The organism is Streptomyces sp. NPDC097129 (assembly GCF_055668065.1).
Window position 1 is genome coordinate 223,683 of the sequence record NZ_JBVOQE010000007.1, and the last position, 114,932, is coordinate 338,614.

Here is a 114,932-nt window from a genome sequence, read left to right on the forward strand (position 1 = left end):
GACGGTGCAGCAGAACGCCGTGGGTGAGGCCGAGGCCGCCACCAAGCGTGCGGTCAAGGAGGCCGACGAGGCCAAGGTCGAGGAGACCAAGGCCGAGGACGCCGCCGAGCCCGCCGCGGACGCGGCTGAGGAAAGCGGCAAGGACGCCTGAGGCTCTGCCTGACGTCTGAAGAGCGGGCCCGTTCCTTTCGAGGAGCGGGCCCGTTCTTGTGTTACTGAGAGGATCTGTACGTGAGTGATGAAGCAGCGCCGGGTCATGTCCGTGTCCGCCTCGACCTGTCCTACGACGGCACCGACTTCTCCGGGTGGGCCAAGCAGGCCGGCGGACGGCGCACCGTGCAGGGGGAGATCGAGGACGCGCTGCGGACCGTCACCCGCTCCCGGGAGACGTACGAGCTGACCGTCGCCGGCCGCACCGACGCCGGGGTGCACGCGCGCGGACAGGTGGCGCACGTGGATCTGCCCGAGGACGTCTGGCGTGAGCATCACGAGAAGCTGCTGAAGCGGCTCGCGGGGCGCCTGCCGAAGGATGTGCGGGTGTGGGCGCTGCGGCCGGCGCCGAGCGGGTTCAACGCCCGTTTCTCGGCCGTCTGGCGCCGGTACGCGTACCGGGTGACGGACAACCCCGGCGGCGTCGACCCGCTGCTGCGCAACCATGTGCTGTGGCACGACTGGCCGCTCGACGTCGACGCCATGAACGAGGCCGCGCGGGGGCTGCTCGGGGAGCACGACTTCGCCGCGTACTGCAAGAAGCGGGAGGGCGCGACGACCATCCGTACGCTGCAGGAGCTGAGCCTGTCGCGGTGCGACGACGGGATCATCACCGCGACCGTGCGGGCCGACGCCTTCTGCCACAACATGGTGCGGTCGCTGATCGGGGCGCTGTTGTTCGTGGGGGACGGGCATCGGGCGCCCGAGTGGCCCGCGAAGGTGCTGGCGGCGGGGGTGCGGGACTCCGCCGTGCATGTGGTGCGGCCGCACGGGCTGACGCTGGAGGAGGTCGGGTATCCGGCGGACTCGCTGCTCGCGGAGCGCAGCCGCGCCGCTCGGAACAAGCGCAGCCTGCCCCTGCGGGGCAGCTGTTGTTAGTGCCGGGTTCTGTCGTCTTCCGGGTGCAACGCCGTCGTGGCCGGTCGCGCCCACGCGGCGGAGCCGCATATCGACACAGCCCCGCGCCCCTGAGTCGGCTTCCCTGCCGTGTGTTCCCTGGCGCACGGCACTGGTGAGGCCGACAGACGCACGCTGTACGGCGTTATCCGCGACCCGCATGCGATGCGGACCCCCGCCGGGAGTTCGTTGCCCTCTTCGACGTGGGCGCCGTCGCCGATGACCGTCGCGTCCAGGGACGTGCCGGGGCCCACGTGGGCGTGGCGGCCGACGGCCGAGGCGTGGACCGTGGCGCCGGTGCCGATGCGGGCGCCGGTCATCACCACGCTGCCCTCGACGACCGCGCCCTCGTCGATCACCGCGCCGGGGGAGACGACCGTGCCGCCGCGGAGCACCGCGCCGGGGTGGACGCGGGCACCGGGCAGGACCAGCGCGTCGCCGGGCGGGCCGGGCAGCGCGGGGGAGGTGACGCGGCCGCGGACCAGGTCGGCGGAGCCCTGGACGAAGGCGGCGGGGGTGCCGAGGTCGAGCCAGTAGGTGTCGTCCACCACACCGCGCACGTGGGCGTCGGCCGCGAGCAGCTCGGGGAAGGTCTCGCGTTCCACGGAGACGACCCGGTCCGGCGGGATGCGGTCGATGACCGAGCGGGTGAAGACGTAGCAGCCGGCGTTGATCTGGTCGGTGATGATCTCTTCCGGGGTCTGCGGCTTCTCCAGGAACGCGGTGACCCGGCCGCCCTCGTCGGTCGGGACCAGGCCGAAGGCGCGCGGGTCGCCGACCCGTTTCAGCTGCAGGGTGACGTCGGCGCCGGTGGCCCGGTGGTGGGCGCGCAGGGCGGCGATGCCGACGCCGGAGAGGATGTCGCCGTTGAAGACGAGCACCGGGTCGCCGGGCGCGCTGCGCAGGCGGCGGGCGGCGTTGCGGATGGCGCCGCCGGTGCCGAGGGCGCTCTCCTCGGTGACGTACTCCAGCTCCAGGCCGAGCCGGGCGCCGTTGCCGTACTCCGCCTCGAAGAGTTCCGCGAGGTAGGAGGTGGCGAGGATGACGCGGGTCACGCCCGCGGCGGCGGCCCGCGCCAGCTGGTGGGTGAGGAAGGGCACCCCGGCGACGGGCAGCAGCGGCTTGGGGATGTGGCTGGTCAGGGGGCGCAGCCGGGTGCCCTGACCACCCACGAGAAGGATCGCTTCGGACATGAGGCTGCGGGACTCCCCCTGAGATCGGATCTCGCCGTGAGACCGGTCGCCCGCGCCGCATCGGCCTCGCCGGCGCGCCGGCGACGGACCGGCTGATCACCGATGCTGGCACGCGTGCCGGGCCCGGGAAACGCCTGTGGAGGAGCTGTCGGGAGAAGTTAACCTGCCCGACGCGTCCGGCGGGTCAGCCGTTCGCCGCCGCCGACGCCTGGGCCTCGCCGCGCCGCTTGATCTGGTTGAAGGCGAACTGGGCGAGGTCGTCACCGGCCGCGAAGGCCTTGGTGTCCTTCATGGTGACGTCCTTGCCGCTGGTGAAGCCGGTGAGGGTGAAGTAGGCGTAGCGGCCGTAGGAGTTGGTGGTGGAGCGGCAGACCGCGCCGACGCAGAACGGCTTGACGCCCGTGCCGGACAGCGGCTGCACCATGCCCTTCTTGGGGGAGGTCGCCTTCTTCGTCCGGGCGGCCTGCGCCTCGGTGTCGAAGACGGCGACACCGACCGTGACGGCCACGCCGCCCTGCGTGTAGGTGACGCGCATCAGTCGGGTGCAGCCGCCGGCGGTGAGCGCCTGGGGCAGGGTGCCCTTGGCGGCGGAGCCGCAGTCGGTGGTGTCGGCGGTCGGGCCCTTCTTGTACACGGTCGAGCCCATGGTGAGCTGCGAGCCGGGGAAGAGGATGTCCGGGCCGAGCGGCGCGGTGTCCTTGTTCTTGCTGGAGACGAAGTCCTTCGGGTTCAGCGGGGGCGGGGCGCTCGTCGGGGCGAACGACGGGGCCGTGGCCGTCTCGCCGGGGATGGACGCCGTCGGCGGCAGCGAGCTGGGGTCACTGCCCGCCTGGTTGCTGCCGTTCGCCGAGGTCACGGCCAGGGCGACCGCGGCGCCGACCGCGAGGGTGGCCAGCGTGCCGCCGCCGATGAACAGCATCCGGCGCCGCTTGTTGCGCGCTTCGGACGCCTCGGCCAGCGCCGCCCAGTCCGGGGTCTCGCCGTCACCGCCGTCGCTCCACGGCTGCTGGGAGTTCGGTTTCCAGGGATCCCACTGGGGCTGCTGGGGTCCCCCCTGCCCATAGCTCATGGGGCGCATCTTAGACGGGGTGCCCATGTGTCATGCCCGCTCCAGTGGGGAGGGCGGAACGGCGGTGCCCGCGGGGGGCCCGGGCGGGGCCGTTTTGACCCATCCCCCTGTGCCCCGGTATTCTGCTTGTTCGTTGTGTATTGGCTTGCTCATTCTCACGGGACGGGCCCTTACACCGGTCCACCGGGCCGATGACCAGCGACCCCACGTACGCGGTATGCGTCGCCGCCGTGGGCCAAGGCTGTCGTGATCGTTTCGGTGACCTTGTCTAGGACCATTCACTCGAAGCGAAGGCTACGAACCGTGCGTACGTACAGCCCCAAGCCCGGCGATGTGACGCGCCAGTGGCACGTCATCGACGCTCAGGACGTTGTCCTGGGCCGTCTCGCCACCACCGCGGCCTCCATCCTGCGCGGCAAGCACAAGCCGATCTACGCGCCTCACGTTGACACGGGTGACTTCGTCATCATCATCAACGCCGACAAGGTGCACCTGTCCGGCAACAAGCGGACCCAGAAGATGGCGTACCGCCACTCCGGCTACCCGGGCGGTCTGCGCTCCGTCCGTTACGACGAGCTGCTGGACAAGAACCCCGAGAAGGCCATCGAGAAGGCCGTCAAGGGCATGCTCCCCAAGAACACGCTGGGCCGTCAGATGCTCTCGAAGCTGAAGGTCTACAAGGGTGACCAGCACCCGCACGCTGCCCAGCAGCCGGTGCCGTTCGAGATCACCCAGGTCGCGCAGTAAGTCCGGCCACCCCAAGACTGAAGAGAATCTGAGGAGAATCGTGGCCGAGACCACTGCCGAGCAGCCGATCGAAGAGATCGACATCGAGAGCTACACCACCGAGTCCGAGGTGCCCGTCGAGGGCGAGTACACCTCGGAGTCGATGGCTTCCCGCTTCGGCGAGCCCCAGCCGGCCGCCGGCCTGGGCCGCCGCAAGAACGCCATCGCCCGCGTCCGGATCGTCCCGGGCACCGGCAAGTGGAAGATCAACGGTCGCACCCTCGAGGACTACTTCCCGAACAAGGTGCACCAGCAGGAAGTCAACGAGCCCTTCAAGGTGCTCGAGCTCGAGGGCCGTTACGACGTCATCGCCCGCATCGCGGGTGGCGGTGTCTCCGGTCAGGCCGGCGCCCTGCGCCTCGGTGTCGCCCGTGCCCTGAACGAGGCCGACGTCGACAACAACCGCGGCCCGCTGAAGAAGGCCGGCTTCCTCACGCGTGACGACCGTGCGGTCGAGCGCAAGAAGGCCGGTCTGAAGAAGGCCCGCAAGGCCCCGCAGTACAGCAAGCGCTAAGCTTCGCTGCCTGCTCGTACGTATCCGGGTTCCGTTTCGGTTGCCCTCGCGTACTCCGAACGCCCCGGCGGCACGCCAGTGTGCCGCCGGGGCGTTCGTTTATCACAGCCTTCGGGCGTATAACGGCACAAGACGTTCAGCAGCTTGTGCGATTGCGTGCCCGGGCGGCGCAGTCCCGGGACACGAACGGCACGCGCAGGGGCCGCACCGGCGCGCCGCTCTTCGTAACTGACGCTTCCTCAGGAGGACACGTGGGACGACTCTTCGGCACGGACGGGGTGCGCGGTGTCGCCAACGCGGATCTGACCGCCGAGATGGCACTCGGCCTGTCCGTCGCGGCGGCACACGTACTCGCCGAGTCGGGCACCTTCGAGGGGCACCGGCCGGTCGCGGTGGTCGGCCGTGACCCGCGCGCGTCCGGGGAGTTCCTGGAGGCCGCCGTCGTCGCGGGCCTCGCCAGCGCCGGCGTCGACGTGCTGCGCGTCGGTGTCCTGCCGACCCCGGCCGTCGCGTTCCTGACCGGCGCGCTCGGCGCCGACCTCGGTGTGATGCTGTCCGCCAGCCACAACGCCATGCCCGACAACGGCATCAAGTTCTTCGCCCGCGGCGGCCACAAACTCGCCGACGACCTGGAGGACCGGATCGAGGCGGTGTACGACTCCCACCGCCACGGCGAGCCGTGGGACCGCCCGACCGGCGCCGGAGTGGGCCGCGTCCGCGACTACGAGGAGGGCTTCGACCGGTACGTCGAGCACCTCGTCGGCGTGCTGCCGAACCGGCTCGACGGGCTGAAGATCGTCCTTGACGAGGCGCACGGCGCCGCCGCCCGGGTCTCCCCGGAGGCGTTCACGCGGGCCGGCGCCGAGATCGTCACGATCGGTGCGGAGCCGGACGGGCTCAACATCAACGACGGCTGCGGCTCCACCCACCTCGACCTGCTCAAGGCCGCGGTCATCGAGCACGGCGCGCACTTCGGCATCGCCCACGACGGCGACGCCGACCGCTGCCTCGCCGTCGACCACACCGGTGAGGAGATCGACGGCGACCAGATCCTCGCCGTGCTGGCCCTCGCCATGCGGGAACGGTCCGCGCTGCGCTCCGACACCGTCGTCGCGACCGTGATGTCCAACCTCGGCTTCAAGCTGGCGCTGGAGCGGGAGGGGCTGAAGCTCGTCCAGACCGCGGTCGGCGACCGCTATGTGCTGGAGGAGATGAAGGAGCACGGGTACGCGCTCGGCGGCGAGCAGTCCGGGCACGTGATCATCCTCGACCACGCGACGACGGGTGACGGGACGCTGACGGGCCTGCTGCTCGCGGCGCGGGTCGCCGAGACGGGGCGGTCGCTGCGGGAGCTCTCCTCCGTGATGGAGCGGCTGCCGCAGGTGCTGATCAATGTGCGGGACGTGGACCGGGCCCGTGTCGGGAACTCGGCCGATCTCGCCGCTGCCGTCTCCGACGCGGAGCGGGAACTCGGCGAGACCGGGCGGGTGCTGTTGCGGCCCTCCGGCACCGAGCCGTTGGTCCGGGTGATGGTCGAGGCGGCGGACATCGAGCAGGCTCGGTCGGTGGCCGGGCGGCTGGCCGATGTCGTCAAGTCGGCGTTGGGGTAATTCGCCGGCTCGGGGCGGGGGTTCCGCGTGACCCGGTCTTCGGGTTCGCCGTGGCTGGTCGCGCAGTTCCCCGCGCCCCTTCAAGACCGGCTGTCCCGCCGTTCCTTCGTGAGATCCCTCTGCCTGGCCCAGAAGAGCTTCTGGGCCAGGAGGGTGAGCGTGCCCGCCAGGACGATTCCCAAGAGGTTCAGCAGGAGCTGTTCCGAGGAGCGGAGCGTCTGGTGGGTGTCGCCGTAGATCAGGGCGACGGCCGCGTTCGCGGCGGCCGGGACCGTGGTGACGGAGATGGCGACGCCGACCAGGGCGCCGGACTTCGACGACGTCAGGGACAGGGTGCCGGCGCAGCCGGCGAGGACCGCCACGACGAACGAGAACCAGTCCGGCGCGTAGATGAAGCCGGTGTTGGGCCGCGGCGCCTCCAGCCGGCCCTTGGTGAACAGGCCGACGGCGTCCATGAAGAGGCTGAAGCCGAACGTCAGCGCCATGGCCGCCGCGAAGCCCACGATCAGCGCGATCACGGACCGCAGTGCGAGGCGCGGGGCGCGTTGCACGATCGCCGTGCAGATCCCGGCCAGCGGCCCGAACTCCGGGCCGACGGCCATCGCGCCGACGATCAGGATCGCGTTGTCCAGCACCACACCGCACGCCGCGATCATCGTGGCCAGCGTGATGAACGCGACATAGGTGATCGAGAGGGTCGACTCCTCGTGGGTCGCCTCGGTGAGGTGCTCCCACAGCACGGCGTCCGCGCCCTCGCCGGGTGCGTCGTCCTCCGCCTGGTCGGCCCGCCGGGACAGCGACAGGTCGATGTTCTCCACGGCGATGGAGCCGGTGCGTTCCAGACCGAGGTCCTGGAGGCCGGAGAGCAGTTCGTCGCCGGCCTCGCGGGCCACGTCGCACAGCACCACGTCCCCGGCGGGAACGCGGGCGGCGCCGGGCAGGACCACGAGGTGCGTGGTGCCGACGGTCTTCTCGATCAGGCGGACCACGTCGTCCGTCGTGCCGGACGGTGTGATCAGGCGCAGATGCAGCATGACGCCCTTTCTAACAGGCGCGCCGGGTACGCCGGGGGCCGCTACAGCTTGCGCAGGCTCAGGCGCTGCACCTTGTGGTCCGGGCCCTTGCGGACGACCAGGGTGGCGCGGCCGCGGGTGGGGGCGATGTTCTCGACCAGGTTCGGCTTGTTGATCGTCCGCCACATGGTGCCGGCGTAGTCGAGGGCCTCCTCCTCGGACACCTGCGTGTACTTGCGGAAGTACGACGAGGGGTCCTGGAAGGCCGTCTCGCGCAGCTTCCTGAAGCGGCTGAGGTACCAGCGCTCGATGTCCTCGACGCGCGCGTCGACGTACACGCTGAAGTCGAAGTAGTCGGCGAGGCCGACCCGGGTGCGGCCGTCGTTGCCGGGCAGGGCGGGCTGCAGGACGTTGAGCCCCTCGACGATCAGGATGTCCGGGCGGCGCACGACGAGCTTCTCGCCGGGGACGATGTCGTAGATCAGGTGGGAGTAGACGGGCGCGGTGACCTCGCCCTTTCCCGCCTTGATGTCGGCGACGAAGCGGGTCAGGGCGCGGCGGTCGTACGACTCGGGGAAGCCCTTGCGCGACATCAGGCCGCGGGCCTGGAGCTCCTTGGTGGGCAGCAGGAACCCGTCCGTCGTGACCAGCTCGACGCGCGGGTGCTCGGGCCAGCGCGAGAGCAGGGCCTGCAGGAGACGGGCGACCGTGGACTTGCCCACGGCGACCGAGCCGGCGACCCCTATGACGAACGGGGTGCCCGACTGGGAGCCCTGCTCGCCGAGGAAGGTGTTCAGCGCCCCTCTGAGCCCGTCGGTGGCGCCGACGTAGAGATTGAGCAGCCGGGAGAGCGGGAGGTAGATGTCGCGCACCTCGTCGAGGTCGATGACGTCACCCAGGCCGCGCAGCTGTTCGACCTCCGCCGCGCTCAGCGGCAGCGGAGTCTTGTCGCGCAGCGCGCTCCACTCGGCACGGGTGAGGTCGACGTAGGGAGTCGCCTCCGGACGGTTCCGGTGGGCGCTCCGGGGCATCGAGGAGACCGGAGAGATCACAGTCCATTGTTAACGGAGTTTGAACGCCTCGGGGGGTGGGGTGCGTCACGCGGGCGCGGGTGGTGATCACGCGGGCGTCACGGTCCGGTCGCGAATGGGTGTTCCGGAGACCATCTGTGGATCTGCTGTGTGTAATGTCCACGTAAAACGCTGGGTTGTGCTGAAGAGAGAGTAGTTTTTCCGTGAGTCTCACCACCGTTCGCCGGGCCGGTCTGGCCGCCTCGGTCGCCGTGCTCGCGCTCGTCGTGTCCGCCTGTGGTTCGGACAGCGGGGACAAGGCCGGCGACGGCAAGACCGCGCAGGCCGACAAGACGGCCTCAGCCGCGCCGGCGTACGCGAAGCCGCTGACCGCCGCCGAGCTGGAGAAGGCCGTGGTGTCCCAGGCGGACGTCAAGAGCGGCAAGGTCTCCACGGTGGAGGCGAAGGACGAGATCGCGCAGGGCGAGATCAAGACCGACAAGCCGGCGTGTGCGCCGCTCGCCGACGTGCAGGCCGGGACCTACGTCGGCGCCCCCGCGGCCCACGTCAAGCGGCACTGGCTCGCCGACCAGAAGAAGCCGGCCGCCTCAGCGGGAGCGGAGGAGAAGCTCACCGCGGCCCTGGACCGGACGAACGCCTTCGTGACGCTGGCGTCCTACGCGGACGGGGGCGCCGCGAAGGCGTTCGCCGACCTGAAGGGCGCCGTGGCGGCGTGTGCCGGTGGCTACTCCTGGACCGCGGGAACCGACAAGACGCCGTACGCCAAGGTCATCAGCACCCCCGCGCCGCAGGGTGGCGACGAGGCGCTGGCTCTCACGTCGATGTTGGAATCGGACGGTGACCAGGTGCCGGTGAAGGCCGTCGTCGTCCGCAAGGGCGCCACCGTCGCGTACTTCAACGCCATCAACTTCGGCGCTGCCGCCACCGGCAAGGACTACCCCGTCCCGGCCGAGCTCGTCCAGGCGCAGCTCGCCAAGCTCGGCTGACCGTCGTAAGGTGCCCGCCGGGCGGTCGATGCCCGGCGGGCCCGTTCGCGGATCAGTGGTGACCGAGCGGTGCCGGTCCTGTGAGGAGTCATGGGACGCCGGGGGGTGCGGCTGTGTGCGCACGGTGAGGATGAAACCCTGGTGGCCGCGAGCCGCTGAGACGTGCCACTCCGCCGTACCGGCGCGATCTGTTCGTCATACAAACTTTCCGGCGGCTTGCCGGTCATACGGTCGCGGCATGTCGGCCTGCGTACAGAAGGCGCCCACGAGGCCCACAGAAGGCGACGACGAAACGGTGGATGGATGAGCCAGGCGGACGGCACGGACGTGATCGGCGTGCCCGAGACAGCAACAGCCGGGACCACGGCGACCATGCAGGCGGTCCCGTCGCCCGCCGGTGCGCCCGCGGCGGAGAGGCGTCCGCGTGGGCAGCGTCTGGCCGCGCTCGACGGACTGCGTTTCGTGGCGGCACTCGCGGTGGTGCTGTTCCACTTCGTCGGCCAGAAGCCGTCGACGGTGAAGCACATCTGGGGCCGTCCCTACCAGGAGCTCTTCCCCGAGGCGCACGCCTACTTCGCCTACGGCCGGCTCGGCGTCGACCTGTTCTTCCTGATCAGCGGCTTCGTCATCTGCATGAGCGCCTGGGGCCGCAGCCCGCGCGACTTCTTCATCTCCCGCGTGACCCGGCTGTACCCGATGTACTGGATCTCGGTCGTCGTGGCCGCGTCCGTCATCTTCCTCTTCACCACCCCGTTCGGGCACCCCAACCCACGCGTCGTCTTCGCCAACCTCACGATGCTCCAGCAGCCGCTCGGCGTGAAGGACCTCGACTCGGTCTACTGGACGCTCTGGCCCGAGCTGTGCTTCTACCTCACCTTCGCGGTCGTGGTGTGGAAGGGCCTGACCCATCAGCGGGTGGTCGTCTTCTGCGGGCTGTGGACCGTCGCCGCGGTGCTGGCGCCCTCCGCCCACATCCCGCTGCTCACGCTGCTGGTCAACCCGCCGTCCGCGCCGTACTTCATCGCGGGCATGGCCTTCTACCTCATGCACCGGTTCCGGCCGACGCCGTTGCTGTGGGGCATCGTCGTGATGTCGTGGCTGCTCGCCCTGCACTTCCTGCTGGCCCCGGACGGCGGCCGCAACAACTGGGACGTCTGGTCGCCGTGGCGCGGCTCGCTGATCGTGACGATCACGGTGTTCTTCGCGCTGATCGCCGCGATCGCGCTCGGCTGGACGAGCCGGATCCAGTGGCGCTGGCTGACCGTCGCCGGGACGATGACCTTCCCGCTGTACCTGCTGCACGACGTCATCGGCATGACCGTCGTCCACCACTTCGGCGGCCGGGTCGCGCCGTGGACGCTGGTCGCCGTCACCGTCAGCGCCCTGGTGCTGCTGTCCTACCTGGCCCACCGCTTCGTCGAACGGCCGCTCGCCGCGCGCATGCGGCGCTGGCTGAAGTCGGCGAGCTTCAGCCTCCAGGCGCCCGCTCCGCGCCGCTGAGTCCCTGACGGGGCGTTCGTATCCCCGTGGGAATTTCCGATTTCGGGCACGCGACGGGGGGTTCGCGCCCGCGATGGATCGTAGGCTGCGGTGCCATGTGCGGAATCGTGGGATACGTGGGGGCGCAGTCGGCGCTCGATGTCGTGATGGCCGGGCTCAAGCGGCTGGAGTACCGCGGGTACGACTCGGCGGGTGTCGCCGTGCTCGCGGACGGCGGGCTCGCCGCCGCCAAGAAGGCCGGCAAGCTCGTCAACCTCGAGAAGGAGCTGCTCGAACACCCGCTCCCGGCCGGCACCACCGGCATCGGACACACCCGCTGGGCCACCCACGGCGGCCCGACGGACGCCAACGCCCACCCACACCTGGACAACGCGGGCCGGGTCGCCGTCGTCCATAACGGCATCATCGAGAACTTCGCGGCGCTCCGGGCCGAGCTGGCCGAACGCGGGCACGACCTGACCTCGGAGACCGACACCGAGGTCGTCGCGCATCTGCTGGCCGAGGAGTTCTCCTCCTGCGCCGACCTCGCGGAGGCCATGCGGCTGGTGTGCCGACGGCTGGAGGGCGCGTTCACGCTGGTCGCCGTGCACGCGGACGAGCCGGACGTGGTGGTCGGCGCGCGGCGCAACTCCCCGCTCGTGGTGGGCGTCGGCGAGGGTGAGGCGTTCCTCGCCTCCGACGTCGCCGCGTTCATCTCGCACACCCGCTCCGCGATCGAACTCGGCCAGGACCAGGTCGTCGAGCTGCGCCGCGACGGCGTGAGCGTCACCGGCTTCGACGGCAGCCCCGCCGAGGTCCGCTCCTACCACGTCGACTGGGACGCCTCCGCCGCCGAGAAGGGCGGCTACGACTACTTCATGCTCAAGGAGATCGCCGAGCAGCCGAAGGCGGTCGCGGACACCCTGCTGGGCCGTATCGACGGCTCGGGCTCGCTCACCCTCGACGAGGTCCGCATCACGCCGTCCGAACTGCGCGAGATCGACAAGGTCGTCATCATCGCCTGCGGTACGGCCTTCCACTCCGGCCTGATCGCCAAGTACGCCATCGAGCACTGGACGCGGATCCCGTGCGAGGTGGAGCTGGCGAGCGAGTTCCGTTACCGGGACCCGATCCTGGACGCGCAGACGCTGGTCATCGCCATCTCCCAGTCCGGCGAGACGATGGACACGCTGATGGCACTGCGGCACGCCCGCGAGCAGGGCTCCAAGGTGCTCGCCATCTGCAACACCAACGGCTCCACGATCCCTCGCGAGTCGGACGCGGTGCTGTACACGCACGCGGGTCCGGAGGTCGCGGTCGCCTCGACCAAGGCGTTCCTGACGCAGCTCGTCGCCTGCTACCTCGTCGCCCTGTACCTGGGCCAGGTCCGGGGCACCAAGTGGGGCGACGAGATCCGCGCGGTCATCCGGGACCTCGCGCAGATCTCCGGCGAGGTCGAACGGGTCCTGGAGACGATGGAGCCGGTACGGGAACTGGCGCGCTCGCTGGCGTCCAAGGACACGGTGCTCTTCCTGGGCCGGCACGTGGGGTACCCGGTCGCCCTGGAAGGCGCGTTGAAACTGAAGGAACTCGCCTACATGCACGCCGAGGGCTTCGCGGCGGGCGAGCTGAAGCACGGGCCGATCGCGCTGATCGAGGAGGACCTCCCGGTCGTCGTGGTCGTCCCCTCCCCGCGCGGCCGGTCGATCCTGCACGACAAGATCGTCTCCAACATCCAGGAGATCCGGGCGCGGGGTGCCCGCACGATCGTGATCGCGGAGGAGGGCGACGAGGCGGTCGTCCCGTACGCCGACCACCTCATCCGCATCCCGGCCACCCCGACGCTGCTCCAGCCTCTGGTGGCGACGGTGCCTTTGCAGGTCTTCGCCTGCGAGCTGGCGACCGCCCGGGGCAACGAGGTGGATCAGCCGCGCAACCTGGCGAAGTCGGTCACGGTGGAGTGAGGGTCGTTCTTTAGCGCGTCCACGAACGTGACGAAGGCCCCGGCCGGGACGGTGAGGATGGCTCCGGCCGGGGTTTTGGAGTCGCGGATCGCTACGCGCGTGCGGCGGTTGGCGATCTCTACGCAGGCGTTGCCGTCGCCGCTGCCGGAGTAGGACGACTTACGCCACGTGTCGTGGGTGGTCACCGGGCGCCTCACAGTTCCTTGACCAGCTTGTGGATGAGGTCACGCGCACCCTCGGGAGCGAGTGACGTGGCCTCCACTCTACGGAAGAGCGTTCGAAAGAGGCCGAGTTGTGCCTCGGAGTCGATGAACAGCGAGCCGTGGGGCCCGTCGCGCACCACGGTGTCCAACCTCGGTACGTCACCACCGGCATACACCATGGCGGCGGTGACGTCGGCGAAGCCGTCCAGTTCGAACGGGATGACCCGCACAGTGATGTGGTCGGCCTGCGAGATCTCCAAGATATGCGCGAGTTGAGCTCGGCAGGCAGCTCGGCCGCCGACCCTGATCCGCAGGGCCGCTTCGTGGATCACCACGGTGTACGGGATCGGCTGCGGGCTCTCGATGACACGGCGCCGATGCAACCGGTGACGAACACGCAACTCCACATCCTCGTCGGAAAGCGTGGGCACCCGGCAGGAGAAGAGGGCGCGGGCGTAGTCCTCGGTTTGAAGGAGGCCGGGGACGTGCAGGAAGTCCACGTCCCACCGAAAGGTGGCGTGGTGTTCCAGTTCGGACAAGTCCAGGAACGGCGTGGGCAGCTGGCCTCGGTACCCCTCCCACCATCCGCGCGTGCGGTCGGTCGCCATGGCTGCCAGCGCATCGATCAACGCGCCGTCCGTACAAGCGTAGTTGGCTGCGAGTCGACGGACCCGCTGCTCGCTCACCCCCGCGATGCCCGACTCGATCTGGCTCATCTGGACGGAGTTCACCCCGAGCAGGCTTGCCGCCTCGGTGGCTTTGAGGCCCGCGGCCTCTCGCAACCTGCGGAGTTCGGAGCCCAGGCGCATTTGGCGAGCGGTGGGCTGCCGTCGTGCTGGCACGCTGTCCTACTTTCCTCAACAGCCTTGGTGGAGCTACTCCTTCGAGGGGTAGGTTACGCGATCCGCTTGCGGCGAATGAAATTTATGACCTACCGTCAGTGACGTACCGCACACGCACCGGAAGTGCACCGTGCCGTCCTGCCTTGACGGCCGCGGCGATGCCGCCCTGCGTAAATCCCCACTCAACCAACGGAGTTGATCCGCCATGCCCGAAAACGAACCGTGGGAGTACGTCCTCCACATCCCCAACGACGTCCGCGCCGTGACCGTCTGTCGCCGCACCCTGCGTCTGATCCTGACCATGCACGGACTGATCGGCCTCGTCGACGTCGCCGAGCTGCTCGCGACGGAGCTGGTGTCGAACGCCGTGCGGCACACCAAAGGGCCGGCGGCGCTGCGGGTGCGCTGGTCGCCGCCGGGGACGTTGCGGATCGGGGCATGGGACGCCGACCCCGAACCGCCGGAGCCACCCGTGGCGTTGGACCAGGTCACGGACGCGGAGGACGGCCGGGGCCTGGCGCTAGTGCGGGCCTTCGCTGACCTGTGGGGCTGGCAGCCGCTGACCCGGCACGGCAGCCGTGGGAAGTATGTGTGGTGCGAACTGGCGGCGGCGTAAGGGGCCGGTTACCCCAGCGCCTGCCTCCGCCGACGTACCACCAAGAGGGCCGCCGCGGCGGTCCAGCCCCAGACGGCCCGGTTCGCCGTCTTCGTCAGTCCCACCGGTCGCTCCTGTTTGTGGCGTACGTGTCAAGGCGACGCAGATGATCAAAGCCTGATCAGAAGCTCGGCCCGGCGATCCCCCGCAGACATAGGGTGCACGGCATGAGCATCATCGGGGTCGGTATCGACGTGGCCGAGATCGAGCGGTTCGCGGCGTCGCTGGAGCGTACGCCCGGGCTGGCTCAGCGGCTGTTCGTGGAGAGCGAGTTGCTGCTGCCGAGCGGGGAGCGGCGCGGTGTCGCCTCGCTCGCCGCGCGCTTCGCCGCGAAGGAGGCGCTGGCCAAGGCCCTCGGTGCGCCGCCCGGACTGCACTGGACCGACGCGGAGGTGTGCGTCGAGGACAGCGGGCAGCCCCGGCTGCGGGTGACGGGGACGGTGGCCGCGCGCGCGGCCGAGCTGGGCGTACGGTCCTGGCACGTGTCGCTCAGCCATGACGCCGGGGTCGCGTCGGCGGTCGTGATCGCGGAAGGGTGAGGGAGGCGAGCGGCCCGCGCGGGTGCCGCGCGGGCCGTCGTGGCGGTCAGTGGTCGTTGACGAAGCTCACGTAGTAGGAGCCGCGTCCGCCCGCACCCTCGTAGTTGAGGCCGAAGCGGTCGTACTCGTCCATGTCGTACTTGATGCCCTCGGCGGCCGAGTGCGAGGCGCACGAGCCCTTGCCGCCGCTCGCCGTGAGCTTGTAGCCGGAGCGGTTGGCGGTGACGTCGTCGACCGTCACCCACGCCGAGTGGCCGTTCGCGGACGTGTCGCACACGGAGACGATGTCGCCGTGCTCCTTGACGTAGACCTTCACGCCGGTGCCGGACCACACGTGGTCCCACGACGAGCCGCTGGGCGGCGCGACGGCGGCGGTCGCGGACGGCGCGGTGATGGTGGTCAGCGCGGCCAGGGCGGCGGCGCCGGCCAGGGCGGCGGCGAGGCGACGGCCGCGGGGGGAGCGCGCGGTGATGGTGGGGGATGCGCTGGTGTGAGGCATGAGCCCTCTCGGATCGTTCGTCGGTCGAAGTGATCACCCTATGAGCTGCGGTGGGGTGGGGGCACGCGGATAAGTGCCGTTGCGGCGGAGCGCGTTGGCCGCGCACGTCGGGCCGTTCTCGGGGCAGACTCGGGCTTATGCGTACCGCGTACAGCGTCGAGACGGTCAGGGCAGCCGAGCGGGAGCTCATGGCGCGGCTACCGGAGGGCGCCCTCATGCAACGGGCCGCCGCCGGACTCGCCGCCGCCTGCGCCGAAGCGCTCGGGCGGGTGTACGGCAGCCGGGTCGTGCTGCTCGCCGGCAGCGGCGACAACGGGGGTGACGCCCTGTACGCCGGGGCGCGGCTCGCCCGCCGGGGCGCCGGAGTCACCGCCGTGCTCCTCAGTCCCGAGCGGGCGCATGCCGGAGGGCTCGCGGCGCTGCGCCGGGCCGGCGGGCGCGTCACCGGCACCGGCGGCGCCGAAGAGCTGATCGGGCGGGCCGACCTCGTCGTGGACGGCATCGTCGGGATCGGCGGGAAGGGCGGGCTGCGGCCCGAGGCGGTGCCCCTGGCCGAGGCGGCGGCGCGGTCTCGGGCCGCCGTCGTCGCCGTCGACCTGCCGAGCGGGGTCGACGCGGACACCGGGGAGGTGCGGGGGGCCGCTGTGCGGGCGGACCTGACCGTCACCTTCGGCACCCACAAGCCGGGGCTCCTCGTCGATCCCGCGCGGGAGTACGCGGGCAGCGTGCGCCTCGTGGACATCGGGCTCACGCTGCCCGAACCGCCCGAACTGGAGGCGTTGCAGCACGCGGACGTGGCCCGGCTGCTGCCGGTGCCGGGCGCCGAGAGCGACAAGTACCGGCGTGGCGTCGTCGGGATCGCCGCCGGGTCCGCGCGGTACCCCGGCGCCGCGGTGCTCGCCGTGTCCGGGGCGCTGCGGGGCGGCGCGGGGGCCGTGCGGTACGTCGGCCCGGCGGGCGGCACGGTCGTCGCCCGCTTCCCCGAGACGCTCGTGTCCGACCAGGGGCCCCGGAAGGCGGGGCGCGTGCAGGCCTGGGTGGTCGGGCCGGGGGCCGGCGACGACGCGGAGACCGTGGCCGAGGTGGTGGAGAGCGACGTACCCGTGCTGATCGACGCGGACGGGCTGCGGCTCGCCGACCGGGAGACGGTACGCGCGCGTACGGCGCCGACGCTGATGACGCCGCACGCCGGAGAAGCTGCCGCACTGCTCGGTGTCGCACGTGAGGAGGTCGAGGGGGCGCGGCTCGGCGCGGTGCGCGAGCTGGCGGAGCGGTACCGGGCGACGGTGCTGCTCAAGGGGTCGACGACGCTGGTCGCCGACCCGGGGCGCGAGGCGGCGGTGCGGGTGAACGCGACGGGGACGCCGTGGCTGGCGACCGCGGGCAGCGGCGATGTGCTCTCCGGGCTGACCGGGTCGCTGCTGGCGGCGGGGCTCCCGGCACGGGACGCGGGGAGCGCGGGGGCGTATCTGCACGGACTCGCGGGCCGTTTCGCCGCGCGGGGCGTGCCGGTGGGGGCGCATGACGTGGCGTCGGCGATTCCGGATGCCTGGCGGGACGTACGGGGCACGGCCTGAGCGGGAGCAGGCGCACGCCGGCTGACGATTGCGGGCGTGGCGTACCCCATGGGCACGGTGTCGTGGGCCTGTCGGACCCCTCTGAGACACTGGGGGCGCGATGACTGAGACAGCGACCTCGCGGACCGCGTCCCTGCGGGCCCGCGCCGAGATCGATCTGGCCGCCCTGCGGGCCAACGTGCGCACTCTGCGCGAGAAGGCCCCGGGCGCCGCCTTCATGGCCGTGGTCAAGGCCGACGGGTACGGCCACGGCGCGATCCCGTGCGCCCGCGCGGCCGTCGCGGCGGGCGCCACCTGGATCGGTACGGCCACGCCCGAGGAGGCCCTCGCCGTACGCGACCCGCGGTCCGGGATCGCGCCGGACGTCCGCGTGATGTGCTGGCTGTGGACGCCCGGCGGGCCCTGGCGCGCGGCCATCGAGGCCGGCATCGACATCTCCGTCAGCGGCATGTGGGCCCTGCGCGAGCTCACCGAGGCCGCGCGCACCGCCACCCGCCCCGCGCGCGTGCAGCTCAAGGCCGACACCGGCCTCGGCCGCAACGGCTGTCAGCCCGCCGACTGGCCCGAACTGGTCGGCGCCGCACTGGCCGCCGAGCGCGAGGGCATCCTGCGCGTCACCGGCCTGTGGTCGCACTTCGCGTGCGCCGACGAACCGGGGCACCCCTCCATCGCCGCCCAGCTCGCCCGCTTCCGGGAGATGACGGCGTACGCCGAACAGCGGGGCGTACGCCCCGAGGTGCGGCACATCGCCAACTCCCCGGCCACGCTCACCCTCCCCGAGACCCACTTCGACCTGGTCCGTCCCGGTATCGCCATGTACGGCATCTCGCCCAGCCCCGCACTCGGCACCGCCGCGGACTTCGGACTGCGCCCGGTGATGACCGTCTCCGCGCCGCTGGCCCTGGTGAAGCAGGTGCCGGGCGGCCACGGCGTCAGCTACGGGCACCACTACGTCACCCCCGGCGAGACCACCCTCGGCCTCGTCCCCCTCGGCTACGGCGACGGCATCCCGCGCCACGCCTCCGGCGCCGGACCGGTGCTGGTGGACGGCAAGTGGCGTACCGCCGCCGGACGGATCGCGATGGACCAGTTCGTCATCGACCTCGGCGGCGACACGCCCGAGCCGGGCAGCGAGGCGGTCCTGTTCGGGCCGGGCGACCGCGGCGAGCCGACCGCCGAGGACTGGGCGCAGGCCGCCGGCACCATCGCCTACGAGATCGTGACCCGCATCTCATCGCGTGTTCCCCGCGTCTATGTGAACGAGGAACCAGTCGGGCAACCCGGCGACGAGTGACCAGCAGCAGCCCGGTGAAGAGGAGCGGTACGTGAGCGAGAGCCCTGTGGAGTCCGCCGTGTCGGCCGCCGTGGCCGCGGCGGACTCGGCCGGCTGGCGCCGGGCCACCGGCATCGCGGGCGCCGCGATAGGCGTGCTCGCGGCGGGCGCGGCCGCCGGTGTCGCCATAGAGCGGATGACCGTCGGCCGCGGCATGCGCGCGAAGGCGCGGCTCGCCCTCGACTCCGCCGGCCCCTACGGCGCGCTGCGCGGCACCCCCGGCAAGGCGTACGCCGACGACGGCACCGAGCTGTACTACGAGGTCGACGATGTGGAGCCGGAGGGCGGCTCCGCGCCCCGGCGCCGGCGGCTGTTCGGCCGTAAGACTCCGGCGCCCGTCACCGTCGTCTTCAGCCACGGCTACTGCCTGAACCAGGACTCCTGGCACTTCCAGCGGGCCGCGCTGCGCGGAGTCGTGCGGACCGTGCACTGGGACCAGCGCAGCCACGGCCGGTCCGGGCGCGGAGTGGCGCAGACCCAGGACGGCACAGCGCTCACCATCGACCAGCTCGGGCAGGATCTGAAGGCCGTCCTCGACGCGGCCGTGCCCGAGGGGCCGATCGTGCTCGTCGGGCACTCCATGGGCGGCATGACCATGATGGCGCTGGCTGCCCAGTACCCGGAACTGATCCGGGACCGCGTCGTCGCGACCGCCTTCGTGGGGACGTCGTCGGGGCGGCTCGGCGAGGTCAACTTCGGGCTTCCCGTGGCCGGCGTCAACGCCGTGCGGCGGGTGCTGCCCGGGGTGCTGAAGGCGCTGGGGCAGCGGGCCGAGCTGGTGGAGAAGGGGCGTCGGGTGACCGCCGACCTGTTCGCGGGGATCATCAAGCGGTACTCGTTCGCCTCCCGGGACATCGACCCGGCCGTCGCCCGGTTCGCCGAGCGGATGATCGAGGGCACGCCCATCGACGTGGTCGCCGAGTTCTACCCGGCGTTCACCGACCACGACAAGACGGAGGCGCTGGCCTTCTTCCGGGACATGCCGGTGCTGGTGCTGGCCGGGGTCGACGACCTGGTCACGCCGAGCGAGCACAGCGAGGCGATCGCCGACCTGCTGCCGGACGCGGAGCTGGTGCTGGTGCCGGACGCCGGGCACCTGGTGATGCTGGAACACCCGGAAGTGGTCACCGACCGCCTCGCCGACCTCCTCACCCGTGCGGGTGCCGTGCCGGCAGCGGCTACCGTGAAGGGCTATGGAAGCACCAGCAGCACCGCACAACCCGGATAAGACCCAGCTGACCATCACGTCCCCCGAGCAGATGCGCGAGCTGGGCCGCCGGCTCGCCAAACTGCTGCGCGCCGGCGACCTCCTGATGCTCTCGGGGGAGCTGGGCGCGGGCAAGACCACGCTGACACGCGGCCTCGGCGAGGGGCTCGGCGTGCGGGGCGCGGTCACCTCGCCGACGTTCGTGATCGCCCGCGTGCACCCGTCCCTGGTGGACGGCCCGCCGCTGGTCCACGTCGACGCCTACCGGCTGTCCGGCGGCCTGGACGAGATGGAGGACCTCGACCTGGACGTCTCGCTGCCCGACTCGGTGATCGTCGTGGAGTGGGGCGAGGGCAAGGTCGAGGAGCTGACCGAGGACCGGCTCCAGGTCGACATCCACCGGGCCGTCGGCGACACCACGGACGAGGTCCGCCAGGTGACGCTCACCGGGCTGGGGGAGCGCTGGTCGGGCGCGGACCTGAGCGCGCTGGCGGCCTGAGGCGGCCGACTGGGCTCGAGGGGCCTGCGGGCACCCTCCGCGCCGTACGTTCCGACACGGTGTCGGGAAGATGTTGCGCCCGAGGTCGGGGGCGTGGTCACATGGTATCCGGATCGTAGTTAGGTCTACCTAAGTGCGCCCGCCCCCGAGCATCAGGAGGCGTCCCATGCCCGCTGCCGAGACCCCGAAGCCGCAGTCCGGCCCCGCCGTGCGCCCCGGACCGTCCATGCGCGACCTGCTGGCCTCCTGCGCGGCGGCCGACGCCGTCTCCCGGCCCCCGAGAGAGCCGGAACCGGTGTGCGACGGCTCCCCAGAGGAGTGCCGCAAGGCCGCGTAAGGCCTCCGGCCGGACGCGGACCCACGTCCCCTTGCCCGACGGCGCCCCCTGACCTGCGCAGACCTGCACGCCGCCGGACGGGCACCGCCCGTCGAGCTTGCGTGAGCTGCGCTGCCGTCGAAGGGGGCACACGCATCCGGCCCCGGCACTGCCCAAGGCCACTCGAACCCGTTGCTCGCCCGGCCGACCGCTCACAGAGTCGGTGCCGCTCTCAACTCAACGGCACGTGCGCGCGGTGCGATGCCCGGCGGGGCGTCGGGTCGTTTCGGTCCCGTGGGCCCGCGCGCCCGGTGCGGCGTCGAGTCGCTTCGGCACGTGGGCGTGCGCGCCCGGCGGGGCGTCGAACCGCTTCGGCACGTGGGCGTGCGCGCCCGGTGGGGTGTCGGGCTGGTTCGGTGCGGCGGGGTCGGGTCCTGCCTCCGGTTGGCGGGTGCTCGCGGAGTCTGTGCGGCTCGCCCGCGGGCGTGTGCCTGCCTTGCGCGGCGGGGCGTCGGGTCGTTCCAGTTCCGTGGGCCTGCGGGCCGGTGGGACGTGGGGCTGCTTCGGGCCGGCGGGATGCGGGTCCTGCCTCCGGCTGGCGGGCCCGCGCGCCCGGTGGGGCGTCGAGTCGCTTCGGCATGTGGGCGTGTGCGCCCGGTGGGGTGTCGGGCCCGCTTTCGGCCGGCGGGGTGTGGGTCCCGCTTCCGCCCCGCGGGGACCGCGCGGCCGGTGGGGTGTCGGGCCGTTTCTCGGCGCGAGGTGCTCGGCGACGCGCACGCCGGGGTGTCGGGTCCCGCTTTCCGCCCGGAGGGCCTAGTGGATCACCACCACCCGGCGGCCGATCGTCGCGAAGTCCCACATCGCCGCGCCGTCCGGGCGGGACTCGCGGATGCCGCCGGTCAGGACGCCGTCGTCCGGCGGCTGGGTCGCCGGTCCGGTCTCCGCGCTGAAGCCGATCGAGACGCCGTTCACGGCGGTGAAGCGGACGACGTGCTCGACGGGGATGCCGTCCGTGCCCGTCACCGCCCCCGAGCGGGAGGTGACCATGTAGACGCCCGGCGCCGGGTCCACCTGGCCGGGGTCGACGCGGAACACGCGCCGGACCTTGTCGCCCTGGTCGACCAGCCACACCCGGTTGTCGTCCAGGCCGTACACGACGCGCGGCCCCCTGCCGGTGCCGGCGGGCAGGGCCGCCGGGTTCTTCTTGTCCCGGGGCGCCTTGGAGGCGCTCACCGCCGGCGGCACGGTCGGCTTCGCGGCGCCGCCCAGCTCGGCCGGGATCGTCGCGGACGCCTGCCAGCCGAGGAAACCGACCGTCGCCAGGGCCGCCGTGGTCAGCCCGGCCACGAACCCCGCGCTGCTGCTTGCCACCGTCGTACACCTCACCACAAATGCAAAGGAAACGGTCTGTGCGGCGACGGTAGCAGTCACCGCCCGCCTCACCGGCGCGTCCGACACGGGCCCCGCGGAGCCGTAGGCTGTTTGCGTGCTCTTGCTCGCTCTGGATACCGCCACACCCGCCGTGACCGTCGCGCTGCACGACGGCACGGACGTCATCGCCTCTACGAGCCAGGTGGACGCGCGCCGGCACGGCGAGCTGCTGCTGCCGGCCGTGGACCGTGTGCTCGCCGAGGCCGGACTGAAGCTGGACGCCGTCACCGGCATCGTCGTCGGCACCGGCCCGGGCCCGTACACCGGGCTGCGCGTGGGCCTGATGACCGCCGACACCTTCGGCCTCGCGCTCGGCGTGCCCGTGCACGGCGTCTGCACCCTGGACGGCCTGGCCTACGCCGCCGACCTGGACTCCGGCCCCTTCGTCGTGGCGACCGACGCCCGCCGCAAGGAGGTCTACTGGGCCACGTACGCCGACTCCCGCACCCGGCTCACCGGCCCGGCGGTCGACCGCCCCGCCGACATCGCCGAGCAGGTCGCCGGACTCCCGGCCGTCGGCGCGGGCGCGCTGCTGTACCCGGACACCTTCCCGCAGGCCCACGCCCCCGAGCACGTCTCCGCCGCTGCCCTCGCCCGGCTCGCCGCCGGGAAACTGGCCGCCGGTGAGGAACTCGACCCGCCGCGCCCGCTGTATCTGCGCCGGCCCGACGCCCAGGTCCCCAAGAACTACAAGGTGGTCACCCCCAAGTGACCGGAGCCGACACCGTCGTCCTGCGCGAGATGCGCTGGTGGGACATCGATCCCGTGCTGGGGCTGGAACGCGACCTGTTCCCCGAGGACGCCTGGTCGCGCGGCATGTTCTGGTCCGAGTTGGCGCACTCCCGGGGCGCCGACGCGACCAGGCGGTACGTCGTCGCCCAGGCCGGCGAGCGCATCGTCGGCTACGCCGGGCTCGCCTCCTCCGGTGAGCAGGCCGACGTGCAGACCATCGCCGTCGCCCGCGACCAGCAGGGCACCGGGCTCGGCAGCCGGCTGCTGACCGAGCTGCTGCGGGCCGCGACCACCTTCGAGTGCGCCGAGGTACTGCTGGAGTGCCGGGTGGACAACACCCGCGCCCAGAAGCTCTACGAGCGCTTCGGCTTCGAACCCATCGGCTTCCGGCGCGGCTACTACCAGCCCGGGAACGTGGACGCCCTGGTCATGCGCCTGACCGACCCTTCTTCCTCCGTACAAGGAACCGAGATCAATGGCTGACGAACCCCTGGTCCTGGGGATCGAGACCTCCTGCGACGAGACCGGTGTCGGCATCGTGCGCGGCACCACCCTGCTGGCCGACGCCATCGCCTCCAGCGTCGACGAACACGCCCGCTTCGGCGGTGTCGTCCCCGAGGTCGCCTCCCGCGCCCACCTGGAGGCGATGGTCCCGACCATCGACCGCGCGCTGAAGGAGGCGGGCGTCAGTGCGAAGGACCTCGACGGCATCGCCGTCACCGCCGGTCCCGGCCTCGCCGGTGCGCTGCTGGTCGGCGTGTCCGCGGCGAAGGCGTACGCCTACGCCCTCGGCAAGCCGCTGTACGGCGTCAACCACCTGGCCTCGCACATCTGCGTCGACCAGCTCGAGCACGGCCAGCTGCCGGAGCCGACGATGGCGCTGCTGGTCTCCGGCGGGCACTCCTCGCTGCTGCTGTCCTCCGACATCACCTCCGACGTCCGCCCGATGGGCGCGACCATCGACGACGCGGCCGGCGAGGCCTTCGACAAGATCGCCCGCGTGCTGGACCTGGGCTTCCCCGGCGGCCCGGTCATCGACCGGTACGCGCGCGAGGGCGACCCGGCGGCGATCGCCTTCCCGCGCGGCCTCACCGGCCCGCGCGACCCGGCGTACGACTTCTCCTTCTCCGGTCTGAAGACCGCCGTCGCCCGCTGGATCGAGGCGAAGCGGGCCGCGGGCGAGGAGGTCCCGGTGCGCGATGTCGCCGCGTCCTTCCAGGAGGCCGTGGTGGACGTGCTCACCCGCAAGGCGGTGCGCGCCTGCAAGGACGAGGGCGTCGACCACCTGATGATCGGCGGCGGCGTGGCCGCCAACTCCCGGCTGCGCGCGCTGGCCCAGGAGCGCTGCGAGAAGGCCGGCATCCGGCTGCGCGTCCCGCGGCCCAAGCTGTGCACGGACAACGGCGCGATGGTCGCCGCGCTCGGCGCCGAGATGGTCGCCCGGGGCCGGGCCACCTCCAGCTGGGACCTGTCCGCCGACTCCTCCCTGCCGGTCACGGACCCGCATGTGCCCGGGCACGGCCCTGCGCACGAGGTGAGCCACGACCACGTGCACGAGGTGAGCAAGGACAACCTGTACTCATGACCGTCGCGGTGATGTGGGAGGCGCGGGCGGTCGCGGGCCGGGGCGCGGACCTGCTGGAGTGGGCCCGGTCCCGGGCCCTGGACGGGACACCGCTGCGCCGCGAGACCTTCCGCGCCCCGCAGGACCGCGTCCTGGTCATCACCTGGTGGGACGCCCCCTACGACGCCGACCTGCCCGAACTGCCCGAGCCGGACGCCGGCCTGGTGACCCGGCCGGTGCACCGGTGGCGGTTCGAGTCGGTGGCGGAGGACTGACCGGGGCGCGGCAGGACAGGGGCGGACCGTTCGCGACCGACGGCAGTCGAATGTTTCGGGCGTGCGGGGATACGATCGCCGCCATGACAGCCTCGGAATCCGCCGATACGCAGACCACAGGCCGGTCCGGCCGCACCGCGACGCTCGCCGAGATCGCCCGTGAGGCCGGGGTGTCGGCCCCGACCGTTTCGAAGGTCCTCAACGGCCGGGCCGATGTCGCCCCGGCCACCCGGGCCCGGGTCGAGGAGTTGCTGCGGGCCCACGGCTACCGGCGCCGGCGCGCCGAGGCCAGCCGCTCCCCGCTGATCGACCTGGTCTTCCACGAGCTGGAGAGCGCGTGGGCGATGGAGGTCATCCGGGGTGTGGAGAACGTCGCCCGGGACGCCGGGCTGAGCGTCGTGCTCAGCGAGAGCGCCGGGCGGCTCACCCCCGGGCGGACCTGGGCCGACCAGGTCGCCGCGCGCCGCCCGCACGGTGTGATCCTCGTGCTGTCCGACCTCGACGAGTCCCAGCGGGCGCTGCTGACCAGCCGTTCCGTCCCGTTCGTGGTGATGGACCCGGCCGGCGACCCCGGCGCCGACGTGCCCTCCATCGGCGCGACCAACTGGCAGGGCGGCCTCGCCGCCACCCGTCATCTGATCGATCTCGGCCACACCCGGATCGGTGCGATCAGCGGGCCGAAGCGGATGATCTGCAGCCGCGCCCGTGTCGACGGCTACCGCGCCGCTCTGGAGACCGCTGGGCTCCCGGTCGACCCGGAGCTGGTCCGGACCGGCGACTTCCACCACGAGACCGGCTACCGGCTCGGCCGCGAGCTGCTGCGGCTGCCGGAGCGGCCCACGGCCGTCTTCGCGGGCAACGACCTGCAGGCGCTCGGCCTGTACGAGGCCGCGCGCGAGCTGGGCCTGCGCATCCCCGAGGACCTCAGCGTGGTCGGCTTCGACGATCTGCCGGTGGCCCGCTGGGTCGGGCCGCCGCTGACGACCGTACGGCAGCCGCTGACCGAGATGGCGGAGGCGGCGGCCCGGCTGGTGCTGGAGCTGGGACGCGACGGCGGGACGCCGGTGGCCACCCGGGTGGAGCTCGCGACCAGCCTCGTGGTGCGGGCGAGCACGGGGGCGCCGGCGGCCGGAAGGTGACGAATTGACGGGTGAGGCGTCTGCCCCCACACTCCTCCGAAGTCAATCGGTTGCCCAACCGAAACTTTCGGAGCAGCAGCAGGTGCGCGGCCCCACCCTGGTCCGGCACAGCCAGAACCCGAGCCGGCTGACCGGCCGCAGCTGGACCCCGGCCCGTGGGGGTTCACCGACTCCGACTCCTGGGTGCCGAGCACCTTCCCCGGCTACGGCGCGGCGACGCCGTACGACGAGAACCACCAGCCGAAGCCGGCGTACCACGGCATCGCGGAGGCGCTCGGCGGCAGCGCAGGAAACGCGAACGGGAGCGGTGGCGACCCCGCACCCGTGGTGTCGGTGGGCTGAGAGAAATTTCCCGAGAGAAATCCGGCGGGTGTGTCGATCCCGTCGTCCGCCGATCGACGCAGGGGTGAGAGGCCGGGAAGGACCCGGCCGACCGGACACCGAGGAGGCGTCATGCCCCGCTATCTGTCGCTCGTGCGGATCGACGAGAACAACGCGCCCGCCGGAGGCCCCAGCGCCGAGCTGATGCAGCGCATGGGAGAGCTGATCGAGGAGATGACCAAGGCCGGCGTGCTGCTCGACACCGCCGGGCTGACCCCGACCGCGCAGGGCGCCCGGGTGCACTACGAGGGCGGGCAGCTCTCCCTCGTCGACGGGCCGTTCACCGAGACCAAGGAGGTCATCGGCGGATACGCCCTGATGCAGTGCAAGGACCAGGCCGAGGCCGTGGAGTGGACCAAGCGGTTCCTGAAGGTCCACGAGGCGGAGTGGACGGTCACCTGCGAACTGCGGGAGATCGCGGAGGGCTGAGTTCCGCTTGGTCCGCGGCCCTGCCGGGTGTTCGATGGTGGGTTGTGACCGCACAGCCCACCGCCGACCCGCGCAGCGCCATCGAGACGGTCTTCCGGCTCGAGTCCCCGCGCGTCATCGCCGCCGTCGCCCGGATCGTCCGGGATGTCGGCGTGGCCGAGGAACTCGCCCAGGACGCCCTCGTCGCGGCGCTGGAGCAGTGGCCGCGCGACGGGGTGCCCGACAACCCGGGCGCCTGGCTGACCACCACCGCCCGCCGCCGCGCCGTCGACCTGATCCGGCGCCGGGAGACCCACACCCGCAAGCTCCAGGAGATCGGCCGCGGCCTCGACACGACGGTCCCGCCGCAGGAGCCCGCCGATCCCGACGACATCGACGACGGCCTGCTCCGGCTCGTCTTCACCGCCTGCCACCCGGTGCTGTCCGCCGAGGCCCGCATCGCCCTCACGCTGCGCCTGCTCGGCGGCCTGACCACCGCCGAGATCGCCCGCGCGTTCCTGGTACCGGAGCCGACGGTCGCCCAGCGGATCGTGCGCGCCAAGCGCACCCTCGCCACGAGGAACGTCGCCTTCGAGGTCCCCAGCGGCCCCGACCGCGCCGCCCGCCTCGGCTCGGTCCTCGACGTCATCTACCTGATCTTCAACGAGGGGTACGCGGCCACCGCCGGCGACGACTGGCTGCGCCCGTCGCTGTGCGAGGACGCGCTGCGGCTCGCCCGGCAGCTCGCCCAGCTGATGCCGAAGGAACCCGAGGTGCACGGGCTCGCGGCGCTGCTGGAGCTCCAGGCCGCCCGCTCCGCCGCCCGCACCGGCCCGAACGGCGAGCCGGTCCTGCTCGCGGACCAGAACCGCAGCCGCTGGAACCGCCTGCTGATCGCCCGCGGCGTGGCCGCGCTGGAACGCGCCGAGGCCACGGCCGCCGGCCCGCCCGGGCCGTACGCCCTCCAGGCGGCCATCGCGGCCTGCCACGCCCGCGCCCACACCTACCAGGAGACCGACTGGGCGGCCATCGCGACCCTGTACGGCCTGCTCGCCGCCCGCGCCCCCTCACCGGTCGTGGAACTGAACCGGGCGGTCGCCGTGTCCATGGCGGACGGCCCCGGCCCCGCCCTGGAGATCGTCGACGCCCTCGCCGACCGGCTGCGCGACTACCACCTCCTGCCCAGCGTCCGCGGCGACCTGCTGCGGCGCCTCGGCCGTACGGCGGAGGCCCGCGCGGAGTTCGAACGCGCCGCGTCCCTCACCGCCAACGAGCGCGAGCGCGAACTGCTGCAGCGACGCGCGGCGGAGTGCGGGTAGGGCCTGTCGCTCGGATCAGGCCGGCCGGCCGAGCAGCATGGTGGGGGCGCCCGCGACGCGGGTGAGGAAGACGGTGACGGCCAGGGTGCCGTGCGGCTTCGGCAGCACCTTGCGGCGCAGTTCCTCCGGCTCGACCGCCGAGCCCCGCTTCTTCACCGTCAGCACGCCCACCTCGCGCTCACGCAGCAGCGCCTTCAACTTCTTGACGTTGAAGGGGAGTTGGTCGGTGATCCGGTAGGCGGAGGCGTACGGCGTCGGGTGCAGCTCGTCGGACGTGACGTACGCGATCGTCGCGTCCAGCAGTCCGCCGCCGACCTGTTCGGCCACCTCGGCGACCAGGTGGGCGCGGATGACGGCGCCGTCGGGCTCGTAGAGGTACCGGCCGACGGGGCGGACGGCCGGGTCGGGCAGCCCGCGGCCGGGCAGCGTGTACGGCCCGGGCAGCAGCGTCGCCCGGAAGGCGCCCGGCGACCCGGCGCCGAACCACAGCACCGCCTCCTTCACGTCGCCGCCGTCGGAGATCCACTCCGCCTCGGCCTCGGCGGGGACCGCCTCGTGGGGAACGCCGGGGGCGATCTTCAGCGCGGCGTGCGGCGCCTTCAGCGCCGCCTGCACGGCCCAGGACAGGGGCGGCGAATAGGCCTCGGGGTTGAAGACGCGGCCGCGCCCGCCGCGCCGGGCGGGGTCCACGAACACCGCGTCGTATCCGGCGGTGTCCACCTCCGTGACGTCCGCCTCCCGCACCTCGATCAGGTCGGCCAGCCCGAGTGCCCCGGCGTTGGCGCGGGCCGCCGCCGCGGTCAGCGGGTCGCGGTCCACGGCGAGGACGCGGATGCCGGCGCGGGCGAGGGCGATCGCGTCACCGCCGATGCCGCAGCACAGGTCGGCGACGGAAGTGACGCCCAGGTCCTTCATCCGGGCCGCCCGGTACGCCGCGACGCTCGCCCGCGTGGACTGTTCGACGCCGTTGGGGGTGAAGAACATGCGCGCGGCGTCCTCGGCCCCGAACTTGGCCACCGCCCGCTGCCGCAGCCGCGCCTGGCCGAGCGCGGCCGACACCAGCTCCGCCGGGTGCTCGCGGCGCAGCCGGGTGGCGACGGCGAGTTCGTCGGCCGGGTCGGTGTCACGGACCTGCTCGAGCAGGGCGCGTCCTTCGGGGGTGAGGAGGGGGGCGAGGTCGTTCACCGGGTCGTTCACCGGGTCATTGTCGGGCAGGGGGGTGGGGGTCCGGCCAGCCGGGCGGGTCTGCGCTCCGGCCGGCCGCCCGGGGTGTGGGCCAGTCGGTGGATGGTGGGCGGTCGGTGGTGGTGTCGGGGCGGCTCCTGGGGGGCGGGCTGCGAAGATCCGGGCCCATGGGAGTAGTCGTACAAAATGATAAAAGTCGGGCGCGTCGGTCTGGGGTTCTGCGCGGCTCACTCGCCGCTCTCGCCGCCGCCGCCCTCGCCTCCGGGTGCGCCGCGGGCACGGGCCCCACCGGGTCCGAGGTGGACCCGGCCGCCGGTCAGCAGCAGGCCCTGCACGCGCCCCCGGCGCGCGCCCTCGACTCCTACGCCACCAGGCTGCGCGCCGAGCACGCCGCGCGCGTGGCCGCCGCCAAGCGCTGGGGCCTGGCCGCGGTGCCGCTGACCGCCCCGCCGCCGCCCCGGCAGAAGCCCCGGATCCACGCCCGTCGGGGCTTCGAGGTCGACGACCAGGAGGAACTGGGCCTGCCGCCGGTCTTCACCCGCATCCCGACCGACCAGAAGGTCGTCTTCCTCACGATCGACGACGGCGCCGAGAAGGACCCGGCGTTCCTGCGCATGATGAGCGACCTGCGCATCCCGTACACGGCCTTCCTCAGCGACTACCTGATCAAGGACGACTACGGCTACTTCAAGAAGATGCAGGCGCGGGGCGTGACGCTGAACAACCACACCCTGCACCACCCGTATCTGCCGGGGCTGTCCTACGCGCAGCAGAAGCAAGAGATCTGCGGCATGCAGGACATCATGGAGAAGCAGTACGGCAAGCGGCCGACCGTCTTCCGGCCGCCGTACGGCAACTACAACCAGGACACGCTGCGTGCCGCCAAGTCCTGCGGGATCAAGTACGCCCCGATCTGGGACGAGGAGGTCTTCGTCGACCACTGGGAGTACCGCGAGGACGACCAGGACCTCCACCCCGGCGACATCGTCCTGACGCACTTCCGCGGCCGGGACGACTGGAAGGGCACGATGCCCGACATGGTCCGCCGGTTCCTGAAGAAGGTGACGGACAAGGGGTACGCGGTGGCACGCCTGGAGGACTACCTGTGAGAACGCGGGGGGTGCCGGCCGTCCTGGCCGTCCTGGCGGCGGTCTGTTCGGCGGCGGTCTGCCTGACGGGGTGCGCGCAGTCGGTGGATCCGATCGAGCGGCTGGGCAAGAAGACGGCGGAACGGGTGAGCACGCACCGTCCCGCGGACGGCTCCGCGCGCCCTCCCGCCGGGGAGCCGGCGTACCGCCGCTGGGGTCTGGAGCGGCCGCTGACCCCGGCGCCCTCCGCTGCGCGCGGGCGCGTCGGCCGTGTCCTCGGCGGCGCCGAGTCCGGTCTGCCGCTGGTCGTCGACCGTGTGCCGACGCGGGACAAGGTCGTCTTCCTGACGTACGACGACGTCGCCGAGCGGGATCCCCGGTTCGCCGACCTGGTGCGGGAGCTGCGGCTGCCGGTGGGCATGTTCCTCACGGACAGTGTGGTCGGGCCGGGGTACGCGCACTTCGCGCGGCTGCGGGCGGCGGGGGCGTCGCTGGAGAACCACACGCTCGACCACCCCGCGATGCGGGGGCTGCCGTACGCCGGGCAGCGGGCGGAGATCTGCGGGCAGCAGCGCAAGCTGCACGCCCGGTTCGGGGTGCGGCCGCGGCTCTTCCGGCCGCCGTACGGCGCGTACGACGCGACGACGCTGCGGGCGGCGGGGGACTGCGGGATCTCGGCGGTGGTGCTGTGGCGGGTGTCGCTGTCGCTGGGGGGTGACGGGGGATTGTCGTACGCCTCGGGGGAGCATCGGCTGGAGCCGGGCGACATCATCGCGGTGGACCCGGACGAGACGACGGGGCCGGTGCTGCGGAAGCGGACGGTGCGGTTGCTGCGGGAGATTCAGCGTCGGGGGCTGGGGGTGGGACGGTTGGAGGACTACCTGTAGGTGGACTTCCCGCAGCCGTACGACGTCGCCGGGGGCTGCGGATTCCGAGACGCGCCGCACGGTAATTGGCACTCCGCTTGACCGAGTGCTAATCGCGGTCATAGTCTCGGCTCTGGCACTCGGCAGATGAGAGTGCCAACAAAGCGACGGGCAGGTCCGGCACCCGCGACGACGGATCGACCTGGTCGCCACCTCAGACAGTTAACCCCGTGAGATCTCCGAAGGGGGAGGTCGGATCGTGACGACCGCCAGCTCCAAGGTTGCCATCAAGCCGCTCGAGGACCGCATTGTGGTCCAGCCGCTCGACGCCGAGCAGACCACGGCCTCTGGCCTGGTCATCCCGGACACCGCCAAGGAGAAGCCCCAGGAGGGCGTCGTCCTGGCCGTGGGCCCGGGCCGTATCGAAGACGGCAAGCGCGTCGAGCTCGACGTGACCGTCGGCGACGTCGTGCTCTACAGCAAGTACGGCGGCACCGAGGTGAAGTACAACAACGAGGAGTACCTCGTTCTCTCGGCCCGCGACGTGCTCGCGATCATCGAGAAGTAAGCACACTTCACCCGAAGCTCTGCTTTCAGCTGCGCCCTGGCCCCTGCGACCGATAACGAAGCCGGGCGCCGGGGCGCAGTCGTTTTACCCACGAGATTTCCGAGAGGGCTCCCGCTGCCATGGCGAAGATCCTGAAGTTCGACGAGGACGCCCGTCGCGCCCTCGAGCGCGGCGTCAACAAGCTTGCCGACACCGTCAAGGTGACGATCGGCCCCAAGGGCCGCAACGTCGTCATCGACAAGAAGTTCGGCGCCCCGACCATCACCAACGACGGCGTGACCATCGCCCGCGAGGTCGAGGTCGAGGACCCGTACGAGAACCTCGGCGCCCAGCTGGTCAAGGAGGTGGCGACCAAGACCAACGACATCGCGGGTGACGGTACGACCACCGCGACCGTGCTGGCCCAGGCGCTCGTGCGCGAGGGTCTGAAGAACGTCGCCGCCGGCGCTTCCCCGGCCGCCCTGAAGAAGGGCATCGACGCCGCGGTCAAGGCCGTCTCCGACGAGCTGCTCGCCACCGCGCGCCCGATCGACGAGAAGTCCGACATCGCCGCCGTCGCCGGGCTGTCCGCCCAGGACAGCCAGGTCGGCGAGCTCATCGCCGAGGCGATGGACAAGGTCGGCAAGGACGGTGTCATCACCGTCGAGGAGTCCAACACCTTCGGCCTGGAGCTCGACTTCACCGAGGGCATGGCCTTCGACAAGGGCTACCTGTCCCCGTACTTCGTGACGGACCAGGAGCGTATGGAGGCCGTCCTCGACGACCCGTACATCCTGATCACCCAGGGCAAGATCGGCGCCATCGCGGACCTGCTGCCGCTGCTGGAGAAGGTCATCCAGGCCGGCTCCTCCAAGCCGCTGCTGATCATCGCCGAGGACGTCGAGGGCGAGGCCCTGTCGACGCTGGTCGTCAACAAGATCCGCGGCACCTTCAACGCCGTCGCGGTGAAGGCCCCCGGCTTCGGCGACCGCCGCAAGGCGATGCTGCAGGACATGGCCGTCCTCACCGGCGCCACCGTCATCTCCGAGGAGGTCGGCCTCAAGCTCGACCAGGTCGGACTCGACGTGCTGGGCACCGCCCGCCGCGTGACCGTCACCAAGGACGACACCACGATCGTCGAGGGTGCCGGCAAGGCCGAGGACCTGACGGGCCGCGTCGCGCAGATCAAGGCCGAGATCGAGAACACCGACTCCGACTGGGACCGCGAGAAGCTCCAGGAGCGCCTCGCGAAGCTGGCCGGCGGCGTGTGCGTGATCAAGGTCGGCGCCGCCACCGAGGTGGAGCTGAAGGAGAAGAAGCACCGTCTGGAGGACGCCATCTCCGCGACCCGCGCCGCGGTCGAGGAGGGCATCGTCTCCGGTGGTGGCTCCGCGCTGGTCCACGCCGTCAAGGTCCTCGAGGGCAACCTCGGCAAGACCGGCGACGAGGCCACCGGTGTCTCCGTGGTCCGCAAGGCCGCCGTCGAGCCGCTGCGCTGGATCGCCGAGAACGCCGGCCTCGAGGGCTACGTCATCACCTCCAAGGTCGCCGAGCTCGACAAGGGCCAGGGCTTCAACGCCGCCACCGGCGAGTACGGCGACCTGGTGAAGGCCGGCGTCATCGACCCGGTCAAGGTCACCCGCTCCGCCCTGGAGAACGCCGCCTCCATCGCCTCCCTGCTGCTCACGACCGAGACCCTGGTCGTCGAGAAGAAGGAAGAGGAAGAGGCCGCCGCGGGCCACGGCCACAGCCACGGTCACTCCCACTGACGCACGTCAGCACCAAGGCCCGGCACCCTCTGGGTGCCGGGCCTTCGCGTTGCCGGCTACTGCTCCAGCGCGTCGAGCGCACCCAGCTGCGCCATCAGCCCGAGCCGGTCGTACTGCCACCACCCCTCGGCGATCCTGCCGTCCTCACCGCACCGGAAGACGGTCGTACCGGTCATGGCGACCTGCCGTCCGGTGGGCGCGAGCCCCATGAACTCGCCGATGTGGGTCGCGTCGCAGGTCCACCGGGTGCACACCCGGTCGCCCTGGGCGATCTGGTCCTCGACGCGGAAGCTGAGGCGGAAACCACCGCGCCACATCTCCATCTCGCGCCGCATCGCGTCCCGGCCCATGGTGTCCTGCTCGTTGGCGGGATCGTGGTCGTGGTAGTCCTCGGCGATCAGGTCGTCCAGCGGGGGCAGATCGCCCTCGACGGCGAGCATCTCGAAGAACCGCCGCACGGTCGCCGCGTTCAGCTGGTCGTCACGCACCACTTCCAGATCGGTGAACGACGGCATCTCGTCACAGAGGGCGATCATCTCCTGGAAGATCTTGTCGGTCTCGGGCAGGTTCGAGTTCCGCATCGCGTCCTCGTACGACGGGAACTCCACGATCTCGATGAAGTGCGACGCGTCGGACCGGTCCTTGCCGACCACACTGTGCGTCGCCGTCCGCTTCCCCTTGGTCTTCTCCACCCACGTGTCCATCAGCCGGTCCATCTCGTCGAACCGGCTGGTCCTGCAGTCGATGAGCTGTACGAAGGTCATGGCGCCACCTCGGTTCCCCCACGGGTCCGGGTCGATCAGCACCATTCTCCTCCCTGGGCATCCAGGCGGCATGCGAGCGCGGGGGGAGCGGTCACCACCGCGCCGTCACTGCGGCCCGTACTTCCGCCCCGTCCGCGACGTGATGCCGCCCAGCAGTCCGCGCGGGACGAGTTTCGCCGCGCCCAGCAGGGCCTTGTAGCGGGGGTCGGGGACGGACAGGGTGCGGCCGCGGGCCAGGTCCGTCAGGGCCGTCGCGACGACCTTGTCGGCGTCCAGCCACATCCAGCCCGGGATGTTGTCCGTGCCCATCCCGGCCCGCTGGTGGAACTCGGTGCGCACGAAACCCGGGCACAGCGCCATCAGCCGTACGCCGCTGCCCGCCAGGTCGCGCGCCGCGCCCTGGGAGAACTGCACGACCCACGCCTTGGACGCCCCGTACGTGCCGCGCGGCACGAAGGCGGCGACCGACGCGACGTTCACCACGCCGCCCCGGCCGCGTTCGCGCATCGCCTCCGTCGCCGCCGACGTCAGCCGCAGCACCGCCTCGCAGTGCACCTTCAGCATCCTCAGCTCGTCGGCCATCGGGACTTCGAGATAGCGGCCCTTGTTGCCGAAGCCGGCGTTGTTGATCAGCAGGTCGACGGGGTTGCGCCGGTCACCCAAGCGGGCGGCGACCGCCTCGATGCCCTCGTCCGTGGCCAGGTCGGCCGTCAGCACCTTCGCCTCGATGCCGTGCCGGTCGTGCAGCTCGGTCGCCTGCTCGCGCAGCCGCTTGGTGTCCCGGGCCACCAGCACCAGGTCATGCCCGTCACCCGCCAGCCGCCGCGCGAACGCGGCACCGATCCCCGCGGTCGATCCCGTAATCAGAGCCGTTGTCATGCGCCAAGACTAGTTACCCGGACCGACAGTCTCCGCGCCGCGCACCCCCGGCCTGACGTCCGCTCAGTGTCCTTGCCGCCCGACGTATTTGCGCGCCGCCGCCAGCGACTCCGGGTGCAGCGCCGCGCCGGCCGCGAGCAGCCGCGGCAGCAGCTCCCGCTCGGTGGTGACGGCCCGGAACTGCACCGCCACGGTCACGTCGTGCTCCGGCCGGTGCACCACCTCGATCGCGTCGCCCGCGCGGATCTCCCCGGGCTCGATCACCCGCAGATACGCCCCCGGCGCGCCCCCGCGCGTGAACCGGCGCACCCAGCCCTTCTCGCCCAGGTGCTCCTGGAAGGTACGGCACGGGATGCGCCCGCTGGTCACCTCCAGCACCACGTCGGGGCCGATCCGCCAGCGCTCCCCGATCAGCGCGCCGGCCACGTCCACGCCCCGCGTGGTGAGGTTCTCGCCGAAGAGGCCGTTCGTCAGCGGCCGGCCCAGCTCGCGCTCCCAGGCGTCCAGGTCCTCGCGGGCGAAGGCGTACACCGCCTGGTCGTCGCCGCCGTGGTGGCGGGTGTCGCACACCGCGTCCCCGGCGATCCCGCTCGCGCCGACCCCCTTCGGCCCCGGCGCGGTCACCTTAACCGGTCCGTCCACCGGGCGCTTGTCGATGCCGGTCAGCCCGTCCGGCTGGTCGGTGTAGGGGACGGGCCGGGCCTGGCCCACGTTGAGTGACAGAAGCTTCATGGGGGCACGGTAGCGAGCAGACCTCAAAGTGTCGACGCAGTATTCTGCGCCGTATCCAAGCCTCGCTTATGCTTGTGGGGTGATCGAGGCCCGTCATCTCCGTGTCCTGCGCGCCGTGGCCACCACCGGCTCCTTCTCCGCCGCGGCCCGCGAGCTGGGATGCACCCAGCCCGCCGTGAGCCAGCAGATGAAGGCCCTGGAGGGCTCCGTCGGCACCCCGCTGCTGGTGCGCACGGGGCGCGAGATGCGGCTGACCCAGGCCGGAGAGGCCCTGGTGCGGCACGCGACCGGCATCCTCGCCGGGCTGACCGCCGCCGAGGAGGAGGTCGCCGCCATCGCCGGGCTGCGCGCCGGCCGGGTCCGGCTGGTCTCCTTCCCCAGCGGCAGCTCCACCCTCGTCCCGACCGCCCTGGCCGCCCTGCGCGCCGCCCACCCCGGCACCCGGGTCTCCCTGGAGGAGGCCGAACCGCCGCGGTCCGTGGAACTGCTGCGCGAGGGCGACTGCGACATCACGCTCGCCTTCCGCTACGAGGGCGCGGCGGGCGCCGAGGAGTGGGACGACCTCGTCGTACGGCCGCTGCTGACGGACCGTCTCGTCGCGCTGCTGCCGGAGCGGCACCGGCTCGCGGCGCGCGCGGAGCCCCTGGCCATCGGCGCGCTGGCCGGCGAGCCGTGGATCGCGGGCTGCCCGCGCTGCCGGGGCCAGCTGGTCGAGGTCTGCGAGGGCGCGGGCTTCACGCCCCGCATCGACTTCGCCACCGACGACTATCCCGCGGTGGTCGGCCTGGTCGGCGCGGGCCTCGGCGTCGCCGTCCTGCCCCAGCTCGCCGTGGAGTCCGTACGTCCTCGTGGCGTACGCATGTTGACGCTTGAACCGTCGGTGCGGCGGGAGATCGTCGCCCTCACCCTGCCCGACCTGGCCCAGGTGCCGGCGGTCGCGGCGACGCTGGAGCAGCTGGCGCGGACGGCGCGGCGCTAGGGGGCTCCCTTCCGTGCTCCTCCCCGGGCGCCCGGGGGCGCCCCGGCGGGCGACGAAATCAAGGGCACGCGCATGTGTGCGTGCCCTGGGTGTGATGCAGAAACGTTCCTTCAGGTGTTCGAACCGGCATGCCCGCCGGCCGAAGCCGTCACCAGGCGGTTGCGTGCCCGCCCCATGAGCTCTTCGCGCTCGTCCTCGGTCAACCCGCCCCACACACCGTACGGTTCGCGCACCGCCAGAGCGTGTGCCGCGCACTGGGCGCGGACCGGGCACCTCATGCAGACCTCTTTGGCCGAGTTCTCGCGAGCACTCCGCGCCGCACCGCGCTCACCCTCCGGATGAAAGAAGAGGGAGCTGTCCACACCGCGGCAGGCAGCGAGCAGCTGCCAGTCCCACAGGTCCGCGTTCGGTCCGGGAAGGCGGGAGAAATCTGCCATTACGTGACCCCTTGCAGCCGTTCTGAGTGGATACGGTGCCCACGACCGTACAACTACGATCTAAGGAGATGAAAATATGACTCATTGCGAATCTAGCCTCAGACACCAGCGCATGGGAAGAAATGGGGCCAAATGGGGCATGGTTGTGATGAAAGCTTGAGGGTTGGCCCTGTGTGTCTCCACTGTGTTCGCCCCCTCACGTAGAGTGCCGAAGATGGCAGATGGCCCCGTAACTCTTTCGAGTGACCGTCGTTGAGAGTGCGGAGGCGGTTGGAAACACAAGGGCTCGGGCAGGCGTCCGAGACGGTCGACCGCACAGGTGACGATTTCGTACCAGCCTGGAGGCACAAGGTGACGCGCATCAGCTGCGGAGGGCGGCCATGACTTCCGTCCTCGTCTGCGACGACTCCCCGCTTGCCCGAGAGGCGCTCCGCCGCGCGGTCGCGACCGTGCCCGGCGTCGAGCGCGTGACGACGGCGGCCAACGGCGAGGAAGTCCTCCGCCGCTGGGGCGCCGATCGCTCGGACCTCATTCTGATGGACGTCCGCATGCCCGGCCTGGGCGGCGTCGAGACCGTCCGCCGGCTGCTGTCCGCCGACCCCGGCGCCCGCATCATCATGCTCACCGTCGCCGAGGACCTCGACGGCGTGGCCCTCGCGGTCGCCGCCGGTGCCCGCGGCTACCTGCACAAGGACGCCTCGCGCGCCGAGCTGCGCGCCACGGTGACGCAGGCGCTGGCCGACCCGACCTGGCGGCTGGCCCCGCGCCGCCTGCGCTCGGCGGAGATGGGCGCCGCGCCCACCCTCACCGCCCGCGAGATCCAGGTGCTGGAGGGCATGAGCCACGGCCGCTCGAACGCCGAGATCGGCCGCGAGCTGTTTCTCTCCGAGGACACCGTCAAGACCCACGCCCGGCGCCTGTTCAAGAAGCTCGGCGCTTCGGACCGCGCCCACGCGGTGGCGCTCGGCTTCCGCTGGGGCCTGGTCCGCTAGGGCCCCGGCGGGCCGGACGGCGGCGGGTGACAGCGCCGTGTCGACGTGGACGAACGGGGCGCGGCGCCCCCGGCCGCGCGGCGGTGAGCCGGGGAACCTCGGCGGCTCCGCGGCGTACGGCGCCGACCGGCCCCATGCGGCGCGCTTCGCGCCCTCTGTGGTGGTCACCCGCCCTGATCGATCCGGTGTGCTGGAAGGCCGATCCGGGGCCCGGCGGGGTGACGTCCGCGGGGTGATCCGGAAGCACGGGGGCTCGCCTTCGCCGGGGCAATGCGCCGGCGCGTGTCGTGGCTCCCGTGACCGCGTCGCTCGGGATCTGCGGCCCCGTCGCATCCCGGCCGCCGGCACCGACCCGCGACGACGGCCGCGGGGGTGCGGCCTCTCTCACCGGTCACGCTCCGTGTACGGCGACTGCTGTCTCCGGTTCCCGTGCGGCGGCGTGCGCCGCTCACCCGAGCCGTCGGTCCCGTGTGGTCGCCGGGCCCTTGCCCGTCGTACCCCGACCGGGCGCCCGCGCGGGGCGTGCCTCCTTCACGACGCGGCCGGGTGCCACCCGTCCCGTCTGTCTCTCCGCACCGTGGGCGGGCCGTCCGTCATGCGGGGGGCCGGTCTTCCGGGGCTCGGGCACACGCGCGCGTACCAGGGTTCGCCGCCGTCCCGGAGAGTCCTCGCGGACGCCCGCTGCTCGTTTCGGCGCCGATGCCGCATCCTTGAGGTGTGGAGTTCCTCGGGGACGAGTCGGTCGAGCGGAAGGGGAGGGCGCAGGGGATGAGTTCCGGCGCACCTGCTCATAACGCTTCGGTGCACAACGCCGAGCGCGGTGCCACGGACGTCAGAGCCGCAGGGCACCATGGACCGATGCGTGAGGACGAGGCGGGCACTCCTGCCCAGGGGGCGATCGGCCCACTCGTGCACCGTGCCGTGGACGGCGACGAACAGGCCACGCACGACCTGCTCGCCCACGTCCACCCCCTCGCCCTGCGCTACTGCCGTACGCGGCTGTCGCGGCTGCCCGGCGACGCCCGGCACTTCGTCGAGGACCTCGCCCAGGAGGTCTGCGTCGCCGTGCTGCTCGCGCTGCCCCGCTACAAGGACACCGGCCGGCCCTTCGAGGCGTTCGTCTTCGCCATCGCCGCCCACAAGGTCGCCGACCTCCAGCGGGCGGCGATGCGGCACCCCGGCTCGACCGCCGTGCCGTCCGACGAGATGCCCGAACGGCCCGACGACTCCCTCGGGCCCGAGGAGCGCGCCCTGCTCAGCAGCGATGCCGAGTGGGCGAAGAAACTGCTGGCCAACCTCCCGGAGAACCAGCGCGAGCTGCTGCTGCTGCGCATCGCGGTGGGCCTCACCGCCGAGGAGACCGGCCAGATGTTGGGAATGTCACCCGGCGCGGTCCGGGTGGCGCAGCACCGTGCGCTGAGCCGGCTGCGGGCGCTCGCCGAGCAGTAACTGCGCCTGACCCCGGTGGGATCGGCGCCTTGCTTGAACAGGCGACCACCCGGTTCCGTACGAACATACGAAGACGGAAGCCGTCCACAACCGTGGAATGAGACGGGTCCATCTCCCGTTAGCATGGACATCCGCACCGATCAAGGCCATTTGGGGAAGGTGTCATGACTGCAAACGTCGACGGAGTGCCCGGTAAATTCGCGACACTCGGGCTGACCTACGACGACGTGCTGCTGCTGCCGGGTGCATCCGAGGTGCTCCCCAACGCGGTCGACACCTCGTCCCGCATCTCCCGCAACGTCCGGGTCAACATCCCGCTGCTCTCGGCGGCGATGGACAAGGTGACCGAGTCCCGCATGGCGATCGCGATGGCGCGGCTCGGCGGCGTGGGCGTCCTGCACCGCAACCTCTCGATCGAGGACCAGGTCAACCAGGTCGACCTGGTGAAGCGCTCCGAGTCCGGCATGGTGGCCAACCCCATCACCATCCACCCGGACGCCACGCTCGCCGAGGCCGACGCGCTGTGCGCCAAGTTCCGCATCAGCGGTGTCCCCGTCACGGACGGCAACCGCAGGCTGCTCGGCATCGTCACCAACCGCGACATGGCCTTCGAGAGCGACCGCAGCCGTCAGGTCCGCGAGGTCATGACCCCGATGCCGCTGGTCACCGGCAAGGTGGGCATCTCCGGCGTCGAGGCCATGGAGCTGCTGCGCAAGCACAAGATCGAGAAGCTGCCGCTGGTCGACGACGAGGGCGTCCTCAAGGGCCTGATCACCGTCAAGGACTTCGTCAAGGCCGAGAAGTACCCGAACGCCGCCAAGGACGCCGAGGGCCGCCTGCTCGTCGGCGCCGCCGTGGGCGCCAGCCCCGAGGCCCTCGAGCGCGCCCAGGCCCTCGCCGCGGCCGGCGTGGACTTCCTCGTCGTCGACACCTCCCACGGCCACAACAGCAACGCGCTGAGCTGGATGGCGAAGATCAAGTCCAGCGTGAACGTCGATGTGATCGGCGGCAACGTCGCCACGCGCGACGGCGCGCAGGCGCTGATCGACGCCGGTGTCGACGGCATCAAGGTCGGCGTGGGCCCCGGTTCCATCTGCACCACGCGCGTGGTCGCGGGCATCGGCGTCCCCCAGGTCACCGCCATCTACGAGGCCTCCCTCGCGGCCCGCCCCGCCGGCGTCCCGCTGATCGGCGACGGCGGTCTGCAGTACTCCGGCGACATCGGCAAGGCGCTGGCCGCCGGCGCCGACACCGTCATGCTCGGCAGCCTCCTCGCCGGCTGTGAGGAGTCGCCCGGCGAGCTGCTCTTCATCAACGGCAAGCAGTTCAAGTCGTACCGCGGCATGGGCTCGCTCGGTGCCATGCAGTCCCGCGGCCAGGCGAGGTCGTACTCCAAGGACCGCTACTTCCAGGCCGAGGTCTCCTCCGACGACAAGCTCGTGCCCGAGGGCGTCGAGGGCCAGGTGCCCTACCGCGGCCCGCTGGCCAACGTGCTGCACCAGCTCGTTGGCGGTCTGCGCCAGACCATGGGCTACGTGGGCGCCGCCACCATCGAGGAGATGGAGTCCAAGGGCCGCTTCGTCCGGATCACGTCCGCGGGCCTGAAGGAGAGCCACCCGCACGACATCCAGATGACGGTCGAGGCGCCGAACTACAGCAGCAAGTGACGTCCACGCGCGCGTGAAGGTCTTACGACGGCGGCCCCGGGACAACCGGGGCCGCCGTTGTCGTACCCGTCGGGGATACTGGAAGGCGCTGCAACGCATCAGGGAAAGGCCACCAACGTGACTGAGATCGAGATCGGGCGCGGCAAGCGCGGCCGCCGGGCGTACGCCTTCGACGACATCGCCGTCGTCCCCAGCCGCCGTACGCGGGACCCGAAGGAGGTCTCGATCGCCTGGCAGATCGACGCCTACCGCTTCGAGCTGCCCTTCCTGGCCGCCCCCATGGACTCCGTCGTCTCCCCGGCGACCGCGATCCGCATCGGCGAGCTGGGCGGCCTCGGCGTGCTCAACCTCGAGGGCCTGTGGACGCGGTACGAGGACCCGCAGCCGCTGCTCGACGAGATCGCCGAGCTGCCGGCCGAGGCCGCGACCCGCCGGCTGCAGGAGGTCTACGCCGCGCCGATCAAGGAGGAGCTGATCGGGCAGCGCATCAAGGAGGTGCGCGACTCGGGTGTCGTCACCGCGGCCGCGCTGTCCCCGCAGCGCACGGCCCAGTTCTCCAAGGCCGTCGTCGACGCGGGCGTGGACATCTTCGTCATCCGCGGCACGACGGTCTCGGCGGAGCACGTGTCGTCCGCGCACGAGCCGCTGAACCTCAAGCAGTTCATCTACGAGCTGGACGTCCCGGTGATCGTCGGCGGCTGCGCCACGTACACCGCCGCGCTGCACCTGATGCGCACGGGCGCGGCGGGCGTCCTGGTCGGCTTCGGCGGCGGCGCGGCCCACACCACGCGCAACGTGCTGGGCATCCAGGTCCCGATGGCCACCGCGGTCGCCGACGTGGCCGCCGCCCGCCGGGACTACATGGACGAGTCCGGCGGCCGGTACGTGCACGTGATCGCGGACGGCGGCGTCGGCTGGTCCGGCGACCTGGCCAAGGCGGTCGCCTGCGGCGCCGACGCGGTGATGATGGGCTCCCCGCTGGCCCGCGCCACGGACGCGCCGGGCAAGGGCCACCACTGGGGCATGGAGGCCGTCAACGAGGAGCTGCCGCGCGGCCAGAAGGTCGACCTGGGCACGGTCGGCACGATCGAGGAGATCCTCACGGGCCCCTCGCACACGCCGGACGGCTCGATGAACTTCTTCGGCGCCCTGCGCCGCGCGATGGCGACCACCGGCTACAGCGAGCTGAAGGAGTTCCAGCGCGTCGAGGTGACGGTGGCGGACTCGCAGCACCGGCGGTAATCGCCGCGGCAGACGGCTGAAAAGGGCCGGTCACTCCCGAGTGGGGGCGACCGGCCCTTTTGCGTGCCGTGTTCTGCCTGGTCAGGGGGCGCGTGGCGTGGGAGGGGGCGCATGGTTGCGTTCGGGGCGAATGCGGGCCGAACGGGCGTAGGGCGGCGGTAGTGTCCGTGATCGGCGACCCGAGCTCTCTGGGTCGCCCCCTTCCAAGGACATGGTTCCGGACCCGCGCCCGCGGGGCCCGGCCCGCGTTCCGAACGGACCGTCCACCGGGCGACTGGGCGGTGTCGTGGAAGGGGGCGCCCATGGGACGCCATCGCAAGCCCACTCGCTGGGATGAGATCCGGCTTCGGCTGGTGAAGTTCCGGAGGAGGTGGATCTTGCGACTTTTCGGATGGTGAGCGGCCGTCCCTATGAGAACTAGGGACGGACACCCGTGAACCATCAGGAGCCTGCCGCAGTCGCCACTGCGGTGGGCTCCACCTGTGGCGGTGTGATGGTGAGCGGCCGTCCCTATGAAAGCTAGGGACGGACACCCGTGAACCATCAGGAGCCTGCCGCAGTGCCCGCTGCGGTGGGCTCCACCTGATTCCAAGTTACCGGCGTCAGATCGCCTACGCCACCAGCCTGGGCGCCTCGCACCACCACGCGCCCCCGGTCACAACCGATGCGCCGCCCCCGTAGGCGTGGCCCCCCGCGTGTCCAGCAGGAGCTGGGCCTTCACCGACAGGCCCTGGAGGTCGTACGTGCGGTGCTGCTGGAGCAGGATCGTCAGGTCGGCGTCGGCGGCCGCCTCGTAGAGGGAGTCCGCGCGCGGGACCGGGCGGTCCAGGACGCTCCAGGACGGGACGAGGGGGTCGTGGTAGCTGACCGCCGCGCCCAGCTTCATCAGCGCCGTCGCGATCTCCTCCGCGGGCGTGCCCTGCTGGTCGGCGAGGTCGGCCTTGTAGGTGACGCCGAGGAGCAGCACGCGTGCGCCGCGTGCGGACTTGCCGTGCTCGTTGAGCAGGGCCGCGGCGCGCTTGACCACGTACCGGGGCATGCGGCTGTTGACCTGCTGGGCGAGCTCCACCATGCGCAGGCCGCGGCCGGCCTTCCCGCCCAGGTCCTGCGGGACGGAGTGGCCGCCGACGCCGGGGCCGGGGCGGAAGGCCTGGAAGCCGAACGGCTTGGTCTCCGCGCAGCGGATGACGTCCCACAGGTCGACGCCCAGCTCATGGCACAGGACGGCCATCTCGTTGACGAGGGCCATGTTGACGTGCCGGTAGTTGGTCTCCAGGACCTGCACGGTCTCCGCTTCCCGCAGGCCACGCGCGCGTACCACCTTGTCGGTGAGGCGGCTGTAGAAGGCCGCGGCCGACTCCGTGCAGGCCGGGGTGAGTCCGCCGATGACCTTGGGGGTGTTGGCCGGGCTGTGGTCACGGGTGCCGGGATCCACCCGACTGGGTGAATAGGCGAGGTGGAAGTCGCGCCCCGCGCGCAGGCCGGAGCCGCGCTCCAGCAGCGGGCGCAGGAAGTCCTCGGTCGTGCCGGGCGGGACCGGGGATTCCAGGATCACGGTGGTGTGCGGACGCAGCCGCTCGGCCAGCGTGCGCGCGGCCGCCCCCACCTGACCGAGGTCGAGCTCGCCGTCGGCGCCGCGCGGGGTGGGGGCGCAGATGACGGCGGTGCGGACACGGCCCAGTTCGGCGGGGCCCGTCGGCTGCCGGAAGCCCCCCGAGAGCATCCGGCGCAGTTCGGCGGGGGTGAGGGAGGAGGCCTCCGGGCCGGTGCGGTAGCCGACGGTGGGGATACCGGCGGCGACGGCGGCCTGAGCCAGGGGCAGGCCGAGCGGGCCGAGTCCGATGACGGCGAGATCTGCGGGCATGGCGTGGGCCGTCCTTCCCAATAACCGAAGCGGGACAGGTGCGCAAGCCCGGTGGACAGAATGAGCGAGCGCAATGTCAGACTACGGGTAAATATGACCGATATGAGGGATTGTTCGTGTGTGTTTCCGTGGGTGTGGCCGGGCGTTGTCCACAGGCTGTGCGGCCCGTGGTGGCTGAAGTCGGGCAAGACCGTCAGAATCTGGGCATGAGGGAGGGACCGGGCTTCGCCCACGGGTGCGGCCGACGCGGATGAGATGCGGGAGGCAGCGGTGAGGACAGCGACACTGGGGCCGGCGCAGCGTGCCGAGGCACTCGCGGCGATGGCCGAGCGGGAACTGGACGTGCTGGTGATCGGCGGCGGAGTCGTCGGCGCGGGCACCGCCCTCGACGCCGTGACCCGCGGACTGTCCACGGGGCTGGTCGAGGCGCGCGACTGGGCCTCGGGCACGTCCAGCAGGTCCAGCAAACTGATCCACGGTGGTCTGCGCTATCTCGAGATGCTCGACTTCGCACTCGTACGGGAGGCGCTGAAGGAGCGCGGTCTGCTGCTGGAGCGGCTCGCCCCGCACCTGGTCAAGCCGGTTCCGTTCCTCTACCCGCTCCAGCACAAGGGCTGGGAGCGGTGGTACGCCGGTTCGGGCGTCGCGCTCTACGACGGGATGTCCATGGCCCGCGGGCACGGCCGGGGCCTGCCCCTGCACCGGCACCTGACCCGCCGCCACGCCTTGCGGGTGGCCCCCTGTTTGAAGAAGAACGCGCTGGTCGGCGCGTTGCAGTACTACGACGCCCAGATGGACGACGCCCGCTTCGTCGCCACCCTCGTGCGCACGGCCGCGTCCTACGGCGCGAAGGTGGCCAACCGGGCGCGCGTGACGGGATTCCTGCGCGAGGGCGAGCGGGTCGTCGGGGCCCGGGTCCGGGACGTCGAGGGCGGCGGCGCGTACGAGGTCCGCGCCAAGCAGATCGTCAACGCCACCGGTGTGTGGACCGACGACACGCAGGCCATGGTGGGCGAGCGCGGCCAGTTCCACGTGCGGGCGTCCAAGGGCATCCACCTGGTCGTGCCGCGCGACCGCATCAGTTCCTCCACGGGCCTGATCCTGCGTACCGAGAAGTCCGTGCTGTTCGTCATCCCCTGGGGCCGGCACTGGATCGTCGGCACCACCGACACCGAGTGGAACCTGGACAAGGCCCACCCCGCCGCGTCCAGCGCCGACATCGACTACCTGCTGGAACACGTCAACTCCGTGCTCGCGGTGCCGCTGACCCGGGACGACGTCGAGGGCGTCTACGCGGGGCTGCGGCCGCTGCTGGCCGGGGAGTCCGACGCCACCAGCAAGCTGTCGCGCGAGCACACCGTGGCGCACCCGGCGCCGGGGCTGGTCGTCGTCGCGGGCGGCAAGTACACGACGTACCGGGTGATGGCCAAGGACGCCGTGGACGAGGCGGTGCACGGACTCGACATGCGCGTCGCCGACTGCGTCACCGAGGAGATCCCGCTGCTGGGCGCGGAGGGCTACCGGGCGCTGTGGAACGCGCGGGCGCGCATCGCGGCACAGACCGGCCTGCACGTGGTCCGGGTCGAGCACCTGCTGAACCGTTACGGCTCGATGGCCGAGGAACTCCTCGACCTCATCGTCAAGGACCCCGGGCTCGGCGCACCGCTGGAGTTCGCCGACGACTACCTGCGCGCGGAGATCGTCTACGCCGCCTCGCACGAGGGGGCGCGGCACCTGGACGACGTGCTCACCCGGCGCACCCGCATCTCCATCGAGACCTTCGACCGCGGCGCCCGCAGCGCCCGCGAGGCCGCCGAGCTGATGGCACCGGTGCTCGGCTGGGACAAGGGCCAGATCGAGCGCGAGGTCGAGCACTACGAGAAGCGGGTGGAGGCCGAACGCGAGTCGCAACTCCAGCCGGACGACCAGACGGCGGACGCGGCACGGCTGGGGGCGCCGGACATCGTGCCGTTGTAGGCGTCGCCCGTGGCGGCCCGGGGGCCCGGGACGCCCGCGGCCTGGGGTGGTGGCGGGTTCACCACGTGCGGGAGGTGGCGCGTTCACCCGAAAGTGTGGCGCCGGGCGGGATCTCCGTTCGGCGCCCGTCCGTTCTACCGGGTGCGAGGGCAGAACTCGGCGGCGAGCAGGGCCGGTTCGAGGCCGGGGTCTGCGATCGCGGTCGTGTTCACCCGGAAGGTGAGGACGCGACGGCCGTCGACGGTGGCCGCGGTGCGCACGTAGCTGCCGGATATCCGCCCGTTGTGTCCCCACACCGTGGTGCCGCACGGCAGCCTCACCGGGAACAGGCCCATGCCGTACACCCCATGTGCGGTCCGGGTGCCGAGCATCTCGCGCAGCCGGCGCGGGGGCAGCAGTTCACCGCCGAGCAGCGCCGCGTAGAAGCGGTTCAGATCGGCGAGCGTGGTCACCAGCTCGCCCGCGGCCCCGGCCACCCGCGGGTCGAGCGCGGTGACGTCGGAGCCGTCGGTGGCGTAGGCACGGCCGTGCGGCGAGGGCAGCGTGGTGCGGGAGCCAGGGAAGGAGGTGCCGTCAAGGCCCAGGGGAGCGAGGATGCGCCGCTCGGTTTCGGTGGCGTAGGAGTGGCCGGTGACCTGCCGGATCACCATGCCGAGCAGGACGTAGTTGGTGTTGGAGTAGGAGAAGCGGCCTCGGTCGGCCGGAGGGTGGGTGAGCGCCAGGCGCACGGCTTGGAGCGGAGTGACGGGGACGGTGCCGCCGGTGAGCCGGGTGAAGTCGTACAGCCCGCTGGTGTGGGTGAGCAGGGAACGCAGGGTCAGCGCGCGCCCGTCGTTGCCCGCTCGGCGCACCAGCCCGGGCAGGTGCTGCTCCACGGTGTCCGACAGGGACAGCCGGTGCTCGGCGGCCAGTTGGAGCACGACGGTCGCGACGAAGGTCTTCGTGAGACTGCCGGCCCGGAAGTGGTCGGCGCGGGAGATGCCGGTCCCGGCCTCGGCGTAACGGCTGCCGGCCGGCCCAGCGGCCGGCCCACTGGCCAGCAGGGCGGCAGCGGGAGCATGGCCGCGGCTCAGCAGAAGCGGCAGAAGGGCGTCGGCCGCCGACGCCGTCTGCGACTTGGCGGCCGGGGCGGTGGCCGTGAGCACGTTCGCCGGCCGTGGCGTCCCGGAGGTATCGGCGCCTGCTGGGGTCAGACCCAGAAGGACGGCGAGTGTGGCGGAAACGGTCAGAAGGGTCCGCAGCGGAACGAGGGAGGGGGTGACGGACAGGCGGCGACGCGGGGCAAGGGCAACGGGGGGAGCGGTCGGCCGGAATCGACGTGGAACCTCCGCTGAAGCGGTCGACAGAATCCGGCGACCGAAAGCTGCAGTACTGGTCCATAGGCCCCGGTGACGGGCGGCCGCGGTGCCGGCCACGATGTCCGGGTGACGGGCAGTCGCGGTACCGGGCTCGAGGTCTTGGTGTCGGGCGGTTGCGGTACCGGTCCCGAGGTCCTGGCGTCGGGTAGCCGCGGGGCCGGGCCACAGGTTCCGGTGTCGGAAGGCCGCCGCGATGGCCGGCAGGGTCCGGGGGTGTCGGAAGGCCGCCGCCATGGCCAGCAGGATCCGGCCGTGCACAGCCGTCCGCGTGGGCGACGGGACTCGGCCGTGATGCACAGCCGCCCCAGTGGGTGAGGGGATCTGGCCGCGGACAGGCTGTGCAGCGGTCGGCGGGGGGCGGCGTGGGGGCATCGCGGTCTCCCTTCGGCCGCCCGGGTCGCCGCCCATCATGCAGGGCGGGGGAGCGGGGGATTCAGCCGGGTGGCGGCGGCTCGGCCGCCTGGTGCCGGGGCCGGCGGGTGGTCCGGGTGCATGGGACACCCTGGGTGCGTTGGGTACTTGTCGGGTGAGGGACAATGGAGGCTCTGTCAGGGCGGGTTGGTTTGAGGGGACGCATGTCGGAGGCGGAGCGGGCGGGGACACCTCGTCAGGACACTCGTCAGGACTCTCGTCAGGACCGGAGCGAGCGTCTCCTCGCCGGGCGGTACCGGCTGGAGGGCGTGCTCGGCCGCGGTGGCATGGGCACCGTGTGGCGGGCCACGGACGAGACCCTCGGGCGGACGGTCGCGGTCAAGGAGCTGCGCTTCCCGTCGAACATCGACGAGGAGGAGAAGCGCCGGCTCATCACGCGGACGCTGCGCGAGGCCAAGGCGATCGCGCGGATCCGCAACACCAGCGCGGTGACCGTCTTCGACGTGGTGCAGGAGGACGACCGGCCCTGGATCGTGATGGAGCTGGTCGAGGGGAAGTCCCTCGCCGAGGTCATCCGTGAGGACGGGCTGCTGGAGCCCCGGCGCGCGGCGGAGGTCGGGCTCGCCGTCCTCGACGTGCTGCGCTCTGCCCACCGCGAGGGCATCCTGCACCGTGACGTGAAGCCGTCCAACGTGCTCATCGCCGAGGACGGCCGGGTCGTGCTCACCGACTTCGGTATCGCCCAGGTCGAGGGCGACCCGTCCATCACCTCCACCGGCATGCTCGTCGGCGCGCCCTCCTACATCTCCCCGGAGCGGGCGCGCGGGCACAAGCCGGGACCGGCGGCGGACCTGTGGTCGCTCGGCGGGCTGCTGTACGCGGCGGTGGAGGGCACTCCGCCCTACGACAAGGGGTCGGCGATCGCCACGCTCACCGCGGTGATGACCGAGCAGCTGGAGGAGCCGAAGAACGCCGGGCCGCTCAAGGACGTCATCTACGGGCTGCTCACCAAGGACCCGGCGCAGCGGCTGGACGACGCGGGCGCCCGGGTGATGCTCAAGGCCGTCATCAACGGGCCGGACGTCACGCAGACCGAGCCGGAGCCCGCGGCCGACGCGACGAAGGTCGTGCCGTTGCCGCCGCAGCCGGCCGAGCGCGGGGCCAAGCGGGGCGAGGAGGCGGGGGAGCGGCTGCGCGGTGCGCTGCGTTCCGTACGCAAGGCCGCCGCGGCGGGAAGCACGTCCGGTGCCGCCGCGGGTGGCGCGTCCGGGGCGTCGGCGGACAGCACGAAGACAACGTCGTCCGCGTCCACGGCGAGTGGTGAGGGCGCGGCCGGCCGAGGCACGGCCGCCGTCGGCAAGGGCCGTACCGGCGGCGGAGGTTCCGGATGGAACGTGGTGCCGCCGCCGGACCTCGACCTGCAGCCGCGGCCGGTGCCCCGGGCGCCGCTCACCGACGTGGTGCCGAAGCGCACGCTGATGATCATCGCGGTGGTCGCGGCGCTCGCCGTGCTCGGCACCGTGCTGGCCTTCGCGCTGAGCGGCGGCGACGACGACAAGGGCGCGCAGGGGGCGCGGCCGTCCGGGGCCGTGGCGAGCGGCGGCGCGGAAACCAAGAAGGGCAAGGGGGGCGCGACCGGCGCGGACGGTTCCTCCTCGCCCCGGGCGTCCTCGGCGACGTCCACCGCGGGCGGCGCGAGCACGCCCGGCGCGGGCCCGAGCCCGACCGGTGGCACGGCCGGCCCGGCCGCTTCCGGCGGTGCGCCGGTGACGGGTACGCACCAGGGTGGCCAGGGTTACACGATCGGGCTGCCCGCCGGGTGGGCGTTCCAGTCCACGGGCTCGGCGGGGGACCGCTTCACCGGCCCGGGCGGGCAGAAGTTGCTGGTGGCCTGGACCTCCACGCCGAAGGACGACCCGGTCGCGGACTGGCGGAACCAGGAGCGCGGCATGGTGCGTTCCCAGTACCAGAAGATCCGGATAGAGAAGGTGGGCTTCCGGGGGTGGAACGCGGCCGACTGGGAGTTCACCTACGCGGACGGCGGCACCCGGTACCGGACGGTCGACCGGGGTTTCGTGGTCGACGACCATGCGGGGTACGCGCTGATGTACACGGCGAAGGCCGCCGACTGGGACGGGGACCTGCGCCGGCAGACCTGGCAGACGCTGACGGAGACGTTCCAGCCGAAGAAGTGACGCCCCCGGTCCGCGCGTTCGTCGATTCGGCGCGTTCGTCGATTCAGATCGGGCAACCCCTCTTTGTGGGTTGCCTCCGGCACGTATCGTGAGTGCTTGCGGACCGTATGCATCGGAGGGGATGCCCGCAACGGGACGCGTGGCGAACGGATCTGACCAACCGGGCGGCCGGGGGAGGCAACGTGGACGACTACGCGGGACGGGTCCTCGCCGACCGCTACCGCCTACCGCTGCCGCCGTCCGACGCGTACGAACTCACCGAGACCCGGGCGTTCGACACCTACAGCGGGCAGGAAGTCCTCATCCGGCAGGTGCCGTTGCCGGAGGTCGTCGAAGCTGAGGTACTGGACGCCGAGGGGCTGCCCGCCGGGTTCACCCCGCGTCAGCGCCGTGGCGCCGGGCGGGGCGCGGGCGTCGATGTGCGGCGTCCCGCCGACCCCGTGGTGCGGCGGGCCGTGGAGGCCGTGCAGGCCGCGGCGCGCATACCCGACCATCCGCGGCTGGATCAGGTCTTCGACGTGTTCGCGGAGGGCGGTTCGCTGTGGATCGTCAGCGAGCTGGTGGCCGCCCGGCCGCTGGCCGCGCTGCTCGCACAGCAGCCACTGACCCCCTACCGGGCGGCCGAGGTCGCCTCCGACGTGCTGATGGCGCTCAGGGTGCTGCACGGGCACGGCTGGGTGCACCGCAACATCACCGCCCGCACCGTCCTGGTCTGCGAAGACGGCCGTGTCATGCTCACCGGCCTGGCGGTCGGCGCGGCCGAGGAGGCGCTGTGCGGGTACGACCCGGTGCCGCCGGAGCCGGACGAGGAGACCGACTTCGGCCCAGGGCAGGGCGGCGAGGACGCCCGTGCCGGTGGTGCGGGCCGTGTTCCGCCGCCGGGGCGGCCGGAGGACGCCGGCGCGGTGCTGGACGCCGAGACCGCGCGGCGGGCCGCCATCCAGGCTCGTGCCGCCGGCGGACTGCCGGGCGCCGGGAACCGGCCGGGGGGCACCGGCGCTGCCGCGCTCGCCCGCCCGGCCGACACCGACAGCGCCGAGGACGTGCGCGCCGCGCGGGCCGGCGCGATCGCCGCGTACCGGGCGGGCGCGCGGGCGGCGGCCCGGGTGCAGGAGGCGCAGCACAGCACGCACAACGGCCGCGTCGCCCTGCCCGGCGCCCGGCCACCGGCCGAGGCCGGCCTCCCCGCCCCCGGCGGGCCGCAGCCGCCGTACGCGCAGGCGGGTCTCCCCGCCCCCGGCGGTCCGCAGCCGCCGTACGCGCCGGGTGGCCAGGGGCAGGAGCGGTCCGATCCTGCGGCGCCGGGCCGGATCGCCGACCCCTATGGCGCGCGGGGCACCGCGCCGCACCCGCCCGAGGGCACCCGCGCCGGCCCCGAGTCCGCCTCCTGGGGCGAGCCCTCCCACGCCGCCCCGGCCCCCCGCGGCCCGCGCACCGCGCTCGCCGCCGAGCGGGCGCGGCAGGCGCGGATGACGGTGGTGGGCGCCGTGACCGAGCGGTGGGCGCCGGAGCAGGCCGGGCCGGTGCACGAGAACTGGCAGCTCGCCGCGCCCATCGGACCCGCGACCGACCTGTGGGCGCTGGGCGCGCTGCTGTTCCGGGCCGTGCAGGGGCACGCGCCGTACCCGGAGGAGTCGACGGCCGAGCTGGTGCAGATGGTGTGCGCCGAGCCGCCCGCCTTCGCCGAGGAGTGCGGGCCGCTGCGGCCGGTGGTGGAGTCGCTGCTGCGTCAGGACCCCACCGAGCGCATCGACTTCGAGGAACTGGGCGGCTGGCTGCGTTCCCTGGTGCGGTCCGCGCCCGAGCCGGAGGCCGGGGTGCACATCGTGGCCGCGCCGCCGGTGGACGCCGGCAAGCTGCCCGTCGTACGGCGCCGGGGCGAACTGGTGCGGCGGCGCCGCGCCGGACTGCCCGCCCCGCACGGCCGGCACAAGCGGGCCGCGACGAGACAGGGTTCGCCGCGCAGCCTCGGCCGGATCCTGCTGGTGCTGATCCTGCTCCTGCTGGCGGCGGCGATCGCGTACGCCATGTTCTTCCTGCCGAAGTCCGGCAGCGCCGAGGACCGCGGCGCCGACCGGACCGGCGCGGCCGGGTCCGTGTCCCGGGAGCCGGACGCGAGCAGCGCGCCGCACCCCGAGCAGACCTCGCCCGGCGCCCCGGACGGCAACGGCCCGGCGACATCGGCCGGGTCCACGCAACCGCAGACCACCGGGCCCGGCGTCGCCGAGGGGTTCACGCTGCGCAAGGACCCCGCCGGTTTCCGGGTCGCCGTCGCCGACGGCTGGCAGCGTGTCCCGGGCAACGGCCGCGGCCAGGTGACGTACACGCACGGTGACTTCGCGCTGATCGTCGTCCCCGGCCGGGACACCTCGGCCCGTTACGGCGGCGACCCGATGGCGTATCAGCGGGAGCGGGAGCCCGAGCTGCAGCCGTACCGGGACTCCTCCTGGGCGACCGCCACCGGGCTGAAGACGATCCAGGTCGGTGGACGGACCATGGCGGAGGGCCAGTTCACCTGGACCGGCGCCGACGGCCGTGAGCTGTACGTGCGCAACCTGGCGCTGCTGGTCGACGGGCGCTATCACGTGGTCCAGGTGCGCGGACCGGAGGCCGAGCGGGACGAGGTGACGCGGTTGTACGAGCAGGCGTCGGGCAGTTACCAGTACACGGGCTGACCAACCCGCACAGACGGGCCGTACAAAAGGGGGCGTACGCATCAGCAGTCCAAAAGGTTGCCCGCGGTCACGCAAAGCGACAACCGTCACAGTGCGGTCACCGAGGCACCCCGCTGGTTCCCCGGACGCCGGGCTGTCTTTACCCTGACCCTGTCAAGAGCATTGCGGGGCAACGTGAATCAGATGCAGGGCCTGCTCCTCGCGGGCCGCTACCGGCTCGCCGATTCCATCGGCAGCGGCGGTATGGGCCGTGTGTGGCGCGCGCACGACGAGCTGCTGCACCGCGCCGTCGCGATCAAGGAGCTGACCGCGGCGCTCTACGTCTCCGACAGTGACCAGCAGGTCCTGCTCGCGCGCACCCGCGCCGAGGCGCGCGCGGCCGCGCGCATCAACCACTCCGCCGTCGTCACCGTGCACGACGTGCTGGAGCACGACGGCCGTCCGTGGATCGTGATGGAGCTGGTCGAGGGGCACTCGCTCGCCGACGCCGTCAAGGAGCAGGGCCGCATCGAGCCCGCCGAGGCCGCCCGGATCGGGATGTGGGTGCTGCGGGCCCTGCGCGCCGCGCACACCGCGGGCGTCCTGCACCGCGACGTCAAGCCGGGCAACGTGCTGCTCTCCCACGACGGCCGGGTCCTGCTCACCGACTTCGGCATCGCCCAGATCGAGGGCGACACGACCATCACGCGCACCGGCGAGGTCGTCGGATCGGTCGACTACCTCGCCCCCGAACGCGTCCGCGGGCACGACCCGGGCCCGTCCTCCGACCTGTGGGCGCTGGGCGCGACGCTGTACACGGCGGTGGAGGGCCGCTCGCCGTTCCGGCGCACCTCGCCGCTGTCCACCATGCAGGCCGTCGTCGAGGAGGAGGCCGACGAGCCGGGGTACGCCGGCCCGCTCGCGCCCGTCATCTCCGCACTGCTGCGCAAGGATCCGGCCACCCGGCCCGGCGTCGCCGAGGCCGAGCAGATGCTCGCGGAGGCGGCGGAGGGACGCCGGCCCCGCGTGGCACAGGCGTACGTGCCGACCCAGCACGGCGGACAGCGGCCCCCGTACGACACGGACTCCGGCTACCGGACCGGCTCCGGTTACAACACCGGCTCGGGCTCCGGCTCCGGTTACAACACAGGCTCGGGCTCCGGCTACACCACCGGCTCGGGACGTAACACCGGCTCCGGCTACAACACCGGATCCGGTCACCACACCGCGTCGGCCTACAACACCCCGATGACGGCCCCGCCGCACGGCCCGGCGACCGGTCCGACGGCCGTCGGATCCACGCAGCTGCCGCCCGCCCCGCCCCGGCGCCGCCGCGGCCGTACCGTCGCGCTGGTCGTCGCCCTCGCCGCGATCGTCGGCGCCGGTACCGCGGTCGTGCTCCAGCAGTGGGGCCACGGCCGCGGCGGCAACGCCGGACCGGTCGTCACCTCGTCACCGCCGAGCACCAAGGACACCGGCGGTGACCAGGGATCCGTGCCCGACGACTGGCAGCAGATCAGCGACCCCAGGGGCTTCGGCCTCGCCCTGCCCAAGGGCTGGAAGCGGCAGCTGTTCAGCGACAAGGACGGCCTGACGCAGATCGACTACACGCCCGACGACGGCAACCACTTCCTGCGCGTCGCCATCGACACCGACCCGGACTTCAACGACCCGTACCAGCACCAGCTTTCCCTGGACAAGCAGTTGCACCGGCTCGTCGACTACCGCAAGCGCAAGCTCGAGGTCGTCACCTACCGGGACCACCGGGCCTCGCTGTGGGAGTACACCTTCACCGCGCTCGCCAAGGACACGCCGTTCCCCGGCCCGCGCAGAGCCGTCGACGAGGTCTACATCGGCGACGACGGCACCGAGTACGCGCTGCTGTTGTCGGGACCGACCGAGGACTGGGCCACCACACAGCAGCAGTTCAAGGCGATCCTGCGCAGCTGGCAGGAGAAGGTCTCCGCCTAGCGTGCTTGGCCGATCGGCGCCCCGGGGGGAGCGGTCCGGTGGGGCATGATGGGGCGCATGGGGACCGAGGGGGCGGATGCCCGTGTGATCGCGGGCCGTTACCGGCTCGACACACGGCTGGGCCGGGGCGGCATGGGCATCGTGTGGCAGGCCACCGACCAACTGCTGGGCCGGCGGGTGGCGGTGAAGGAGATCGCGCTCGACGAGACCCTGTCGGCCGAGCAGGCGCGGCTCCAGCGGGACCGGACGCTGCGTGAGGCGCGCGCGGTCGCGCAGCTGCGGCACCCGAACATCGTCGTCGTCCACGACGTCGTGGACGACGGCCGGCGCCCCTATCTCGTCATGGAGCTGGTCGACGGCGGAACGCTCGCCGATCGCATCGCGCGCGGCGGTCCCGTCGACGCCGCCGAGGCCGCGCGGATCGGCGTGGCCCTGCTGGGTGCGCTGAGCGCGGCGCACGCCGCCGGGGTGCTGCACCGGGACCTGAAACCGGCGAACGTCCTGATCGAGTCCGGCACCGACCGCGTCGTCCTCACCGACTTCGGGATCGCGCAGGTCTCGGGCGCCACGACGCTGACGGAGACCGGGTCCTTCGTCGGCTCGCCCGAATACACCGCGCCCGAGCGGATGTCGGGCACCGCCACCGGGCCCGCCTCCGACCTGTGGTCGCTCGGCGCCCTGCTGTGCACGATCCTCAGCGGTGAATCGCCCTTCCGGCGCGACTCACTGGGCGGCATCCTGCACGCCGTCGTGGTCGCCGAGATCCGTACGCCGGAGCAGGCCGCGCCGCTGCTGCCCGTCGTACGCGGGCTGCTGGAGCGGGATCCGGAGCGGCGGATGGACGCGGCCCAGGCCGAGCGGCTGCTGCGGGCCTACCGGGACACCGGGGTCCTTCCGGACCCTGGTTCGGACCCTGGTTCGGGTTCGGGTTCGGGTTCGGGTTCGGGGTCGGGGTCGGGTGCGGACGGCGGCGGCGGCGCGGGTGCGGGCGGGGGCTCCGGGGGAAGGGCCGTGCCGGGCGTGGGGGAGGATGTCCGGCCCGGTTCCTGGGCGGGGGCGGGCGGGGGTTTCGGGGCGGCCACGTCGTCGGGCTGGGGGCCGGCGCCGGGCGCCGGGTCCGGTCGTACGCCCGATCCGGCCCGTGACGCCACTCCGACGGCCGGGGGCGGCTATACGCCCACGCAGGCCGACCTGCCGCACGCCGGTACGGCGGCCGATCCGGGGCGGGCGCCCGAACGCTCCACCCGCGGCGTGCTGGTGGCCGCGTTCCTCGTCGCGGCGATGGCCGGTGCGGGCGTGTCCGCAGCGGCGCTGCTGATGCAGGGCGGCGACAAGGGCGGCTCACCGCAGGCGCCGAGCCGGGCGAGTTCCCCGGCGACGGCGCCCGCCGCGACGGTCACGGTCACCCGCTCCCCGGCCCCGGCTCCGACCGGCACCGGCACCGGTACCGGTACCGGATCTCCCGCCACGGGCTCTGCCACCACCGGTTCCCAGGCCACCGGCGACGGGGCCCGGCCCCTCGCGCCGTCCGGCTACCGGATCGCCGACGACCCCGCCGGTTTCCGGCTCGCCGTGCCCGACGGCTTCGTCCGCAGTCCGCAGGGCGAGCGGGTGTTCTACCTCTCCCCGGACGGGTCCTTCCGCCTCGGCGTCAAGGTCGCCGCCCCCGAACCCGGCGGCCCCCTCGCCGCGATGGGCCGCGCGGACGCCAACGGCGCCGACACCAACCCCGGTTACCACGCCGGCACCGTCACCGGGACCACCCACGACGGACGGCCCGCCGCGCTGTGGGAGTTCACCTGGAACGGCTTCACCGCCGCGGAGGGCGCCCGGCACACCTACGACCTGTGCTGGGAGGAGGGCGGCAGGATGTACGACGTGTGGGTGTCGGCGCCGGTCGGGAAGGTCCGCGAGGCGCGGGAGTACTTCGACGTGGCCGTCGACACGTTCACGCGCGCCTGAAAGCAGCGCCTGAGGGCAGCGACTGAGGGCAGCCGGTCCGCAACGGTCACGGGTCTGTGACCACTTGCGTTTCCCTGTGGAGAGGGGACGCCGCACACGGTATGGATGGGTCCATGAGCAACAACGGGGGCGCCGGCCACGGGGCCGACGAGACGACCAGCTTTGTCCTGCAACCGCCGAACCCGGCAGCGGTCCCGGCCCAGGCGCCGCCCGCCCCCGGGGAGGGCCAGCCGGCGGCCGCGCACGGCGAACCCGGCGCCGGGCGGCTCATCGCCGGCCGTTACCGGCTGCTCGGCAAGCTCGGCCACGGCGGCATGGGCACGGTGTGGCGGGCCAAGGACGAGACGGTGGACCGGGAGGTCGCCGTCAAGGAGCCCCGCGTCCCCGACCACCTCCCCGACCGTGAACGGGACAACGCCTTCGAACGGATGCGCCGCGAGGCGCGCGCGGCGGCCCGGCTGGACCATCCGGCGGTCGTCGACGTGCACGACGTGGCCGTCGTCGACGGCCGGCCGTGGATCGTGATGGAGCTGGTGCGGGGCCGCTCCCTCGGCGCCGTCCTGCAGGAAGGCACACTCGACGCGCGGGAGGCCGCCCGGATCGGGCTGGAGGTGCTCGGCGCGCTGGAGGCGGCGCACGCGGCGGGCATCCTGCACCGGGATGTCAAACCGGACAACATCCTGCTCGGCCGGTACGACCGCATCGTGCTCACCGACTTCGGCATCGCCCAGATCGAGGGCGAGACCCGGCTGACCGACACCGGCGGCTTCATCGGCTCGCCCGAGTACATCGCGCCGGAGCGGGTGCTGGGCCGGCGCCCCGGCCCCGCCTCCGACCTGTGGTCGCTCGGCGTGGTGCTGTACGCGGCGACGGAGGGCGTCTCGCCGTTCCGCCGCAGCAACACGCCCGCCACCCTGCAGTCCGTCCTCAACGCCACACCGGCCCCGCCCGCCGCCGCGTCGGGCCCGCTCGCCGAGGCCATCGACGGCCTGCTCCGCAAGGACCCGGCGCACCGCCCGTCCGCCGCGCAGGTCCGCGCCCTGCTCACCACGGCCGCCGAGCCGCCCGCGCCGCAGCCGACGCAGGCCGTCCGGCACGCCGGCCGCGGGGGCCGCGGGCTCCGGCTGGCCCGCGCGGCCTGGCTGGGCGTCGGCGCCGCCGTGGTCGCCGCCGCCGTCGCGGCGTACCTGCTGATCGCCGACCCGTTCGCCGGGCCGCTGCCCCCTGGGTGGAAGACCCGGCACGAGGGCGCGCTGCACGCCACGGTCGCCTTCCCCGCCGTGTACACGCGCGCCCTGCCCGACCCGAAGAAGGACCACGGCCACTGGGTGACGTACAGCGACCCCAGCGGCAGCATCTGGATCGGGCTGGAGCTGGACAAGAAGTCCGAGGACAGCAGCCGCAAAATCGCCGACTCGTCGACGGCTCAGATGTACGCCGACGACGGCGAGTTCAAGCAGAACGGCGAGTACGAGCTGGAGATGCCGGCCGGTCCCGGGACCGAGCCGGAAGGAAACAGAAGTTTCCACGGCCGCGAGGCCGCCCACAACACCCTCACCTACACCACCAACGACAGCCAGCAACCGCGCCCGCGCGAAGTGCAGATCTTCTACTACCGCACGCAGTCCGGCGACATGTACAAGCTGACCGTGAGCTACCCGGGCAAGGGCGACTTCACCGAACGCGGCCGTGAGGTGGCGCGGGCGGCGATCGCCAACCTCGACGTCGACACGCAGTGAGCCCGCGCCGAGCGGGCATGCGTCGACAAGGCGGCTCGCGGCGCGATAGGCATAGGGCATGGCTTGGGGGATGAGCAACGAGGGGGCCGTCGGCGGCGGGCGGGACCGGCTCGTCGGCGGACGGTACCGGCTCGTCGAGCGCATCGGCTCCGGCGGCATGGGCACCGTGTGGCGGGCCCACGACCAGAAGGTGGACCGTGACGTCGCCGTGAAGCAGCCCCGGCTGCCCGGCGACCCGGAGGACGACAGCCACCGGCGCGCCGCGCACCGCCTCTACCGCGAGGCCCGCGCCGCGGCCCGCGTCGACCACCCCTCGGCGGTCGCCATCCACGACGTGGTCGTCGAGGACGGACTGCCCTGGATCGTCATGGAGTTGGTGCGCGGCGAGTCGCTGCACGAGGTGCTGCGGCGCGGTCCGGTGCCGCCGGCCGAGGCCGCGCGGATCGGCGGCGCCGTCCTCGGCGCGCTGCGCGCCGCGCACGCCGTGGGCATCGTGCACCGTGACGTGAAACCGGCCAACGTGCTGCTCGGCCCCCATGACCGGGTCGTCCTCACCGACTTCGGCATCGCGCACGTCCAGGGCGAGGAATCCCTCACCGGCACCGGCGAGTTCGTCGGGTCGCTGGAGTTCGTCGCGCCGGAGCGGATGTCCGGGCGTGGCGCCGGCCCCGCCTCCGACCTGTGGTCGCTGGGCGTGCTGCTGTACGCGGCCGTGGAGGGCTGGTCGCCGTTCCGCCGTACGACGGTGGAGTCCACGCTCGCCGCGATCCTCACCGCGGACGTGCCCGAGCCGAAGCGGGCCGGCCCGCTCGCCCCGCTCCTCGTACGCCTGCTGGAGCGCGAGCCCGAGCGGCGGCCGGGCCCCGAGGAGACGGCGGAGGCGCTGGCGGCGGCGGGGGGCGGCGAGGCGCCGGAGGCGGGACTCACGCCCGAGCGGAACCCCGTGACGGAGCAGGACCCCGCGCCGGACCCCGCGCCGGACCCAGCGCCCGAGCCCGCGCCGGACCCAGCGCCCGAGCCCGCGCCGGATCGCGCGCCCGAGCCGGCGCCTTCTCAGGAGGCCGGCCCGATACCCGGGCCGGCGAGCGACCCCGGCCCTGAGCAGCGCACCCCCGCACAGCCCCCCGCACAGCCCCCCGTACAGCCCCCCGTACAGCCCCCCGCCCAGTCGCCCGCCCCTCGCCGCCCCGGCCTGCGCCGCCCCCGTCTCCGCCGTCCCGCCCCGCGTCGCCCCGTCCTCCTCGCCGCGCTCGCCGTCCTCGTCGCGGGCGGTGTCTGGTTCGGTGTGTCAGCCTTCCTCGACCGCGGTTCCGGCGCGGGAGCCACGGAACTGCACGGCACCTACCGCCCCGCGCCCGCCGCTTCCACCGGTGGCCCCTGGGTCGCGCACGAGGAGCCGGAGCTGAACGCCGTGCTCGCGCTGCCCGACGGCTACCGCCGCACGGCCCGGCAGAGCGGCGGCGGCGACCGGCCGCGTGTGGTGGTGTACGGCGCCGACGGGGCCGTGGAGGCGCGCCTCGCGGAGTGGGACAGGGCCCCCGGGACCCCGATGGAACGGGCGCGGGAGGCGGAGCGCACCTGGCGGGCACAGCACGGCGACGCCCGCACACAGCTCACCCGGACCAGCCTCGACGGGAACGAGGCCGCCTACGCCGACACCGCCTACCAACTGGGCGGTCAGCGGGCGCGGGTGCTGCAGCTGTTCGTGCGCACCGGTGACGGACGGCTGTACGAGCTGCGGGTCGACATGCCCAAGGGTACGGCGCAGGAACACGACGGCACGGCGCTGTTCAAGGGCGCACGGGAGCGCCTGAGGCTCGCGCCCGTTCCGCAGGAGTCCCGGAGCGCCTCCCCAACGCCCTGATCAGCGCATTCGTTGCCAGCGAACGCTGGCGGAGTGTGAGCAGTCGGTGAATCCCCGTTACCGACGGGTACACAAAGGCTCCGCTGCGGCATACCCTGCGCCCATGACGGACGCGCAGGCACCGGCCAAGACCGGCACCAACCCCCTCGCCCCCGCACCTCAGGGCGCCCGCACCGCCGCCGACGTGGTCACCCCCGAGCTGGTCGCCCAGCTCACCAAGGGCGTGGCCGGCTCCGGCCGTACCGCCAACCACACCCCCTTCACCGGGGAGAAGCTCGCCGACCTGCCCGAGTCCACCCCCGAGGACGTGGAGAAGGCCTTCGGGGCCGCCCGCGCCGCCCAGGCCGTGTGGGCGCGGGTGCCGGTGCGGCAGCGGGCCGCCGTCCTGCTGCGCTTCCACGACCTGGTGCTCCAGCGGCAGGCCGAGGTGCTGGACCTGATCCAGCTGGAGACCGGCAAGGCCCGGCTGCACGCCCATGAGGAGGTGCAGGCCGTCGCCGTCGCCGCCCGCCACTACGGCCGCAAGGCCCCCGCCTACCTGCGGCCCAAGCGGCACACCGGTGCCGTGCCGACCCTGACGAAGGTCACCGAGCTGCGCCATCCGCGCGGAGTCGTCGGCCAGATCGCCCCGTGGAACTACCCGCTGGAGCTGTCCGTCGGCGACGCGCTGCCGGCGTTCGTCGCGGGCAACGCGGTCGTCATGAAGCCCGACACCGAGACCTGCCTGACCGCGCTGTGGGCCCGTGACCTGCTCATCGAGGCGGGACTGCCGGCCGAGGTGTTCCAGGTCGTCATCGGCGACGGCCCGGTCATCGGCCCCGAGGTCGTCCGCCACGCCGACTACGTCTCCTTCACCGGCTCCACCCGCACCGGCCGCGAGGTCGCCGAGCGCGCCGCCGCGCGTCTGGTCGGCGTCTCCCTCGAACTCGGCGGCAAGAACGCCATGCTGGTCCTTCAGGACGCCGACCTCGACAAGGCCGCCGCCGGAGCGGTGCGCGGCTGCTTCTCCTCCGCCGGGCAGCTGTGCATCTCCATCGAGCGGCTCTACGTCCACGAGTCGGTCGCGGACGCCTTCCTGGAGCGCTTCGCCGCCCGCACCAAGGCCATGCGCCTCGGCACGTCCCTCGCCTACGGCGCCGACATGGGCTCGTTGGTCGGGGAGCGGCAGCTGAAGACCGTCGAGCGGCACGTGGAGGAGGCCGTGACCAAGGGCGCGAAGGTCGTCGCCGGCGGGGTGGCCCGCCCCGACATCGGCCCGTACTTCTTCGAGCCGACCATCCTCGACGGCGTCACCGAGCCGATGTCCGTGTGCACCGAGGAGACCTTCGGCCCGGTCGTGTCGATCTACCGCTTCCGCACCGAGGACGAGGCGATCGAGCAGGCCAACGCCACGCCGTACGGCCTGAACTCCTCGGTGTGGACCAAGGACGCCCGCCGCGGCCGGGACGTCGCCGCCCGTCTGCGCACCGGCACCGTCAACATCAACGAGGGCTATGCCCCCGCCTACGGCAGCGTCCAGTCCCCGATGGGCGGCATGAAGGACTCCGGTCTCGGCCGCCGGCACGGCTCCGAGGGCATCCTCAAGTACACCGAGGCCCAGACGGTCGCCCACCAGCGCCTGCTGCCGATGGCCCCCTCCCTGGGCATGACCGACGAGCAGTACGCGGCGTTCATGAGCCGCAGCCTGAAGCTGATGAAGGTGTTCCGCCTCCGCTAGAGCGCCCCTTCTCAACCACCCGTTCCCGACGAGGAGAGCACGTGTCGCAGGAGAAGTCTGTCCAGACGTCTGTCCGGACCCGGGACGAGGACGGATACGACTACGACGTCCTCGTGGTCGGCTCCGGCTTCGGCGGTTCCGTCACCGCCCTCCGGCTCACCGAGAAGGGCTACCGCGTCGGCGTCCTGGAAGCCGGCCGCCGCTTCACCCGGGAGAGCCTGCCGAAGAACAGCTGGGACCTGAAGAACTACCTCTGGGCGCCCAGGCTCGGCCTGTACGGCATCCAGCGCATCCACCTGCTCGGCAACGTCATGGTGCTGGCGGGCGCGGGCGTCGGCGGCGGTTCCCTCAACTACGCCAACACCCTCTACGTCCCGCCGAAGCCCTTCTTCGACGACCCCCAGTGGCGGCACATCACCGACTGGCAGGAGGAGCTGGCGCCGTACTACGACCAGGCCAAGCGGATGCTGGGGGTGCGGCTGAACCCGACCATGACCCCCTCCGACGTGCATCTGAAGGCGGCGGCAGAGCGGATGGGCTGCGGCGACACCTTCCACATGGCGCCGGTCGGCGTGTTCTTCGGCGACGGCGAGGACGCCGACGGCACGGCGAAGGCGGAGCCGGGCCGGCAGGTCGCCGACCCGTACTTCGGCGGCGCCGGTCCGGCCCGGCGGGCGTGCACCGAGTGCGGCGAGTGCATGACGGGCTGCCGGCACGGCGCGAAGAACACCCTCAACGAGAACTACCTCTACCTCGCCGAGAAGGCCGGCGCGGTCGTCCACCCCATGACCACGGCCGTCTCCGTCACGGACGACTCCCGCGGCGGATACGCGGTCGCCACCCTGCCCACCGACGACAAGAAGAAGGGCCGGGGCCGCACCTTCACCGCCCGCCGGGTGGTCCTCGCCGCCGGCACCTACGGCACGCAGACCCTGCTGCACCGGATGAAGGCGAACGGCAACCTGCCCTACCTCTCGCCGCGGCTCGGCGAGCTGACCCGCACCAACTCCGAGGCGCTGGTGGGCGCGCAGACCGACGACCGGCGCTACCGCAAGGCCACCGGCGACACACGGGCCGACTTCACCCGGGGGGTCGCCATCACCTCGTCCATCCACCCCGACGCGAGCACCCACATCGAGCCGGTCCGCTACGGCAAGGGCTCCAACTCGATGGGCAGCCTGTCCATCCTCCAGGTCCCCTACGCCGAGGGCCGCTCGCGCGTCGCCGCCTGGCTCGCGAACGCCGCCCGGCACCCGATGCTGGTGCTGCGTTCGCTGTCCAACCGGAAGTGGTCGGAGCGGACCATCATCGGCCTGGTGATGCAGTCGCTGGACAACTCGCTGACGACGTATCTGAAGCCCGACGGCGTCGGCAAGGGCCTGCTGACCGCGCGGCAGGGCCACGGCTCGCCCAACCCCAAGCAGATCCGCGCCGCCACCGAAGGCGCCACCGCGCTCGCCGCCGAGATCAACGGCTTCGCCGGGTCCAACGTCGGCGAGCTGATGGGCACCCCGCTCACCGCGCACTTCCTCGGCGGCTGCCCGATCGGCGACTCCCCCGAGACCGGCGTGATCGACCCCTATCACCGGCTGTACGGCCACCCCGGCATCTCGGTGGTGGACGGCGCCGCGGTCTCCGCGAACCTGGGCGTCAACCCGTCGCTGACCATCACCGCGCAGGCCGAGCGGGCGATGTCGTACTGGCCCAACAAGGGCGAGGCCGACCCGCGTCCGGCGCAGGGAGCGGACTACGAGCGCCTGAAGCCGGTCGAGCCGAAGCTCCCGGCGGTGCCCGCCGACGCCTTCGGCGCGCTGCGCCTGCCGTTCCTGGGCGTCCCGGCGGTGCCGCCCAAGAAGTGACCCCGTCGTACGACGAAGGGACCTGCGCCCCCCTCCGAGCGCAGGTCCCTCACGTCAGGTGCGGTGGTGTCACGCGGTCGCGGCGCCCTTGCGGCGGCGCACGACGACGATGGCACCCGCGCCGGCGACGACCGCGGCACCGCCGACCAGGCCGATCATCGGCAGGGCGGAGCTGGAACCGGTCTCGGCGAGGCTGCCGTCGATCGGCTTGGCGCCGCCCTGCGGCTTGACGCCCTTGTCGACACCGGTCGGCTTCTCGCCGGTCGGCTTGGCATCGTCGACGTCGCCCGGCTCGGTGCCGGCCTTGAGCACGGTGAACTCGTAGTAGTCACCGTTGGTGTAGCAGGTGTGGTCCTTACCCGCGTAGACGGCCTCGCTCAGGGCGATGGCGGCACCGGCCGGCGCCGACGGAGCAACCTTCACCCGCAGCTCGAGCGTGGCGGTGGTGTCCTTCTCGAGCGTGTCGAGGACGGCGGCGAAGGAACCGCTGAAGTTCGTGTCGCCGAAGTTCTCCTGGTAGCCGCCGGTCCACTTGCCGTCTTCCTTGACCTGGATCTCGGCCAGGTTCTGGAACAGCGAGGAGTCGGCGTTCTTGTCGTCGGTGTACTCGGTGAACGCGTTGATCCAGACGTTCTTCAGGTCCTTCGTCGAGTTGTTCTCAACGGCGAACTTGAAGTTGTGCCAGCCGGAACCCGCGACGATCTTGCTCGGCAGACCGGAGATCGTGGCGGTGAGGTTGTTGTCGAGCTTGAAGTCCTCGCAGTCCTGGTACGGGTCCCAGTCGTCGCCGCCTCCTGCGGACGTGCTGGGCGACGGCGACGCTGAGGGCGATGCGGAGGTGCTGGCGGAGGCCGACGCGGACGCGGACGCGGACGCGCTGGCGGAGGCGGAAGGGGAGGACGAGGAGCTCTGGCCGTCGGCTGCCGGGGCCGAGGACGACGCGCTCTCCGTCGCCGACACGGAGGCACTCGACGAGGCGGAGTCGCTCGGAGTGGCCGACGCCGTGTCCGGGTCGTCCGTGGCGAAAGCCGCCGGCGCCGAGAGCAGCGCCAGCGGGCCTATCACTGCCGTAGCGGCCGCGATGGCCATGGCACGGCGAAGCTTCATGAAGACCTCAAGGAGTCCAGTGTGGTGGGCGCCGCGTGTGGGGCGCGGGTGTGGCCCTGGGTGCAGCAGGTTGGATCAGTGAAGCCTGTGAATGGTTGTGCCTTCTTCACGGCGCTTTTATGTGGGCTCCGTCACAGCAGGGGGCGACTTGTGGCCGTCGAGCCGTACGCCGTAGAACTGTGCCCCGTGCCTGACAAGCCCTCAGACGGCGAGACCTCCCGCGTCCCCGACGACGTGTGGGAGCAGTTCGTCCGCGACAGCGAACTCGACATCCGCGCCACCGCGCCCAAGGAGGCGTCGGCGGCCGCCCGCGGCGCGTCCGGCCTGCCCGAGGGGTGGCGCACCGGCCCCGCCAGGCGGGAGCTGGACGGCAGGGTCGCCCGCCGGCGACGGCTGTGGGCGGTTCTCGGCATACCCGTCGCGCTCGCCGTGGCCGTCGTCGCGATGAAGCCCTCGCTGCTGCCCGGCGACCCGTTCCACACCGCCGCGGCCGAGGCCGCCACCGCGCCCCCGCTGCCGCCGGAGACCGCGCGCCCGACCGCGCCGGAGTCCGCCGCCCCCGAGCGGCCCACCCTGGACCGTCCGTTCGCCGGGTCCCCGGCCGAGCGGTGGGCCGACGGCGAGGCGGGCATCGTCCCGCCCGCGGCCCGGGCCGTCGGCGTGCACTCCAAGGCCCAGGTGGCCAGGGCGCTGGAGCAGACCCGGACCCTGCTCGTCGACGGCAGCCTCGACCCGGCCACCTTGCGCGGTGAGCGGCCCGCCGAGGCGCTGTCCGTGCTCGACCCGCTCCAGCCCGGCCTGCTCACGGACCTGGAGACCGCGCTGCGCCGGCCGGACAAGGGCCATGACCCGGTGTCGATGTTCACCCGCTTCGACCCCCGTGAGGTCCGGCTGGTCGGGACGGTGGTCAAGACGCGCGGCCGGATGACCGTGGGACCCGGCGAGAAGGGCTCCGCCCGCATCCACGCGGACTACAGCTTCGTCTACCCGGTGGTCCGCACCGACGGCTCGACCGAGGTGACCCGCACCGTGGTCCGCCGCGTCCTCGACATCGACCTGCCCGACCCGGGCCGCTACCGGGTCACCCCCGGCAAGATCATGGTGAACCGCTACGACGAGGAGGCCGGCAACTCGGACTGCGACGCCGACGACGGCTATCTGCATCCGCAGTTCCCGTCGGCCGCACCCGGCGGCGCCGAGCCGACCGGCCCGGAGGTGGACCCGTACGACCGCAGCAAGGACCTGGACCCGCACCGGTCGGCGGGCTGCTGGACCGTGTCCCGGATCTGAGGGGGCGCGCACGACGGAAGGGCCCCGCGGGAGCTCGCCGCGGGGCCCTTCCTCGTCAGCACCGACGTCAGGGCAGCGCCGGTGCCTGGGGGAAGCGGCGCCGGGGGGTTGCGCCGCTGTTCCGGTCCTGTGGCCATGCCGGCCGGCACCGCATCGGTGCACGGCAATACGGGTGACAACGGGGGGACTTGGGCTCATCCGCATCGTGCTGGATGACGCGGGGCGCCCGCAACCGTTGGACCCGGCCCTTATGAAATTTTGCATATATCCAGGTTCCGTCGGCCGGCCCCGGGCGTCCCCGGGGCCGGCCGTTCTCTTGGGTGACCGGGCTGCTGTCCCCTGCCGTCCGGTCACTTTCCTGGAGCGAGGTCCCACGACGCACGGCACTCCGTGCGTCTCATCGCTCCAGTGAGCCACGCGTGGTTCTCTCGGGCCCGCCCCTGGCTGGCACGGACACCGGTACCAACGAAGCGGCCCGGGCCCGGTCACGCGCCGTACGGGTGAGAGCGGATGCGAACTCAGATACGACCCCGGCACAGTTCGAGCATCGTCATCGCGAGCGCGGTACCCGGCCTGCCGAGCGCGTCCCGGTAGTGGCCGAGGACCTCCATCTCGCGCGAGAGGTTCACCCGGCGGCCGCCGGAGGCGATCCGGGCCTCCTGGATCACCGCGGAGACGGCCATCCGTTCCTGGATCAGGCCGATGATCCGGTCGTCGAGCGCGTCGATGCGCTCCCGGGCGCCGCTGATCACATCGGCGGCCTCGGGGGTGTGCGCGCCGGTGACGTCGGTGGCGGTGGCGGTCATAGGGGGCTCCTCGTCGGACGGGGTGCCCCGGAGCGGCAAGATCCGGAAAACACAGGCGCCCCGGACCTTGTCGGCCCGGGGCGCCTGGGAAGTCGCTTGTCAGTTGCTCAAGCAGCACGACCATGGCAGCCGGCGGGCCGGGTGCCATAGGTAAACACGAAGGTCTGGTGCTGGAGCATGCGGCCAGTATGCCGTGCCCGGCAGGGCCGTCCAACACCGACCGGATGGTGAGATGCGCGACTGTCGGGCCCCTGCCGGGCAGCGGGGGGCGCCGACCGCGCCCACCTCGGTAGAATTGGCCAGCACAGAGACCCCGCCCGATCCGCCGGAAGGCTCCCGTGTCATCAGCGCCCCCCGCTGCCGCCGCCCCCGACACCGTTCTGGTCGTCGACTTCGGCGCGCAGTACGCCCAGCTCATCGCCCGTCGCGTCCGCGAGGCCCGGGTCTACAGCGAGATCGTCCCCGGCACCATGCCGGTGGCCGACATGCTCGCCAAGAACCCGGCGGCGATCATCCTTTCCGGCGGCCCCTCGTCCGTGTACGAGGAGGGCGCCCCCCGCCTGGGCCGTGAGCTCTTCGAAGCCGGCGTCCCCGTCTTCGGCATGTGCTACGGCTTCCAGCTGATGGCGCAGGTCCTCGGCGGCACCGTCGACAACAGCGGCGCCCGCGAGTACGGCCGGACGCTGCTGCACGTCTCCCGAAACTCCTCCACGCTCTTCGAGGGCACCCCGGGCGAGCAGTCGGTGTGGATGTCGCACGGCGACGCCTGCTCCGCCGCCCCCGAGGGCTTCACGGTGACGGCCTCCACGGACGTCGTCCCGGTCGCCGCCTTCGAGAACGACGACAAGAAGCTCTACGGCGTCCAGTACCACCCCGAGGTCATGCACTCCACGCACGGCCAGCAGGTGCTGGAGCACTTCCTGTACCGCGGCGCCGGTCTCGAGCCGAACTGGACCACCGGCAACGTCATCGACGAGCAGGTCGAGGCGATCCGTGAGCTGGTCGGCGACCGGCGCGCGATCTGCGGCCTGTCCGGCGGCGTCGACTCCGCGGTGGCCGCCGCCCTCGTGCAGAAGGCCATCGGTGACCAGCTGACCTGCGTCTACGTCGACCACGGCCTGATGCGCAAGGGCGAGACCGAGCAGGTCGAGAAGGACTTCGTCGCCGCGACCGGCGTCAAGCTGAAGGTCGTCGACGCCGAGGAGCGCTTCCTCACCGCGCTCAAGGGGGTCAGTGACCCCGAGGAGAAGCGGAAGATCATCGGCCGCGAGTTCATCCGCGTCTTCGAGCAGGCCCAGGCCGAGATCGTCGCCGACGAGGGCCCGGCCGTGGAGTTCCTGGTCCAGGGCACCCTGTACCCGGACGTGGTCGAGTCCGGCGGCGGCACCGGCACCGCCAACATCAAGTCGCACCACAACGTCGGCGGCCTGCCCGAGGACCTCGAGTTCAAGCTGATCGAGCCGCTGCGCAAGCTGTTCAAGGACGAGGTCCGCATGGTCGGCCAGGAGCTGGGCCTGCCGGAGGAGATCGTCCAGCGCCAGCCGTTCCCCGGCCCCGGCCTCGGCATCCGCATCGTCGGCGAGGTCACCAAGGAGCGCCTGGACCTGCTGCGCGACGCCGACGCCATCGCCCGCGAGGAGCTGACCGCGGCCGGCCTCGACCGCGACATCTGGCAGTGCCCGGTGGTCCTGCTCGCGGACGTCCGCTCGGTCGGCGTCCAGGGCGACGGCCGCACCTACGGCCACCCGATCGTGCTGCGTCCGGTGTCCTCCGAGGACGCCATGACCGCCGACTGGTCCCGGCTGCCGTACGACGTCCTCGCCAAGATCTCCACCCGGATCACCAACGAGGTGCGTGACGTCAACCGGGTCGTCCTCGACGTGACCTCCAAGCCGCCGGGGACCATCGAGTGGGAGTAGTCCCCGCTTGACAGCGCCTACGCGCGCTTGATCGTGCGCACGGGCTCACCGGGCTTCCAGACCTGGACGACGAGGTACTTCTCGTCCTCGACGTAGGTCCGCACGACCTCGGTCAGCTCGGCACGGAAGAGGTGGAACGGCTGCGGCGGTTCCACCTCTTTCGTGTAGGCGGACTTCTGCGGCCCGTCCGGCACCTCGTAGGCCCGCCCGCTGATCCGCACGTCTCCGCCGGCCATCGCGGTGCCCTCACCGGGGTTCGCCTGGAGCGCGAAACGCGGGTCGCGGTGCAGGTCGCGTGCCTTGAGCGAGCCGTGCATCATGCCCAGCCACAGCTCGCCGTGCCGGAAGTCGACCTCCAGCCCGGAGGTGCGCGGCGAACCGTCCCTGCGCAGGGTGACGAGGACGTGGTGCGTGAACGTGCGGAAGCGTTCCTCGACGGTCTTGGCGAGATCCGGCTCGGCGGTGGTGAAGACACCCCAGTCTGTTGTCATGCGGCGAGTCTGGCATCTAAAGGCGACATCTTCTGTCGTATTTCGGCTAGGACTGTTCTCCTTGGCTGACCGGCGGTAACTTCCCGCCGTACAGCAACCGAGTGCCGGAGGAAGAATGCCCGGGCCCACTGAGCCCCCACCCCTGCCCACCGACCGGCTGCGGTTCGCGATGCCGCCCAAGCACGGGTCCGTCGAGGACGAGCGCCGGTACCGCAAGGAGCGGCTGGCGGGAGCGCTGCGGATCTTCGGCCGGCTCGGCTACGAGGACGGCGTCTCCGGGCACATCACCGCACGCGACCCCGAATACAGCGACTGCTTCTGGGTCAACCCCTTCGGCCTGTCCTTCCGCCACGTCACCGTCGGCGACCTGGTGCTCGCCAACTCCGACGGCCAGGTGATCGAGGGCCGCTACCACGTCAACCAGGCCGCCTTCACCGTCCACGCCCAGGTGCACGCGGCCCGCCCGGACGTCGTCGCCGTCGCCCACTGCCACTCCCTGCACGGGCGCGCGCTCGCGGCACTCGGCGAACTCATCGACCCCCTCACCCAGGAGAGCTGCGCCTTCTACGAGGACCACGCCCTGTACGACTCCTACACCGGCGTCGCCGTCGACGCCGACGAGGGCCGTCGTATCGCCGCCGCGCTCGACACCCACAAGGCGCTCGTGCTGCGCAACCACGGGCTGCTGACCGTGGGAGACTCCGTGGACGCCGCCGCCTGGTGGTTCGTGACGATGGAGCGGTCCTGCCAGGTCCAGCTCGCCGCCAGGGCCGCCGGACGGCCCGTCCTCATCGATCACAAACTGGCGACCGCGACCCGCGAACAGCTCGGCGGCGACCTCGTCGCCTGGATCAACTACCAGCCGATGTGGCAGGACATCACCCGCAGCGAGCCGGATCTGCTCGAATGACGCCTCTCGCCGGGTCAACACGGTGAGGGCGGTTTCACCCTTGCTGACCAGACCTGGCACCGCGGAGCGTGTCGCGTAGGGCACAATGCGCTGTCGCCGCGGGGGAGTCGTCCGTCGGCGGCCGGCAGGCCGACCCAGGCCGCCGGTCAACAGGGTCGTGGTGGGGAAGGCAGGCTCGACGTGGCGGTGCAGGAGGCGAGAGGCGGCGCGCCGGCGGCCGCGCACGAGGGCGGCTGCTCCTGCGGGGACTGCCCGCACGGGGCCCGCGAGGGACATCGGCGCGCGGTCGCGGCGTTCCTGAGCAGACGGGACGAGTTCGCCGCCGGGCAGGGGCTGCCGGCGGCCGTGGCGCATTCGGCGTCGGCGTCCCGGCAGTGGGTCTCCGAGGAACTCACCCAGTCCGCCGCCGCCGTCGCCGAGCGCGGCCGCGCCGAGGGCGAGGCCTGGCTGACCGGGCTGTGGCGCCGCAGCGTGGGCACGGTGTGGGCGGCGGTCGTCGCCCTGCTGCTGGTGCAGTCCCTGACCGCGATCGGCGCGGGCTGGAGCACCGCCCGCACGGCCGGGCTGCTCGCGGCCGTGGTCGTCTCCGGTGTCCTGACGGCGGCTGCCTGGTTCCACCGCGCGCGCGGTGGCGTCCTGGCCCCGGTGATCGGCGAGGACAACCGGCTGTCCACCTCGCGCGCGGTGGCCGCCTGCTGGGTGCTGTTCGTGGCCTACGTCGTCCTCGTGCTGGCCGGGCGGCTGGCCGCGGCCTCCGGGCACCGGGAACGGGACGCCCTGATCGCCGGCCTCGGGCTCGCCCGGGGCGCGGGCGTGGTGACGGTGCTCGCCGTGGCGTGCGGGATCGCCGTGCTGGTGCGGCGCGTGGTGGGCCTGCGGGTGCTGGGGCAGCGGCTGCAGAAGGTCCGTGCGGACCGGCCGCGCGCCGCCGACCTGCTCACCGACGACTCCGGCCGGGGCGCCTTCACCGACCTCCAGTACGTCGCGATCAGCGCGGTCGCCCTGGTGTTCGCGGCGGTACGGCTGGCCCGGCGGCCCGACCGGCTGCCCGACCTGCCGTGGGGTCTGGCGGTGGTGGTGCTGGTGTCGGCGGCGACCTATGTGGCCGGCAAGTACGCCGAGGGCGGCCGGCCCGTGATCCTCTCCGTCGTGCGGGCCCGGGAGGCCGGCGACCTGGACGGGCCGATCCGGCAGGGCGACGACATCGAGATCCGCGGCGCGGGATTCGTCCCGCCCGGCGCGCAGGGCGCCGACCGGCTGTCCCGGATGACGGTCCGCATCGGGGCCGTCCATGTGCACGTACCGCTGATCCCGGTCACCGGCGGCTTCAGCAACCCCACGGACACCGCTCTGACCGTGCCGGTCCCGGCGGACGTCGAACCCGGGCGTGTCGAGGTGCAGGTGGTCACCGCGGCGGGCGCGGAGACCAACCGCTACACGATCGACGTGACCGAGTGAAGTGCCCTTGCCCGAGAGCCCTTCGCCGGGATTGAGCCGATCGCCGCTTCCGTACGTATCGTCGGGTGACGGCACCCGGGCGGGCGAGAGGCGGCTGGCAATGATGACTCACAGCATGCGCACGGAAACGCACATCCCCCACCTCGACCGTGGCGCCGGCCTGCGGGAGACCGCCGCCCGCTACGCCCTGCTCCCGCTGCGCCTCTTCCTCGGCGTCACCTTCATCTACGCCGGTCTCGACAAGCTCACGGACAGCGCCTTCATGCAGGCCTCCGGAGCGGGCTCCATCGGCGACACCATGCGCGCCGCACACGGCACGGCGGCCATACCGGCGCTGGTCGACCTGGCCCTGAAGAGCCCCGTGGGCTTCGGCTACGCCATCGCCCTCGGTGAACTCGCCGTCGGCATCGGCGTCCTGCTCGGCTTCCTGGGCCGCCTCGCCGCCCTCGGCGGCGCCCTGATCTCCCTGAGCCTGTGGCTCACGGTGTCCTGGGCGACCAGCCCCTACTACTACGGCAACGACCTGGCCTACCTGATGGCCTGGCTCCCGCTCGTCCTGGCCGGCACCCCCCTGTTCTCGGTCGACGCGATGCTGCGGCGCCGGCGCCGGGAGGGCGGATACCGGTAGGGGAGCCCGGGCCCCCGGGCCGGCCCCCGCGTCAGCCCCCGCCGCGGCGGCGCAGCGCGTGGGTGACCACCCCGGCCGCTCCCGCCAGACACAGGCCCCCGACGACCAGGGGGATCGCGGTGAACCACGGGATCCGCCACAGGCCGGCCGCGTCACCCGCGTACAGGATCCCGGCGACGGTGAGGGCGAGGCCGGCGACCAGCCGGCCGGGCTGGAACTCATGACGCAGCACGGGCCACCTCCACCTGGCCGATGCCGACCTGGAGATCCAGGTCCAGCAAACCGGCGTTCGTGCCGCCGCCGGCCGGTCTCAGAGTCACCTGCTGGTGCCGGTCCGGCTGCACGTCCACGTCCTTCGCATCGTCACCCGGCAACCGGATGTCGCCCACCCCCACTTCGATGTCCGCCCTCACCCTCACGTCCGGCGGCACGATCACCCGCACCCGGCCCACGCCCACGTCGGCCAGCGTGGTGACCGTCCGGCCCGGGGGCACGTCGAGCCGGGACAGGTCCAGCGTGCCGACGCCCGTGCCGACGTGGTACTTCGGCCGGACGTCCGTCATCGCGGCCGGCCGCCATGTCGTGTGGATCCACTGCGTGCCGATGTCGTGCGGCAGCGCCGCGGACGCCGTGAGCAGCGCCGCCGTGACGATCGACCAGAAGACCGAGCCCGCCCCCGTACGCCCGAGGAACGCGCTGACGGCGATGCCGAGGCCGAACACGGTCAGCGCCCCGGCCAGCCCCACCTGCAGGCTCATGCCGAGCGGATGGTCCTGCCAGGTCAGCCCCGTACCGAGGCCGCCCGCGGCCAGGGCCAGCAGGAAGACCCAGCCGCCGATCCAGCGCGGACCGCGCGCCACCGGCCGGTCCGCGCCCGACGGTGCCGCCGTGCGCTCGGCGGGCACGCCCCGGCTGATGGCGACGGCCGCCGCGATGTCCCGGTCACGGGGGTCGCCCGGACCCCACAGATACCCCGTGCCGCCGACATGGGTGCCGTCCTTGACGATGGGGTCGCGCCACCAGGACGGATAGCCCGCCGCGGCCGGCGGCGCCTGGGCCTCCGGCGGCGCGTCCGCCACGGCCTGCGCGGCGAGCGGATCCGGGCCCGGCAGGTCCCGCCGCTGCTGCCAGTACCCGGCGCCGGCCAGCAGCAGGGAGAGGACGACGGCGAAGGCCAGCACCCCGCCGTTGCGCAGCATCGACAGGAACACCCCGCAGCCGACCAGCGCGAACAGCACGGCCGCGAGCGCCTGCCCGTCCACCCGCCCGGTGAGGAGCTTGCGGACCTCGTTCTCGTCCTCGTCGTCGTACGGAACGAACAGCCAGACGAAGCCGTAGAAGATCAGACCGACGCCGCCCGCCGCGGCCAGCACCGCGAGCGTGATCCGGAAGATCACCGGGTCCATGTCGCACCGCCGTCCCAGCCCGGCGCACACCCCGGCGATCGTCCGGTGCCGGCGGTCGCGGCGGAAGAGGTGCGGGCCGTCGGCCGTGCCGGTGCCCGGCTGCCCGGACCCCGCCGCCGCGCCCGGGACGGACGCGGCACCCTCCTCGGGCACCCCGTCCGCTGCGTGCTGGTGATCGGTCATGCGTCCATGGTGACGGGCGGGCCGGCCCGGCGGCAGTCGGGACGACCCTGGCCGGACCCTGATATCGCCCCTGACACCCGGCGATGTCGCCCCTGACACCCGGTGCCCTCACCGCCCACCGGCCCGGCGCGAAGATCAGGGGCGTCTCGGGGGCCGACCCTGATGCTCCGGCCCGGCCGCCATGTGACCATCGATGGCATGCCGGAAGCCGCAGCAGCGCCCCTCGACGAACCGCGGCCGCCGCGCAAGCTCTACCGCAGCAGCGACGGACGCTGGCTGGGTGGCGTGGCGCGGGGGCTCGCCGGGCACCTCGGGCTGCCCGTGATCTGGGTCCGCCTGGTCTTCGTGGGCCTGTTCATGGCGGACGGCCTGGGCGCCCTGCTGTACGCGGCGTTCTGGTTCTTCGTGCCGCTGGGCGTCGGCGGCGTCGACGCGCCGAAGCCGCCGTCCCTGGTGAGTACCGAGGTCTCCCCCGACGGCCGGCGCAGACTCGTCACCCGCAGACCGGACCGCGGCCAGATCGTCGCCCTGCTCCTCATGGTCGTCGTCGCGCTGATCTTCGTCAGCAGCGTCAACATCGGCAACGGCGCCAAGGCCTATCTGCTCCCGGCGGTGCTCGTCGCCGCCGGTGTCGCCCTGGTGTGGCGGCAGGCGGACAACGCCCGCCGGGCCCGCTGGGTCGAGGTGGGCCGCCGCAAGCGCACCCTGTCACTGCTGCGGGCCGTCGGCGGTGTCCTGCTGGTGACGGCCGGCGTGTCCGGCATCTTCGTCCTGCAGGGCTCCGCCGCCCACCTCGGCTCGGTGCTGCAGGCCGCGCTCGCCGTCCTCGTCGGCATCACGCTGCTGGCCGGCCCGTATCTGGTGCGCATGACGCAGGACCTGTCCGAGGAGCGCCTGATGCGCATCCGCGCCCAGGAGCGCGCCGAGGTCGCCGCCCACGTCCACGACTCGGTGCTGCACACCCTCACCCTGATCCAGCGCAACGCCGACAACGCGGGCGAGGTGCGCCGCCTGGCCCGCGCGCAGGAACGCGACCTGCGCACGTGGCTGTACAAGCCGGAGGGCACCGGCAAGGACGAGGCCGACGAGCCGGCCTCCCTCGCCGAGGCGGTCAAGCGCAACGCCGCCGAGGTCGAGGACAAGCACGGCGTGGCCATCGAGGTGGTCGTCGTCGGCGACTGCCCGCTCGACGAACGGACCACCGCGCAGATGCAGGCCGCGAGGGAAGCGATGGTGAACGCCGCCAAGTACGGTGGCGAGGGCGGCCCGGTGCAGGTCTTCGCCGAAGTCGAGGGCAGGAGGGTGTTCGTGTCCGTGCGGGACCGGGGCCCCGGCTTCGACCCCGACGCGATACCCGCCGACCGCATGGGCGTGAGAGAGTCGATCATCGGCCGGATGGAGCGCAACGGCGGCACGGCGCGGCTGCGCGCGGTGCCGGGCGGCGGCACCGAGGTCGAGCTGGAGATGGAGAGGGCGGAGAAGACGTCATGAGCGACCCGACCGAGGCGAACGGTACGACGGAGGCCGGCGGCACGGGCGAGCGCCGGGTGCGCGTGGTCCTCGTCGACGACCACCGCATGTTCCGCACCGGCGTGCAGGCCGAGATCGGCCGGACCGAGGAGACGGGCGTCGAGGTCGTCGGCGAGGCCGCGGACGTCGACCAGGCGGTCACGGTGATCACCGCGACCCGGCCCGAGGTGGTCCTGCTCGATGTGCATCTGCCGGGCGGCGGCGGGGTCGAAGTGCTGCGCCGCTGTGCCCCGTTGGCAGCCGATGCCGAGCGGCCCGTCCGCTTCCTCGCGCTGTCCGTGTCGGACGCGGCGGAGGACGTGATCGGCGTGATCCGCGGCGGCGCCCGCGGCTACGTCACCAAGACCATCACCGGCACCGACCTGGTCGACTCGATCTTCCGCGTCCAGGAGGGCGACGCGGTGTTCTCCCCGCGCCTGGCCGGGTTCGTCCTGGACGCCTTCGCCTCCACCGACGCCCCGCCGGTCGACGAGGACCTGGACCGTCTCACGCAGCGCGAGCGCGAGGTGCTGCGGCTGATCGCCCGCGGCTACGCGTACAAGGAGATCGCCAAGCAGCTGTTCATCTCGGTGAAGACGGTCGAGTCGCATGTCTCGGCGGTGCTGCGCAAGCTCCAGCTGTCCAACCGCCATGAGCTGACCCGCTGGGCCACGGCCCGCCGCCTGGTCTGAGAGGGCAGGCGCCTGGTCCGGGACGGTAGGCGCCTGGTCCGTGACGGCAGCCGCCTGGTCCGGGACGGCAGCCGCCTGGTCCGGGACGGCAGGTGCCGGCCGGGGGCTCACACCACCCGCGTCGCCCCCGCGAACGGCATCTGGTCGATGGGGGCGAGACGCACCGGGGCCGACGGGTTGGGGGCGTGGATCATCTGCCCGTTGCCCACGTACATGCCGACGTGGCTGATACCGGAGTAGAAGAACACCAGGTCGCCGGGGAGCAGTTCGGAGCGGGAGACGCGGCGGCCGGCGCCGATCTGCGCGTACGTCGTGCGGGGCAGGGAGACCCCGGCGGAGCGGTAGGCGGCCTGCACCAGGCCCGAACAGTCGAAGGCGTCCGGGCCGGTCGCGCCCCACACATACGGGCTGCCCAGCTTGCTGTACGCGTAGGCGACGGCGGCCGCCGCACGCGCGTCGGGCGCCTGCGCGGCCGCCGATCCGGGCGCGGTCAGCTCGTCGCGCGACGCGGTGCTCGCGGCGCGTGAGGCGCGGTTCGCGCCGGAGGCGCCGGCGGGCAGGTCCGCGGCGATCCGCTGCCGCTCCTTCGCGGTCAGCCGGGACAGCAGCCGGCGGGCCTGGTCCAGCTTGCTGGTGATGGTCTGCTTCTGCTGTCTCAGCTCGGCCTGACGGGAGTGCAGCGAGGTCAGCTCCACGCGCGCGGCGCCCCGCAGCTGCTCGATCTCCCGCAGCTCGCCCCGGACCCGGGTGACGGCCTGCGCCTGCCGGTCGCCCGCCCGCTCGGCGAAGGCGGCGCCCTCGAGATACTGCTCCGGGTTGTCGGACAGGGCCAGCTGCACCGCGGGGTCCAGACCGCCGCTGCGGTACTGCGCGCTGGCGACGGCCCCTAGGGCGTCCCGGGCCTCGTTCAGCCGCTGCTGCTTGCGGGCCGTCTCGTCCTGCAGGTCCTTCAGCCGGCGCCCGGCCGCCCCCGCCTCCTCCTTCGCGCCGTTGTACTTCTCGGTGGCCACCTCGGCCTCCTGGTACAGCTTGTCGACCTGCGCCTTGACCTGGGCCGGAGTCGGGTCCGGTGCGGCCTGGCCGGTGCCGTCGAACGCCGTGGCCGTCGCCGCGCCCGCGAGGGCGACCGTGAGCGCCGTACGGGCCGTGTGGCCGCCGAGCGAGCGCTGTCGATGCTTGCGGTGTGCTGCCACGGGGACTGCACGTCCTTTCCTGTGACGCCGGCGGCCGCCTCGGTGCCGGCCGCGCCGGGGGTGCGTGCCCGGTGGCGTCCCGACAGGGGAACGGGGCGCCACCGGGCTCTTTCGGCGGGATGACCGACGGCCGTCCCTGGCCCGGACGGCGGTGGGAGTCGGTCACCTGGGGGAGGACGCTAAACCGGTAAGTGACGCGAAGGTGACGGTGTGTACGGAAATGACGCGAGTGGATCGCGAGGCGACCGTATGTGACCGTGATCCCGTTCCCGTGACGCCGACTTCACACAGAGCGCCGACCGAAGGGCGAAATCCCCGCACGGGAGGGGCGCCGGACTGCTACGGAACGCCGCTGGCTAGGCTCCGGCCCCATGGACGTACTCATCCATCTCTTCGTCGGCCTGCACATCATCGGCATCGCCTCGCTCCTGGGCGGCTTCCTCACCCAGATGAAGGCGATGGGCCGGGGCACCGCCCGGTTCGTCCCGGCGATGCTGCACGGCGCGCTGACGATGCTGGTCACCGGCGTCGTCCTGGTCGGCCTCAACCAGGCCGACGACCACACCGTCAACACCGTCAAGATCGGCGTGAAGCTGGCGCTGCTGATCGTCATCCTCGGCCTGGTCTACGTCAAGCGCGACGACGAGAAGGTGGACAAGCCCCTGTTCGGCCTGGTCGGCCTGCTGACCATGGCGAACATCTTCATCGCGGTGCTGTGGACCTGAGCGCGTCCCGGGCCGAGAGGGCGGCGCCCGCGGCCACGGCCAGCCACGCGGCCACCGCGAGCCACAGCAGCGCCTGACCCGGGTCCAGCAGCCACGACACGTCGACCGCGGCGGCGACGGACAGCGTCGCCGCCGCCGTCATGCCGAGCGGGAAGACAGTGGCCCAGCGGCGCGTGTCGTACGTGAGCCGGGGCCGCGCCACCTCGGCGACCACCAGCACCACGTACCAGGCCAGGTCCAGCACCAGCAGCGCGACGGTCGCGAAACGCAGGACGCCGCGGTCGTCGTCGTTCCACAGGTACAGCCGCGCGCTGTCCGCGGTCAGCAGCTTCGCCCCGGCCAGCGCGGAGATCGCCAGCGCGCCGCCCGCCACCCAGTGGTCGCCGGGCCCCTCCAGCACCTGCCGTGGATCGAAGCGGGTCAGGGCGATGCCGTAGAGCACCAGGCCGAGCCCGAACAGCACCAGCGCGGCGTGCGCCGGCCAGGCCGTCGCCAGGGCGCCCGCGAGGACGGCGGCCAGCACGGCGAGCCCCTGCGTGGCCACGCACGCGAGGAACACCGCCCCCGGCATCCGCGGCTGCCAGTTCCGTACGACCGTGACGATCAGCACCGGCCACAGCACCGCCGCCAGGGCCAGCAGCGCCTCGGCGAGCGTGGTCCACCCCAGCAGCACGAACCCGGCGCCCAGCACCGTCGTCGCGGCCACCGAGGTCAGCGCCCCGGGAGTCTGCGCCTCGCTCACCCACCGGGGCCGGTCCGTCAGCAGCCGTACGCAGAACTCGGCGGCCAGAGCCAGCCAGAAGGCGCAGGCCGCGGCCAGCCAGATCCGGGACAGCAGCTCGTACCCGGTCAGGCGCAGCCCGACCGAGATGATGCCGGTCGCCATCACGGCGGCCCCGGCCGCCGGGGTGCGCCGCGACCACCACGCGCGCAACGGGGACGGGGAACCGGACGAGGCGCGCCGGCGCGAGGAAACGGACATGCGCCGATGCTATGAACCCCCACCGCGCGCCGGGCACGGGGCACGCGCACCGGCTGCCCCAATCCGTCAGGCCGGGCGTACGCGCGCGTGGGGCGGGAGGGTGGCGGTACGCGCGCGTGGGGCGCGGGGGTGGCGGTACGGGCGCGTGGAGCGGGAGGGTGGCGGGCGGGCGCAGGGGTGGCGGTACGCGCGTGTGGGGCGTCAGGCCGGGCGGACGACGCTGTGGATGGCCGACTCGCCGTCGTAGTAGATGGACTCCTCGCGCACATAGGCGCCGGGCTTGGGGGCGTGGATCATCATGCCGCCGCCGATGTAGACGCCGACGTGGCTGATGTCGCCGTAGAAGAAGACCAGGTCGCCCGGCCGGGCCTGGGACAGCGGGACGGTCGGGCCGGCGTTCACCTGGTCGTAGGTGGTGCGCGGCAGGTCCACGCCCGCGGCCTTCCAGGCGGCCTGGGTCAGGCCGGAGCAGTCGTAGGAGCCGGGGCCGGTCGCGCCCCACACGTACGGCTTGCCGATCTGCGCGCGGGCGAAGGCGAGCGCCATGTCGGCCCGCGAGCCGGTGCTCGTGCCGCCGGTGCCGGTTCCGGAACCGGCACCCGTGCCCGTGCTCGTGCCGCCGGTCGGGGAGCCGCCGCCGTCGTGCTGTCCGGCCTGCTGTTCCTGCTGGGCCGCCTGCTGCCGGGCCAGCTCCGCCGCCTTGCGCGCGGCCTCCTCCTGCTTGTGCCGCTCGATCGCCGCGAGCCGCGCCTTCTCCTCGGCGGTCAGCTTCGACAGCAGCTCACGCGCGTCGGCGAGCTTCTTCTGGACGGTGGCCTTGGCGGTGCGCAGATCGTTCTGCGAGTCGGTGAGCGTGCGCAGGCCGTCGGTGGCCTCGCGGCGCTGCCTCATCGTCTCCGACTGCTCGGTGACGTAGTCGTCGACCGCCTCCTTCTGGTGGCTGGTCAGCCGGTCCATCAGGTGGCTCTGGTCGAAGTACTGCTGCGGGGAGTCGGCGAGCAGGAAGGTCGCCGTGGCGGGCAGGGAGGTGCCGCCCGTGCGGTACTGGGCGGCGGCGTAGGAGCCCAGCTGGTCGCGCGCCTCGTTGAGCTTCTCGGTGCGCCGGGCGACGTCGTCCATCAGGGAGTCGACACGGGTGCGCTGCTTGGCGGTGCGCTCCTTGGCCGCGTTGTACTTGTCGGTCGCGGACTCCGCCTGCCGGTAGAGGTCGCCGACCTTCTTCTCGACCTCCTCGAGGCTGGGCTTGCCGTCCGCGGGGACGGCGTCGGCCGTCTGGGACAGGAGGGCCACGGAGGTGAGGGCGGCCGTGGCCAGGGCGGGGGTCCGTATGCCGGCGAGGGTCCCCGTGGGACGCGACTTGCGGTGCGACGCCAAGGGAGGCGACTCCTTCCAAGCGGCCGCCTACCGGGTCGGCGAGGGGGAGGACCTCCCAGGCCCCTGAAGGGTCTGGGGGAGGGCTCGCTGTGCGGGCGCACCGGACTGGGCGGAGGCCGCGCGGCCCGGCGACGTTCGCCGGTGGAGGTCGTACGGCCTGGGCGGCACCGTAGCCAACTCGTGTGCCTGCTGTGAAGGTTGGTGCGTGATATGCCCGATACATTTCCGTGACCATCGCGTAGTGTCGCCGGCCGGTGATGGACGGTGATGTGTGATGTTTCCCGGACGGGCCCGGGTTGTCAGTGGGGCGCCCTAGACTCGTAGAGCGATGAGCAGCCTCTTTGACGACAGCTTCCTGGCGGACCTCCAGGCCCCTCGGGCCCACGCGGAGGGACCCCCGCCGCCGCCCGAGGACGATCACGCTCCGGAAGCGCTTCCGGACGATCTGTTCGGCGGGAAGTTCGACGCGCCCCCGCCGGACCGGGACCCGTACTACCGCGACGGCGCCCCGCGCCCCGTGCTCGACTCCGCCGCGCTGCTGGAAGGGCTGAACGACAACCAGCGCGCCGCCGTCGTGCACTCCGGCTCCCCGCTGCTCATCGTCGCCGGCGCCGGCTCCGGCAAGACCCGCGTGCTCACCCACCGCATCGCCCACCTGCTCGCCGAGCGGGACGTCCACCCGGGCCAGATCCTCGCGATCACCTTCACCAACAAGGCCGCGGGCGAGATGAAGGAGCGCGTCGAGCAGCTCGTCGGCCCGCGCGCCAACGCGATGTGGGTGATGACCTTCCACAGCGCGTGCGTGCGCATCCTGCGCCGGGAGTCCAAGAAGCTCGGCTTCACGTCGTCCTTCTCGATCTACGACGCCGCCGACTCCAAGCGCCTGATGGCCCTGGTCTGCCGCGACCTGGAGCTCGACCCCAAGCGCTTCCCGCCGAAGTCCTTCAGCGCCAAGATCAGCAACCTGAAGAACGAGCTGATCGACGAGGAGGACTTCGCCGCCCAGGCCGCCGACGGCTTCGAGAAGACCCTCGCCCAGGCCTACGCCCTGTACCAGTCGCGGCTGCGCGAGGCCAACGCCCTCGACTTCGACGACCTGATCATGACGACGGTCAACCTGCTGCGCGCCTTCCCCGACGTCGCCGAGCACTACCGCCGCCGCTTCCGGCACGTCCTGGTCGACGAGTACCAGGACACCAACCACGCCCAGTACGCGCTGGTTCGTGAGCTGGTCGGCACCGGTGACCACGACGAGGACACCCCGCCCAGCGAGTACGACCTGCCGCCCGCCGAACTGTGCGTGGTGGGCGACGCCGACCAGTCGATCTACGCCTTCCGCGGCGCGACGATCCGCAACATCCTCCAGTTCGAGGAGGACTACCCGAACGCGACGACGATCCTGCTGGAGCAGAACTACCGCTCCACGCAGACCATCCTGTCCGCCGCCAACGCGGTCATCGAGCGCAACGAGTCCCGCCGCCCGAAGAACCTGTGGACCAACGCCGGCCAGGGCGCCCGCATCGCCGGCTACGTCGCCGACACCGAGCACGACGAGGCCCAGTTCGTCGCCGACGAGATAGACCGTCTGGTCGACGCGGGCGAGACCAAGGCCGGCGACGTCGCCGTCTTCTACCGCACCAACGCGCAGTCCCGTGTCTTCGAAGAGGTGTTCATCCGCGTCGGCCTGCCCTACAAGGTCGTCGGCGGCGTCCGCTTCTACGAGCGCAAGGAAGTCCGGGACGTCCTCGCCTACCTGCGCGTCCTCGCCAACCCCGAGGACTCCGTCCCGCTGCGGCGCATCCTCAATGTGCCCAAGCGCGGCATCGGCGACCGTGCGGAGGCGATGATCGACGCCCTCTCCCAGCGCGAGAAGATCAGCTTCCCGCAGGCGCTGAAGCGGGTCGACGAGGCGTACGGCATGGCCGCGCGCTCCACGAACGCCGTCAAGCGGTTCAACACGCTGATGGAGGACCTGCGGACGATCGTGGAGTCCGGCGCGGGACCGGCCACCGTCCTCGAGGCGGTCCTCGAACGCACCGGCTACCTCGCCGAGTTGCAGGCCTCCACCGACCCGCAGGACGAGACCCGGATCGAGAACCTCCAGGAACTCGCCGCCGTGGCCCTGGAGTTCGAGCAGGAGCGCGGGGAGGGCGAGCCGGTGGGGCTCTCCGACTTCCTGGAGCAGGTCGCCCTGGTCGCCGACTCCGACCAGATCCCGGACGAGGAGGACGGCTCGGGCGTCATCACGCTGATGACCCTGCACACCGCCAAGGGCCTGGAGTTCCCGGTCGTCTTCCTCACCGGCATGGAGGACGGCGTCTTCCCGCACATGCGGGCCCTCGGCCAGACCAAGGAGCTGGAGGAGGAGCGCCGCCTGGCCTACGTCGGCATCACCCGCGCCCGTGAGCGGCTGTATCTCACCCGGTCGGCGATGCGCAGCGCGTGGGGACAGCCGTCGTACAACCCGCCGTCGCGGTTCCTGGAGGAGATTCCGCCGCAGCACGTCGAGTGGAAGCGCACGGGCGGGTCCGCGCCCGTCTCCTCCGGGCCGGCCTCGGGGATCGCCGCCTCGCTGTCGTCGTCCCGCTCGCGTTCCTCGGCCGCCGGCGCGTCCGGGTTCGCCACGCGGCGCGCCGGGGACAAGCCGGTGGTCTCGCTGGCGGTCGGGGACCGGGTCACCCATGACCAGTTCGGGCTCGGCAGTGTGGTCGAGGTCAGGGGCACCGGCGACAAGGCCGAGGCGACCGTCGACTTCGGAGACGGCAAGCCGAAGCGGCTGCTGCTGCGGTACGCGCCGGTGGAGAAGCTGTAACAACGGGACCGTACCGGGGGCTTCGGCCCCCGGGCGGGCTCAGGTCGGGTCGAGGCCGTGGCTGCGCAGCCACGGCAGCGGGTTGATCGCCGCGCCGCCGCCCGGCCGTACCTCGAAGTGCAGGTGCGGCCCGGTGGAGTTGCCCGAGTTGCCGGAGTACGCGATCGGCTGTCCGGCCTTGACGCTCGTGCCGGAGGAGACGCGGTAGCTGGAGAGGTGGCAGTACCAGGTCTCCGTGCCGTCCGGCGCGGTCAGGATCAGCATGTTGCCGTAGGCGCTGTTCCACTGCGTGCGTACGACGCCGTCGGTCGCGGCCATCACGGTGGTGCCGTACGAGACGGGGAAGTCGATGCCGGTGTGCACCGACATCCAGTTGATGCCGGCCTGGCCGAAGTAGGCGCTCAGCCCGTGCTGGAGGACCGGCAGCATGAACTTGGGGCGCATGCGCTCCTTGCGCTCCGCCTCCTGCGCCGCCTTCTTGCGTTCCTGTTCCTGCTGCGCCTTGAGGTCGATGCGCTCCTGCGTCCGGCTGGCCCGGTCGGCGAAGTCGTCGGCGCCGGCGGACAGGCTCGCGAGCTGGGTGTCCAGCTTGTTGTTGGCGGCGGACGGTTTCACCGCGTGCGCGTCCGAGGCGGAGGCGGTGGTGTCCGTGCCGTCGTCACCGCTCAGCGCGCTGACGGAGGCGGCGGCGATCCCGGCGACACCCATCACACACGCCGACGGTACGGCGATGGTCAGCAGCGCCGACCGCTTGGCGGGCGTACGGCGACGGGAGCCGGACGCGCCCCGGGCCGCCGCACGGGACGACGGCAGAGGCGCGACGTCCTCCTGCTCCTCCAGCAGCGTGGCGGAGGCCGGGTCGACGGCGGGCAGCTCACCGGTGGAGGTCGACTCGCCCTCGTCACGCCCGGGTTCCTCGTAGGAGACCTGGTCGAAGGCAGCGGTGGCGGCGGCGTTGTTGGCGTTGTTGTTGGCGTTGGCGTGCTCTTCGAAGGAGGCCGTGGCCTGCTGGTCGAAAGCTTCCTGCGGGTGCTCGTAGCCGCCGGTCGTGTCGGCGGTGCCGCCGCTGTTCCACTGCGTGGCGTCGTACACGCCGGTGTCGAAGCTCTGCGTGCCCCAGTCCCACTGCTGCGTGGCGTCGGCGGTGGACTGGTCGGGGTGGAGCCAGGCGGACGAATCCCACTGACCGGAGACGTCGGCGGGTGTGGCCTGCGGCGGGATGGCCGACAGCTGCTGGTGGTCGGTCGTCCAGGCGGTCGTGTCATAGGCGCCGGTGTCATAAGCACCCGTGTCGTAGGCGCCCGTGTCATAGGCGGTGTGGTGCTGGGCCGCGTACGGGTCCTGGTGCACCGTCCCGTGGCCGCCGGTGGCCCACTGGCCGGTGTCGTAGCCGCCGTCGCCGTCGTCGGGGAGGGTGCCGAAGAGCGGGTCGGTCGCGAACGTGCCGGTGCTGTGCGCGCCGTCGGAATAACCGCTCGCGTCATACCCGTTGGGCGTGGTGAAGTTGCCGTACGGGGCGTCCTGCCCGCCGTACGACGCGTACTGCGCCGAGGGGGCGTCGGAAGCCGGAGCCGGGGTGGTCATGGTCCCCGACGGGTGACGGTCGTTCACCAACTTCTCTTTCGCCTCGACAACAGGGGCTGCCAGAGCAGTGCGGCGACTGTACCCGGCAGTACGCGGGCACGACAATCTTCGTCAGGTTTCATGCGCGCAGGAAACGGGCATTCGGCCGTCTTTTGGCCGTCCCAGACGCGGGCTTGGCCCTGCGTTCGACGACTGTTCGACCGACGGTCACCGTCGAGGGGGTTGCCGACTCCTCCCGGGCCGTTCCGGAACGCGGTGGTCCGGTCACTGGAGGTGACCGGAGGGCCGGGTTCGGTCGGCGATCCCGCGACGTCAGGCCAGGCTCAGGCCACGGTCAGGCCGCCCGCGTGCGTGCCGGTGTCGACTCCCGGCAGCTCCGCGTCGAGGGCCTGGCGTATGCCGGCTGCCACGGCCGGGTGAACCGGCAGGGCCAGATGGCCGATCCCCGTCACCCGGACGTTGTGCGCCAGCAGGTCGGGGTGGTCGACGCAGGCGGTCTCCAGCGGGTCCATCAGATGGTCCAGATCGCTCCAGAAGCTCACGAAGTGCGTACGGCAGCCGGGCGCCGGCTGAGCCAGCTCCTCCAGCACCGGCGAGCCGGGCCGCATCTGGCGCACGATCGGATGGGCGTTGGCCAGCGGCGCCACCCGGGTGCCGGAATGCGGTGTACCCAGCGTGACCAGCGTGCGCACCCGGTGGTCGCCGCCCAGTCGCTGCACGTAGTACCGCGCGATCAGGCCGCCGAGGCTGTGCCCGACCACATCCACCCGCTCACTGCCCGTGCGCTCGCATATCTCCTCGATGTGCCGCCCGAGCAGTTCGGCCGCGATGCGGATGTCGCAGGTCAGCGGCGAGTAGTTCAGCGACTCGACGCGCTGCCTGCCGTGCTGGGCGAGATTGCGGCGCAGCAGCACGAACACGGACCGGTTGTCGATGAAGCCGTGCAGCAGCACCACGGGCGGATGGTCGGGAGTCGGCAGGCGGGCCGGGTCGGGGCTGTCCGTGGCCACCTCGTCGGTGAGCCCGGGCTTGATGGCGGTGCCGGCGCCGCGTCCGCGGGCGGGCGGCGCCGGCAGGGGGCGGCTGCGGCGCTCCTGGACGATGCCGGAGGGGTACAGCAGGAGGTGGCCCGTGAGGATCGCGAACTCCAGGGCGGTCGCCTTCAGCAGGGCCGCCGAGAGCCCGGCCAGCCTGCTCGGCAGGAGGCGCTGACAGAGGGGGAGAAAGGGATAGAGGACCCTGGTGACCGTCATGGCCGACCTCCTGTCGGCACCTGGGGGACTTCTCTGTCTCCCCTGTGCCCTCGTGGGAAGCCGGGGCCGAGGCCGTCGACGGCGCGTCCTGCGGCGTCTGCGATGTGCTCCTGTGTCGATACGCCGTGCGCTCGCGTCGCGTGGCCTGCGACGCGGTGACACGGCGACCTCGTAGCGGCTCCCGTGGCGCGTGTTCCTTCTGGGGTACGAGTGCCCCGGAAGTGTCCGGCGCATGGCTCGCGGATTCCGGGAACCCTGCGCGATGAACGTGTCCCACTGTGTGATTTCCCCCTCGCTGCCCTCCGCGAAACGGTTGCTTGCGGGATGCTGGCGATAACGTTCGTTCACTTTCCCGGCCGGTGTGGGTACCGCAGTCCTTGTCGGCAGGGATGGATGCAGTCGCTTCATGGAGGCAGTGATGGGTGTGGCAGCCGGTCCGATCCGCGTCGTGGTGGCGAAGCCGGGGCTCGACGGCCACGATCGCGGGGCCAAGGTCATCGCGCGTGCGCTGCGCGACGCGGGCATGGAGGTGATCTACACCGGGCTCCACCAGACCCCGGAGCAGATCGTCGACACCGCGATCCAGGAGGACGCCGACGCGATCGGGCTGTCCATCCTCTCCGGTGCGCACAACACGCTCTTCGCAGCGGTGATCGACCTGCTCAAGCAGCGCGACGCCGAGGACATCCTGGTCTTCGGCGGCGGGATCATCCCGGAGGGCGACATCCCGCCACTGAAGGAGAAGGGCGTCGCGGAGATCTTCACCCCGGGCGCGACGACGCAGTCCATCGTGGACTGGGTACGCGCGAACGTACGGCAGCCTGCCGAGGCCTGAGACGCGACGCGGTCGGCCGGGGCCCACGGGGGTGGGCCGCCGGGGGCCGGCGGTGCGTGGGGGTCGTCGTGGGCCGGCGGTGCGTGGGGTGCGTCGTGGGCCGGCGGTGCGTGAGGTGTGCCGTGACCGACCGGTGCCCGGGGTGCGCCGTCGGCGTGGGGCGCTCGCGTGGTGGTGCGGCAGGCCAGGGGGCGGATGGCGTTCCGGTCGGCCGGGGCGTGTGCGGTCGCCGGCGTCCCGGCCGTCGCAGCCCGCCGCCGTCCCGGTCACAGCGCTTCCAGCTCCCGCAGCATCGCCGCCCGTAGCCGCAGCGTCGTCATCAGCCGCTGGAACGCCTCCGCCCAGTAGCCCCCGGCCCCCGGCGACGCGTCCTCCGGTTCGTCCGGCACCGCGAGCAGCCCGTCGAGCCGCCCGGCCTCCGCGGGATCCAGGCAGCGCTCGGCCAGCCCCATCACACCGCTGAAACTCCATGGGTAACTCCCCGCGTCCCGCGCGATGTTCAGTGCGTCGACCACCGCGCGCCCCAGCGGCGCCGCCCACGGCACCGCACACAACCCGAGCAGCTGAAACGCCTCGGACAGACCGTGCGCCGCGATGAACCCGGCGACCCACTCGGCCCGTTCGGCGGGCCGGAGCGTGGCGAGCAGCTTGGCCCGCTCGGCGAGGGAGACCGCGCCCGGACCGCCCGCCTCGGGCGCCGACGGCTCGCCGAGCAGAGCCCGCGCCCAGCCGCCGTCCCGTTGCCGGACCGCCGCCCGGCACCAGGCCGCGTGCAGTTCGCCCTGCCAGTCGTCGGCGACCGGCAGCGCCACGATCTCCGTCGGTGTCCGCCCGCAGAGCCGCCCGGACCAGATGCCGAGCGGCGTGGCCTCCACCAACTGACCCAACCACCACGACCGTTCACCCCGCCCGGTCGGAGCCGCGGACTGGACACCGTCGCGCTCCATGCCCGGGTCACACTCATGGGGCGCTTCCACGACGATCGTCGGCGTCTCGCGGGTGCGGTCCAGGGCCACGCAGGCGGCGGCACGCACCGCCATCCGGGCGGCCAGCGCCGACATCGGCAGCGCCGACAGCAGCTCCGCCGCCGTGGAACGCACGTTGCGGCTGCGGTCGGCGAGCGCCTGTTCCAGGAACGGCTCGTCGTCCGGGCCGAGACCCGTCCGCAGCGAGTCGAGGAACATCAACCGGTCCTCGGCACGCTCACTGGCCCAGGTCGCCGCCAGCAGCGCGCGGCCCGCCTCGGGGTCGCGGGCGCGCAGCGCGGACAGCAGGGCTACCCGCTCGGCGAACAGTCCCTCCTGCCACAGCCGCTCGATCTCCTCCTGCCGGCCCGGCTGCGGCAGTGCCGTGCCGCCGCCGGGCACCGCCCGCAGAGCGAACCTCCAGTCCGGGTTGAGCCGGGCCAGCCACAGCGCGCGCGGCCCGGCGAACTCCAGTACCGCCGGCCGCAGATCCGTCCGGCCGCGGGCCGCGTCGAGCAGCGCGGGTAGCGCCTGGGGCGGCGGCGCCCAGCCCCGGGCGTTCGCCGCGGCGAGCCACTGCGGCAGCAGCTCCATCAGATCCGGTGTCGTGCCTCTGCGGCCGGTGCCCGTGCCGGGGCGGTCGGCCAGCAGCGTCCCGAGTCTGCGCGCCGCCGCAGCGGGCAGCGGGGGCCGCGGGTCGGCCGGGGCGGGAACGGGACGGGGCGCGGCTGGGGCGGGCCGCAGCCCGGCACGGCGGCGCACGGTGGCCTCGGCCGCCGCGTCCAGCAGGGCCACCGGGGCCTCGCTGCCGCCGGCCGGCGTCGGCGGTGTGCGCCGGTCCGTACCGAGCAGCGCCGCGGTGACCAGGTCCTCCCAGGCACCGGACGCGGGCCGGGCCGACTGGGCCGGCCGGGCCGCCGGAGAGGGGGTCGTGTTCATGTGCGTCCTTTCGGGCGAAGGCACCGGAACGGATCAGGAACGGATGAGGAACGGAGGAGGACTCACCCGTGTGGGCGTCTCAGGTTGCCGGGGTTGCCGGGGTTGCCGGGGTTGCCGGGGCTGCCGGGGTAGCCGGGTTGTCGGGATGCCGGGATGCCGGACGGGGGCTGGCGGCGGGGCGGGTGTGCCACTTGGGCCTTCGAGCCTTCGGTCCTTCGGTCCTTCGGGCCCTTGGGCGCACGGCCGGGGCCTGCTCAGTGCAGGGACACGGCGTCACCGGGACCCTGGGGCCACGCGGTGAGTGGGCTGAAGCCGCGGTGCCCGCACTCGCCGAAGACCGTCACGGGGTTGCCGCCCGAGAGGGCCACCAGCCGCCACAGACCGGGGCGGGCCGCCGCGGCCGGGACGAGCGGCAGCGCGCCGTCACCGTCGGCGTCCGCGAGCTGCCACGTGTCCCCGCCGGGCGCCGGTATCACCGACTCCAGCGTCACCGGGACGGACTCCAGCCACGGATCGTCCCGCAGAGCCTCGCCGTAACGGGTGGTCGCCTGCGCGGTCGTCACCCCCTTGGGCCGTACGGCCGTCCGGGCCGGTGGGCCGAACTGCTCGCCCAGCGCCACCCGGTGCCGACCATCACCCGGATAGGCGGACACCTCCGCGTCCAGGGCCAGGCCTACCGGCAGGGCCGGCTCCGGGGCGCGGCCGGCAGCGCCGTACGACAGCAGCAGCGCCGTACGGTCGGTGGCGACGCCGTGCAGCCAGATCCGGCGGGTCGTCAGCTTCGCGTCCCCCGTGTCGTACTGCGCGAGGACCAGCCACTGGTCGCGCACCGGCGGTCCCTCCGGCGCCGTGGGCAGGCCGACGCGGGAGCGGACCGTCGCCGCCAGGCCCTCCGGGAGCCGCTCGCGGTGCAGCCAGCCCTGGTCGAGGAGGTGCACCAGCGCGCACTCCTCCAGCAGCCGCACCGGCCAGCCCGGACCGGAACCCGGTATCGCGCCCAACTCCCGTACCCGTGCGGCCAGCCCGGGCGCCTGTGCGTCGACCATGCGGGCCGCTGTCTCCTCCCACATCCCGTACCCCGCCTGCTCGGCCGTGGCCAGACCCGAGCGCAGCAGGTCCGCCAGACGCCGCTCCAGCTCCGTGGCGCCGGCGGTGATCCGCTCGGCCCGGCGTGCGGCCCGCCGCCGGGCCGCCTCCGGATCGGCGGAGGGCGCCGCGGGCCCCGCCGTCCCCTCCGCCGCTGCCCGCTCCCGTCTCCCCTCCATCCATTGCGCCACCCACGCCGGCGGCTCCGCCCGGACCACCGCGTCCTCGCCGCCCGACCACAGCAGCAACAACCCGAGCGCGTGCTTGCACGGGAACTTCCGGCTCGGGCAACTGCAGGAATACGCGGGCCCGGAGGCGTCCGCGAGATCCACCACCGTCCGGTACGGCGTACTGCCGCTTCCCCTGCACAGCCCCCACATCGTCCCCTCGCCGGAACTGCCCGCCTCGGCCCACGGCCCGGCCACGCCGAGCTTGCTACCCGCTGTGCGCGACGCGGCGTCAGGTGCCAGTGCCAGCACCTGGTCCGCACTCCAGCGCACCCCCTGCTCAGTCATGTCTCGACGGTAGGTCCCCCCACTGACAATCGGGCCTGCGAGCGCGTTTGCGCAGGTCGGGACGCGTTGTCAGTGGGGTGGTGCACGGTGGATGCCAGATCACCGACCGGCCCAGCTGGAGGGGGACTTCGCCATGTCTGTGACCGTGGATCAACCGACATCCGACGAAGCGGAAGAAGCAGAAGAAGCGGCAGAAGCGAAGGAAGCGAAGGAAGCGGACGAGACGGGACCGACCGCTGCGCACCCGACCGTGGCACGACCGGGCGAGGCGCGAGCGGCCGACGTCCTGCGGGCGCACGCCGAGGACGCCTTCGCGCACGAACTCGCCGCGCTCGCGGCGCAGGACGACCGTCCGCGCCCGCCGCGCTGGAAGCTGTCCCCGTGGGCGGTCGCGACCTACCTGCTCGGCGGCGCCCTGCCCGACGGCACGGTGATCACGCCGAAGTACGTGGGGCCGCGCCGTATCGTCGAGGTCGCCGTCACCACGCTCGCCACCGACCGTGCCCTGCTCCTGCTCGGCGTGCCCGGCACGGCCAAGACCTGGGTGTCCGAGCATCTCGCGGCGGCCGTCAGCGGCGACTCCACCCTGCTCGTGCAGGGCACCGCCGGCACGCCGGAGGAGGCCATCCGCTACGGCTGGAACTACGCGCAACTGCTCGCGAACGGCCCCAGCCGCGACGCCCTCGTGCCCAGCCCCGTCATGCGCGCCATGGCCGAGGGCATGACCGCCCGCGTCGAGGAACTCACCCGTATCCCGGCGGACGTGCAGGACACGCTGATCACGATCCTGTCGGAGAAGACCCTGCCGATACCGGAGCTGGGCCAGGAGGTCCAGGCGGTCCGCGGCTTCAACCTGATCGCCACGGCCAACGACCGCGACCGGGGGGTCAACGACCTCTCCAGCGCGCTGCGCCGCCGCTTCAACACGGTCGTGCTGCCGCTGCCGGAGAGCGTCGAGGCCGAGGTGGACATCGTCTCCCGGCGCGTCGACCAGATCGGCCGCTCGCTCGACCTGCCGGCCGCGCCCGACGGCATCGACGAGATCCGCCGCGTCGTCACCGTCTTCCGTGAACTGCGCGACGGCGTCACGGCCGACGGGCGCACGAAGGTCAAGTCGCCCAGCGGCACGCTCTCGACGGCCGAGGCGATCTCCGTCGTCACGGGCGGGCTCGCGCTGGCCGCCCACTTCGGCGACGGCGTGCTGCGGGCCGGCGACGTCGCCGCGGGCATCCTCGGCGCCGTGGTCCGTGACCCGGCCGCCGACCGGGTGGTGTGGCAGGAGTACCTGGAGGCGGTGGTCCGCGAGCGCGACGGCTGGACCGACTTCTACCGGGCCTGCCGGGAGGTGAGCGCGTGACGCGTGGCGACGACGACCTCGGGTGGGGCCGCTCCGCGGGACGCGAGGGGACCGGCGGTTCCTCCGGGAGCGGTGGGGCCGGACGCGACGGCGGCTCCCAGGGACAGGTGTGCGTGCCGGAGACGGCGCTGTAAGGGCGCGCGGAGACGACGACCCGTGGTGGTCGCGCAGGTGAGGACATGTGCCGTGCAGGTGAGGGGGATGCGATGACGGACGGTGAGGTCACCCGGCGGAGGTGGCCGGGCCCGGGGCCGCTGCTGCTCGGGGTGCGGCACCACGGGCCCGGCTCGGCCCGCGCGGTGCGGGCGGCGCTGGACGCGGCGCGGCCGCGGGCGGTGCTGGTCGAGGGACCGCCCGAGGCCGACGCCCTCGTTCCGCTGGCCGCCGACGCGGACATGCGGCCGCCCGTCGCGCTGCTGGCCCACGCGGTGGACGAACCCGGCCGCTCGGCGTTCTGGCCGTTCGCCGAGTTCTCCCCGGAGTGGGTCGCGATCCGCTGGGCCCTGGCCCACGACGTCCCCGCCCGCTTCATCGACCTGCCCGCCGCCCACTCGCTGGCCTGGGATCGGGACGAGAGCGAAGGGAGGCTGCCCGGCCGGCCTGAGGGGGAGGAGGGGCAAGAGGGAGCGGAGGGAACGGACGGCGGCGCGGACCGGGGCGGCGGCGAGCGCGGAGACCAGGACGGTGGCGGCGACGAGGCCGTGCCCGGCGGATCCGAGGGGGGCGGGTCTGTGCCGGATGGGCCGGAGGGGGGTGGGCCGGAGCGGGGTGGGCCGGCGGCCGGAGTGCGGCTCGATCCGCTCGCCGTGCTCGCCGAGGTCGCCGGGTACGACGATCCGGAGCGCTGGTGGGAGGACGTCGTCGAGCACCGCGGGCCGGGGCGGCGGGACCCGTTCGCGCCGTTCACCGCGCTCGAGGAGGCGATGGCGGCGCTGCGGGAGACCTACGGCAGCGGGGGACACGACCGGGACCTCGTGCGCGAGGCTCAGATGCGGCTCCAACTGCGTTCGGCGCACAAGGAGTTCGGTGACGACGTCGCCGTGGTGTGCGGCGCCTGGCATGTGCCGGCGCTGCGGCGGCGCACGACGGTCGCGGCCGACAAGGCGCTGCTCAAGGGGCTGCCGAAGGTCAAGACCGACCTGACGTGGGTGCCGTGGACGTATCGCAGGCTCGCCCGGGCCGGCGGATACGGCGCCGGAATCGACTCGCCGGGGTGGTACGGGCATCTGTTCGGCGCGCCGGACAGGCCCGTCGAGCGGTGGATGACCAAGGTGGCCGGGCTGTTGCGGGAGGAGGACCGCATCGTCTCCTCCGCGCACGTCATCGAGGCGGTGCGGCTCGCCGAGACGCTGGCGGCGGTGCGCGGGCGCCCGCTGGCGGGGCTGAGCGAGACGACCGACGCCGTGCGGGCCGTGATGTGCGAGGGCTCGGACGTGCCGCTGGCGCTGGTGCGGGACCGGCTCGTCGTGGGGGACGTGCTGGGAGAGGTGCCGCGGACGGCGCCGGCGGTGCCGTTGCAGCGCGACCTCGAGCGCTCGCAGCGCAGGCTGCGGCTCAAGCCGGAGGCGGCGGAGCGGGAGCTGGAGCTCGACCTGCGCAAGGACACCGACAGCGAGCGCAGCCGGCTGCTGCACCGGCTCCGGCTGCTGCGGATCACCTGGGGCGAGCCGGTCGCCTCGCGGGGCAGTACGGGCACGTTCCGGGAGACCTGGAGGCTGCGTTGGGAGCCGGAGCTGCCCGTGCGGGTCGCCGAGGCCGGGGTGTGGGGGACGACCGTGCTCGCCGCGGCCACCGGCAAGGCCGAGGCGGACGCGCTCGCCGCGCAGGCCCTGGCGGAGGTCACCGCGCTGGCCGAGCAGTGCCTGCTGGCGGGGCTCGGTGACGCGCTGCCCACCGTGATGCGGGTCCTCGCCGACCGGGCCGCGCTGGACACGGACGTCGGGCATCTGGCGCAGGCCCTGCCCGCCCTGGTCCGTTCCCTGCGCTACGGGGACGTGCGCGGCACGGACACCGCCGCGCTCGCGGAGGTCGCCGCGGGACTCGCCGAGCGGATCTTCGTCGGCCTGCCCCCGGCCTGCGCCGCGCTCGACCCGGACGCCGCCGCCCAGATGCGGCGCCATGTGGACGCGGTGCACACGGCGGTGGCTCTGCTCGGCGACACGGGGGCGACGACGGCCACCGCGGGAACCGAGGCCGACGCGACGGCCCCGACTCCCCGCGCCAGCCATGCCGCACCGGCCACCTCGGGCACCCCGCAGACCCCCGACCCCGCCCCCGCCTCGGCCCCGGTCGCGCCCCCGCCCCCGCTCCCGGCCGACGGTCGCCGTGGCCTGCGCGTCCGCTGGCAGGGCGTGCTGGGGGTGCTGTCGGGGCGGGACACCGTGCCCGGTGTGATCCGTGGGCGGGCGGTGCGGCTGCGGCTGGACGACGGCGCGCTGGGCCAGGACGAGGCGGCCCGGCTGATGGGGCTCGCCCTGTCGCCGGGGACGCCGCCGGCCGACGCGGCCGCGTGGATCGAGGGCTTCGTCGGCGGCGGGGGCGGCGGGCTGCTGCTCCTGCACGACGAGCGGCTGCTCGCTCTGGTGGACGGCTGGCTGACCGGGGTGCCCGCGGAAGCGTTCACGGACGTGCTGCCCCTGCTGCGGAGGACGTTCTCGGCGTACGAGCCGGGGGTGAGAAGAACGCTCGGCGAGCTGGTGCGGCGCGGGCCGCAGGACCGGGGGAGCGGGGCCACCGCCGGCGCCGAGGGCGTGCCCGGCTTCGGGCCCGGCCTGGACGCCGAGCGGGCGGACGCGGTGCTCCCCGTGGTGCGGCTGCTGCTGGGCCTGTACGGCGACCGGGGGACGTCAGGCATCAACGACCTCGCGGAGGCGAGCGCATGACCACGGACCGCACGGAACGCGTCGCCGCGAACCGCCTGACCACGGAACGCACCACCACGGACCCCATGCCCGAAAACGCGACCGCAGCGCACGCCCCCGACCCGGCGGCTGCGCCGGAACGGCTGCGCCGCTGGCGGCTCGTGCTCGGTGGGGAGGCCGCGGACGGTACGGGGTGTGCGCTGTCGGGCCGGGACGCGGCCATGGACGGGGCGCTCACCGCGCTGTACGGCAGGGAGGACAAGGCGCAGAAGGGGCGGGACCGTTCGGCGGGTCTGGGCGCGTCGGCGCCGTCCGTCGCGCGGTGGCTCGGGGACATCCGCACGTACTTCCCCTCCTCCGTCGTCCAGGTCATGCAGCGTGATGCCATCGACCGGCTCGGTCTGGCGGCGCTGCTGCTGGAGCCGGAGATGCTGGAGGCGGTGGAGGCCGACGTGCACCTCGTCGGGACGCTGCTGTCGCTGAACAAGGCGATGCCCGAGACGACGAAGGAGACCGCGCGGGCGGTGGTGCGCAAGGTCGTGGAGGACCTGGAGAAGCGGCTCGCCACCCGCACCCGGGCCGCCCTCACCGGCGCGCTGGACCGCAGCGCCCGCGTCCGGCGCCCGCGCCACCACGACATCGACTGGAACCGGACGATCGCGGCCAACCTCAAGCACTACCTGCCGGAGCGGCGGACGGTCGTGCCGGAGCGGCTCATCGGGTACGGGCGGGCCGCGCAGTCCGTGAAGAAGGACATCGTGCTGTGCGTCGACCAGTCCGGTTCGATGGCGGCGTCCGTCGTCCACGCCTCCGTCTTCGGCGCGGTGCTGGCCTCGATGCGGTCGATCAACACACGGCTGGTCGTCTTCGACACGGCGGTCGTCGACCTCACGGACCACCTGGACGACCCGGTGGACGTGCTGTTCGGCACGCAGTTGGGCGGCGGTACGGACATCAACCGGGCGCTCGCCTACTGCCAGTCGCGGATCAGCCGGCCCGCGGAGACGGTGGTCGTCCTGATCAGTGACCTGTACGAGGGCGGCATACGCGACGAGATGCTCAAGCGGGTCGCGGCGATGAAGGCGTCGGGGGTGCAGTTCGTGGCGCTGCTCGCGCTGTCGGACGAAGGGGCACCCGCCTACGACCGTGACCACGCGGCCGCGCTGGCCGCGCTGGGCGCTCCGGCGTTCGCCTGCACCCCCGACCTGTTCCCGGAGGTGATGGCGGCGGCGATCGAGAAGCGGCCGCTGCCCGTACCGGACACGTCTGCCCAGCGGTAGACCGGGAAGGCCGGCGGTAGACCGGGAAGGCCAGCGGTAGACCGCGAAGGACGGGGGGCGGCCACCCCCTCGGTCCGCTCGCCGCCTCCGGAGGTGTGACGCGACCCGTCACCCCCGGGTATGTCCATGACATCCATGGGTATCCGGGGCAGCGGACACCGCGTCGCGTCGTGGCTGACCGGTGCATGACCGGCTCCGTGGGGGCGACGGACCCGGACGGCCGAAAGCCGTCGGCCCGTCCGGCGGGCCCCCGCGGTAAGGAGGCCGGACGGTCCCCATTGGGGTGGGGGCCGTCCGCCTCACGCCCCGGAGCCGGACCACAGGCCCGGCTCCGGGGCTGCTCAGGGGCCTCACCGGGTCAACCCCAGCCCGGTGAGGTCCCGCACTGGATGGCACGCAGTGCCGTGAGTCGCGGCATCGTGTGACGGGTATCACCGCTCAGGTGTGACCTCCGATTTAGAGCCCCAACGCCAGCGGGGATAACCTGCGAGACGGACATGCCGCGCGCTCGGACACCGTGTGCGCCTCCCTTGTGACAAGCGGACGTCACGTTGCCCTTCGCGGCACGCCCACGCATCCAACGAACCGCGAGATCACTGATAGGGACGGAAGCGCGTGGACCTGTTCGAGTACCAGGCGAGGGACCTCTTCGCCAAGCACGATGTACCGGTGCTGGCCGGTGAAGTCATCGACACGCCTGAGGCGGCCCGCGCAGCCACCGAGCGTCTCGGTGGCAAGTCCGTCGTCAAGGCCCAGGTGAAGGTCGGCGGCCGTGGCAAGGCCGGCGGCGTCAAGCTCGCCGCCACCACCGACGAGGCGGTCGAGCACGCGACCAACATCCTCGGCATGGACATCAAGGGCCACACGGTCCACAAGGTGATGATCGCCGAGACGGCCCCGGAGATCCTGGAGGAGTACTACGTCTCCTTCCTCCTCGACCGTGCCAACCGCACCTTCCTCTCCATCGCCTCCGTCGAGGGCGGCATGGAGATCGAGGAGGTGGCGGCCAGCCGCCCCGAGGCCGTCGCGAAGATCGCGATCGACGCCATCGACGGTGTGGACGAGGCCAAGGCCCGCGAGATCGTCGAGGCCGCCAAGTTCCCGGCCGAGGTCGCCGACAAGGTCGCGAACGTCCTCATCAAGCTGTGGGACACCTTCATCAAGTCGGACGCCCTCCTCGTCGAGGTCAACCCGCTCGCGAAGGTCGCCTCCGGCGAGGTCATCGCCCTCGACGGCAAGGTGTCGCTGGACGAGAACGCCGAGTTCCGTCACCCCGAGTACGAGGCGCTCCACGATAAGGCGGCGGCCAACCCGCTCGAGGCCGCGGCCAAGGAGAAGAACCTCAACTACGTCAAGCTCGACGGCGAGGTCGGCATCATCGGCAACGGTGCGGGTCTCGTGATGAGCACCCTCGACGTCGTCGCGTACGCCGGTGAGAAGCACAAGAACGTCAAGCCCGCCAACTTCCTCGACATCGGTGGCGGCGCCTCCGCCGAGGTCATGGCGAACGGCCTGGAGATCATCCTGGGCGACCCGGACGTCAAGTCCGTCTTCGTCAACGTCTTCGGCGGCATCACCGCCTGCGACGCCGTCGCGAACGGCATCGTGCAGGCCCTGGAGCTCCTCGAGAGCAAGGGCGAAGAGGTCACCAAGCCGCTGGTCGTCCGTCTCGACGGCAACAACGCCGAGCTGGGCCGCCAGATCCTGGACGACCGCAACCACCCGCTCGTGCAGCGCGTGGACACCATGGACGGCGCGGCCGACAAGGCCGCCGAGCTGGCTGCTGCAGCGAAGTAAGGGACGAGGTCACACAACACCATGGCTATCTTCCTCACCAAGGAATCCAAGGTCATCGTCCAGGGCATGACCGGCTCCGAGGGCCAGAAGCACACCCGGCGCATGCTGGCGTCGGGCACCAACATCGTCGGCGGTGTGAACCCGCGCAAGGCCGGCACCACGGTCGACTTCGACGGCACCGAGGTCCCGGTCTTCGGCTCCGTCAAGGAGGCCGTCGACAAGACCGGCGCCGACGTCACGGTCATCTTCGTCCCGGAGAAGTTCACCAAGGACGCGGTCGTCGAGGCCATCGACGCCGAGATCCCGCTGGCCGTCGTCATCACCGAGGGCGTCGCCGTGCACGACACGGCGTCCTTCTGGGCGTACGCCGGCAAGAAGGGCAACAAGACCCGGATCATCGGCCCGAACTGCCCCGGCCTGATCACCCCCGGCCAGTCGAACGCCGGCATCATCCCGGCCGACATCACCAAGCCGGGCCGTATCGGCCTGGTCTCGAAGTCCGGCACGCTGACGTACCAGATGATGTACGAGCTGCGTGACATCGGCTTCTCGACCTGCGTCGGCATCGGCGGTGACCCGATCATCGGCACCACCCACATCGACGCCCTGAAGGCCTTCCAGGACGACCCCGACACCGACCTGATCGTCATGATCGGCGAGATCGGCGGCGACGCCGAGGAGCGGGCCGCGGCCTTCATCAAGGAGAACGTGACCAAGCCGGTCGTCGGCTACGTCGCGGGCTTCACCGCGCCCGAGGGCAAGACCATGGGTCACGCCGGCGCGATCGTCTCCGGCTCTTCTGGCACCGCACAGGCCAAGAAGGAGGCCCTCGAGGCCGCCGGCGTCAAGGTCGGCAAGACGCCGACCGAGACGGCCAAGCTCGCCCGCGAGATCCTGGCCGGCTGACATTCCTGACTGACCGCCGGTTGGCCCGTCCCCTTGGCTGGGGCGGGCCAACCGGCGTTTCACTCACCCGCTGCACCGCCGCGCGGGCGCGACCGGCCAGGACGGACCCGCACCCGGCGAAAAGACAAGCCCCCCACGGCCGGATGCCGCTCACCGATCCGACGGAGTCAACCGTTCCGGCCCACTCGCGGCGGAGCTCCGCAACTTCGCCCGCAGTTCCACCTCCGCCTCCGACAACGGCCCCGGAGCCGCCCTGGGCGGCACACCGCGCACCGCCTCGCCCGGCGCCACCGGTGGCTCGTACTGCGTCGGAGCCGAGCGCAGCGTCAGCGCCGTCGCCCCGATGATCGTGACCGTGAACGCGATCGCCGCCCGCGTCCAGAACCGCGCCCGGCGTTCGCCGCCGGACCGCACGTTCGTCGGGCGGGGAGCGCGCAGCCGTTCCGTCGCGGCCACCTCCGCCAGCCGCCGGTGCAGCACGTCCGGATCGCCTACCTCCGGCAGCTTCGCGGCGATCGCCTCCCGCGCGTGGATCAGCCGGTACGCGGTCGCGGGGGTGCTCGCCTCCGTCTCCGCCGCCGTCTCGGGCAGGCCGAGCCCCACACCGTCGTAGAGCAGCAGCGTGCGCCGGTAGGACGGCGGGAGCTTGAGCAGGACGTCCATCAGCGCGCGGTCGGCCGGGGCGGCCGGGGGCGGCTCCGGGTGGCGGTAGCGGGGGCGGAACCGGTGCCACGGGGACAGGGCGTACTCGTACACCGCCATCCGCACCCAGCCCGCCGGGTCCCGGTCCCGGGCGACCTCGGGCCAGCGCTCCCAGGCCCGTTGGAAGGCGCGCTCCACGGACTCCCGGGCCAGCTCCCGCCGCCCGGTGAGCAGATACGCCTGCCGGACCAGCGCCGGGGCGCAGAAGGCGTACAGCGCGTCGAAGGCCTGATCGGGCGTCAGCGAGCCCCCGGCGACCGCCACGGCGGCGGACTCGGGGGACGCGCCCGACGGCGTACCCCCCACCGAGGCCACCGTCACCTTGGTGACGCGGCCGGCCTCCTGAGCCCCCGTCACCGACCCGGCGCTTCCCGCCAGCGACTCCAGCAGCGTCACGTACGCCTCCCGTTCCGGGCCGCGCGGTGCCGTGCGGCCGGACTCCCACGCGCGCACCGCACCCTTGGACACGCCCAGCCTGGAAGCGAGCTGAGCCTGGGTCAGCGAAGCGGCCTCGCGCAGGCGCCGGCGTTCCTTCGGCGGGGGGAGCGGGCTGGCAGGGCTCTGCGTCACCGGACACCCCTTCGTACGAAAAAGAACATAAACGTATATTGGGCGACACAACGGAGCTTCGCCTGTTACGCCGGGAAAGCGCGTGTCGTTGGGAGCATGGCGGTCGTGATCCAGATGACCGTCCGCCGAACGTCGTTGCCGCGTCTGCTCCGCCGGGTGCGTGGCCGCTCGTCCGGGCTGGCCGCGAGCCTGCTGGGCGGCGTGGTCGCCGCGGGCCTCGGCCTCGGCTCGCTCGCCGTGCTCGTCCTGTCGCTGTGGATCAGCTCCCCGTACCCGGACAGCGGACCCGGCGGCGCCCTGCACATCGCGGCCGCCCTGTGGGTCCTCGGGCACGGCGCCGAACTCGTCCGCACCGACACCCTCGCCGGCGTGCCCGCCCCCGTGGGGGTGACGCCGTTGCTGCTCATGGCCGTTCCCGTCTGGCTGGTGCACCGGGCGGCCCGCGACGCCGTCTACGGCCACGACAGCGTGGAGCCCGTCACCGGCCGCACGGCCTTCACCGGCGTCGTCCTCGGCTACCTCGGTGTCGCCGCGGCGGCCCTGCTGTACGTGTCCTCGCGCGGGGAGCTGCGGCCGTCCTGGACCTGGCCGGGCCCGGCCATGCTGCCGCTCCTCGTCGTCATCGCGGCCGGCGCGGGCGTGTGGACGGCGCACGGCCATCCCCGCGAGCCCCTCGACAACGTGCTGACGGTGCTGCCGGGCCCGGTGCGGCGGCTGCTGCTCGGCTCGCAGGGGCGGGCCCGGCTGGGCGCGGCCGCGCGCGCCGCGTGCGCCGGTGCGGCGGTGCTGTGCGGAGGCGGGGCGCTGCTGGTGGCCGTGTCGCTGGTGTGGCACAACGGGGCGGCCCGGGAGTCGTTCCTGCAGCTGACGGAAGGGTGGTCGGGCCGGTTCGCGGTGCTGCTGCTGTGCCTGGTGCTGGTGCCGAACGCGGCGGTGTGGGGCGCCGCCTACGCCGTCGGCCCGGGTTTCGCCCTGTCCGTCGGGCACCTCACCAGCCCGCTCGGCTCCGACCCGGCCCCGCTGTTGCCGCCGTTCCCGCTGCTGGCCGCGGTCCCCGCGGGCGGACCCGGCACGCCGCTGCACTGGGCCACGGCGGCGGTGCCGCTGGCGGCCGGGGTGACGGTGGGCTGGTTCCTGGCGGTGGCGGCGACCGGCCCCGGCCGGAGCGGGCTGCCGGGCGGTGTGTGGTCAGCGGGCCGGACGGCCGGGGCCGCGGTCCTCGCGTCCGTACTGTGCGGGGCGCTGCAGGCCGCTCTCGCGGCGCTGGCGGGCGGCCCGCTCGGGGTGGCGGCGCTGTCCCGGTTCGGCCCGGTGGGGTGGCAGGTGGGTGCGGCGACCGTCCTGTGGATCGCCGCCGCGGCGATCCCGGTGGCCCTGGCCCGGCGCGCGTGGCGCGGCCGCTCCCGCCGGGCGGCCGCCGGGGGCACACGGACCGGTACCGCGACGGCCGCACGCCCCGCGACCGGGGTCAAGGAGACGCCCGCGGCGTCGGCCGTACGGCCGAGGATCGGCGGTCCGCGCTCCGAGCCGGCGCCGGCGCCGGCCGGGACGGCCAGAACCCGGCGCTCCCGCAGCCGGCTTCCGTGGCGACGGCGGCCGGCCGGGCAGCAGCCCACCACGGGCCGCACCCGGCACGCGGAGCCGGAGATCTACGACGCCGAGACCCCGAAGGACCCCTTCGCCCGGTACGACCGCGAGGACCCCGCGGACGACCCCTTCACGGCCTACGGCGTGGACAAGGCGACCACGCTGCCCGGCACGGCCTACGACGGCATCGCCCCCGCCGGGGGCAGGGCGACCGGAACAGCGCCCCGCGCGAACGACAAACCCGTACCCCGCGCGGATGACAAACCCCCAGCCCGCCCGGATGACAAACCCACACCCCGCCCGGACGACAAGCCCGCGCCGCCCGCCGCCCTCACACCACCGCAGGCAGCACCCTTGGCGGACCGGTCACCCGCCCCCGCAGGGCCGCCCGCAACACCCGCCCAACCACCGACAGCACCCGCGGCGCCTCCCACGGCACCCGCCCAACCACCGACAGCACCCGCGGCCCCTCCCACAGCGCCCGCGGAAACACCCGCAGGGCCCGCGGAAACACCCGCAGCGCCCGCAGAAACACCCCGGGCGCTCCCGGCCCCACCGCCCCCACCGGTGGAACCCCCGGCACCCCCTGCGCCGTAGAACCGCTCGTCAGCCCTCGCCCAAGAACTCGTCAGCCCTCGCCCAGGAAGCCGCGCAGCTCCGACGGCAGCAGTTGCTGGCAGGACTGCTTCGCCTCGTTGGTCAGGGCGTCGCCGGTGCACGTGTAGTAGTCGCGGTAGACGAGCTGCGACGCGAAGCCCGCGGCGACCAGCGCCAGGGCGAGGGACGCCGTGACGAGGCCGCTGACGGCGGCCGTGGTCTGCGGGCGGCCGCCCGCGTCGGAGGCGCCGGACCGGGCGGCTCTGCCGCGCAGGGCGCTGATGCCCCAGTACAGGGCGAGCGCGCCGAGCAGCAGGGCCACGGCGGGCCAGCCGAAGAGGGCGAAGAAGAAGGCCCACATGCCGGACAGCAGCGAGTACCGGGCACGCCGCTGCACGGGGTCGGTGGGGTCCCAGCGCATGGGGGGACCGCTTCCGTCACCGCCGCCGGCCGGCTTCTCGGGCCCGCCGCCGGGCCGCTCGCCGAAGCCGCCGGAGGAGCGGTCGGGCTGCCGGTCGCTCCACCGGCCCCAGGGCGAGCCGCCGTCCTGCCCGTCTCCGCCCTGCCCGTCTCCGCCCTGCCCGCCGTGGCCGTTGCCGCCCCGGCCGCCCCCGCCGACCGGGTGCCGCGGCTGCCACGGCCGGTCCGGGGTGCCCTCCGGCGGCGGCGCGAAGGGGTTGTCGTCCTCGCGGCCCTGGCCGCCGCTTCCCTGCCCGGGGCCGTCGGGCGCCTCGGGCGGGGAGGACGGCCGCTCCCGCAGCAGCACGGTGCCACGCTCCCCTGTCTGGCCCGTGCGGGCCGGGGGCGATGGGAACGTGAGGAGTCGCAGGCTGCGGTCCGGCATCAAGAGAGCGTCTTCCCCTAGGTGACTACGGCTGTCCGACGGTCGTCCCACATGCGCCCCCGCGCTGCTCAGGTCAGGGCTCCCACATGGGCTTCCACCCCGGAAACGCACCGCACGTCCACCGCGTTCCCGAGTAGTTTCCTCCCAGACGCTACCTGCAAGCCGCGCCCCCGTCCCCCGGGGGCCTTCCCGTGTGCCGGTATCGTTGCTGACGGTCGGCCGCTTCGTAGACTTCCCCGTATCCCGGGCTGCGAAGCATTCGTACGAAGGAACAAGTGCGGATGGACGAGCCGGCCGCGCACCGTCGCTCCCCCGAGAAAGGGCCCCACCGTGGCCGCCAACTCCGTGGCCAAGCGCCTCGTCGTGCTGGTCTCCGGCTCCGGCACCAATCTGCAGGCGCTGCTGGACGAGATCGCCGCCGTCGGGAGCGAGGCGTACGGTGCGCGGATCGTGGCCGTCGGCGCCGACCGCGACGGCATCGAGGGCCTCGCCCGGGCCGAGCGGGCCGGACTGCCGACCTTCGTCGTCAAGGTCAAGGACCACGCCACGCGTGAGGAGTGGGACGCCGCGCTCGCCGAGGCCGTCGCCGCGCACGCGCCCGACCTCGTCGTCTCCGCCGGGTTCATGAAGATCGTGGGCAAGGAGTTCCTGGCCCGTTTCGGCGGGCGGTTCGTCAACACGCACCCCGCCCTTCTCCCCAGTTTTCCCGGCGCCCACGGCGTGCGCGACGCGCTCGCATATGGCGCGAGGGTCACCGGCTGCACCGTCCACTTCGTCGACGACGGCGTCGACACCGGGCCGATCATCGCGCAGGGCGTGGTGGAGATCCGGGACGAGGACGACGAGAGCGCGCTGCACGAGCGCATCAAAGAAGTCGAGCGAAGGCTGCTCGTCGAGGTCGTGGGGCGCCTCGCCCGCAACGGCTATCGCATCGAGGGACGAAAGGTAGTTATCCAGTGACCGCCGAGAGCAACAAGCGGCCCCTTCGCCGGGCGCTCGTCAGCGTCTACGACAAGACCGGCCTGGAGGAGCTGGCCCGCGGGCTGCACGAGGCAGGCGTCGAGCTGGTCTCCACCGGCTCCACGGCCGGCCGGATCGCCGCCGCCGGCGTCCCCGTCACCAAGGTCGAGGAGCTGACCGGCTTCCCCGAGTGCCTGGACGGCCGGGTCAAGACCCTGCACCCCAAGGTGCACGCCGGCATCCTCGCCGACCTGCGCCTGGACAGCCACCGCGAGCAGCTCGCCGAGCTGGGCGTGGAGCCGTTCGACCTCGTCGTCGTCAACCTCTACCCGTTCCGCGAGACCGTCGCCTCGGGCGCCTCGCCCGACGAGTGCGTGGAGCAGATCGACATCGGCGGCCCCTCCATGGTCCGCGCCGCCGCCAAGAACCACCCCTCGGTCGCGGTCGTCACCAGCCCGGCCCGCTACGGCGACGTCCTCGCCGCGGTCAAGGACGGCGGCTTCGACCTCGCCGCCCGCAAGCGCCTGGCCGCGGAGGCCTTCCGGCACACGGCGGAGTACGACATCGCCGTCTCCTCCTGGTTCGCCTCCGCCTACGCCCCCGCGGACGAGTCGCAGTTCCCCGACTTCATCGCCTCGTCGCTGCAGCGCGCGCACACCCTGCGCTACGGCGAGAACCCGCACCAGCCCGCCGCCCTGTACACCTCCGGCGAGGGCGGTCTCGCGGCGGCCGAGCAGCTGCACGGCAAGGAGATGTCGTACAACAACTACACGGACACGGACGCCGCGCGCCGTGCCGCGTACGACCACGCCGAGCCCTGCGTCGCGATCATCAAGCACGCCAACCCCTGCGGCATCGCGGTCGGCGCGGACGTCGCCGAGGCGCACCGCAAGGCCCACGCCTGCGACCCGGTCTCCGCGTACGGCGGCGTCATCGCCGTGAACCGGCCGGTCAGCAAGGAGATGGCCGAGCAGGTCGCCGAGATCTTCACCGAGGTCATCGTGGCCCCGGACTACGAGGACGGCGCGCTGGAGGCCCTCACCAAGAAGAAGAACATCCGTGTGCTGCGCTGCGCCGACGGCGGCCCGGCCCACCCGGTCGAGGTCAAGCCGATCGACGGCGGCGCCCTGCTCCAGGTCGCCGACCGCCTCCAGGCCGACGGCGACGACCCGGCCAACTGGACGCTGGCCAGCGGCGAGGCGCTCTCCTCCGACGAGCTCCAGCAGCTCGCGTTCGCCTGGAAGGCGTGCCGCGCGGTGAAGTCCAACGCGATCCTGCTCGCCAAGGACGGCGCCTCGGTCGGCGTCGGCATGGGCCAGGTCAACCGCGTCGACTCCTGCAAGCTCGCCGTCGAGCGGGCCGGTGAGGAGCGGGCGCGGGGCTCCTACGCGGCCTCGGACGCGTTCTTCCCGTTCCCGGACGGCCCACAGATCCTGATCGACGCCGGTGTGCGGGCCATCGTCCAGCCCGGCGGCTCCATCCGCGACGAGCAGGTCGTCGAGGCGGCGCAGAAGGCCGGCGTGACCATGTACTTCACCGGCACGCGCCACTTCTTCCACTAGCAACACCCGGTGCGGCGAGGCGGCCTGACGGGCCGTCATGGAGCAGCGGACGGCCTCCGGTCCTCCCCCGAGGGGACCGGAGGCCGTTGTGCTGCCTGTCACCCGTCCCCCGCGCGTCAAGGCGGACGCAGCCCGATGCGGCAACCGGCAGCACCAGGGGAGCGTCGCAGCGGCCGCCGCGCGCCGGTACCTCACACCTCTCAGGGTCACCGCTTCCCGGGCGGCGTGTAGTCCTTGAGGTAGCGCGTGACGTGGTCGGCGTAGCCGCGGATCGCCGGGGGAACACCGCCGGCCGCGTTCACCTTCTTGTACGACGTCCGGTACGCGGCGGCGAGCAGCACGCGCCGGTCGCCGTCCAGGCCGGTGGTGTGCAGCAGCGGTTCCAGGTAGCAGAGGTAACGGGCCATGGCGGGGATCGACTCGGCGGGCGAGAAGGGCGGTCTGGGGGTCGCCGGGGCGGGCACGCCGTCGGCGCGGATCCACCAGCGCAGCAGACTCGGCGTCCAGCGGGCGATGCCGTACTCGCCCTCGCGGCCGGCGTGCGGGTCGGAGAGGTCCGGGTCGAAGCCGCTCTCCGCCTTCAGCATCGCCGCGATCAGCGCGGGGGAGACCTCCGGCTGGACGCAGTCGTGCGCCGAGTCGACGATCAGCCGCCGGTAGACGACGGGCACGCCCCGGTCGGTGCGGAGTTCGGCGGCGCCGTACACGGCGGGCGTGGCCGGGCTCTTGCCGTCGCCGGAGCCGGCCGGCCAGTCGCTGACGCCGTACCCGAGCGCCGCGACGGCCAGCGTCGCGGCGACGGCCGCGGTGACCGTCGTACGGCGGGAGCGGCGGCGCAGCCGGGGGAGCCGGCGGGGGCGTTCGGTGCCGGCCGCCGCGCTCACCCGGTGCAGCAGCTCCTCGCCGCCGACGCGTTCGGCGTGGGTGCGGGCCAGGCAGTCGCGCACGATGTCCGGCCACACGCCGGGCAGTTCGGGGGCGAGACGTAACGCCTCCGTGCCGCGGGCGTAGGCGACGGCCGCGTCACGGCGGGCCGTCGGGGTGCCGCCGGGCAGCGGGAAGGAGCCGGTGAGGACGAGGTGGGCGAGGACGCCGAAGGCCCAGATGTCGGCCGACGGGCGGATACGGCGGCCGCGTTCGCCGATCTCCGTCCACAGCAGCTCGGGCGGGGTGTAGTCGGGCGTGGAGAACGCCGGGGTGTAGGCGTGGGTGCCTTCCAGTTCGGCCGCCATGTTGAAGTCGGCGAGGCGGATCGTGCCGTCCTTCATCAGCAGCACGTTGGCCGGTTTCAGATCGCCGTGCACCCAGCCCGCCGCGTGCAACTGGCGCAGCCCCTCGCAGATCTGGGCGAGCAGCACGGGACCGGCGGCGGGGCGCGGGGAGGCGGCGAGCAGCGCCGACAGGGAGCCCTCCGCCTTCTCCAGCACCAGCACGGTCGCCCCGTCCAGGTCCGGCCGGCCCGGGTCGTCGACGGTGAGCGTCTCGTACAGCCGGATCAGCCGCGGGTGGCGCAGCCGGCGGTGCAGGGCGACCTCGCGCTCGACGAGGTCACGCAGGTGCGACAGGCGGCGCGGGGTGTTCGTGCCGGTCGCCAGGAACTTCAGCGCCGCCGTGCGCGGCAGGCCGGGCTCGTTCGCCTCGCCGGTGCGGCGGGCCTCGTAGACGCTGCCGAAGGCGCCCGTGGCGAGCGGCGCCCGGACCACCCACGGCCCGACCCGGTAGCCCTGCGGCACCGGTACGGCGAACGGCTCGCCCGGTCCGTTCACCGGGGAGTTCCGGAGGGCGCGCTCGCGCGCAGGACCACCAGGTCGTCCTCGCGGACCAGGTCGAAGCGGAGCGCCAGGGAGACCAGGGACTCCTTCTTGCCGTTCAGCCGGGGCCCGCTGTCGGCGGTGTCGGGGCCGGGCTTGAGGCGCAGCTTCACGGCGAGGTAGTCGATGTTCCACTGCACGGTGGTGCGGGAGACGGCCGGCCAGGACGGGCGCAGCCGTTCCACGACCTGGTCGACGGTGGGCAGCGCGGCGTGCGGTACGCCGCGCAGCCGCGGCTCGCACAGCGCGGCCAGGACCGCGAAGTACCGCTTGGTGCGGTCCAGGCAGAAGGCGGGCGCGGTGGTGTCGCCGTCGCCGCCGCTGTCCGGGTGCACATAGTCGTGGCGCGGCGCCCACACCTCCACCGGCAGCAGATCACCGGCGGCGGGCAGCACGATCCGCGCGAACTCGAAGGGGATCGGCGCGTCGAGCCGGCCCGGCCCGACCTTCACGTGCTCGCCGGCGCCCTCCGGGTTCTCGACGACGTAGGTCTGGTCCCGGCTGAGGTTGCTCAGTGTCCAGAAGGCGCCCTGCGCGGCGATCTCCCCGGCTCTGCGGGAGACCCCCTCGTGCGGGATGTGCAGGGCGCCCGCGTGCGCGGACCTGCCGAAGGTGAGCCGCTCGCCGGGGGCGAGACGGATCTGATGGGCGGTGCTTCGCTCGTCCCCCGTGGTCGGCGGAGGTACCACGATGATGCTGTACAAGGTGCGTCTCCCCGTGCCTGACAGCTCGCGCTGCCAGAGTAGGGCGAAGCACCAGGGCCGTGTCCCCCTCGTACGGGTGAGACACGGCCCTCGGATGTGATTGGCGCGAACCGTATGGTCCGCTTCGCGTCAGTAACGCGGGCGGTTGAACCAGGCGGAGCCCGCCGGGGCGATCATCGCCGCCGCCATCACGCCGCCGAAGCCGATCCACAGTAGCGCCCAGACCAGTACCGCGCTGGAGCCGGCGCTGGCCGCGCTGATCAGAATCAGTACGCCGAAGAGGGCACCCAGGATGCCGTAGACCATGGTGGTGATGCGGATGCCCTGGCCGCCGCGGGTGAACTTCACGCCCAGGGTGATCGACAGTGCCGCGAGCCCCAGGAAGAGCAGCGCTACGACGAGGACGGCGCCCGCGCCGGCGTGCCCGAAGTCGGAGAGGCCGTTGCTTCCGAAGGTGTCCTCACCCGCATTGGACACGTCGTTGACCGCTGCGGCGCCGAAGATGGCGAAGATGCCGATGAGGATCTGCACGGCGGCCACGATGTAGAGCAGGACACGCGCGGTGACCATGAGTCCCGGCATCGACTGCGACATCGCGTTCCCGCCGGGGTAGCCGGGGTACGCCGGCTGCTGCGGGTAGCCGTAACCCTGCGGCGGGACGCCGGGCTGCTGCGGGGCCTGCTGCGGGTAGCCGTAGCCGGGGCCGCCGGCGGGCGGCTGCTGGGGCGGTGGCCCGTAGGGGTTGTTCGGGTCGCCAAAGCTCATGGCGCGGTCCTTCCTCCGTTATGCCGAGTGCGGGGACGCGCGGCAACGCTCGGAGGAAGTTCTACAGATGCGGTTCGTCCCCCCGGTACTGCCCGCGGCACTGTGACCCTCATCGTTCTTTAGATCACCGTTACTTGTCCAGCCGGATTGCACAGGTGTTGTGCAAGTGCAACATCGTCGATCAAGGCAGGCGGACCGCGGCAGGGGTGACGCACGGCCCCGGATTGGAACCGGGGGGCGGTCATCCGGGAGGATGGGGTCATGACCGCCCAGATTCTCGATGGCAAGGCCACCGCAGCCGCGATCAAGTCCGATCTGACCGCCCGCGTGGCGGCTCTGAAGGAGAAGGGCGTCACGCCCGGTCTCGGCACCGTCCTCGTCGGCGACGATCCCGGCAGCCGCAAGTACGTCGCGGGCAAGCACCGCGACTGCGCGGAGGTCGGCATCGCCTCCATCCAGCGCGAACTGCCCGCCACCGCCTCGCAGGAGGAGATCGAGGCGGTCGTGCGCGAGCTGAACGACGACCCCACCTGCACCGGTTACATCGTGCAGCTCCCGCTGCCCAAGGGCATCGACGAGAACCGCATCCTGGAGCTGATGGACCCGGACAAGGACGCCGACGGCCTGCACCCGATGAACCTCGGCCGCCTCGTGCTGAACGAGCCGGCCCCGCTGCCCTGCACGCCCAACGGCATCCTCACCCTGCTGCGCCGCTACGGCGTCGAGCTGAAGGGCGCCGAGGTCGTGGTCGTCGGCCGCGGTGTCACCATCGGCCGCCCGATGCCGCTGCTGCTGACCCGGCGCAGCGAGAACGCCACGGTGACCCAGTGCCACACCGGCACCCGTGACCTGTCCGCCCACCTCAAGCGGGCCGACATCGTCATCGCCGCCGCCGGCAGCGCGCACCTGATCCGGCCCGAGGACATCAAGCCGGGCGCGGCCGTCCTCGACGTCGGCGTCTCGCGCAACGCCGAGGGCAGGATCGTCGGCGACGTCCACCCCGGCGTCGCCGAGGTGGCCGGCTTCCTCTCCCCGAACCCGGGCGGCGTCGGCCCGATGACCCGCGCACAGCTGCTCGTCAACGTGGTCGAGGCGGCGGAGCGCAGTGCCGGCTGAGGACGCGGACGACCTTCAGGTACGGGACGCGGTCAGCGCGCCCGACGCGGACGGGCGGCCGCGGCGCACCACCCGGCGCTTCCCGCTGTTCACCCGGGACACCGCGCGCCCCGAGGGCGGCGGCCGGGCCGCGGGCGGCGACGCCCCGGCGCCGGCCCGGCAGTGGCCGATGCTGGCGGTGCTCGGCGTGGTCGCCGTGGGCCTGCTGGTGACGGCGCTGGGCGCGTTCCGGATCGGCACGCTGCTGATCGGCGCCGCACTGGTCGGCGGGGCCGTGCTGCGCTGGATCCTGCCGAGCGTGGGCATGCTCGCGGTCCGCTCCCGCTTCACCGACATCGTCACCTACGGCGTGCTCGGCGCGGCCATCGTGCTGCTGGCGCTGATGGCCCAGCCCAAGCCGTGGCTGCAGCTCCCGTTCCTCAAGGACACCCTGCACTTCACGGTCAGCAGCGGCTGAGCCGACGCCACGGTGAGCGGCCGAGACGACCGCCTCCACCGCCGCCTGCGCCGCCGCGGCTACAACCGCGGCGGTACGCCGGGCGTTTGACTCCCCGCCCCGGCGGCGGCGTTACGCTGCGGCGATGCGCCTGAGCATGCCCACGCCCCGCACGTATGTCGTGGATCCGCTGATCGCGCTCGGCATGCTCGCGGTGGCCGTGCTGCTGGGGCGGGAGTCGGTGGCGCAGGGCTGGCCGGAACTCGACGCCCGCGCCCTGCTGCTGGTCGCGCTCGCCCAGCTGCCGGTCGCGGTGCGCGGCCGCTGGCCCGTCGCGGTGTTCGCGGCCGTGCTGTCGGCCGCGCTCGCCTATGTCGGCCTGGGCTACTGGCCGGTGGTGTGCACCTTCGGCCCGATGCTCGCCCTGTACACGGTGGCGGCCGCGCGTCCCGCCCGGGTCGCCGTCGGCTGCGCGGTCTGCCTGGCCGCGCTGTGGGTGTACGCCGGAGCGGTCACCGACGGCTCCGCCATGGGCTCGGTGGTGGGGCAGGCGCTGCTGTACACCTCGGTGCTGGTGTGGTTCGGCACGCTGGCGCGGCGCTCCGCCGAGCTGACCCGGCGGCTGCGCGCCGAGCAGGCCGAGCGGGCGCGGCGGGCGGTGGCCGAGGAACGCGGGCGCATCGCGCGGGAGTTGCACGACGTGGTCGCGCACCACATGTCGGTGATATCGGTGCAGGCGGGGCTCGCCCGGTACGTCTTCGACGCCGACCCGGTGACGGCCCGCGCCGCGCTCGGCACCATCGCCGGCACCAGCGCGGAGGCGCTGGAGGAGCTGCGCCGCATGCTCCACGTGCTGCGCGAGGAGGACCCCGGGGCCCCCGAGCGGGCCGCGATCCCGACGCTGGCGCGGGTCGGCGACCTGGTCGAGCGGATCCGCGCCGGCGGTGTCCCCGTGGAGCTGGCCGTCGAGGGCGCCGCGCGCCCCCTGCCGCCCGGCGTCGAGCTGTGCGCGTACCGGGTGGTGCAGGAGGCCCTGACGAACGTCCTCAAACACGCCCGGCACGCCCACGCGCGCGTGGAGCTGCGCTACGGCCCGCACGAGCTGACGGTCACCGTCACCGACGACGGCCGGGGGGCGATTTCGGACGATGTCCCGGCCGGGCCCGGCCATGGCTTGATCGGCATGCGGGAACGGGCCAAGCTCTACGGCGGGACGATCAGCGTCGGCCCGCGCGCCGAGGGCGGATTCCGGGTCAGGCTGACCCTGCCCGCGTCGCACCGCACCAGCTGAGGAACGTCGGGGGGACGGCGGACGGATGACCAGAGTGCTCGTCGTCGACGACCAGTTCCTCATCCGGGCCGGTCTGGTGGGCCTGCTGAACGCGGCGCCCGGCTTCGAGGTGGCGGGCGAGGCGGGGGACGGCGCCGAGGCGGTGCGGCTGGCCGCCCGGACGCGCCCCGACGTGGTCCTGATGGACATCCGCATGCCCGGCATGAACGGCATCGAGGCCACGACGCGCATCCTCGCCGACGCCGACGACCCGCTCCCGCGCATCCTGATCCTGACCACGTTCGACCTCGACGAGTACGTCTACGGCGCGCTGCGCGCGGGCGCGTCGGGCTTCCTGCTGAAGGACTCCGGTCCCGAGCGGCTGCTGGCGGCGGTACGGGCCGTGGAGGCCGGCGACGCGCTGTTCGCGCCGAGCGTCACCCGCCGCCTGGTCGAGGCCTTCGCCCGCCACCGTGACCCCGGAGGGCGCACCGACGCCCCGCCGGACCTCGCCGCGCTGACCTCCCGCGAACGGGAGGTGCTCACCCTGACCGCGCGCGGCCTGTCCAACCTGGAGATCGCCGACCGCCTCTACATCAGCGAGGCCACGGTCAAGACCCACCTCAACCGCACCATGTCCAAGCTGGACCTGGACAGCCGCGCCCAGGCGGTGGTCCTGGCCTACGAGACGGGACTCGTCGTCCCCGGCTGCTGACACCGCCGTAACGCACGGCTGCTGACACCGCCGTAACGCACGGCTGCTGACACCGCCGTACGGAACGGCGGCGGACCGTCCTCTCCCCCGAGCGGGGACGGGCCGCCGCCGGGAGCAACGTTTTCGCACCGGGCCGGGCCTGTTCAACGCCTGTCAGCGCGCTGTGCCACGGAAGTGACCATTCCGCTACGGTGTCCTGAACCTGCCACACCTGCGGAACCGATTCCGCGTCAGCTGTCGTCACCCGATCCGACCGGGTAGGGCGAGGGCGTGTGCGCGGAGGTGGCGATGAGCGGCTGGCGGCCGCTGCCGGACGGGCTGCCGCCGGAGGTACGGCACTTCGTGGCGCAGCTCAGGGACCTCAAGGACGCGACCGGGCTCAGCCTGGCCGCCCTCGGCGCCCGCACCGCCTACAGCAAGTCCTCCTGGCAGCGGTACCTCAACGCCGTACAGCCGCCTCCCCGGCAGGCCGTCGCGGCGCTGTGCCGGGTCGCCGGGCTGTCCGGACCGGACACCGAACGGCTCGCCGTACGCCACGAGGTGGCCGTCGAGGCCTGGCCGCGCCCCGAGCCCGCCGCCACCGCGGACGGCGAGCCGTACGACGACGACCCGACCCTCCCCTGGTGGGAGCGGCCGGCCGAACCGTCCGCGCCGCGCACCACCGGACGGCTGCTGCTCGTCGCCGTCCTGCTGCTGTGCGCCCTGCTGCTGCTCGGCGCCGCCGGGATCGTCCTCGCCGCGTAGGAGGAACGGCGGGATGTCCGACTGGACCGCGCGCGGTCGGCGTGCGACCGTGCACGCTCCGCCGCCGCACGCACCCGTGCGCCCCCGTCCCGGGAACTGAGATCCTTGGTGGGCGCATCCCTGTGGGTAGCCAGAACGGGCACCACGGCACAGGGCGCCAGGCGCGGGGGAACGACCAAGCACGTCATGGGGGGAAGAGGGGGAACCATGCCTCGTTGGAGGGCCTTGCCGGACGATCTCGATCCGCAGATCAGGGAGTTCGCGGAGCAGCTGCGGCGGCTCGTGGACCGCAGCGGCCTGGGCATCGCCGCGCTGGCCGACCGCACGGGCTACAGCAAGACGTCCTGGGAGCGTTACCTGGACGGCCGGCTCCTCGCCCCCAAGGGCGCGGTCGTCGCGCTGGCCGAGGTCACCGGCACCCACCCCGTCCACCTGACCACCATGTGGGAGCTGGCCGAACGCGCCTGGAGCCGTTCGGAGATGCGCCACGACATGACCATGGAGGCCATCCGCATCGCGCAGGCGCGCGCCGCGCTCGGTGACGTCGCGGCGCCCGAGGCCGGCGAGCGCGGCGGACGGGCGGCCCGCAAGGGCGGCAGCGCCACGGCCACCCCGGTCGCCGGACCGGCGGGCGTGTCCCCGACGGTGCCGCCGCAGACGACGGCCCCCGACGCCGACGCCCGCGACAGCGCGCGGCAGAACTCGTGGGGGATGGCCGGCTACCGGGGACCGTCGCCCGCCGGTGGCCGCCCCGGCGCCGGGACACCCGCCGCCTCCGTGGCCGCCCAGGGCACCGGCCGTCCACCCGGCGTCGCGCCCGAAGGGCCGCGGCGGCCCGCGACCGACGCCGGCAAGCGGCGGCTCACGATGTTCCTCGCGGGGCTCGTCGGCGTACTCGTCGTCATCGCCGCGGTGTTCTTCTTCACCGAACGCGGCGGCGGCGCCACGGACGAGGGCAAGAACGCCTCCCCGACGCCGACCGCGACCGCGCCCGTGAACCTGCCGCCCGGCGTCAAGTGCGCCGGCGCGAGCTGCGCCGGCAAGGACGCCGAGGCGATGGGGTGCAGCGGGAACCTGGTGACCACCGCCGGCACCGCGACCGTGGGCGCCACCGTCGTCGAGGTCCGTTACAGCAGGACGTGCGGCGCGGCCTGGGGCCGCATCACCCGGGCCGGGCAGGGCGACACCGTCCGGGTCACCGCCGGCGGGACCACCCAGGACGGGTCCGTCACGGCCGCCGGGGACACCAACGCGTACACCCCGATGGTGGCGGTCAAGAGCGCGGCCGAGGCCACGGCCTGCGCGACGCTGGCGTCCGGGCAGCAGGGCTGCACGAAGTGAGCTGCAGACGAAGTGCACGGGAGTGAGCGGGGAGCGCAGCGCACCACGTGAGCGGGGAGACGGGCTGCACGACGTGAGCGGGCAGAAGGTGCGCTGCGTGAGCGGGCAGAAGGAGTGCACGACGTGAGCGGGCAGAAGGAGTGCACGACGTGAAGAAAGAAAGGAAATCGGCGCGGGAGCGCATGGCTTCGGCCGGCGCGGGCAGGCGGACGGTATCCCCCCACGGGAGTCCGGAAACGGTACCCCCACCGGCGGCCGCCCGGTCACTCCTCTCCCGACCGGCGGCCGCCCCCCTCTTTCCCGCCGCCTCCACCCCCGATGTGCCACTCTGTGGGGTGGGCCACAGGGACCCGGCCGTCCGGCATGCCGGATGCGCGATAGCCTGACCGCTGGATCTCTCTTGATACCAAGAGATCGATCATCCGCCCGGGGCAGTGACGCCCCACCGCCAGCTGTCATACGGAGAACGCCATGACCCGCACTCCCGTGAACGTCACCGTCACCGGCGCGGCCGGCCAGATCGGTTACGCCCTGCTCTTCCGCATC

General features: G+C 72.9%; 98 protein-coding genes and 1 pseudogene (2 of these 99 cut by a window edge). 67 read left to right on the top strand and 32 right to left on the bottom strand.

Annotated elements, in window-relative coordinates; translation table 11 throughout:
* Positions 1-151, top strand: the 3' portion of a protein-coding gene (gene rplQ, locus AC0B9F_RS21715; protein ID WP_472004988.1) for a 50S ribosomal protein L17. It extends 356 nt beyond the left edge of the window; the window shows 151 of its 507 coding nt (coding positions 357-507); the start codon falls outside the window, past its left edge; the stop codon is at positions 149-151.
* A gap of 80 nt (positions 152-231) precedes the next feature.
* Positions 232-1,089, top strand: coding sequence for a tRNA pseudouridine(38-40) synthase TruA (gene truA, locus AC0B9F_RS21720; RefSeq protein WP_472004990.1), 858 nt, complete (start codon positions 232-234; stop codon positions 1,087-1,089).
* Here the strand turns inward: truA and manB are convergent.
* Positions 1,086-2,300, bottom strand: a complete 1,215-nt coding sequence (gene manB, locus AC0B9F_RS21725) for a mannose-1-phosphate guanylyltransferase (RefSeq protein ID WP_472004992.1) — start codon at positions 2,298-2,300, stop codon at positions 1,086-1,088. The two genes, truA and manB, sit on opposite strands and share 4 nt — an antisense overlap.
* Positions 2,301-2,484: 184 nt before the next feature.
* Complete coding sequence (locus AC0B9F_RS21730; protein WP_472004994.1) at positions 2,485-3,369, bottom strand: hypothetical protein; 885 nt, start codon at positions 3,367-3,369, stop codon at positions 2,485-2,487.
* A 303-nt stretch (positions 3,370-3,672) separates the two neighbouring features.
* Here AC0B9F_RS21730 and rplM point away from each other — a divergent pair, with 303 nt between their 5' ends.
* The 3 genes from rplM to glmM all read left to right on the top strand — a co-directional run bounded on the left by rplM (position 3,673) and on the right by glmM (position 6,279).
* Positions 3,673-4,116, top strand: a complete 444-nt coding sequence (rplM, locus tag AC0B9F_RS21735; RefSeq protein WP_472004996.1) for a 50S ribosomal protein L13 — start codon at positions 3,673-3,675, stop codon at positions 4,114-4,116.
* Positions 4,117-4,156: 40 nt separating this feature from the next.
* Positions 4,157-4,669, top strand: coding sequence for a 30S ribosomal protein S9 (gene rpsI, locus AC0B9F_RS21740; protein WP_468452395.1), 513 nt, complete (start codon positions 4,157-4,159; stop codon positions 4,667-4,669).
* A 251-nt stretch (positions 4,670-4,920) separates the two neighbouring features.
* Positions 4,921-6,279: a phosphoglucosamine mutase gene (gene glmM, locus AC0B9F_RS21745; RefSeq protein WP_472004998.1), complete on the top strand. Its 1,359-nt coding sequence runs from the start codon at positions 4,921-4,923 to the stop codon at positions 6,277-6,279.
* An 80-nt stretch (positions 6,280-6,359) separates the two neighbouring features.
* Here glmM and AC0B9F_RS21750 read toward each other — a convergent pair whose 3' ends face one another.
* Together AC0B9F_RS21750 and coaA are read right to left on the bottom strand one after the other, a co-directional pair.
* Entirely contained in the window at positions 6,360-7,313 is a 954-nt protein-coding gene (locus AC0B9F_RS21750) for a DUF389 domain-containing protein (RefSeq protein WP_472005000.1), read from the bottom strand.
* 41 nt (positions 7,314-7,354) lie between these two features.
* Positions 7,355-8,323, bottom strand: a complete 969-nt coding sequence (gene coaA, locus AC0B9F_RS21755) for a type I pantothenate kinase (protein ID WP_472005325.1) — start codon at positions 8,321-8,323, stop codon at positions 7,355-7,357.
* Positions 8,324-8,526: 203 nt separating this feature from the next.
* Between coaA and AC0B9F_RS21760 the strand changes: the two genes are divergently transcribed.
* From AC0B9F_RS21760 to glmS, 3 genes are all read left to right on the top strand, one after another.
* Positions 8,527-9,309, top strand: coding sequence for a hypothetical protein (locus AC0B9F_RS21760; RefSeq protein ID WP_472005002.1), 783 nt, complete (start codon positions 8,527-8,529; stop codon positions 9,307-9,309).
* Between the two features lie 303 nt (positions 9,310-9,612).
* Positions 9,613-10,809: an acyltransferase family protein gene (locus AC0B9F_RS21765; RefSeq protein ID WP_472005004.1), complete on the top strand. Its 1,197-nt coding sequence runs from the start codon at positions 9,613-9,615 to the stop codon at positions 10,807-10,809.
* A 95-nt stretch (positions 10,810-10,904) separates the two neighbouring features.
* Positions 10,905-12,752 (top strand): glutamine--fructose-6-phosphate transaminase (isomerizing), encoded by a 1,848-nt coding sequence (gene glmS / locus AC0B9F_RS21770; protein WP_472005006.1) that lies wholly within the window; start codon positions 10,905-10,907, stop codon positions 12,750-12,752.
* Here the strand turns inward: glmS and AC0B9F_RS21775 are convergent.
* Together AC0B9F_RS21775 and AC0B9F_RS21780 are read right to left on the bottom strand one after the other, a co-directional pair.
* Entirely contained in the window at positions 12,713-12,937 is a 225-nt protein-coding gene (locus tag AC0B9F_RS21775) for a DUF397 domain-containing protein (protein WP_472005008.1), read from the bottom strand. The genes glmS and AC0B9F_RS21775 overlap by 40 nt on opposite strands.
* Before the next feature lie 8 nt (positions 12,938-12,945).
* Positions 12,946-13,764 carry a helix-turn-helix domain-containing protein gene (locus tag AC0B9F_RS21780; protein WP_472005010.1) on the bottom strand — a complete coding sequence of 273 codons (819 nt, stop codon included), beginning with the start codon at positions 13,762-13,764 and terminating at the stop codon, positions 12,946-12,948.
* A 238-nt stretch (positions 13,765-14,002) separates the two neighbouring features.
* Here AC0B9F_RS21780 and AC0B9F_RS21785 point away from each other — a divergent pair, with 238 nt between their 5' ends.
* Together AC0B9F_RS21785 and AC0B9F_RS21790 are read left to right on the top strand one after the other, a co-directional pair.
* Positions 14,003-14,413 (top strand): ATP-binding protein, encoded by a 411-nt coding sequence (locus AC0B9F_RS21785; RefSeq protein WP_472005012.1) that lies wholly within the window; start codon positions 14,003-14,005, stop codon positions 14,411-14,413.
* Between the two features lie 206 nt (positions 14,414-14,619).
* The gene (locus AC0B9F_RS21790) at positions 14,620-14,991 is read left to right on the top strand and encodes a holo-ACP synthase (RefSeq protein WP_472005014.1); all 372 of its coding nucleotides are present in this window, start codon (positions 14,620-14,622) and stop codon (positions 14,989-14,991) included.
* A gap of 46 nt (positions 14,992-15,037) precedes the next feature.
* Here AC0B9F_RS21790 and AC0B9F_RS21795 read toward each other — a convergent pair whose 3' ends face one another.
* Entirely contained in the window at positions 15,038-15,490 is a 453-nt protein-coding gene (locus AC0B9F_RS21795; RefSeq protein WP_472005017.1) for a hypothetical protein, read from the bottom strand.
* Positions 15,491-15,627: 137 nt separating this feature from the next.
* On the opposite strand from AC0B9F_RS21795, the gene AC0B9F_RS21800 reads away from it, so the two are divergent.
* From AC0B9F_RS21800 to AC0B9F_RS21820, 5 genes are all read left to right on the top strand, one after another.
* A complete protein-coding gene (locus tag AC0B9F_RS21800; protein ID WP_472005019.1) occupies positions 15,628-17,067 on the top strand; it encodes an NAD(P)H-hydrate dehydratase in 1,440 nt (479 codons plus the stop codon).
* A gap of 100 nt (positions 17,068-17,167) precedes the next feature.
* A complete protein-coding gene (gene alr / locus AC0B9F_RS21805) occupies positions 17,168-18,361 on the top strand; it encodes an alanine racemase (protein WP_472005021.1) in 1,194 nt (397 codons plus the stop codon).
* Between the two features lie 31 nt (positions 18,362-18,392).
* A complete protein-coding gene (locus AC0B9F_RS21810; RefSeq protein ID WP_472005023.1) occupies positions 18,393-19,628 on the top strand; it encodes an alpha/beta fold hydrolase in 1,236 nt (411 codons plus the stop codon).
* Positions 19,594-20,106 (top strand): tRNA (adenosine(37)-N6)-threonylcarbamoyltransferase complex ATPase subunit type 1 TsaE, encoded by a 513-nt coding sequence (gene tsaE / locus AC0B9F_RS21815; protein WP_472005025.1) that lies wholly within the window; start codon positions 19,594-19,596, stop codon positions 20,104-20,106. Before AC0B9F_RS21810 ends, tsaE begins: the two co-directional genes overlap by 35 nt.
* 166 nt (positions 20,107-20,272) lie before the next feature.
* A complete protein-coding gene (locus AC0B9F_RS21820) occupies positions 20,273-20,443 on the top strand; it encodes a hypothetical protein (protein ID WP_472005027.1) in 171 nt (56 codons plus the stop codon).
* Between the two features lie 792 nt (positions 20,444-21,235).
* Here AC0B9F_RS21820 and AC0B9F_RS21825 read toward each other — a convergent pair.
* Positions 21,236-21,793: a hypothetical protein gene (locus AC0B9F_RS21825; protein ID WP_472005029.1), complete on the bottom strand. Its 558-nt coding sequence runs from the start codon at positions 21,791-21,793 to the stop codon at positions 21,236-21,238.
* Between the two features lie 115 nt (positions 21,794-21,908).
* On the opposite strand from AC0B9F_RS21825, the gene tsaB reads away from it, so the two are divergent.
* The 8 genes and pseudogenes from tsaB (at position 21,909) to AC0B9F_RS21865 (ending at position 27,671) form a co-directional block, all read left to right on the top strand.
* Positions 21,909-22,565 (top strand): tRNA (adenosine(37)-N6)-threonylcarbamoyltransferase complex dimerization subunit type 1 TsaB, encoded by a 657-nt coding sequence (tsaB, locus tag AC0B9F_RS21830; RefSeq protein WP_472005031.1) that lies wholly within the window; start codon positions 21,909-21,911, stop codon positions 22,563-22,565.
* A gap of 29 nt (positions 22,566-22,594) precedes the next feature.
* Positions 22,595-23,068 carry a ribosomal protein S18-alanine N-acetyltransferase gene (gene rimI, locus AC0B9F_RS21835; RefSeq protein WP_472005326.1) on the top strand — a complete coding sequence of 158 codons (474 nt, stop codon included), beginning with the start codon at positions 22,595-22,597 and terminating at the stop codon, positions 23,066-23,068.
* Positions 23,061-24,170, top strand: a complete 1,110-nt coding sequence (gene tsaD, locus AC0B9F_RS21840) for a tRNA (adenosine(37)-N6)-threonylcarbamoyltransferase complex transferase subunit TsaD (RefSeq protein WP_472005033.1) — start codon at positions 23,061-23,063, stop codon at positions 24,168-24,170. Before rimI ends, tsaD begins: the two co-directional genes overlap by 8 nt.
* Positions 24,167-24,424: a hypothetical protein gene (locus AC0B9F_RS21845; protein WP_472005035.1), complete on the top strand. Its 258-nt coding sequence runs from the start codon at positions 24,167-24,169 to the stop codon at positions 24,422-24,424. The genes tsaD and AC0B9F_RS21845 overlap by 4 nt, the downstream gene beginning before the upstream one ends.
* An 83-nt stretch (positions 24,425-24,507) precedes the next feature.
* Positions 24,508-25,563, top strand: a complete 1,056-nt coding sequence (locus AC0B9F_RS21850) for a LacI family DNA-binding transcriptional regulator (RefSeq protein ID WP_472005037.1) — start codon at positions 24,508-24,510, stop codon at positions 25,561-25,563.
* Positions 25,564-25,719: 156 nt separating this feature from the next.
* Positions 25,720-25,848 (top strand): annotated as a pseudogene (locus AC0B9F_RS21855) (endo-1,4-beta-xylanase); the annotation flags it as partial.
* 168 nt (positions 25,849-26,016) lie between these two features.
* Positions 26,017-26,373, top strand: coding sequence for a YciI family protein (locus AC0B9F_RS21860; protein WP_472005039.1), 357 nt, complete (start codon positions 26,017-26,019; stop codon positions 26,371-26,373).
* Positions 26,374-26,417: 44 nt separating this feature from the next.
* Positions 26,418-27,671, top strand: a complete 1,254-nt coding sequence (locus AC0B9F_RS21865) for an RNA polymerase sigma factor (protein ID WP_472005041.1) — start codon at positions 26,418-26,420, stop codon at positions 27,669-27,671.
* Between the two features lie 15 nt (positions 27,672-27,686).
* On the opposite strand, the gene AC0B9F_RS21870 is transcribed toward AC0B9F_RS21865, so the two are convergent.
* Complete coding sequence (locus AC0B9F_RS21870) at positions 27,687-28,856, bottom strand: THUMP-like domain-containing protein (protein ID WP_472005328.1); 1,170 nt, start codon at positions 28,854-28,856, stop codon at positions 27,687-27,689.
* 167 nt (positions 28,857-29,023) lie between these two features.
* On the opposite strand from AC0B9F_RS21870, the gene AC0B9F_RS21875 reads away from it, so the two are divergent.
* The 4 genes from AC0B9F_RS21875 to groL all read left to right on the top strand — a co-directional run bounded on the left by AC0B9F_RS21875 (position 29,024) and on the right by groL (position 33,126).
* Positions 29,024-29,965, top strand: coding sequence for a polysaccharide deacetylase family protein (locus AC0B9F_RS21875; RefSeq protein WP_472005043.1), 942 nt, complete (start codon positions 29,024-29,026; stop codon positions 29,963-29,965).
* Complete coding sequence (locus tag AC0B9F_RS21880) at positions 29,962-30,831, top strand: polysaccharide deacetylase family protein (protein ID WP_472005045.1); 870 nt, start codon at positions 29,962-29,964, stop codon at positions 30,829-30,831. The genes AC0B9F_RS21875 and AC0B9F_RS21880 overlap by 4 nt, the downstream gene beginning before the upstream one ends.
* 238 nt (positions 30,832-31,069) lie before the next feature.
* Positions 31,070-31,378, top strand: coding sequence for a co-chaperone GroES (gene groES, locus AC0B9F_RS21885; RefSeq protein WP_472005048.1), 309 nt, complete (start codon positions 31,070-31,072; stop codon positions 31,376-31,378).
* A 119-nt stretch (positions 31,379-31,497) separates the two neighbouring features.
* A complete protein-coding gene (groL, locus tag AC0B9F_RS21890) occupies positions 31,498-33,126 on the top strand; it encodes a chaperonin GroEL (RefSeq protein ID WP_472005049.1) in 1,629 nt (542 codons plus the stop codon).
* A 56-nt stretch (positions 33,127-33,182) separates the two neighbouring features.
* On the opposite strand, the gene AC0B9F_RS21895 is transcribed toward groL, so the two are convergent.
* From AC0B9F_RS21895 to AC0B9F_RS21905, 3 genes are all read right to left on the bottom strand, one after another.
* Positions 33,183-33,890 carry an ester cyclase gene (locus AC0B9F_RS21895; RefSeq protein ID WP_472005051.1) on the bottom strand — a complete coding sequence of 236 codons (708 nt, stop codon included), beginning with the start codon at positions 33,888-33,890 and terminating at the stop codon, positions 33,183-33,185.
* Positions 33,891-33,995: 105 nt separating this feature from the next.
* Complete coding sequence (locus AC0B9F_RS21900; protein WP_472005053.1) at positions 33,996-34,769, bottom strand: SDR family NAD(P)-dependent oxidoreductase; 774 nt, start codon at positions 34,767-34,769, stop codon at positions 33,996-33,998.
* 63 nt (positions 34,770-34,832) lie between these two features.
* Positions 34,833-35,501 (bottom strand): MOSC domain-containing protein, encoded by a 669-nt coding sequence (locus AC0B9F_RS21905; RefSeq protein WP_472005055.1) that lies wholly within the window; start codon positions 35,499-35,501, stop codon positions 34,833-34,835.
* A 79-nt stretch (positions 35,502-35,580) separates the two neighbouring features.
* Between AC0B9F_RS21905 and AC0B9F_RS21910 the strand changes: the two genes are divergently transcribed.
* A complete protein-coding gene (locus AC0B9F_RS21910; RefSeq protein WP_472005057.1) occupies positions 35,581-36,480 on the top strand; it encodes a LysR family transcriptional regulator in 900 nt (299 codons plus the stop codon).
* 110 nt (positions 36,481-36,590) lie between these two features.
* On the opposite strand, the gene AC0B9F_RS21915 is transcribed toward AC0B9F_RS21910, so the two are convergent.
* Complete coding sequence (locus tag AC0B9F_RS21915) at positions 36,591-36,917, bottom strand: WhiB family transcriptional regulator (RefSeq protein ID WP_472005059.1); 327 nt, start codon at positions 36,915-36,917, stop codon at positions 36,591-36,593.
* 380 nt (positions 36,918-37,297) lie between these two features.
* On the opposite strand from AC0B9F_RS21915, the gene AC0B9F_RS21920 reads away from it, so the two are divergent.
* The 4 genes from AC0B9F_RS21920 (at position 37,298) to AC0B9F_RS21935 (ending at position 42,267) form a co-directional block, all read left to right on the top strand.
* Positions 37,298-37,909: a response regulator transcription factor gene (locus AC0B9F_RS21920; protein WP_003948568.1), complete on the top strand. Its 612-nt coding sequence runs from the start codon at positions 37,298-37,300 to the stop codon at positions 37,907-37,909.
* 858 nt (positions 37,910-38,767) lie between these two features.
* Positions 38,768-39,358, top strand: a complete 591-nt coding sequence (locus AC0B9F_RS21925) for a sigma-70 family RNA polymerase sigma factor (RefSeq protein ID WP_472005061.1) — start codon at positions 38,768-38,770, stop codon at positions 39,356-39,358.
* 164 nt (positions 39,359-39,522) lie between these two features.
* Positions 39,523-41,025, top strand: a complete 1,503-nt coding sequence (guaB, locus tag AC0B9F_RS21930) for an IMP dehydrogenase (RefSeq protein WP_472005063.1) — start codon at positions 39,523-39,525, stop codon at positions 41,023-41,025.
* 117 nt (positions 41,026-41,142) lie between these two features.
* Positions 41,143-42,267 carry a GuaB3 family IMP dehydrogenase-related protein gene (locus AC0B9F_RS21935; protein WP_363265782.1) on the top strand — a complete coding sequence of 375 codons (1,125 nt, stop codon included), beginning with the start codon at positions 41,143-41,145 and terminating at the stop codon, positions 42,265-42,267.
* A gap of 655 nt (positions 42,268-42,922) precedes the next feature.
* Here AC0B9F_RS21935 and AC0B9F_RS21940 read toward each other — a convergent pair.
* Complete coding sequence (locus tag AC0B9F_RS21940) at positions 42,923-44,131, bottom strand: nucleotide sugar dehydrogenase (RefSeq protein WP_472005065.1); 1,209 nt, start codon at positions 44,129-44,131, stop codon at positions 42,923-42,925.
* 270 nt (positions 44,132-44,401) lie between these two features.
* Here AC0B9F_RS21940 and AC0B9F_RS21945 point away from each other — a divergent pair, with 270 nt between their 5' ends.
* Positions 44,402-46,108, top strand: a complete 1,707-nt coding sequence (locus AC0B9F_RS21945; RefSeq protein ID WP_472005067.1) for a glycerol-3-phosphate dehydrogenase/oxidase — start codon at positions 44,402-44,404, stop codon at positions 46,106-46,108.
* Positions 46,109-46,242: 134 nt separating this feature from the next.
* On the opposite strand, the gene AC0B9F_RS21950 is transcribed toward AC0B9F_RS21945, so the two are convergent.
* On the bottom strand, positions 46,243-47,253 hold the full coding sequence (locus tag AC0B9F_RS21950) for a serine hydrolase domain-containing protein (protein WP_472005069.1): 1,011 nt from the start codon (positions 47,251-47,253) through the stop codon (positions 46,243-46,245).
* A 788-nt stretch (positions 47,254-48,041) separates the two neighbouring features.
* On the opposite strand from AC0B9F_RS21950, the gene AC0B9F_RS21955 reads away from it, so the two are divergent.
* The 8 genes from AC0B9F_RS21955 (at position 48,042) to AC0B9F_RS21990 (ending at position 63,799) form a co-directional block, all read left to right on the top strand.
* Positions 48,042-50,033 carry a serine/threonine-protein kinase gene (locus tag AC0B9F_RS21955; protein ID WP_472005071.1) on the top strand — a complete coding sequence of 664 codons (1,992 nt, stop codon included), beginning with the start codon at positions 48,042-48,044 and terminating at the stop codon, positions 50,031-50,033.
* Between the two features lie 182 nt (positions 50,034-50,215).
* Positions 50,216-52,708, top strand: coding sequence for a protein kinase (locus AC0B9F_RS21960; RefSeq protein ID WP_472005073.1), 2,493 nt, complete (start codon positions 50,216-50,218; stop codon positions 52,706-52,708).
* A gap of 183 nt (positions 52,709-52,891) precedes the next feature.
* Positions 52,892-54,658: a protein kinase domain-containing protein gene (locus AC0B9F_RS21965; RefSeq protein ID WP_472005075.1), complete on the top strand. Its 1,767-nt coding sequence runs from the start codon at positions 52,892-52,894 to the stop codon at positions 54,656-54,658.
* A 57-nt stretch (positions 54,659-54,715) separates the two neighbouring features.
* Entirely contained in the window at positions 54,716-56,620 is a 1,905-nt protein-coding gene (locus AC0B9F_RS21970) for a serine/threonine-protein kinase (protein WP_472005076.1), read from the top strand.
* A 113-nt stretch (positions 56,621-56,733) separates the two neighbouring features.
* The gene (locus tag AC0B9F_RS21975; protein ID WP_472005078.1) at positions 56,734-58,359 is read left to right on the top strand and encodes a serine/threonine-protein kinase; all 1,626 of its coding nucleotides are present in this window, start codon (positions 56,734-56,736) and stop codon (positions 58,357-58,359) included.
* Positions 58,360-58,429: 70 nt separating this feature from the next.
* Positions 58,430-60,223, top strand: coding sequence for a serine/threonine-protein kinase (locus tag AC0B9F_RS21980; RefSeq protein ID WP_472005330.1), 1,794 nt, complete (start codon positions 58,430-58,432; stop codon positions 60,221-60,223).
* Between the two features lie 103 nt (positions 60,224-60,326).
* Positions 60,327-61,940: a succinic semialdehyde dehydrogenase gene (locus AC0B9F_RS21985; RefSeq protein WP_472005080.1), complete on the top strand. Its 1,614-nt coding sequence runs from the start codon at positions 60,327-60,329 to the stop codon at positions 61,938-61,940.
* A gap of 41 nt (positions 61,941-61,981) precedes the next feature.
* Positions 61,982-63,799, top strand: coding sequence for a GMC oxidoreductase (locus tag AC0B9F_RS21990; protein WP_472005081.1), 1,818 nt, complete (start codon positions 61,982-61,984; stop codon positions 63,797-63,799).
* A gap of 69 nt (positions 63,800-63,868) precedes the next feature.
* Here AC0B9F_RS21990 and AC0B9F_RS21995 read toward each other — a convergent pair whose 3' ends face one another.
* Positions 63,869-64,906 (bottom strand): LAETG motif-containing sortase-dependent surface protein, encoded by a 1,038-nt coding sequence (locus tag AC0B9F_RS21995; RefSeq protein ID WP_472005082.1) that lies wholly within the window; start codon positions 64,904-64,906, stop codon positions 63,869-63,871.
* Between the two features lie 186 nt (positions 64,907-65,092).
* Between AC0B9F_RS21995 and AC0B9F_RS22000 the strand changes: the two genes are divergently transcribed.
* A complete protein-coding gene (locus AC0B9F_RS22000) occupies positions 65,093-66,196 on the top strand; it encodes a hypothetical protein (RefSeq protein ID WP_472005084.1) in 1,104 nt (367 codons plus the stop codon).
* A gap of 518 nt (positions 66,197-66,714) precedes the next feature.
* Here AC0B9F_RS22000 and AC0B9F_RS22005 read toward each other — a convergent pair.
* Positions 66,715-67,002, bottom strand: a complete 288-nt coding sequence (locus AC0B9F_RS22005; protein WP_472005085.1) for a chorismate mutase — start codon at positions 67,000-67,002, stop codon at positions 66,715-66,717.
* 338 nt (positions 67,003-67,340) lie between these two features.
* Between AC0B9F_RS22005 and guaA the strand changes: the two genes are divergently transcribed.
* Positions 67,341-68,921 (top strand): glutamine-hydrolyzing GMP synthase, encoded by a 1,581-nt coding sequence (guaA, locus tag AC0B9F_RS22010; RefSeq protein WP_472005086.1) that lies wholly within the window; start codon positions 67,341-67,343, stop codon positions 68,919-68,921.
* A 17-nt stretch (positions 68,922-68,938) separates the two neighbouring features.
* Here guaA and AC0B9F_RS22015 read toward each other — a convergent pair whose 3' ends face one another.
* Positions 68,939-69,412 carry a pyridoxamine 5'-phosphate oxidase family protein gene (locus AC0B9F_RS22015; RefSeq protein WP_472005087.1) on the bottom strand — a complete coding sequence of 158 codons (474 nt, stop codon included), beginning with the start codon at positions 69,410-69,412 and terminating at the stop codon, positions 68,939-68,941.
* 115 nt (positions 69,413-69,527) lie between these two features.
* Between AC0B9F_RS22015 and AC0B9F_RS22020 the strand changes: the two genes are divergently transcribed.
* From AC0B9F_RS22020 to AC0B9F_RS22030, 3 genes are all read left to right on the top strand, one after another.
* Positions 69,528-70,322, top strand: a complete 795-nt coding sequence (locus AC0B9F_RS22020; RefSeq protein WP_472005088.1) for a class II aldolase/adducin family protein — start codon at positions 69,528-69,530, stop codon at positions 70,320-70,322.
* Positions 70,323-70,502: 180 nt separating this feature from the next.
* Positions 70,503-71,780 (top strand): hypothetical protein, encoded by a 1,278-nt coding sequence (locus AC0B9F_RS22025; protein WP_472005089.1) that lies wholly within the window; start codon positions 70,503-70,505, stop codon positions 71,778-71,780.
* 103 nt (positions 71,781-71,883) lie between these two features.
* On the top strand, positions 71,884-72,408 hold the full coding sequence (locus AC0B9F_RS22030; RefSeq protein ID WP_472005091.1) for a DoxX family protein: 525 nt from the start codon (positions 71,884-71,886) through the stop codon (positions 72,406-72,408).
* A 31-nt stretch (positions 72,409-72,439) separates the two neighbouring features.
* Here the strand turns inward: AC0B9F_RS22030 and AC0B9F_RS22035 are convergent, their stop codons facing one another.
* A complete protein-coding gene (locus tag AC0B9F_RS22035; RefSeq protein ID WP_472005093.1) occupies positions 72,440-72,640 on the bottom strand; it encodes a hypothetical protein in 201 nt (66 codons plus the stop codon).
* On the bottom strand, positions 72,627-73,997 hold the full coding sequence (locus AC0B9F_RS22040; RefSeq protein WP_472005095.1) for a PspC domain-containing protein: 1,371 nt from the start codon (positions 73,995-73,997) through the stop codon (positions 72,627-72,629). The genes AC0B9F_RS22035 and AC0B9F_RS22040 overlap by 14 nt, the downstream gene beginning before the upstream one ends.
* Positions 73,998-74,195: 198 nt before the next feature.
* On the opposite strand from AC0B9F_RS22040, the gene AC0B9F_RS22045 reads away from it, so the two are divergent.
* Both AC0B9F_RS22045 and AC0B9F_RS22050 read left to right on the top strand, forming a co-directional pair.
* Positions 74,196-75,488 carry an ATP-binding protein gene (locus tag AC0B9F_RS22045; protein WP_472005097.1) on the top strand — a complete coding sequence of 431 codons (1,293 nt, stop codon included), beginning with the start codon at positions 74,196-74,198 and terminating at the stop codon, positions 75,486-75,488.
* The gene (locus AC0B9F_RS22050; protein ID WP_472005099.1) at positions 75,485-76,198 is read left to right on the top strand and encodes a LuxR C-terminal-related transcriptional regulator; all 714 of its coding nucleotides are present in this window, start codon (positions 75,485-75,487) and stop codon (positions 76,196-76,198) included. Before AC0B9F_RS22045 ends, AC0B9F_RS22050 begins: the two co-directional genes overlap by 4 nt.
* 107 nt (positions 76,199-76,305) lie before the next feature.
* Here the strand turns inward: AC0B9F_RS22050 and AC0B9F_RS22055 are convergent, their stop codons facing one another.
* Positions 76,306-77,391, bottom strand: coding sequence for a C40 family peptidase (locus AC0B9F_RS22055; protein WP_472005101.1), 1,086 nt, complete (start codon positions 77,389-77,391; stop codon positions 76,306-76,308).
* Positions 77,392-77,762: 371 nt separating this feature from the next.
* Here AC0B9F_RS22055 and AC0B9F_RS22060 point away from each other — a divergent pair, with 371 nt between their 5' ends.
* Entirely contained in the window at positions 77,763-78,116 is a 354-nt protein-coding gene (locus AC0B9F_RS22060) for a hypothetical protein (protein ID WP_472005103.1), read from the top strand.
* On the opposite strand, the gene AC0B9F_RS22065 is transcribed toward AC0B9F_RS22060, so the two are convergent.
* Entirely contained in the window at positions 78,094-79,098 is a 1,005-nt protein-coding gene (locus AC0B9F_RS22065; RefSeq protein WP_472005105.1) for a tellurite resistance/C4-dicarboxylate transporter family protein, read from the bottom strand. The two genes, AC0B9F_RS22060 and AC0B9F_RS22065, sit on opposite strands and share 23 nt — an antisense overlap.
* 201 nt (positions 79,099-79,299) lie before the next feature.
* Positions 79,300-80,472, bottom strand: a complete 1,173-nt coding sequence (locus AC0B9F_RS22070; protein WP_472005107.1) for a C40 family peptidase — start codon at positions 80,470-80,472, stop codon at positions 79,300-79,302.
* A gap of 328 nt (positions 80,473-80,800) precedes the next feature.
* On the opposite strand from AC0B9F_RS22070, the gene pcrA reads away from it, so the two are divergent.
* Entirely contained in the window at positions 80,801-83,284 is a 2,484-nt protein-coding gene (pcrA, locus tag AC0B9F_RS22075) for a DNA helicase PcrA (RefSeq protein WP_472005109.1), read from the top strand.
* Positions 83,285-83,323: 39 nt separating this feature from the next.
* Here the strand turns inward: pcrA and AC0B9F_RS22080 are convergent, their stop codons facing one another.
* Together AC0B9F_RS22080 and AC0B9F_RS22085 are read right to left on the bottom strand one after the other, a co-directional pair.
* Positions 83,324-84,895 (bottom strand): M23 family metallopeptidase, encoded by a 1,572-nt coding sequence (locus tag AC0B9F_RS22080; protein ID WP_472005111.1) that lies wholly within the window; start codon positions 84,893-84,895, stop codon positions 83,324-83,326.
* Between the two features lie 296 nt (positions 84,896-85,191).
* Complete coding sequence (locus tag AC0B9F_RS22085; protein ID WP_472005112.1) at positions 85,192-86,121, bottom strand: esterase/lipase family protein; 930 nt, start codon at positions 86,119-86,121, stop codon at positions 85,192-85,194.
* 418 nt (positions 86,122-86,539) lie between these two features.
* Between AC0B9F_RS22085 and AC0B9F_RS22090 the strand changes: the two genes are divergently transcribed.
* Positions 86,540-86,956, top strand: coding sequence for a cobalamin B12-binding domain-containing protein (locus tag AC0B9F_RS22090; protein WP_472005114.1), 417 nt, complete (start codon positions 86,540-86,542; stop codon positions 86,954-86,956).
* Between the two features lie 266 nt (positions 86,957-87,222).
* Here AC0B9F_RS22090 and AC0B9F_RS22095 read toward each other — a convergent pair whose 3' ends face one another.
* Together AC0B9F_RS22095 and AC0B9F_RS22100 are read right to left on the bottom strand one after the other, a co-directional pair.
* Positions 87,223-88,860, bottom strand: a complete 1,638-nt coding sequence (locus AC0B9F_RS22095; RefSeq protein WP_472005118.1) for a DUF5691 domain-containing protein — start codon at positions 88,858-88,860, stop codon at positions 87,223-87,225.
* A gap of 254 nt (positions 88,861-89,114) precedes the next feature.
* Positions 89,115-90,461, bottom strand: a complete 1,347-nt coding sequence (locus AC0B9F_RS22100; protein ID WP_472005120.1) for an SWIM zinc finger family protein — start codon at positions 90,459-90,461, stop codon at positions 89,115-89,117.
* A 133-nt stretch (positions 90,462-90,594) separates the two neighbouring features.
* On the opposite strand from AC0B9F_RS22100, the gene AC0B9F_RS22105 reads away from it, so the two are divergent.
* The 6 genes from AC0B9F_RS22105 (at position 90,595) to sucD (ending at position 98,662) form a co-directional block, all read left to right on the top strand.
* Positions 90,595-91,818 carry an ATP-binding protein gene (locus AC0B9F_RS22105; RefSeq protein ID WP_472005332.1) on the top strand — a complete coding sequence of 408 codons (1,224 nt, stop codon included), beginning with the start codon at positions 90,595-90,597 and terminating at the stop codon, positions 91,816-91,818.
* Positions 91,815-91,952 carry a hypothetical protein gene (locus AC0B9F_RS22110; protein WP_472005123.1) on the top strand — a complete coding sequence of 46 codons (138 nt, stop codon included), beginning with the start codon at positions 91,815-91,817 and terminating at the stop codon, positions 91,950-91,952. The genes AC0B9F_RS22105 and AC0B9F_RS22110 overlap by 4 nt, the downstream gene beginning before the upstream one ends.
* 72 nt (positions 91,953-92,024) lie before the next feature.
* Positions 92,025-94,700 (top strand): DUF5682 family protein, encoded by a 2,676-nt coding sequence (locus AC0B9F_RS22115; RefSeq protein WP_472005125.1) that lies wholly within the window; start codon positions 92,025-92,027, stop codon positions 94,698-94,700.
* Between the two features lie 65 nt (positions 94,701-94,765).
* Positions 94,766-95,959, top strand: a complete 1,194-nt coding sequence (locus AC0B9F_RS22120) for a VWA domain-containing protein (RefSeq protein ID WP_472005334.1) — start codon at positions 94,766-94,768, stop codon at positions 95,957-95,959.
* 615 nt (positions 95,960-96,574) lie between these two features.
* The gene (sucC, locus tag AC0B9F_RS22125) at positions 96,575-97,756 is read left to right on the top strand and encodes an ADP-forming succinate--CoA ligase subunit beta (protein WP_472005128.1); all 1,182 of its coding nucleotides are present in this window, start codon (positions 96,575-96,577) and stop codon (positions 97,754-97,756) included.
* Positions 97,757-97,777: 21 nt separating this feature from the next.
* Complete coding sequence (gene sucD, locus AC0B9F_RS22130; protein ID WP_472005131.1) at positions 97,778-98,662, top strand: succinate--CoA ligase subunit alpha; 885 nt, start codon at positions 97,778-97,780, stop codon at positions 98,660-98,662.
* A gap of 150 nt (positions 98,663-98,812) precedes the next feature.
* On the opposite strand, the gene AC0B9F_RS22135 is transcribed toward sucD, so the two are convergent.
* A complete protein-coding gene (locus AC0B9F_RS22135) occupies positions 98,813-99,934 on the bottom strand; it encodes a helix-turn-helix domain-containing protein (protein ID WP_472005133.1) in 1,122 nt (373 codons plus the stop codon).
* Between the two features lie 96 nt (positions 99,935-100,030).
* On the opposite strand from AC0B9F_RS22135, the gene AC0B9F_RS22140 reads away from it, so the two are divergent.
* Positions 100,031-102,118: a cell division protein PerM gene (locus tag AC0B9F_RS22140; protein ID WP_472005135.1), complete on the top strand. Its 2,088-nt coding sequence runs from the start codon at positions 100,031-100,033 to the stop codon at positions 102,116-102,118.
* 31 nt (positions 102,119-102,149) lie between these two features.
* Here the strand turns inward: AC0B9F_RS22140 and AC0B9F_RS22145 are convergent, their stop codons facing one another.
* On the bottom strand, positions 102,150-102,962 hold the full coding sequence (locus AC0B9F_RS22145; RefSeq protein WP_472005136.1) for a hypothetical protein: 813 nt from the start codon (positions 102,960-102,962) through the stop codon (positions 102,150-102,152).
* Positions 102,963-103,292: 330 nt separating this feature from the next.
* On the opposite strand from AC0B9F_RS22145, the gene purN reads away from it, so the two are divergent.
* Positions 103,293-103,922: a phosphoribosylglycinamide formyltransferase gene (gene purN / locus AC0B9F_RS22150; protein WP_472005138.1), complete on the top strand. Its 630-nt coding sequence runs from the start codon at positions 103,293-103,295 to the stop codon at positions 103,920-103,922.
* The gene (purH, locus tag AC0B9F_RS22155) at positions 103,919-105,484 is read left to right on the top strand and encodes a bifunctional phosphoribosylaminoimidazolecarboxamide formyltransferase/IMP cyclohydrolase (protein ID WP_472005141.1); all 1,566 of its coding nucleotides are present in this window, start codon (positions 103,919-103,921) and stop codon (positions 105,482-105,484) included. Before purN ends, purH begins: the two co-directional genes overlap by 4 nt.
* A 206-nt stretch (positions 105,485-105,690) precedes the next feature.
* On the opposite strand, the gene AC0B9F_RS22160 is transcribed toward purH, so the two are convergent.
* The 3 genes from AC0B9F_RS22160 to AC0B9F_RS22170 all read right to left on the bottom strand — a co-directional run bounded on the left by AC0B9F_RS22160 (position 105,691) and on the right by AC0B9F_RS22170 (position 108,764).
* Complete coding sequence (locus AC0B9F_RS22160; protein ID WP_472005142.1) at positions 105,691-107,250, bottom strand: protein kinase domain-containing protein; 1,560 nt, start codon at positions 107,248-107,250, stop codon at positions 105,691-105,693.
* A complete protein-coding gene (locus AC0B9F_RS22165) occupies positions 107,247-107,999 on the bottom strand; it encodes an FHA domain-containing protein (RefSeq protein WP_472005144.1) in 753 nt (250 codons plus the stop codon). The genes AC0B9F_RS22160 and AC0B9F_RS22165 overlap by 4 nt, the downstream gene beginning before the upstream one ends.
* Positions 108,000-108,128: 129 nt before the next feature.
* Positions 108,129-108,764 (bottom strand): hypothetical protein, encoded by a 636-nt coding sequence (locus AC0B9F_RS22170; RefSeq protein WP_472005146.1) that lies wholly within the window; start codon positions 108,762-108,764, stop codon positions 108,129-108,131.
* A 261-nt stretch (positions 108,765-109,025) separates the two neighbouring features.
* Between AC0B9F_RS22170 and AC0B9F_RS22175 the strand changes: the two genes are divergently transcribed.
* The 7 genes from AC0B9F_RS22175 to AC0B9F_RS22205 form a co-directional block, all read left to right on the top strand.
* Positions 109,026-109,880, top strand: a complete 855-nt coding sequence (locus AC0B9F_RS22175; protein WP_472005149.1) for a bifunctional methylenetetrahydrofolate dehydrogenase/methenyltetrahydrofolate cyclohydrolase — start codon at positions 109,026-109,028, stop codon at positions 109,878-109,880.
* Positions 109,870-110,337, top strand: a complete 468-nt coding sequence (locus AC0B9F_RS22180) for a DUF3017 domain-containing protein (RefSeq protein WP_472005150.1) — start codon at positions 109,870-109,872, stop codon at positions 110,335-110,337. Before AC0B9F_RS22175 ends, AC0B9F_RS22180 begins: the two co-directional genes overlap by 11 nt.
* 124 nt (positions 110,338-110,461) lie before the next feature.
* Positions 110,462-111,607 carry a sensor histidine kinase gene (locus tag AC0B9F_RS22185; protein ID WP_472005152.1) on the top strand — a complete coding sequence of 382 codons (1,146 nt, stop codon included), beginning with the start codon at positions 110,462-110,464 and terminating at the stop codon, positions 111,605-111,607.
* A gap of 25 nt (positions 111,608-111,632) precedes the next feature.
* Positions 111,633-112,301, top strand: coding sequence for a response regulator (locus AC0B9F_RS22190; protein ID WP_472005154.1), 669 nt, complete (start codon positions 111,633-111,635; stop codon positions 112,299-112,301).
* 288 nt (positions 112,302-112,589) lie between these two features.
* Positions 112,590-113,045, top strand: a complete 456-nt coding sequence (locus tag AC0B9F_RS22195; protein WP_472005156.1) for a helix-turn-helix domain-containing protein — start codon at positions 112,590-112,592, stop codon at positions 113,043-113,045.
* Between the two features lie 207 nt (positions 113,046-113,252).
* Positions 113,253-114,386, top strand: coding sequence for a helix-turn-helix domain-containing protein (locus AC0B9F_RS22200; RefSeq protein ID WP_472005158.1), 1,134 nt, complete (start codon positions 113,253-113,255; stop codon positions 114,384-114,386).
* A 471-nt stretch (positions 114,387-114,857) separates the two neighbouring features.
* A protein-coding gene (locus AC0B9F_RS22205) for a malate dehydrogenase (protein ID WP_472005159.1) crosses the window boundary here: on the top strand, positions 114,858-114,932 show its 5' end (the start). Its footprint extends 915 nt past the window's final position; only the first 75 of its 990 coding nucleotides appear in the window; it begins with the start codon at positions 114,858-114,860; its stop codon lies beyond the right edge, outside the window.

Bases quoted from the DNA above. Each gene is read 5' to 3' on its own strand.
- manB (WP_472004992.1), bottom strand. From the start codon at position 2,300: ATGTCCGAAGCGATCCTTCTCGTGGGTGGTCAGGGCACCCGGCTGCGC.
- AC0B9F_RS21730 (WP_472004994.1), bottom strand. From the start codon at position 3,369: ATGAGCTATGGGCAGGGGGGACCCCAGCAGCCCCAGTGGGATCCCTGG.
- AC0B9F_RS21750 (WP_472005000.1), bottom strand. From the start codon at position 7,313: ATGCTGCATCTGCGCCTGATCACACCGTCCGGCACGACGGACGACGTG.
- coaA (WP_472005325.1), bottom strand. From the start codon at position 8,323: ATGCCCCGGAGCGCCCACCGGAACCGTCCGGAGGCGACTCCCTACGTC.
- AC0B9F_RS21765 (WP_472005004.1), top strand. From the start codon at position 9,613: ATGAGCCAGGCGGACGGCACGGACGTGATCGGCGTGCCCGAGACAGCA.
- glmS (WP_472005006.1), top strand. From the start codon at position 10,905: ATGTGCGGAATCGTGGGATACGTGGGGGCGCAGTCGGCGCTCGATGTC.
- AC0B9F_RS21780 (WP_472005010.1), bottom strand. From the start codon at position 13,764: ATGCGCCTGGGCTCCGAACTCCGCAGGTTGCGAGAGGCCGCGGGCCTC.
- AC0B9F_RS21785 (WP_472005012.1), top strand. From the start codon at position 14,003: ATGCCCGAAAACGAACCGTGGGAGTACGTCCTCCACATCCCCAACGAC.
- AC0B9F_RS21790 (WP_472005014.1), top strand. From the start codon at position 14,620: ATGAGCATCATCGGGGTCGGTATCGACGTGGCCGAGATCGAGCGGTTC.
- AC0B9F_RS21795 (WP_472005017.1), bottom strand. From the start codon at position 15,490: ATGCCTCACACCAGCGCATCCCCCACCATCACCGCGCGCTCCCCCCGC.
- AC0B9F_RS21800 (WP_472005019.1), top strand. From the start codon at position 15,628: ATGCGTACCGCGTACAGCGTCGAGACGGTCAGGGCAGCCGAGCGGGAG.
- alr (WP_472005021.1), top strand. From the start codon at position 17,168: ATGACTGAGACAGCGACCTCGCGGACCGCGTCCCTGCGGGCCCGCGCC.
- tsaE (WP_472005025.1), top strand. From the start codon at position 19,594: ATGGAAGCACCAGCAGCACCGCACAACCCGGATAAGACCCAGCTGACC.
- AC0B9F_RS21820 (WP_472005027.1), top strand. From the start codon at position 20,273: ATGCCCGCTGCCGAGACCCCGAAGCCGCAGTCCGGCCCCGCCGTGCGC.
- rimI (WP_472005326.1), top strand. From the start codon at position 22,595: ATGCGCTGGTGGGACATCGATCCCGTGCTGGGGCTGGAACGCGACCTG.
- tsaD (WP_472005033.1), top strand. From the start codon at position 23,061: ATGGCTGACGAACCCCTGGTCCTGGGGATCGAGACCTCCTGCGACGAG.
- AC0B9F_RS21845 (WP_472005035.1), top strand. From the start codon at position 24,167: ATGACCGTCGCGGTGATGTGGGAGGCGCGGGCGGTCGCGGGCCGGGGC.
- AC0B9F_RS21850 (WP_472005037.1), top strand. From the start codon at position 24,508: ATGACAGCCTCGGAATCCGCCGATACGCAGACCACAGGCCGGTCCGGC.
- AC0B9F_RS21860 (WP_472005039.1), top strand. From the start codon at position 26,017: ATGCCCCGCTATCTGTCGCTCGTGCGGATCGACGAGAACAACGCGCCC.
- AC0B9F_RS21875 (WP_472005043.1), top strand. From the start codon at position 29,024: ATGGGAGTAGTCGTACAAAATGATAAAAGTCGGGCGCGTCGGTCTGGG.
- groL (WP_472005049.1), top strand. From the start codon at position 31,498: ATGGCGAAGATCCTGAAGTTCGACGAGGACGCCCGTCGCGCCCTCGAG.
- AC0B9F_RS21895 (WP_472005051.1), bottom strand. From the start codon at position 33,890: ATGACCTTCGTACAGCTCATCGACTGCAGGACCAGCCGGTTCGACGAG.
- AC0B9F_RS21900 (WP_472005053.1), bottom strand. From the start codon at position 34,769: ATGACAACGGCTCTGATTACGGGATCGACCGCGGGGATCGGTGCCGCG.
- AC0B9F_RS21905 (WP_472005055.1), bottom strand. From the start codon at position 35,501: ATGAAGCTTCTGTCACTCAACGTGGGCCAGGCCCGGCCCGTCCCCTAC.
- AC0B9F_RS21915 (WP_472005059.1), bottom strand. From the start codon at position 36,917: ATGGCAGATTTCTCCCGCCTTCCCGGACCGAACGCGGACCTGTGGGAC.
- AC0B9F_RS21920 (WP_003948568.1), top strand. From the start codon at position 37,298: ATGACTTCCGTCCTCGTCTGCGACGACTCCCCGCTTGCCCGAGAGGCG.
- AC0B9F_RS21925 (WP_472005061.1), top strand. From the start codon at position 38,768: ATGCGTGAGGACGAGGCGGGCACTCCTGCCCAGGGGGCGATCGGCCCA.
- guaB (WP_472005063.1), top strand. From the start codon at position 39,523: ATGACTGCAAACGTCGACGGAGTGCCCGGTAAATTCGCGACACTCGGG.
- AC0B9F_RS21940 (WP_472005065.1), bottom strand. From the start codon at position 44,131: ATGCCCGCAGATCTCGCCGTCATCGGACTCGGCCCGCTCGGCCTGCCC.
- AC0B9F_RS21955 (WP_472005071.1), top strand. From the start codon at position 48,042: ATGTCGGAGGCGGAGCGGGCGGGGACACCTCGTCAGGACACTCGTCAG.
- AC0B9F_RS21965 (WP_472005075.1), top strand. From the start codon at position 52,892: ATGCAGGGCCTGCTCCTCGCGGGCCGCTACCGGCTCGCCGATTCCATC.
- AC0B9F_RS21970 (WP_472005076.1), top strand. From the start codon at position 54,716: ATGGGGACCGAGGGGGCGGATGCCCGTGTGATCGCGGGCCGTTACCGG.
- AC0B9F_RS21975 (WP_472005078.1), top strand. From the start codon at position 56,734: ATGAGCAACAACGGGGGCGCCGGCCACGGGGCCGACGAGACGACCAGC.
- AC0B9F_RS21980 (WP_472005330.1), top strand. From the start codon at position 58,430: ATGAGCAACGAGGGGGCCGTCGGCGGCGGGCGGGACCGGCTCGTCGGC.
- AC0B9F_RS21985 (WP_472005080.1), top strand. From the start codon at position 60,327: ATGACGGACGCGCAGGCACCGGCCAAGACCGGCACCAACCCCCTCGCC.
- AC0B9F_RS21995 (WP_472005082.1), bottom strand. From the start codon at position 64,906: ATGAAGCTTCGCCGTGCCATGGCCATCGCGGCCGCTACGGCAGTGATA.
- AC0B9F_RS22005 (WP_472005085.1), bottom strand. From the start codon at position 67,002: ATGACCGCCACCGCCACCGACGTCACCGGCGCGCACACCCCCGAGGCC.
- AC0B9F_RS22015 (WP_472005087.1), bottom strand. From the start codon at position 69,412: ATGACAACAGACTGGGGTGTCTTCACCACCGCCGAGCCGGATCTCGCC.
- AC0B9F_RS22020 (WP_472005088.1), top strand. From the start codon at position 69,528: ATGCCCGGGCCCACTGAGCCCCCACCCCTGCCCACCGACCGGCTGCGG.
- AC0B9F_RS22030 (WP_472005091.1), top strand. From the start codon at position 71,884: ATGACTCACAGCATGCGCACGGAAACGCACATCCCCCACCTCGACCGT.
- AC0B9F_RS22040 (WP_472005095.1), bottom strand. From the start codon at position 73,997: ATGACCGATCACCAGCACGCAGCGGACGGGGTGCCCGAGGAGGGTGCC.
- AC0B9F_RS22045 (WP_472005097.1), top strand. From the start codon at position 74,196: ATGCCGGAAGCCGCAGCAGCGCCCCTCGACGAACCGCGGCCGCCGCGC.
- AC0B9F_RS22050 (WP_472005099.1), top strand. From the start codon at position 75,485: ATGAGCGACCCGACCGAGGCGAACGGTACGACGGAGGCCGGCGGCACG.
- AC0B9F_RS22060 (WP_472005103.1), top strand. From the start codon at position 77,763: ATGGACGTACTCATCCATCTCTTCGTCGGCCTGCACATCATCGGCATC.
- AC0B9F_RS22065 (WP_472005105.1), bottom strand. From the start codon at position 79,098: ATGTCCGTTTCCTCGCGCCGGCGCGCCTCGTCCGGTTCCCCGTCCCCG.
- pcrA (WP_472005109.1), top strand. From the start codon at position 80,801: ATGAGCAGCCTCTTTGACGACAGCTTCCTGGCGGACCTCCAGGCCCCT.
- AC0B9F_RS22085 (WP_472005112.1), bottom strand. From the start codon at position 86,121: ATGACGGTCACCAGGGTCCTCTATCCCTTTCTCCCCCTCTGTCAGCGC.
- AC0B9F_RS22090 (WP_472005114.1), top strand. From the start codon at position 86,540: ATGGGTGTGGCAGCCGGTCCGATCCGCGTCGTGGTGGCGAAGCCGGGG.
- AC0B9F_RS22095 (WP_472005118.1), bottom strand. From the start codon at position 88,860: ATGAACACGACCCCCTCTCCGGCGGCCCGGCCGGCCCAGTCGGCCCGG.
- AC0B9F_RS22100 (WP_472005120.1), bottom strand. From the start codon at position 90,461: ATGACTGAGCAGGGGGTGCGCTGGAGTGCGGACCAGGTGCTGGCACTG.
- AC0B9F_RS22105 (WP_472005332.1), top strand. From the start codon at position 90,595: ATGTCTGTGACCGTGGATCAACCGACATCCGACGAAGCGGAAGAAGCA.
- AC0B9F_RS22115 (WP_472005125.1), top strand. From the start codon at position 92,025: ATGACGGACGGTGAGGTCACCCGGCGGAGGTGGCCGGGCCCGGGGCCG.
- AC0B9F_RS22120 (WP_472005334.1), top strand. From the start codon at position 94,766: ATGCCCGAAAACGCGACCGCAGCGCACGCCCCCGACCCGGCGGCTGCG.
- sucD (WP_472005131.1), top strand. From the start codon at position 97,778: ATGGCTATCTTCCTCACCAAGGAATCCAAGGTCATCGTCCAGGGCATG.
- AC0B9F_RS22140 (WP_472005135.1), top strand. From the start codon at position 100,031: ATGGCGGTCGTGATCCAGATGACCGTCCGCCGAACGTCGTTGCCGCGT.
- AC0B9F_RS22145 (WP_472005136.1), bottom strand. From the start codon at position 102,962: ATGCCGGACCGCAGCCTGCGACTCCTCACGTTCCCATCGCCCCCGGCC.
- AC0B9F_RS22170 (WP_472005146.1), bottom strand. From the start codon at position 108,764: ATGAGCTTTGGCGACCCGAACAACCCCTACGGGCCACCGCCCCAGCAG.
- AC0B9F_RS22175 (WP_472005149.1), top strand. From the start codon at position 109,026: ATGACCGCCCAGATTCTCGATGGCAAGGCCACCGCAGCCGCGATCAAG.
- AC0B9F_RS22185 (WP_472005152.1), top strand. From the start codon at position 110,462: ATGCGCCTGAGCATGCCCACGCCCCGCACGTATGTCGTGGATCCGCTG.
- AC0B9F_RS22190 (WP_472005154.1), top strand. From the start codon at position 111,633: ATGACCAGAGTGCTCGTCGTCGACGACCAGTTCCTCATCCGGGCCGGT.
- AC0B9F_RS22195 (WP_472005156.1), top strand. From the start codon at position 112,590: ATGAGCGGCTGGCGGCCGCTGCCGGACGGGCTGCCGCCGGAGGTACGG.
- AC0B9F_RS22200 (WP_472005158.1), top strand. From the start codon at position 113,253: ATGCCTCGTTGGAGGGCCTTGCCGGACGATCTCGATCCGCAGATCAGG.